General features: G+C 66.8%; 110 protein-coding genes and 2 pseudogenes (2 of these 112 cut by a window edge). 62 read left to right on the top strand and 50 right to left on the bottom strand.

Features of this window, described 5'->3' with window-relative positions; all coding sequences use genetic code 11:
• On the bottom strand, positions 1-1040 hold the 5' portion of the coding sequence (locus FB548_RS09500; protein WP_142124527.1) for an ectonucleotide pyrophosphatase/phosphodiesterase. Its footprint begins 214 nt before the window's first position; 1040 of the gene's 1254 nt are visible here — the first part of the coding sequence; its start codon is at positions 1038-1040; its stop codon lies off the left edge, out of view.
• 56 nt (positions 1041-1096) lie between these two features.
• Between FB548_RS09500 and FB548_RS09495 the strand changes: the two genes are divergently transcribed.
• Entirely contained in the window at positions 1097-1618 is a 522-nt protein-coding gene (locus FB548_RS09495) for a DUF4440 domain-containing protein (RefSeq protein ID WP_142124526.1), read from the top strand.
• Positions 1619-1707: 89 nt separating this feature from the next.
• Complete coding sequence (locus FB548_RS09490; protein WP_142124525.1) at positions 1708-2061, top strand: hypothetical protein; 354 nt, start codon at positions 1708-1710, stop codon at positions 2059-2061.
• 92 nt (positions 2062-2153) lie between these two features.
• Here FB548_RS09490 and FB548_RS09485 read toward each other — a convergent pair whose 3' ends face one another.
• On the bottom strand, positions 2154-2888 hold the full coding sequence (locus FB548_RS09485) for a ThuA domain-containing protein (protein WP_142124524.1): 735 nt from the start codon (positions 2886-2888) through the stop codon (positions 2154-2156).
• Positions 2889-2995: 107 nt separating this feature from the next.
• On the opposite strand from FB548_RS09485, the gene hutU reads away from it, so the two are divergent.
• Both hutU and FB548_RS09475 read left to right on the top strand, forming a co-directional pair.
• Entirely contained in the window at positions 2996-4663 is a 1668-nt protein-coding gene (gene hutU / locus FB548_RS09480) for a urocanate hydratase (protein ID WP_142124523.1), read from the top strand.
• A gap of 190 nt (positions 4664-4853) precedes the next feature.
• A complete protein-coding gene (locus FB548_RS09475) occupies positions 4854-5225 on the top strand; it encodes a YciI family protein (protein ID WP_142124637.1) in 372 nt (123 codons plus the stop codon).
• Between the two features lie 224 nt (positions 5226-5449).
• Here FB548_RS09475 and FB548_RS09470 read toward each other — a convergent pair whose 3' ends face one another.
• Positions 5450-6232 carry a MipA/OmpV family protein gene (locus tag FB548_RS09470; protein WP_142124522.1) on the bottom strand — a complete coding sequence of 261 codons (783 nt, stop codon included), beginning with the start codon at positions 6230-6232 and terminating at the stop codon, positions 5450-5452.
• 486 nt (positions 6233-6718) lie between these two features.
• On the opposite strand from FB548_RS09470, the gene FB548_RS09465 reads away from it, so the two are divergent.
• From FB548_RS09465 to FB548_RS09445, 5 genes are all read left to right on the top strand, one after another.
• Positions 6719-9103 carry a TonB-dependent receptor gene (locus FB548_RS09465; RefSeq protein ID WP_142124521.1) on the top strand — a complete coding sequence of 795 codons (2385 nt, stop codon included), beginning with the start codon at positions 6719-6721 and terminating at the stop codon, positions 9101-9103.
• Between the two features lie 41 nt (positions 9104-9144).
• Positions 9145-9822: a response regulator transcription factor gene (locus FB548_RS09460; RefSeq protein ID WP_185742066.1), complete on the top strand. Its 678-nt coding sequence runs from the start codon at positions 9145-9147 to the stop codon at positions 9820-9822.
• On the top strand, positions 9822-11051 hold the full coding sequence (locus FB548_RS09455) for a HAMP domain-containing sensor histidine kinase (RefSeq protein ID WP_221625928.1): 1230 nt from the start codon (positions 9822-9824) through the stop codon (positions 11049-11051). The genes FB548_RS09460 and FB548_RS09455 overlap by 1 nt, the downstream gene beginning before the upstream one ends.
• 232 nt (positions 11052-11283) lie before the next feature.
• Positions 11284-12339: a bifunctional nicotinamide-nucleotide adenylyltransferase/Nudix hydroxylase gene (locus tag FB548_RS09450; RefSeq protein ID WP_142124518.1), complete on the top strand. Its 1056-nt coding sequence runs from the start codon at positions 11284-11286 to the stop codon at positions 12337-12339.
• 62 nt (positions 12340-12401) lie between these two features.
• Positions 12402-13826 carry a nicotinate phosphoribosyltransferase gene (locus FB548_RS09445; protein ID WP_142124517.1) on the top strand — a complete coding sequence of 475 codons (1425 nt, stop codon included), beginning with the start codon at positions 12402-12404 and terminating at the stop codon, positions 13824-13826.
• 109 nt (positions 13827-13935) lie between these two features.
• On the opposite strand, the gene FB548_RS09440 is transcribed toward FB548_RS09445, so the two are convergent.
• A complete protein-coding gene (locus FB548_RS09440) occupies positions 13936-14937 on the bottom strand; it encodes a hypothetical protein (RefSeq protein ID WP_142124516.1) in 1002 nt (333 codons plus the stop codon).
• Positions 14921-15481: a sigma-70 family RNA polymerase sigma factor gene (locus tag FB548_RS18775; protein WP_185742054.1), complete on the bottom strand. Its 561-nt coding sequence runs from the start codon at positions 15479-15481 to the stop codon at positions 14921-14923. The genes FB548_RS09440 and FB548_RS18775 overlap by 17 nt, the downstream gene beginning before the upstream one ends.
• A gap of 126 nt (positions 15482-15607) precedes the next feature.
• Here FB548_RS18775 and FB548_RS09430 point away from each other — a divergent pair, with 126 nt between their 5' ends.
• From FB548_RS09430 to FB548_RS09415, 5 genes are all read left to right on the top strand, one after another.
• Complete coding sequence (locus FB548_RS09430) at positions 15608-16273, top strand: hypothetical protein (protein WP_142124636.1); 666 nt, start codon at positions 15608-15610, stop codon at positions 16271-16273.
• A complete protein-coding gene (locus tag FB548_RS09425; RefSeq protein WP_185742053.1) occupies positions 16270-16830 on the top strand; it encodes a cytochrome b/b6 domain-containing protein in 561 nt (186 codons plus the stop codon). The genes FB548_RS09430 and FB548_RS09425 overlap by 4 nt, the downstream gene beginning before the upstream one ends.
• A 4-nt stretch (positions 16831-16834) precedes the next feature.
• Entirely contained in the window at positions 16835-16978 is a 144-nt protein-coding gene (locus FB548_RS18770; RefSeq protein ID WP_185742052.1) for a hypothetical protein, read from the top strand.
• Positions 16979-17153: 175 nt separating this feature from the next.
• On the top strand, positions 17154-17423 hold the full coding sequence (locus FB548_RS09420; protein ID WP_142124513.1) for a hypothetical protein: 270 nt from the start codon (positions 17154-17156) through the stop codon (positions 17421-17423).
• Positions 17424-17512: 89 nt separating this feature from the next.
• Positions 17513-18259, top strand: coding sequence for a L,D-transpeptidase (locus FB548_RS09415; RefSeq protein ID WP_142124512.1), 747 nt, complete (start codon positions 17513-17515; stop codon positions 18257-18259).
• A gap of 224 nt (positions 18260-18483) precedes the next feature.
• Here the strand turns inward: FB548_RS09415 and FB548_RS09410 are convergent, their stop codons facing one another.
• A complete protein-coding gene (locus tag FB548_RS09410; RefSeq protein WP_142124511.1) occupies positions 18484-19338 on the bottom strand; it encodes an MBL fold metallo-hydrolase in 855 nt (284 codons plus the stop codon).
• Entirely contained in the window at positions 19335-20156 is an 822-nt protein-coding gene (locus tag FB548_RS09405) for an MBL fold metallo-hydrolase (protein WP_142124510.1), read from the bottom strand. Before FB548_RS09405 ends, FB548_RS09410 begins: the two co-directional genes overlap by 4 nt.
• A gap of 132 nt (positions 20157-20288) precedes the next feature.
• On the opposite strand from FB548_RS09405, the gene gcvA reads away from it, so the two are divergent.
• Positions 20289-21209, top strand: a complete 921-nt coding sequence (gene gcvA, locus FB548_RS09400; protein ID WP_185742051.1) for a transcriptional regulator GcvA — start codon at positions 20289-20291, stop codon at positions 21207-21209.
• 66 nt (positions 21210-21275) lie between these two features.
• Here the strand turns inward: gcvA and FB548_RS09395 are convergent, their stop codons facing one another.
• On the bottom strand, positions 21276-22172 hold the full coding sequence (locus FB548_RS09395; RefSeq protein WP_142124508.1) for an AraC family transcriptional regulator: 897 nt from the start codon (positions 22170-22172) through the stop codon (positions 21276-21278).
• A 99-nt stretch (positions 22173-22271) separates the two neighbouring features.
• Between FB548_RS09395 and FB548_RS09390 the strand changes: the two genes are divergently transcribed.
• The 4 genes from FB548_RS09390 to FB548_RS09370 all read left to right on the top strand — a co-directional run bounded on the left by FB548_RS09390 (position 22272) and on the right by FB548_RS09370 (position 26582).
• Positions 22272-23012 (top strand): SDR family oxidoreductase, encoded by a 741-nt coding sequence (locus tag FB548_RS09390; protein ID WP_142124507.1) that lies wholly within the window; start codon positions 22272-22274, stop codon positions 23010-23012.
• An 84-nt stretch (positions 23013-23096) separates the two neighbouring features.
• Entirely contained in the window at positions 23097-23441 is a 345-nt protein-coding gene (locus FB548_RS09385; RefSeq protein WP_142124506.1) for a hypothetical protein, read from the top strand.
• A gap of 91 nt (positions 23442-23532) precedes the next feature.
• Entirely contained in the window at positions 23533-24546 is a 1014-nt protein-coding gene (locus tag FB548_RS09380; RefSeq protein WP_142124505.1) for a DUF2268 domain-containing putative Zn-dependent protease, read from the top strand.
• 557 nt (positions 24547-25103) lie between these two features.
• Positions 25104-26582 (top strand): SulP family inorganic anion transporter, encoded by a 1479-nt coding sequence (locus tag FB548_RS09370; RefSeq protein WP_142124503.1) that lies wholly within the window; start codon positions 25104-25106, stop codon positions 26580-26582.
• Between the two features lie 123 nt (positions 26583-26705).
• Here FB548_RS09370 and FB548_RS09365 read toward each other — a convergent pair whose 3' ends face one another.
• The 9 genes from FB548_RS09365 to FB548_RS09325 all read right to left on the bottom strand — a co-directional run bounded on the left by FB548_RS09365 (position 26706) and on the right by FB548_RS09325 (position 34986).
• Positions 26706-27380, bottom strand: a complete 675-nt coding sequence (locus tag FB548_RS09365; protein WP_142124635.1) for a class I SAM-dependent methyltransferase — start codon at positions 27378-27380, stop codon at positions 26706-26708.
• A gap of 79 nt (positions 27381-27459) precedes the next feature.
• The gene (locus tag FB548_RS09360; protein WP_142124502.1) at positions 27460-27990 is read right to left on the bottom strand and encodes a lipocalin family protein; all 531 of its coding nucleotides are present in this window, start codon (positions 27988-27990) and stop codon (positions 27460-27462) included.
• 1 nt (position 27991) lies between these two features.
• Complete coding sequence (locus FB548_RS09355) at positions 27992-29074, bottom strand: cyclopropane-fatty-acyl-phospholipid synthase family protein (protein WP_142124501.1); 1083 nt, start codon at positions 29072-29074, stop codon at positions 27992-27994.
• Positions 29071-29859, bottom strand: coding sequence for a DUF1295 domain-containing protein (locus FB548_RS09350; protein ID WP_142124634.1), 789 nt, complete (start codon positions 29857-29859; stop codon positions 29071-29073). The genes FB548_RS09355 and FB548_RS09350 overlap by 4 nt, the downstream gene beginning before the upstream one ends.
• A 5-nt stretch (positions 29860-29864) precedes the next feature.
• The gene (locus FB548_RS09345; RefSeq protein ID WP_142124500.1) at positions 29865-31115 is read right to left on the bottom strand and encodes a cyclopropane-fatty-acyl-phospholipid synthase family protein; all 1251 of its coding nucleotides are present in this window, start codon (positions 31113-31115) and stop codon (positions 29865-29867) included.
• Positions 31112-31888, bottom strand: coding sequence for a DUF1365 domain-containing protein (locus tag FB548_RS09340; RefSeq protein WP_142124499.1), 777 nt, complete (start codon positions 31886-31888; stop codon positions 31112-31114). Before FB548_RS09340 ends, FB548_RS09345 begins: the two co-directional genes overlap by 4 nt.
• The gene (locus FB548_RS09335) at positions 31885-33168 is read right to left on the bottom strand and encodes an FAD-dependent oxidoreductase (protein ID WP_142124498.1); all 1284 of its coding nucleotides are present in this window, start codon (positions 33166-33168) and stop codon (positions 31885-31887) included. The genes FB548_RS09340 and FB548_RS09335 overlap by 4 nt, the downstream gene beginning before the upstream one ends.
• A 3-nt stretch (positions 33169-33171) precedes the next feature.
• Positions 33172-34125, bottom strand: a complete 954-nt coding sequence (locus tag FB548_RS09330) for a fatty acid desaturase (protein WP_142124497.1) — start codon at positions 34123-34125, stop codon at positions 33172-33174.
• A 69-nt stretch (positions 34126-34194) separates the two neighbouring features.
• On the bottom strand, positions 34195-34986 hold the full coding sequence (locus FB548_RS09325) for a hypothetical protein (protein WP_142124496.1): 792 nt from the start codon (positions 34984-34986) through the stop codon (positions 34195-34197).
• Positions 34987-35234: 248 nt separating this feature from the next.
• Here FB548_RS09325 and FB548_RS09320 point away from each other — a divergent pair, with 248 nt between their 5' ends.
• The 9 genes and pseudogenes from FB548_RS09320 to FB548_RS09280 all read left to right on the top strand — a co-directional run.
• On the top strand, positions 35235-35759 hold the full coding sequence (locus tag FB548_RS09320; RefSeq protein WP_255470491.1) for a sigma-70 family RNA polymerase sigma factor: 525 nt from the start codon (positions 35235-35237) through the stop codon (positions 35757-35759).
• Positions 35756-36430 (top strand): ChrR family anti-sigma-E factor, encoded by a 675-nt coding sequence (locus FB548_RS09315; protein WP_142124494.1) that lies wholly within the window; start codon positions 35756-35758, stop codon positions 36428-36430. Before FB548_RS09320 ends, FB548_RS09315 begins: the two co-directional genes overlap by 4 nt.
• A 265-nt stretch (positions 36431-36695) precedes the next feature.
• The gene (locus FB548_RS09310; RefSeq protein WP_255470479.1) at positions 36696-38885 is read left to right on the top strand and encodes a TonB-dependent siderophore receptor; all 2190 of its coding nucleotides are present in this window, start codon (positions 36696-36698) and stop codon (positions 38883-38885) included.
• Positions 38886-38925: 40 nt separating this feature from the next.
• A complete protein-coding gene (locus tag FB548_RS09305) occupies positions 38926-39240 on the top strand; it encodes an iron uptake protein (RefSeq protein WP_142124493.1) in 315 nt (104 codons plus the stop codon).
• 10 nt (positions 39241-39250) lie between these two features.
• Positions 39251-40918 carry a PepSY-associated TM helix domain-containing protein gene (locus FB548_RS09300; protein ID WP_142124492.1) on the top strand — a complete coding sequence of 556 codons (1668 nt, stop codon included), beginning with the start codon at positions 39251-39253 and terminating at the stop codon, positions 40916-40918.
• Positions 40911-41240, top strand: a complete 330-nt coding sequence (locus FB548_RS09295) for a DUF3325 domain-containing protein (RefSeq protein ID WP_142124491.1) — start codon at positions 40911-40913, stop codon at positions 41238-41240. Before FB548_RS09300 ends, FB548_RS09295 begins: the two co-directional genes overlap by 8 nt.
• Before the next feature lie 261 nt (positions 41241-41501).
• The gene (locus tag FB548_RS09290; protein ID WP_142124490.1) at positions 41502-42284 is read left to right on the top strand and encodes a DUF3575 domain-containing protein; all 783 of its coding nucleotides are present in this window, start codon (positions 41502-41504) and stop codon (positions 42282-42284) included.
• Positions 42285-42504: 220 nt separating this feature from the next.
• Entirely contained in the window at positions 42505-43755 is a 1251-nt protein-coding gene (locus FB548_RS09285; protein WP_142124489.1) for a putative DNA modification/repair radical SAM protein, read from the top strand.
• A gap of 9 nt (positions 43756-43764) precedes the next feature.
• Positions 43765-44562: pseudogene (locus FB548_RS09280) on the top strand (TIGR03915 family putative DNA repair protein); the annotation flags it as partial.
• A 102-nt stretch (positions 44563-44664) separates the two neighbouring features.
• Here the strand turns inward: FB548_RS09280 and FB548_RS09275 are convergent.
• Complete coding sequence (locus FB548_RS09275) at positions 44665-47235, bottom strand: TonB-dependent receptor (protein WP_255470478.1); 2571 nt, start codon at positions 47233-47235, stop codon at positions 44665-44667.
• Between the two features lie 641 nt (positions 47236-47876).
• Between FB548_RS09275 and FB548_RS09270 the strand changes: the two genes are divergently transcribed.
• Positions 47877-48806, top strand: coding sequence for a PD40 domain-containing protein (locus FB548_RS09270; RefSeq protein ID WP_142124486.1), 930 nt, complete (start codon positions 47877-47879; stop codon positions 48804-48806).
• Here FB548_RS09270 and FB548_RS18875 read toward each other — a convergent pair.
• Positions 48767-49156 (bottom strand): DUF1428 domain-containing protein, encoded by a 390-nt coding sequence (locus FB548_RS18875; protein ID WP_225591074.1) that lies wholly within the window; start codon positions 49154-49156, stop codon positions 48767-48769. The genes FB548_RS09270 and FB548_RS18875 overlap by 40 nt on opposite strands.
• A pseudogene (locus FB548_RS18980) lies at positions 49145-49504 on the bottom strand (DUF1428 domain-containing protein); the annotation flags it as partial. The pseudogene FB548_RS18980 and the gene FB548_RS18875, both read right to left, overlap by 12 nt.
• A gap of 139 nt (positions 49505-49643) precedes the next feature.
• On the opposite strand from FB548_RS18980, the gene FB548_RS09260 reads away from it, so the two are divergent.
• The gene (locus FB548_RS09260) at positions 49644-50372 is read left to right on the top strand and encodes a hypothetical protein (RefSeq protein ID WP_142124484.1); all 729 of its coding nucleotides are present in this window, start codon (positions 49644-49646) and stop codon (positions 50370-50372) included.
• Positions 50373-50381: 9 nt separating this feature from the next.
• Here the strand turns inward: FB548_RS09260 and FB548_RS09255 are convergent, their stop codons facing one another.
• Positions 50382-51482, bottom strand: coding sequence for a DUF1615 domain-containing protein (locus FB548_RS09255; RefSeq protein ID WP_142124483.1), 1101 nt, complete (start codon positions 51480-51482; stop codon positions 50382-50384).
• 105 nt (positions 51483-51587) lie between these two features.
• On the opposite strand from FB548_RS09255, the gene FB548_RS09250 reads away from it, so the two are divergent.
• A complete protein-coding gene (locus FB548_RS09250; RefSeq protein ID WP_142124482.1) occupies positions 51588-52262 on the top strand; it encodes a GNAT family N-acetyltransferase in 675 nt (224 codons plus the stop codon).
• A 39-nt stretch (positions 52263-52301) separates the two neighbouring features.
• Here FB548_RS09250 and FB548_RS09245 read toward each other — a convergent pair whose 3' ends face one another.
• Entirely contained in the window at positions 52302-53441 is a 1140-nt protein-coding gene (locus FB548_RS09245; RefSeq protein ID WP_221625927.1) for a helix-turn-helix domain-containing protein, read from the bottom strand.
• Between FB548_RS09245 and FB548_RS09240 the strand changes: the two genes are divergently transcribed.
• The 3 genes from FB548_RS09240 to FB548_RS09230 all read left to right on the top strand — a co-directional run bounded on the left by FB548_RS09240 (position 53440) and on the right by FB548_RS09230 (position 57636).
• Positions 53440-54198 carry a sterol desaturase family protein gene (locus tag FB548_RS09240; protein ID WP_142124481.1) on the top strand — a complete coding sequence of 253 codons (759 nt, stop codon included), beginning with the start codon at positions 53440-53442 and terminating at the stop codon, positions 54196-54198. The genes FB548_RS09245 and FB548_RS09240 overlap by 2 nt on opposite strands.
• Before the next feature lie 67 nt (positions 54199-54265).
• Positions 54266-54655 carry an STAS/SEC14 domain-containing protein gene (locus FB548_RS09235; RefSeq protein WP_142124480.1) on the top strand — a complete coding sequence of 130 codons (390 nt, stop codon included), beginning with the start codon at positions 54266-54268 and terminating at the stop codon, positions 54653-54655.
• Between the two features lie 461 nt (positions 54656-55116).
• A complete protein-coding gene (locus FB548_RS09230) occupies positions 55117-57636 on the top strand; it encodes an FG-GAP-like repeat-containing protein (RefSeq protein ID WP_185742050.1) in 2520 nt (839 codons plus the stop codon).
• 30 nt (positions 57637-57666) lie between these two features.
• Here the strand turns inward: FB548_RS09230 and FB548_RS09225 are convergent, their stop codons facing one another.
• The 7 genes from FB548_RS09225 to FB548_RS09195 all read right to left on the bottom strand — a co-directional run bounded on the left by FB548_RS09225 (position 57667) and on the right by FB548_RS09195 (position 62597).
• Positions 57667-58233, bottom strand: a complete 567-nt coding sequence (locus FB548_RS09225; RefSeq protein ID WP_255470477.1) for a redoxin domain-containing protein — start codon at positions 58231-58233, stop codon at positions 57667-57669.
• Positions 58234-58306: 73 nt separating this feature from the next.
• Complete coding sequence (locus tag FB548_RS09220) at positions 58307-59083, bottom strand: hypothetical protein (protein ID WP_142124478.1); 777 nt, start codon at positions 59081-59083, stop codon at positions 58307-58309.
• 91 nt (positions 59084-59174) lie between these two features.
• Positions 59175-59819 (bottom strand): MarR family transcriptional regulator, encoded by a 645-nt coding sequence (locus FB548_RS09215; RefSeq protein WP_185742049.1) that lies wholly within the window; start codon positions 59817-59819, stop codon positions 59175-59177.
• Between the two features lie 73 nt (positions 59820-59892).
• A complete protein-coding gene (locus FB548_RS09210) occupies positions 59893-60426 on the bottom strand; it encodes a hypothetical protein (protein WP_142124476.1) in 534 nt (177 codons plus the stop codon).
• 16 nt (positions 60427-60442) lie between these two features.
• The gene (locus FB548_RS09205) at positions 60443-60949 is read right to left on the bottom strand and encodes a hypothetical protein (RefSeq protein WP_142124475.1); all 507 of its coding nucleotides are present in this window, start codon (positions 60947-60949) and stop codon (positions 60443-60445) included.
• A 10-nt stretch (positions 60950-60959) separates the two neighbouring features.
• Positions 60960-62045, bottom strand: coding sequence for a hypothetical protein (locus tag FB548_RS09200; RefSeq protein ID WP_142124474.1), 1086 nt, complete (start codon positions 62043-62045; stop codon positions 60960-60962).
• Between the two features lie 138 nt (positions 62046-62183).
• On the bottom strand, positions 62184-62597 hold the full coding sequence (locus tag FB548_RS09195) for a DoxX family protein (protein WP_142124473.1): 414 nt from the start codon (positions 62595-62597) through the stop codon (positions 62184-62186).
• Positions 62598-62712: 115 nt separating this feature from the next.
• Here FB548_RS09195 and FB548_RS09190 point away from each other — a divergent pair, with 115 nt between their 5' ends.
• Entirely contained in the window at positions 62713-63603 is an 891-nt protein-coding gene (locus FB548_RS09190; protein WP_142124472.1) for a LysR family transcriptional regulator, read from the top strand.
• A gap of 18 nt (positions 63604-63621) precedes the next feature.
• Here the strand turns inward: FB548_RS09190 and FB548_RS09185 are convergent, their stop codons facing one another.
• The gene (locus tag FB548_RS09185) at positions 63622-66795 is read right to left on the bottom strand and encodes a bifunctional diguanylate cyclase/phosphodiesterase (protein ID WP_221625926.1); all 3174 of its coding nucleotides are present in this window, start codon (positions 66793-66795) and stop codon (positions 63622-63624) included.
• A gap of 186 nt (positions 66796-66981) precedes the next feature.
• Positions 66982-67812 carry an alpha/beta hydrolase gene (locus tag FB548_RS09180; protein ID WP_255470490.1) on the bottom strand — a complete coding sequence of 277 codons (831 nt, stop codon included), beginning with the start codon at positions 67810-67812 and terminating at the stop codon, positions 66982-66984.
• A gap of 189 nt (positions 67813-68001) precedes the next feature.
• Here FB548_RS09180 and FB548_RS09175 point away from each other — a divergent pair, with 189 nt between their 5' ends.
• From FB548_RS09175 to FB548_RS09165, 3 genes are all read left to right on the top strand, one after another.
• A complete protein-coding gene (locus FB548_RS09175; protein WP_142124469.1) occupies positions 68002-68391 on the top strand; it encodes an OmpA family protein in 390 nt (129 codons plus the stop codon).
• Between the two features lie 32 nt (positions 68392-68423).
• The gene (locus FB548_RS09170) at positions 68424-68813 is read left to right on the top strand and encodes an MAPEG family protein (RefSeq protein ID WP_142124468.1); all 390 of its coding nucleotides are present in this window, start codon (positions 68424-68426) and stop codon (positions 68811-68813) included.
• A 137-nt stretch (positions 68814-68950) separates the two neighbouring features.
• On the top strand, positions 68951-70117 hold the full coding sequence (locus FB548_RS09165; protein WP_185742064.1) for a hypothetical protein: 1167 nt from the start codon (positions 68951-68953) through the stop codon (positions 70115-70117).
• Between the two features lie 119 nt (positions 70118-70236).
• On the opposite strand, the gene FB548_RS09160 is transcribed toward FB548_RS09165, so the two are convergent.
• The 4 genes from FB548_RS09160 to FB548_RS09145 form a co-directional block, all read right to left on the bottom strand.
• Complete coding sequence (locus FB548_RS09160) at positions 70237-70473, bottom strand: RNA-binding S4 domain-containing protein (protein WP_255470476.1); 237 nt, start codon at positions 70471-70473, stop codon at positions 70237-70239.
• A 70-nt stretch (positions 70474-70543) separates the two neighbouring features.
• Positions 70544-70774 (bottom strand): RNA-binding S4 domain-containing protein, encoded by a 231-nt coding sequence (locus FB548_RS09155; protein WP_142124466.1) that lies wholly within the window; start codon positions 70772-70774, stop codon positions 70544-70546.
• Between the two features lie 26 nt (positions 70775-70800).
• Complete coding sequence (locus FB548_RS09150; protein ID WP_142124465.1) at positions 70801-71472, bottom strand: serine/threonine protein kinase; 672 nt, start codon at positions 71470-71472, stop codon at positions 70801-70803.
• A 26-nt stretch (positions 71473-71498) separates the two neighbouring features.
• Positions 71499-71996: a sigma-70 family RNA polymerase sigma factor gene (locus FB548_RS09145; RefSeq protein WP_142124464.1), complete on the bottom strand. Its 498-nt coding sequence runs from the start codon at positions 71994-71996 to the stop codon at positions 71499-71501.
• 189 nt (positions 71997-72185) lie between these two features.
• Here FB548_RS09145 and FB548_RS09140 point away from each other — a divergent pair, with 189 nt between their 5' ends.
• The 6 genes from FB548_RS09140 to FB548_RS09115 all read left to right on the top strand — a co-directional run bounded on the left by FB548_RS09140 (position 72186) and on the right by FB548_RS09115 (position 80848).
• Positions 72186-74090, top strand: coding sequence for a DEAD/DEAH box helicase (locus tag FB548_RS09140; RefSeq protein ID WP_142124463.1), 1905 nt, complete (start codon positions 72186-72188; stop codon positions 74088-74090).
• A 103-nt stretch (positions 74091-74193) separates the two neighbouring features.
• Entirely contained in the window at positions 74194-75846 is a 1653-nt protein-coding gene (locus FB548_RS09135) for a GGDEF domain-containing protein (RefSeq protein WP_255470475.1), read from the top strand.
• A 133-nt stretch (positions 75847-75979) separates the two neighbouring features.
• Entirely contained in the window at positions 75980-78412 is a 2433-nt protein-coding gene (locus tag FB548_RS09130; RefSeq protein ID WP_142124462.1) for an EAL domain-containing protein, read from the top strand.
• Between the two features lie 40 nt (positions 78413-78452).
• Positions 78453-79172 carry a pseudouridine synthase gene (locus FB548_RS09125; protein ID WP_142124461.1) on the top strand — a complete coding sequence of 240 codons (720 nt, stop codon included), beginning with the start codon at positions 78453-78455 and terminating at the stop codon, positions 79170-79172.
• Positions 79173-79260: 88 nt separating this feature from the next.
• Entirely contained in the window at positions 79261-80334 is a 1074-nt protein-coding gene (locus tag FB548_RS09120; protein ID WP_142124460.1) for a sensor domain-containing diguanylate cyclase, read from the top strand.
• Between the two features lie 91 nt (positions 80335-80425).
• Entirely contained in the window at positions 80426-80848 is a 423-nt protein-coding gene (locus FB548_RS09115) for a universal stress protein (RefSeq protein WP_185742047.1), read from the top strand.
• 12 nt (positions 80849-80860) lie between these two features.
• Here FB548_RS09115 and FB548_RS09110 read toward each other — a convergent pair whose 3' ends face one another.
• Both FB548_RS09110 and FB548_RS09105 read right to left on the bottom strand, forming a co-directional pair.
• Positions 80861-81931, bottom strand: a complete 1071-nt coding sequence (locus FB548_RS09110) for a DUF1176 domain-containing protein (protein ID WP_142124458.1) — start codon at positions 81929-81931, stop codon at positions 80861-80863.
• Positions 81928-82875, bottom strand: coding sequence for a DMT family transporter (locus FB548_RS09105; RefSeq protein ID WP_142124457.1), 948 nt, complete (start codon positions 82873-82875; stop codon positions 81928-81930). Before FB548_RS09105 ends, FB548_RS09110 begins: the two co-directional genes overlap by 4 nt.
• 101 nt (positions 82876-82976) lie before the next feature.
• Between FB548_RS09105 and FB548_RS09100 the strand changes: the two genes are divergently transcribed.
• Together FB548_RS09100 and FB548_RS09095 are read left to right on the top strand one after the other, a co-directional pair.
• Complete coding sequence (locus tag FB548_RS09100; RefSeq protein WP_142124456.1) at positions 82977-83621, top strand: Pr6Pr family membrane protein; 645 nt, start codon at positions 82977-82979, stop codon at positions 83619-83621.
• Between the two features lie 204 nt (positions 83622-83825).
• Positions 83826-85127 (top strand): MFS transporter, encoded by a 1302-nt coding sequence (locus FB548_RS09095; protein ID WP_142124455.1) that lies wholly within the window; start codon positions 83826-83828, stop codon positions 85125-85127.
• Between the two features lie 5 nt (positions 85128-85132).
• Here FB548_RS09095 and FB548_RS09090 read toward each other — a convergent pair whose 3' ends face one another.
• A complete protein-coding gene (locus FB548_RS09090) occupies positions 85133-85957 on the bottom strand; it encodes a DUF72 domain-containing protein (protein WP_142124454.1) in 825 nt (274 codons plus the stop codon).
• A 72-nt stretch (positions 85958-86029) separates the two neighbouring features.
• Here FB548_RS09090 and rraA point away from each other — a divergent pair, with 72 nt between their 5' ends.
• Complete coding sequence (gene rraA / locus FB548_RS09085) at positions 86030-86512, top strand: ribonuclease E activity regulator RraA (RefSeq protein WP_142124453.1); 483 nt, start codon at positions 86030-86032, stop codon at positions 86510-86512.
• A gap of 120 nt (positions 86513-86632) precedes the next feature.
• Here rraA and FB548_RS09080 read toward each other — a convergent pair whose 3' ends face one another.
• Positions 86633-88444: a DUF885 domain-containing protein gene (locus tag FB548_RS09080; RefSeq protein WP_142124452.1), complete on the bottom strand. Its 1812-nt coding sequence runs from the start codon at positions 88442-88444 to the stop codon at positions 86633-86635.
• A gap of 114 nt (positions 88445-88558) precedes the next feature.
• Between FB548_RS09080 and FB548_RS09075 the strand changes: the two genes are divergently transcribed.
• Positions 88559-88909: a GFA family protein gene (locus tag FB548_RS09075; protein ID WP_142124451.1), complete on the top strand. Its 351-nt coding sequence runs from the start codon at positions 88559-88561 to the stop codon at positions 88907-88909.
• Between the two features lie 108 nt (positions 88910-89017).
• Entirely contained in the window at positions 89018-89902 is an 885-nt protein-coding gene (locus FB548_RS09070) for a DUF2785 domain-containing protein (RefSeq protein WP_142124450.1), read from the top strand.
• A gap of 15 nt (positions 89903-89917) precedes the next feature.
• Here the strand turns inward: FB548_RS09070 and FB548_RS09065 are convergent, their stop codons facing one another.
• Entirely contained in the window at positions 89918-90853 is a 936-nt protein-coding gene (locus FB548_RS09065; protein ID WP_142124449.1) for a LysR substrate-binding domain-containing protein, read from the bottom strand.
• 106 nt (positions 90854-90959) lie between these two features.
• Between FB548_RS09065 and FB548_RS09060 the strand changes: the two genes are divergently transcribed.
• Together FB548_RS09060 and FB548_RS09055 are read left to right on the top strand one after the other, a co-directional pair.
• Positions 90960-91853: a DMT family transporter gene (locus tag FB548_RS09060; RefSeq protein ID WP_142124448.1), complete on the top strand. Its 894-nt coding sequence runs from the start codon at positions 90960-90962 to the stop codon at positions 91851-91853.
• The gene (locus tag FB548_RS09055; RefSeq protein WP_142124447.1) at positions 91850-92065 is read left to right on the top strand and encodes a cyclase; all 216 of its coding nucleotides are present in this window, start codon (positions 91850-91852) and stop codon (positions 92063-92065) included. Before FB548_RS09060 ends, FB548_RS09055 begins: the two co-directional genes overlap by 4 nt.
• Here the strand turns inward: FB548_RS09055 and FB548_RS09050 are convergent.
• The 3 genes from FB548_RS09050 to FB548_RS09040 form a co-directional block, all read right to left on the bottom strand.
• On the bottom strand, positions 92062-93465 hold the full coding sequence (locus FB548_RS09050; protein WP_142124446.1) for a DUF2867 domain-containing protein: 1404 nt from the start codon (positions 93463-93465) through the stop codon (positions 92062-92064). The two genes, FB548_RS09055 and FB548_RS09050, sit on opposite strands and share 4 nt — an antisense overlap.
• 27 nt (positions 93466-93492) lie before the next feature.
• Entirely contained in the window at positions 93493-93840 is a 348-nt protein-coding gene (locus FB548_RS09045; RefSeq protein ID WP_142124445.1) for a metalloregulator ArsR/SmtB family transcription factor, read from the bottom strand.
• A gap of 104 nt (positions 93841-93944) precedes the next feature.
• Complete coding sequence (locus FB548_RS09040) at positions 93945-94853, bottom strand: peptidylprolyl isomerase (RefSeq protein WP_142124444.1); 909 nt, start codon at positions 94851-94853, stop codon at positions 93945-93947.
• Between the two features lie 132 nt (positions 94854-94985).
• On the opposite strand from FB548_RS09040, the gene FB548_RS09035 reads away from it, so the two are divergent.
• Positions 94986-95351, top strand: coding sequence for a PadR family transcriptional regulator (locus FB548_RS09035; protein WP_142124443.1), 366 nt, complete (start codon positions 94986-94988; stop codon positions 95349-95351).
• The gene (locus FB548_RS09030) at positions 95348-96265 is read left to right on the top strand and encodes a sensor domain-containing protein (RefSeq protein WP_142124442.1); all 918 of its coding nucleotides are present in this window, start codon (positions 95348-95350) and stop codon (positions 96263-96265) included. The genes FB548_RS09035 and FB548_RS09030 overlap by 4 nt, the downstream gene beginning before the upstream one ends.
• 134 nt (positions 96266-96399) lie before the next feature.
• Here the strand turns inward: FB548_RS09030 and phaZ are convergent, their stop codons facing one another.
• Together phaZ and FB548_RS09020 are read right to left on the bottom strand one after the other, a co-directional pair.
• Complete coding sequence (gene phaZ, locus FB548_RS09025) at positions 96400-97647, bottom strand: polyhydroxyalkanoate depolymerase (protein ID WP_142124441.1); 1248 nt, start codon at positions 97645-97647, stop codon at positions 96400-96402.
• A 79-nt stretch (positions 97648-97726) separates the two neighbouring features.
• Positions 97727-98335: a class I SAM-dependent methyltransferase gene (locus FB548_RS09020; RefSeq protein ID WP_142124440.1), complete on the bottom strand. Its 609-nt coding sequence runs from the start codon at positions 98333-98335 to the stop codon at positions 97727-97729.
• A 224-nt stretch (positions 98336-98559) separates the two neighbouring features.
• On the opposite strand from FB548_RS09020, the gene FB548_RS09015 reads away from it, so the two are divergent.
• The gene (locus tag FB548_RS09015; RefSeq protein ID WP_142124439.1) at positions 98560-98991 is read left to right on the top strand and encodes a CopD family protein; all 432 of its coding nucleotides are present in this window, start codon (positions 98560-98562) and stop codon (positions 98989-98991) included.
• 32 nt (positions 98992-99023) lie between these two features.
• On the opposite strand, the gene FB548_RS09010 is transcribed toward FB548_RS09015, so the two are convergent.
• Positions 99024-100682, bottom strand: coding sequence for an alkaline phosphatase (locus tag FB548_RS09010; RefSeq protein ID WP_255470489.1), 1659 nt, complete (start codon positions 100680-100682; stop codon positions 99024-99026).
• Between the two features lie 176 nt (positions 100683-100858).
• On the opposite strand from FB548_RS09010, the gene FB548_RS09005 reads away from it, so the two are divergent.
• Together FB548_RS09005 and FB548_RS09000 are read left to right on the top strand one after the other, a co-directional pair.
• Positions 100859-102136 carry a dicarboxylate/amino acid:cation symporter gene (locus FB548_RS09005; RefSeq protein ID WP_142124437.1) on the top strand — a complete coding sequence of 426 codons (1278 nt, stop codon included), beginning with the start codon at positions 100859-100861 and terminating at the stop codon, positions 102134-102136.
• A complete protein-coding gene (locus tag FB548_RS09000; RefSeq protein WP_142124436.1) occupies positions 102133-102564 on the top strand; it encodes a GNAT family N-acetyltransferase in 432 nt (143 codons plus the stop codon). Before FB548_RS09005 ends, FB548_RS09000 begins: the two co-directional genes overlap by 4 nt.
• Here the strand turns inward: FB548_RS09000 and FB548_RS08995 are convergent.
• From FB548_RS08995 to FB548_RS08985, 3 genes are all read right to left on the bottom strand, one after another.
• Positions 102561-103427 carry a bile acid:sodium symporter family protein gene (locus FB548_RS08995; protein WP_142124435.1) on the bottom strand — a complete coding sequence of 289 codons (867 nt, stop codon included), beginning with the start codon at positions 103425-103427 and terminating at the stop codon, positions 102561-102563. The genes FB548_RS09000 and FB548_RS08995 overlap by 4 nt on opposite strands.
• A gap of 167 nt (positions 103428-103594) precedes the next feature.
• Positions 103595-104278 carry a C40 family peptidase gene (locus tag FB548_RS08990; protein ID WP_142124434.1) on the bottom strand — a complete coding sequence of 228 codons (684 nt, stop codon included), beginning with the start codon at positions 104276-104278 and terminating at the stop codon, positions 103595-103597.
• A gap of 218 nt (positions 104279-104496) precedes the next feature.
• On the bottom strand, positions 104497-105054 hold the full coding sequence (locus FB548_RS08985) for a C40 family peptidase (protein ID WP_142124433.1): 558 nt from the start codon (positions 105052-105054) through the stop codon (positions 104497-104499).
• Positions 105055-105137: 83 nt separating this feature from the next.
• On the opposite strand from FB548_RS08985, the gene FB548_RS08980 reads away from it, so the two are divergent.
• From FB548_RS08980 to FB548_RS08955, 6 genes are all read left to right on the top strand, one after another.
• A complete protein-coding gene (locus FB548_RS08980) occupies positions 105138-105617 on the top strand; it encodes a peptidylprolyl isomerase (protein ID WP_142124432.1) in 480 nt (159 codons plus the stop codon).
• Positions 105618-105730: 113 nt separating this feature from the next.
• The gene (locus FB548_RS08975) at positions 105731-106978 is read left to right on the top strand and encodes a DUF418 domain-containing protein (protein ID WP_142124431.1); all 1248 of its coding nucleotides are present in this window, start codon (positions 105731-105733) and stop codon (positions 106976-106978) included.
• A gap of 19 nt (positions 106979-106997) precedes the next feature.
• Positions 106998-108248: an FAD-dependent oxidoreductase gene (locus FB548_RS08970; RefSeq protein WP_142124430.1), complete on the top strand. Its 1251-nt coding sequence runs from the start codon at positions 106998-107000 to the stop codon at positions 108246-108248.
• On the top strand, positions 108245-109600 hold the full coding sequence (gorA, locus tag FB548_RS08965; protein WP_142124429.1) for a glutathione-disulfide reductase: 1356 nt from the start codon (positions 108245-108247) through the stop codon (positions 109598-109600). The genes FB548_RS08970 and gorA overlap by 4 nt, the downstream gene beginning before the upstream one ends.
• Before the next feature lie 36 nt (positions 109601-109636).
• The gene (hutG, locus tag FB548_RS08960; RefSeq protein ID WP_142124428.1) at positions 109637-110413 is read left to right on the top strand and encodes an N-formylglutamate deformylase; all 777 of its coding nucleotides are present in this window, start codon (positions 109637-109639) and stop codon (positions 110411-110413) included.
• A 10-nt stretch (positions 110414-110423) separates the two neighbouring features.
• Complete coding sequence (locus tag FB548_RS08955; protein ID WP_142124427.1) at positions 110424-111407, top strand: DMT family transporter; 984 nt, start codon at positions 110424-110426, stop codon at positions 111405-111407.
• A 13-nt stretch (positions 111408-111420) separates the two neighbouring features.
• Here FB548_RS08955 and FB548_RS08950 read toward each other — a convergent pair whose 3' ends face one another.
• On the bottom strand, positions 111421-111969 hold the final stretch of the coding sequence (locus FB548_RS08950) for a carboxylate-amine ligase (RefSeq protein WP_142124426.1). 594 nt of this gene lie beyond the right edge of the window; 549 of the gene's 1143 nt are visible here — the last part of the coding sequence; its start codon lies off the right edge, out of view; the stop codon is at positions 111421-111423.

Here is a 111969-nt window from a genome sequence, read left to right as displayed (position 1 = left end):
CCCTTCAAGGCCTGCAGCGGCAGCGGGTGGCGACGCAGCTGCAGTCGCCAGCCTGTGTCGGACTGGCAGACGATAGGCGCGATGCGCGCGTTGCGCCCGTAATGCCATGCGGCGGGCAACGTGTCCCTGTTCCAGCAGGTGTAGTGGTCGTGCCGACCGATCAGGCGGCGCGCGACCTCGGCCTCTAGTCCTGCGCGCGGGGTGATGTGCGCCACGGGGCCGAGCGACGACCACGAGAACATGGACTCCGGCAGCACGTCGTCCAGGTAGGCGGTGTCGGACGTGCGCACGTCGGCCATGCCGTGGTCGGACAGCACGACCAGGTTGGTGCTGCTGCGCAGATGACGCGTCTCCAGGCCACGCAGCAGCGTTGCCAGTGCGGTGTCGATGGTGTGCATGGCATCCACGGCCTGGGGCGAGAACGTCCCGGCCGCATGCGCGGCCACGTCGTACTGTTCCAGGTACAGCGTGATGAAGCGCGGACGCTCGGCTGCCGGCAGGTCCAGCCACGCCAGCACTTCGGCCACGCGCTGGTCCGGCGTCAGGGCACTGTTGAAGGGGCGCCAGTGGTCGGGACGCCCGCCCGCGATCTCCGCTTCGGAACCGGGCCAGAACATCGTCGCGGTCTTCAAGCCCGCGCGTTGTGCGCTGATCCAGATCGGCTCCCCTCCCCAGAAGCGGCCGTCGCGGCCGGAGGCCTTTTTCGATTCGAACCTCCCCAGCGCAGCGTCCTTGAGGTCGTTGTGGACGATGCCATGGCGGTCCGGCCGCAGGCCGGTCACCAGGGTGTAGTGGTTGGGGAAAGTGAGCGTGGGATACGAAGGATTGACCCACGCCGCGCGTGCGCCCTGCGCGAACAGGCCATCCAGCGTGGGCATGCGGCCGCTGCCCGGGATATCGGCGCGCAGGCCATCGATGGAAACCAGCAGCAGGGTGGAGGGCGGAAGGGACGCGGCATCGTCGCGCCGCGCTGGGGAGCTGCAGGCGGCCAGGCACAACAGCATGGCCAACCACGCCCCCCTGACGATTGGCAGGTGCATGGGCTACGTAATCACTCTAGAACGGTGACAGCTTGGCAGACTCCGGGACATTCCGCATGACAACGCGCCTCCGACTTTCGTTCACGCTGTTGCTGGGACTGTCCGCCGGCAATGCCCTGGCGGCCACGCCGGACGCCACGCGGCAGGCCGAATGCGCCGTCTGGCAGCGCGAACTCAGCTTCGCCCAGTCCGTCGCCGACCATGACGCGGAGGCATTCGCCGAGCACCTGCATTCCGATGCCGCTTTTGGCGTCAGCCGTGCGCCCACCCGGGGGCGCGAGGCCATCACCCGGGAATGGGCGCCGTTGATCGAGGGCAAAGCCTTGAAGCTGCGCTGGTACCCGGCGGTCGTGACGCTCGGCGGCGACGGCCGCACGGCCTATTCCAGCGGCCCGGCCCTGTACGAAGATCCGGCGACCGGCGAGTACAGGATCGGTCGCTTCGGCTCGGTGTGGCAGCGGGGCGATGACGGCGCATGGCGCGTCCTGTTCGACGATGGCGTGTCGCCGCAGAAGGTGGACGCGGCGGCCGTGCAGCGCTTCCACGAAGGGCGCAAGGTCCAGTGCCCGCCTGCCTGATTTCAGCCTGAACGATCAGGACGTCCAGACTCACATTAACGCGTGGCGAGGCGTAACGTAGGGCCCGCACGCTCTACCGGGAGTCGATCATGAAGCGCCTGACCCTCTTCGCTTTCGCTGCCTGCCTGGCAGCTACCGCCGCGCACGCCGAATCGCCTGTTGCCGCAGCGCAAGCCGCGCCTTCTCCAGAGACGGCTGCCACTGAAACCCGCGACGTCGCGACGCCGGCAACCGATGCCGAGACCGCCTCCGCAGCCACCGAAAAGCCGCCCGTGTCGGAAGCCAACTGCGTGCGCCAGACCGGCAGCCGCATCCGTCCGCGCGATCGCAAGACGGCCTGCAACGGTCTTCCGGGCCGTGCATACACCAAGGAAGATCTCGATCGCACGGGTCACATGAATCTGGCCGACGCGTTGCGCACGCTGGATTCCTCCATCCGGTAATTCCGGAACGGCATACGCCTTCCAGGTTCCGGATCGACCCGAAGGCAAGCACTCCGGCGCGCGCTCCTCACTGAAGGGGAGCACGCAAAGCCTCAACAGTCGTCCGAACGCCCCGAGGCATACCGCAGCCCGCGCACCAGCTGCGCGATGACGTTCGCATCCGCATACACCGGGGCATCGTGGCCCAGCCCCGTGTACCAGCTGCGTCCGCCATCGAAGGCATGGCACCACGCGATGGGATGGTCGTCGCCCATCAGGCCACCGTCGTACCCGCGTTCGTCCACCGTTGCGATCACCCGCACGCGCCCGCGTGGATTGGCGCGGTAGTTGTACAGCTCGTCGGTGATCGGCCAGCGCTCGCCCACGGGTTTCCCGCCATGCTCTGGCTGCACGTGCGTGGATTGCAGCCCGGGCGGGTGATCCTGGAAGTGCTCGCCCACCAGTTGCCCGTACCAGGGCCAGTCGTACTCGGTGTCGGCCGCGGCGTGCACGCCGACGAAGCCACCGCCGTTGCGCACGAAGCCCTCCAGTGCCGCCTGTTGCGCGTCGTCCAGTACATCGCCCGTGGTGCTGGCGAACACCACCACGCGGTAACGCGCCAGATGGGCGGTGGTGAAGGTGCTGGCATCCTCGGTGTGATCGGCGACCATGCCTTCAGCCGTGGCGATCCGTTGCAGCGTTGCCACGGCCACCGGGATGGATTCGTGGCGGAACTTCGCCGTCTTGGTGAACACCAGGATGCGGTCCGGCGGCGTGGCCACCACAGGCGCCGCGCATGGCAGGCCGGCCAACAGAAAAGCGGAGAGAAACAGGCGGATGGCAGTCATGGCCGGATTCTGCCACGCATGCCATCGCGCACTGCAGCATCGCCGCGGCTCGCGCAGGGCATGGCCTCCCGCCGATAATGGCCGCATACCTGCATCTGGAACCTGTCATGTCCGATCCCCGCCACGACCCTTCCCGCGTCATCCGCGCCCCGCGTGGCAACACGCTGACCTGCAAGTCCTGGCTCAGCGAGGCGCCGTACCGGATGCTGCAGAACAACCTGGATGCGGAAGTCGCCGAAGATCCCACTTCGCTGGTGGTGTACGGCGGCATCGGCCGCGCCGCGCGCGACTGGGCCTGCTATGACGCCATCCTGACGTCGCTGCGCGAACTTGGCGACAACGAGACCCTGCTGGTGCAGTCCGGCAAGCCGGTCGGCATCTTCCCCACGCATCCCGATGCGCCGCGCGTGCTGATCGCCAACTCCAACCTGGTGCCGCACTGGGCCACCTGGGAACACTTCAACGAACTCGACCGAAAGGGCCTGATGATGTACGGCCAGATGACGGCCGGCTCGTGGATCTACATCGGCAGCCAGGGCATCGTGCAGGGCACGTACGAAACCTTCGTCGAGATGGGGCGCCAGCATTACGGCGGCAACCTGGCCGGCAAGTGGATCCTCACCGCCGGCCTCGGCGGCATGGGCGGCGCGCAGCCGCTGGCGGCGGCGCTTGCCGGCGCCAGTTCGCTGAACATCGAATGCCGCCAGTCCAGCATCGACATGCGCCTGCGCACGCGCTACGTGGACGAACAGGCCGCCGACCTCGATGACGCCCTCGCGCGCATCGCGAAGTACACCGCGGCCGGCGAGGCGAAATCCATCGCGCTGCTCGGCAACGCCGCGGAGATCCTGCCGGAACTGGTGAAGCGCGGCGTACGCCCGGATGCCGTCACGGACCAGACCAGCGCGCACGATCCCGTGCACGGCTACCTGCCGATCGGCTGGACGGTGGATCAGTGGCTGGCCGAACAGAAGGCCGAACCCGAGCGCGTGCGCGATGCCGCCAAGCAGTCCATGCGCGTCCACGTGGAAGCGATGCTGGCGTTCCAGCAGATGGGCGTGCCGACCTTCGACTACGGCAACAACATCCGGCAGATGGCGTTCGACCAGGGGTTGAAGAACGCGTTCGATTTCCCGGGTTTCGTGCCGGCCTATGTGCGTCCGCTGTTCTGCCGCGGTGTGGGCCCGTTCCGCTGGGTCGCGCTGAGCGGCGACCCGGAAGACATCTACAGGACCGATGCCAAGGTGAAGGAACTGATCCCCGACGATGCGCACCTGCATCGCTGGCTTGACATGGCGCGCGAGCGCATCAGTTTCCAGGGCCTGCCGGCGCGCATCTGCTGGGTCGGCCTGGGCCTGCGCCACAAGCTCGGCCTTGCGTTCAACGAAATGGTACGCAACGGCGAGCTGAAGGCGCCGGTGGTGATCGGCCGCGACCATCTCGATTCCGGCAGCGTGGCCTCGCCGAACCGCGAGACCGAAGCGATGAAGGACGGCAGCGACGCCGTCAGCGACTGGCCGCTGCTCAACGCGATGCTCAACGTCGCCGGTGGCGCCACCTGGGTGTCGCTGCACCACGGCGGCGGCGTCGGCATGGGCTACTCGCAGCATTCGGGCGTCGTGATCGTCTGCGACGGCACGGAAGAGGCCGACAAGCGTATCGCCCGCGTGCTGTGGAACGATCCGGGCACCGGCGTCATGCGCCATGCGGACGCCGGCTACGACATCGCCGTGCAGTGCGCGAAGGAGCAGGGGTTGAAGCTGCCGATGGTCTGATGGTGGAGGCGTGATCCCGCTACGAAACGGCCCGCGGTTGCGGGCCGTTTCATGTGCGGCTGCTTCAGTGACGGTCTGCGGGCCCCCCAAGCGGAGAGACATGCCGGGACCCTTGGACGACCGTGCCAGGGTATGGTCGATTTTCGACCAGCAGCTTCGTCGTCAACAGATCCCTGCCAAAGGAACTCCAATGAAATACCTCGGCCTTGCCTACTTCACCCCAGAGAAATTCGCGGCGATGAGTCCAAGCGACATCGAGGCTCTGGTGAGCCAGTGCCCCGCATTGGACGAGAAGATGCGCGCAACCGGCAAAGTGCTGGTTTCCGCGTCACTGGGAGATCGGGATGGCTGGACTACGCTGCGTCCGCAGAGTGGCAGGACACATGTCAGTGATGGGCCCTACGCCGAGTCCAAGGAAGTGGTAGGCGGCCTGTTCATCATCGAGGCGGACGACCGTGACGAGGCCTTGCGCATCGCGTCCATGCATCCGGCAGCCACGCTGGGGGAAGAGGGAGGATGGGCCGTCGAACTCATCCCCATGGACTTCTTCCTGGCCCGGTGAGGTCACGGCACGGTGTCCCGACGCCCCATTTCCCTCCACACATGGCCGGCTTCGCGAGGCATTGCGGCGATGTCTGTTCCCGACCCATGCAGACGGCCGAGACCCGGGACCATGCCTCCAGGCTCTCAGCCGGGCCTTCCGCTGAAAAGGGGGTTATCCCGTACAGCTCGATGGTCGCAGCTGACGTCAGGCGGGCAAGTTGCCGTGCCCGCCGGTGGACGTTCTCAGAAGTCCCAGCGGCCGGTGATGGAGAGCGGAACTGAGACGCGGCTGCCGGTGTCGTTGATGGTCGCCAGGCCGAGCCCGGCGATCGCGGAATCGTCGTCGGCAAGATCGTCGATGTAGTTCACTCCTGCGGCGAGCGTCATGCTGAAGCGCTCGGTGAACGGGATCTGCACGCCGGCCTCAAGCCCGGCGCTCAGCGCCCAGTCCTTGTCGTAGAACGGCGCATTCGGGATCGTGATCGCGGCGTCGGGAATCTCGAAAGAGGCCCGGATGACATCAGTTTCGGTCGCACCCAGGCGCGCCGCGACGAACGGCCTGACCCGGCCACCATCTCGAAAGAAGTGCCGGTAGCCCACTTCCCACGTGTACGCGTCATAGCCAGAGAACCGGCCGAAGACGTCGAGCTCGGTATCGAGCGCGGGCACGTAGGCGGCACCGACGCGCACGCGACCCTCATCGGCGCTGGTCTCCCTGGCCTGAAGGAATACTTCGCTGCGGTCACTCAGTCCATAGCCCACCTCCAGGCCCCATGACTTGGCGGTGCCGTAGATCTGCTCGTGGCTGCGCGAACGGATCCTCAACTCCGCGCTGACGCCGGCCAATGCGGGATTCAACGGACCGAGATCCGGTACCGGCGCCACGGCGCCCGTGTGGACATCGCCGCTGATCGGCCTGTCGGCACCGCCGAACACGGACATCGAGAACCTTCCCTGCTCGGGCCCCGACGCGAATGCCGGTCCTGCGACCATCAGCAGCGCAGCGCCAAGAAGTTTGATCTGCATGTGCCTCTCCCATCAGAACGGTAATGCCTACCCGCTGTAGGCAAGTGCTCTACGCAAGGAGGGCGGAAGCGGATTCAGCGGGATGACGGACGTAAGAGCCCTTTCAGACCTCATCACGCCGTGTCCACGTTGCTGTACGCGCTTGCCGCCTGTCGGCATTACCGCGGCTTGATCCGGCCACCGCATCCGATCGGGAAGATCAGGGCCATGGTGGGCGTGTCGGTGGTGCCCGGTCTGTTCTGGATCACCTTTGCATCCGCATGGAACCACGCCGCCTGGCGTCCAAACGGAGCAGTGCTTGGAAGGTGAGGGATAGAGATGCGTTTGCCCAGGTAGGGCTATACCACGCACCAGCACGCTTGCTTCCGACCCGAAGTGGAGATCCCGGTGGTCGCTGCAAGGTAGTGACTTCTTGGCGACATTTGCGTTGTTAGTTTCGCGCTGCTTCATCGAGTGAACACGGCCACTTCTTGGGGGTAGCGCGATATGAAAAGGTACTTCAGGCGGGCATTGTGTTGGGCTCTTTCGGCACACTTGATCGGATCCGCCCTGTCCGCCCACGCGGCGGAGGCGCCCGGCGCCCTGACCATCGTCGTCAGGGATCAATACACCGAACGGCCGCTTTCAAGCGTGCGGGTCACGATCACGGAACGGGAGACCGACTTGGTGCGATCTCTGGAAACCGATGCACAAGGTCGCATCGTCGTCGATCAGCTCGATCCCGGCCTCTATTCGGTAAACGTCACCAAGGTCGGGTTCGCTCCACTGTACGAACCCAGCGTGCGCGTCATTACGAGAAAGAACTCCAGGATCGAACTCGAACTTGGAGCGCCGACGTTGGAAGAAGTGGTGGTTAAAGCACGGGTACTCGATGCATTCGCATCACCCTCCAGTACTTATCTCGATCGCGAAGCCCTGCGGGATGCCGTTGGCGGCGGCGCGGATCCGCTGCTCTCGCTGGACGGCCTGCCGGGCCTGGCGTCCGCCAGTGAGTTCGCAGCCTTCAGCGTGCGCGGCCGGGGCCCCCGGGACAATCTGATCTTCGTCGACGAATTCCCTTTCGACAAGGCGGTGCACTTCGACGCGACGCTGGGCGAAGACGAGGACATCGGGGGTGGCGGCCGCTTCTCGATCTTCGCACCGAACGTCATCAATGGTGCCGAGTTCTCACCGGGCGGATGGGGACCTGCGTATGGCGGGCGGGCGGGCTCGCTGCTCAAGCTCGACGTCGCCGACGGCAGTCCAAGCCCGTCGGCGAGTCTGCGCCTGGACCTTGCAGGCTATGAAGTCGGCTATGACGGGCCGCTCGGCATCACGGAAGATGCCACCGTGCTGGTATCTGCCCGCCGGCTGGATTTCGGTGACTTCTTCGAGGACATCGAAGAGCTGGACATCGGAAATCCCGTGCTGAGGGACGTCATCGTCAAGTCGGCCGTGCCGATCAACCCGTCCAACACGCTCGAGGTGCTGCTCATTGATACGCGCGAGACGTATACGCGCGACGTGACCCACGTCTTCGAGTCGCCAGATTTCGAAGATGCATCGCTGCTCGATTTCAGGCAAGACAGCGATCTGTACGGGCTGACCCTGCGGTCATTGATCGGTCAAGACGCTGTCTGGACCAACAAGGTGTACCGCCGGGCCAGCAACAAGATCAGTTCGGAGGGCGAAGCATTCCCTGATCTGGTGCCCCCCGGATCGCCCGCCTCCAGCTTCCCGGTGCGGGAAGACATCATCACCGTCACCGAAGACGAGGCCGAGATCGGCTGGCGCAGCGACTTCATGACGGCGAATCGCTGGGGGGCGTTCAATGCAGGCGTCCAGCTGACGCAGCTCGACCTGGACTACAGCACCGTGCTGGACGGCGACTGGATCCGGTACGTCTACGACGCCGATGACGTCCGGCCGGACCCCGGGCAGCGCTACATCGTGTTGACGCCGGAGAACATCAACGCGTCGTTGAGCCGGAAAGCGACCAGCTACGCGGGCTACGTGGACCAGGTCTTCAAGCGCGGCGTGTGGGACCTGAGCACGGGCGTAAGGCTGGAACGGGACGGCCTGACGGACGAAACCCTCGTGTCGCCAAGACTCAGGGCCAACTGGCGGCCGAGCAAGAGCATCAGGTACTTCGCGACGGCAGGTCTTTTCCACCAATCGCCCCGGTTCCTGGACCTCGCGGCCAACGAGGCGAACACGCTCGAGAACGAGGAGATCACGCACGGAAGCTTCGGGCTGGAGTACTTCCCGAACGATAGGTGGTCGGTGTTGGCGGAAGCCTATTACCAGGATCTCGCAAATCTCGTGGTCGACCTGGATCGGGCGAGCGGAACGTTCGCCAACATCGGCGACGGCACGTCCTACGGCTTCGACGTCGTGGTCAAGGGCACGATCCGGGAAGGCCTCTACGCGACCGCGACCTACTCCTGGAACGACGCAGAAGTGGACCGGAAGGATGGCCGGGGCGCCGTGGCCGACGAGTTCAGCCGCGAGCACGTGGCGACCCTCGGGCTGACGTGGGAAATCACCGATCGCTGGAAGGTGGCTGCGCGCTACAAGTACCTGTCCGGCAGGCCGGAGGACGCCTACGTCATCCACGAAGACGTGCTGGGTCCCGGGCAACCTCTGCGTTACTCGAGAGAAACGACCGGGCGCGGCGTCGGTCGGAAACCCGGTTACGGCGTGCTCAACGCCCGTGTCGACTACCGGCGCGCATTCGGCCCCATCGACGTCACCGCCTTTCTCGATGTCATCAACGTCACCTCGGCATCGTCGACCGACGACACCGAGTTCGACTACCGCCGGGGTGTCAACGTGAAGGACGACAGCGAGGCCGAGCCGCTGATCGGGCTTCGGCTAGACTACGCCTGGTAAACGGGAGACGGCAGATGGCACGCGCGCTTGATGCTCCGCCCATCAGGGCGTTGATCGTCGAGGACAACCGCGATATCTGCGGGAACATTGCCACGTACCTCGAAAAGCTCGGCTATGTCCTGGATTTCGCCCACGATGGCGTCACCGCGATGAGCCTGGCGCTGACGAATCCGTTCGACGTCATCGTGCTGGACCTCATGCTCCCGAGGATGGACGGCCTCGCCTTCTGCCAGAGGCTGCGGGCCGATGCCGAGATCGAAACGCCCGTGCTCATGCTGACGGCGAGGGACACGCTCGAGGACAGGCTCAAAGGGTTCGACGCCGGCGCCGATGACTACCTGGTCAAGCCATTCGCACTGCAGGAGCTGCATGCGCGCATCCGGGCTCTGTACAAACGGAGCCACCGGAATGCCGACAACCTGCTGACCGTCGGCGACCTGACATTGAACCGGTCCACGCTGCAGGTGCATCGGGCGGGGCGACGGATCGAGATCAATCCTGCCGGCATGAAGCTGCTCCGACGATTGATGGAGAAGTCCCCGTCCGTCGTGGATCGCGACGAGCTCGAAACACAGCTTTGGGCGGACGAGCGTCCCGATGTTGATCTGCTTCGCTCCCACATGCACAAGCTGCGCCAGGCAATCGACCGGCCGTTCGATAAGCCGCTGATCCATACGGTGCATCGCATCGGGTATCGAATCGCAGAGGATTTCCATTGATGTCGCAACACAGTCTGCGCAAACGTGTCGAGTATGCGTTCGCGCTGTGTGTGATCGCACTCAGCGTGGTCTGGGGGCTCGCGTTCTATGCGGCCATCAGGTTCAGCGAAGACCGGGTGTTGGTCAATCAGCTGCAACGTGCCGCCGAGAACTATCCCGATCTCACGACGAGTCTTCAGGGCTACGACGATGCCGGGAACTTGCCGGAACCCCTGAAGGAATGGGCGCAGGCAGGCCCTGACGAGGGCGTGTACGAGTTCGTCGCCGAAGAGCTGCATGTCGCCGTCGTCCCCGCCGACAATGCAACCGGGCGCGCCTTCGCGGTGTTCGATGTCGCCGGGATCGAGGCGGCATCCTCCGAGGACTGGTGGTGGCTGCTCGTCATCACCGCTGTCGTGGGCGTGCTCGGCGCGCTGGGGTTCGGGCTGGGCGTCCTGGTGATGCGGAGAGCGGTCGCCCCGGTGGTGGAGCTCGCCGACGTGGTCGCGGGCATCGACCTGGAGCATCTGTCGGCGGGAGACCACAAGCTCATCGAGTCCAGCCGGTTCGGAACGGACGAAGTCGGCGTCCTCGCCGGTGCCATCGAGAAGACGCTCGCGCGTATCAGCGCGTTCATCGTGCGCGAGCGGGACTTCACCGGTTCCGCCAGCCACGAGTTGCGGACACCCGTCACCGTGATCACGGGTGCGATCGAGCTGCTGGAGCAGAGCGATCTGTCAGCTGAAGACGTGAAGGCGGTGGATCGGATCCGACGGGCGACGCTGGAGATGAAATCCACCATCGAGATGTTCCTGTGCATCGCACGCGAAGCAGACGACGGGCTGTATGACGAACAGTTCCCGGTCGCGCCCTTGGTGAGCCGGGCGATCGACCAGCAGCGCTACCTGCTGAACGGCAAGCGCGTCGAGGTCGACGTCGAAAGTCTTGCGGCACCCGTCGTTCGAGGGCATCCACAGGCGTTCCTCATCGCCGTCACCAACCTGGTTAGGAACGCGTTCGAGCAAACACCCGGCGGGCAGGGGCCGATCACGGTTCTCCTCAAGCAGCACGAGCTGCTGGTTACCAACCGGTTGGGCGGTGACGAAGTGGGTCGGCTCACGCCGGCCGGCCTCGTTTCCAACGGGCATGGCCTAGGGCTGGGCATCGTCCAGCGGCTGTGTGAGCGCAACGGCTGGGAATTCTCGCTGCACGTGGACGAGGCACACGTAACCGCCCGTCTTTCCTGGTGAGCACGACGGCTCCTTCGCAGACATCAAGCACGTTGCAACCGACGTCCCAAACCTGTCGACGGGCACTCCATGGCGAACGACGCTGATCGTCGTGGTACGCCCCCCAATCCCGGCCGGAAGCGGACATCCACCCTTCTTTCCCTACAGGGCAGGCACTTGACTCCGGCTATGGCAGGCGTAGGATTTTAGGCAGCCAAGGGACAGACCCAAGGCACGCACAACGACATGAGGGATTCTCATGGAATACGACTATCTGGTCTTCATCGGGCGTTTCGAGCCCTTCCATAACGGCCACGCCGCCGTTGCCCGCCTCGCACTGAGTCGCGCCAAGAAACTGATCTTCCTCGTCGGCTCTGCCGATACCCCCCGCAGCCTCCGCAATCCTTGGACCGTGGCCGAACGTGCCGTGATGATCCAGGCTGCCCTTGATGGGTCAGCCGATCGCCTGCTGATCCGTCCACTGCGTGACCACCTCTACAATGAGGCCCAGTGGATCGCTGGCGTCCAACGCACCGTGGCGGAGGCGATTCGGACGGACGGCGGAGATGCCGAGGCCAAAGTGGGCTTGGTCGGCATGGACAAGGACGCCTCCAGCTATTACCTGCGCGAGTTCCCGCAATGGCCGCTGGTGGACGTGCAGCACACCGAGACCCTGTCGGCCACCGAGTTGCGCCGTTACTTGTTTGAAGCCGGCACCATCGATTTCCACGGCGCCCTGCTGATGCTGCGTGGCAATGTGCCTGCGCCGGTGTACGACATGCTGGAAGCCTTCCGCAAGAGCTCACCGTCCTACGGCCAGCTGGTGGCCGAGTACCAGTTCATCGAGCACTACAAGGCGGCCTGGAAGGACGCTCCCTACGCGCCCACGTTCGTTACCACCGATGCGGTGGTGGTGCATTCGGGCCACGTGCTGCTGGTACGCCGCCGCGCCGAACCCGGCAAGGGCCTGTGGGCGCTGCCGGGTGGCTTCGTCGGCCAGCACGAGGGTCTGCTGGACTCCTGCCTGCGCGAGCTACGGGAGGAGACGCGCCTCAAGATCCCGGTCCGGGTACTGAAGGGGTCGCTGAAGGATCAGCACGTGTTCGACCACCCCGAGCGCAGCCAACGCGGCCGCACGATCACCCACGCCTTCCACTTCGACTTCCCGGCCGGTGAGCTGCCAGAGGTACGTGGTGGCGATGACGCCGACAAAGCCCGCTGGATCCCGGTCAGTGAAGCGCTGGACATGGGTCCCAAGTTGTTCGAAGACCACCTGCACATTCTGGAGTTCTTCCTGGGCCGGGGCTGATCCCGACCTTTCCCGCTGGTGGATAGACCGCCGGCTTCACGCGACGCGAAGGAGCTTCCGTCATGCAATGCCTCAACAATCTTCTCCTCAATACCGACAGCTACAAGGCCAGCCACTGGCTGCAGTACCCGCCTGGCACCGATGCCACCTTCTTCTACGTGGAATCGCGCGGCGGCACCTACGACCGCACCGTTTTCTTCGGCCTGCAGGCCATCCTGAAGGAGTATCTGGCCAAGCCGATCACCCATGCCGACGTGGACGAGGCACGCGACCTGTTCGCCGCCCACGGCGAACCGTTCAACGAGGCCGGCTGGCGATACATCGTCGACCACCACCGTGGCCTGCTACCGATCCGCATTCGCGCCGTGCCTGAGGGCACCGTAGTGCCAACGCATAACGCGCTTATGACCATCGAGTCGACCGATCCTCAAGCCTATTGGGCGCCGTCCTATCTCGAGACCATGCTGCTGCGCATCTGGTATCCGGTGACGGTGGCGACCATCAGCTGGCACGCCAAGCAGACCATCCGTCAGTTCCTGGAGCGCACCAGCGACGATCCGGAAGGCCAGCTGCCCTTCAAACTGCATGACTTCGGCAGCCGCGGCGTTTCCAGTGTGGAGTCGGCTGCCATCGGTGGCGCAGCGCACCTGGTCAATTTCCTGGGGACCGATACGGTCTCCGGCCTGCAACTCGCCAAGGCCTACTACCACGAGCCGATGGCCGGCTACTCCATCCCGGCCGCCGAGCACAGCACGATCACCAGCTGGGGCCGCGAGAATGAGGTGCAGGCCTACCGCAACATGCTGACCCAGTTCGCCAAGCCGGGCTCTATCGTGGCGGTCGTATCGGACAGCTACGATATCTATCACGCCATCAAGGAACACTGGGGCAAGACGCTCCGACAGGAAGTCATCGACTCGGGTGCCACGGTCGTCATTCGGCCCGACTCGGGCGATCCCGTGGCGGTGGTGCACCAATGCCTTGAGCTGCTGGACGAAGCCTTCGGCCATACGGTCAACGGCAAAGGCTACAAGGTGCTCAACTACGTCCGGGTGATCCAGGGCGATGGCATCAACCCGACCAGTATCCGCGCCATCCTGGAACGCATCACCAGCGCCGGTTACGCGACCGACAACGTGGCCTTCGGTATGGGGGGAGCCCTGTTGCAGCGACTGGATCGCGATACCCAGAAGTTCGCGCTCAAATGCTCGGCCGCCCGCGTCAACGGTGAGTGGATCGATGTTTACAAGGATCCGGTGACTGACAAGGGCAAGCAGAGCAAGCGGGGGCGCATGACCCTGCTCCAACACCGCGAGTACGGCAACTTCCGTACAGTCCCGGTATCGGTCGAGGCCGAGTCATTAGCCGAGGTCGAGAAGCCGTTGGGCTTCGATGACGCGATGGTGACGATTTGGGAAGACGGCAGGATCGTCCACGACGACACCTTCGCCGACATCCGCGCCCGCGCCGACGCCGCCCGGCTCTAGCCCGTCCACTCGTTGCCAGGTATTAGCGGTCCACAGGCGGATTGAAGGGGTCATCCATTCGGGATGGCCCGGCTGATGTCCGCTTCCGAACGCGGACACCTCTGGATACTCAGCCCAAGGCATCCCGCCAGTTGAGCCACCAGGCCTTGGGGGGGCGGGGCATCTGTTCCCACCAGAGGTTCATTGCATGCACGCTCCCGCGCGACCAAGCTTCACGATGTCGGGCTTCGCCGGGTTCTCCCAGAAACGCGGCCAGTTTCGGGTAGACCGGCCCTGAGGCGAGCGCCGGATAGCGGGTCAGCAGGCTGAGCAAAGCAAAGCTGTTTGAGGGCGCTGCCTGATCGGCAACGTATTGCTCGATATCGGGCACGCGCATGTCTTGTGCCATCGCACTGTCGAGCTGATCGACAGCGGACCGGAACTCGGCCGATGCTGTGGTTGCATGAGGAATTCCCGCGCGCTCAGCCGTGAACGTCACGGTCGATCCAGCGGGGACAAGTGTTTCCTGCCCTTTTACCCGGTGCATGATCCAGCCACTGGTGACATGGATCGTGCCGTTGCCGTGCAGGTCGCGGTCCATTTCGAATTCACATCCCAGGTCGATGGTTTCGCTGGCACCGGCTGCAATGGCGAAATATCCAGGGGGCGCCCAGATGCGGGCACGCACGCGTCCGCTCACCAATTCCAGGCGATGATGGCCCGCGCGGGTATCCAGCAGTTTCACCCGCGTGCCTGGCATCACTTCCATCCGACCGATGCGAGCCACTTTCACCATCGCCGCCTCGCTGGCGTCGGTTGTCAGCGTGGCACCCACATCCAGATCGGCGGGCAGGGACACGGCGGCCGTGTCGACGCCCCACGACCGGTGATCCTGCCACTGCAGACGCCACGGCATCCAGACTGCAAGGCCTGCTACGCATGCGGCCAGCGCCGCGACGCCTGCAAGCATCATTCGACGCCTGCGTGCGCGGGGAACACGCACCGGCCGTATCGACCACGCATGGTCGCGGTGGGGGGCGTAACGGTAAGCGCCGAGCAGCGACGTCAGGCGCTGCAGCACTTCGTCGCCGGGCAGGTCGGGATCCCACAACGGATCAGGTGTCTCGGGCATCATCCTTATCCTTGTCCTCTGCGGCGATCCCCAGAGCCTGACGCAACTGGGCCATGCCGCGATGGAGATTCACGCGAACCGACGGCGGCTTCAGTCCGGTGAGGTTGGCGATCTCGGGGCCACTCAAGCCTTCAACCAGGCGAAGGATCAGGGTCTCGCGGTAGGCCTCGGGAAGCCGCCGGATCGCGCGCAGTGCTTCATCTGCCTGTGCCATCGATTCGGGACCCGTGCCGGTCCAGGCGGGCTCGTCGGCTTCCGCCAGATCCCGCTCGTCCATGTCTCCATGCGGTCGATTCCGGCGGGCGATCATGGCGATCCAGGGGCCAAAGCTCGCCGCGTCGCGCAACTGGTCCAGCCTGCCGAAGGCGATGACGAACGTTTCCTGGGTCAGCTCCTCCGCTCGCGCACGCGAGGTCATGCCCAGATGGGTGGCGTATACGAGCGGCGCGAACGTGCGATGGAGCCAGGCATAGGCGGTCTGCGACCCCCGGCGGGCGTCCTGCACATGACCGGCGATGTCAGTGGGATCGAGAGCGGCCCTCATGGCCTCATTGTCTGGAGGGTCGTGAGAGCGGGAGGGCCAAAGGAAGCGGAGTGTTAACACGCGAGTCGTCGTTAACGGAACCGTCCGAAGCGTGCTCTTCCCGAGCACATCCCGCCGGAGATCCCGATGCCACGTCTTGCGTACCCGCCCTTCATCCCCGTCTTCCGCTTCAAGCTGGCAATGGCATTGTGGCTGTTCCTCGCCAGCACGCCAGCGGGTGCGGCCACGCCCATCGTCGGTCTGCCTTGCGAGGATTGCGAGGTGCCACTCATTGGGTTGCCAGCCCATCCACCGGCCACGGCCCTGCTGGCACCCGACGGAGAACCGGGCCAGCCTTTGCGCTTGACCGGACGGGTCCTCGATGCCGCCGGACATCCGCGCGGCGGCGTGATCGTGTATGCGCACCAGACGAACCAAGGCGGGGTATATCCGGGGGAGCGCTCGAGCCGCGACGCTGGCATCCGGCGACACGGCCGCCTGCGCGCCTGGGCCACCAGTGATGCCGGGGGCTGGTACACGTTCCTCACCGTGCGTCCCGGCAGCTATCCGGGCACGACCATGCCGCAACACATCCACCTATACGTCATCGAGCCTGGCTGCGCGCTCTACTACATCGACGACGTCCTGTTCCGGGACGACCCGCACCTGACGCCAGCGACTGTCCGGAAGGCCGATCAGGGGCGAGGCGGCAGCGGGATCGTGACGCCACGGCGCGTCGCGGGCGGCTGGCAGGCACGGCGCGACATCGTGCTCGGCCGCAATATTCCCGGGTATCCGACATGCAGGCCATGAGCGAGCAGCCTTCGAAACGGCATCCGCTCGCCCTGCGTGTGCTCCATTGGGGTTTGGCCTTCCTGCTGGCGGTGCAGCTCATGCTCGGATTCGCAGCGGAGCACTGGACGACGCGAACGACCTCCGATGCCTTGCTGTCGGTCCATTTCCGTCTCGGCGTCCTGATCCTGGGCCTGATGCTGGTGCGCCTCACCCTGCGGCTCGCGCTGCCGATGTCGGAAGAGTACATGCCGCGCTGGCGTAGGTACGCCAAAAGCGCGGTGCACGGCCTTCTCTATTTGCTGATCCTCGCGCTACCTGTCAGTGGGCACGTCATCTGGGTGTGGATGGGGGCGGATCGCACGTTGTGCGCGGGGATCCAGGTGCCTGCGCTGTTCGTGCCTCCTGATGATGAGACGGGTCGTGCGGTGGCCTGGTATGTGCATGTCTATGGGGCCTGGATGCTGTTGGGGCTGGTGCTGCTGCATGTGGTCGTGGCGTGGTTCCAATCACTTCGCGAGAAACACTTCATCAGTCGCAAAATGGGGTTCGGGAAACGTGGCCGGTCCGATTGTTGAGCTCATGCCCTTACTCATCGCCACGCTGCCCGTGTCGTTCGCCCGCCATCACGTGCTGGTCCGGCGGACGATGATCGGCAGGCTGTTGGATGAAAAGCCGCGGCTGTCCACGACCCAGGGTGGGATCGGCGGCACGGATACGATGTGATCGTCGATCACGTCCTGCAACTCCATCCTTGGAATCGATGGATTCGCGTCGGAATACGCAAAATTTCCCGCAATTTCACGCTGCGTCCACGTACGCCAATCCAGGCTGAAGATACGTTGCAGCACCGGCCGGAAAGGCCGCTATATTCCCAGCTCCCAGACGAAGGAGGATTGGAATGTTTACCAACAAGCGATTCATGACGACGGCGCGTGTGCTCGGTGTGGCGATGGTGGCAGGCGCAGCTCTCAGCGGCTGCGCCACTTACGACGACGAGTTCGCAGGGATCAACTCGCGACTCGATCAGCTCGACACGAAGGTGCAGGGCGCGGCCCAGAGCGCCGACGCCGCGAATCAGTCCGCGCAGCAGGCCAACCAGCGCCTGGATCAGATCGAAGGCCGCGTGCGGCAGCTAGAAGCGGCGCCGCGCCGCGTGCCGCGCGGCTGATCGCGCTTGCACGGTTCGTGACGAATCGTGAGGCCTGGAATCCGGTGGCCGCTGCTGGCCGCCGGGCTCTGGCTTGATACTGTTTTGTTTTGAGGAACTGCGCCATTCGTACGTGCCTACACCCCGCTATCCGCGCCTGCTCTTGCGCGCTGCTGCTGACGCTGGCGTTCGCGAGCTCCGCTGCGCCCAAGACCGAGCTTGATACCCAGCAAGCGGCGGCCGTCGCCGACCAGCTTCCGGAAGGCCAGGACGTCTCCGGGACGGTGATCGAGCTTGCTGGCTGGATCGTCGCCACCAAGGACAGCCAGGGCTATCCCTTCGCGATCATCGACAAGGCATCTGCGCAGATCCTGGTGTTCGGCGGTGATGGGCGGCCTCGCGGCGCGGCCCCTGGGCTCTTCGGCTCGGCGGTCGGCGACCACACGGCCCCCGGTGTCGCAGGTCTCGCGCTTCGCGAGATTCCAGGCCGGGATCGCACGACGCCTGCTGGTCGCTTCGTAGGTGGTTTTGGTCCGTCCATCGACGCGGGACGCGTACTGTGGGTGGACTACGATTCCGCGGTCTCCATCCACCCGACCGCCACCGGCGTCCCGGCCGAGAAGCGTGAAGAACGCCTCGCATCGCCCACGCCCGATGACAATCGCATCACGCACGGCTGCATCAATGTATCGCCCGAGTTCTACGAGCGGATCATGCAGCCGACGTTCGAGAAGGGCGGGGTGTTCTACATCCTCCCGGACAAGGACTCGCTCGAGGAGACGTTCCCGGAGTTCGCGCAAAGTCGTGCGGCTGCGCAACGCAGCGACGGAAGACGCGCGCGGTCCGCCCGCCGGTAAAGGGCGCTTCGGCGTGTCGCCTCTGGTGTGCGCGGCAGCGCAGCGGATGGCGCTGTTCGTGGCCTGACCTGTTTTCTTATGAGGTGCAGCACAATGCCGTGCCTCCCATACAGCGGGGATCCGTCTCCTCGGCATTTCTGCGTCCAGTCTGTTCAGTGAACAGGTCCGGAAACTAATTCAATCAGCCGCGCGAAGGTCTGCAGCAGCGTCGCGCCGGCATCGGGTCAGGCACGCCAGACCACCCAGTCGCCGGGGGCCACCGGTTGGACGTCCACCGATCTGTCGCGCGCCGCTGATCGCAGCCGATCGAGCGCGTCGTCCGCTTCCACGTATTCCTTCATGCCGGTGACGCCGTAGTGGATGGGCACCAGCGTGCGTGCGCCCATGATGGTGGCGGCTGCGACCGCCTGCTCGGGTGTCAGCACACCCGGCTGGCCGCTGACCGGTTGTCGCCAGCCGAATCGCGCGCCGTTGATCGGGAGGAAGACCGCATCGAACGGCCCGAACTGGCGGCCGATGCGCCACCAGTGGCCGTGCCATAGCGTGTCGCCCCCATGGAAGATGCGGCGTCCGCCGGCAGCGACCACCCACGACACCTGGGTGTCGCCATACCCGTCCGACGCAGGTACCGGCGTGGCGGTGAAGTCGCCCAGCAACTGGGGTTCCCACAGCGCGCTCGGTCTCGCGCGTGCGCCGGCCGGCATCGGCAACGGCTGTGTCCCTGCCGGATAGGCGAGCATGCCGCCGCGGCCGAGCGCATCCGCCACGGCGAGCGCATCGAAGTGGTCCGAATGCGTATGGGTGATCAGCACGCTGGTCTCGCCCACGCTGTCATCCACCGGCACCAGCCCGTCACCGAGCGCCGTTCCCCAGGCGTCCGGGTTGACCAGGGGATCGATGAACAAGGTCGCCTGAGGCAACTGCAGGCGGATGCCGGCCCACGCCAGGCGCTGGACGCGGAGCGTGGGTGCTGGACCTGACGCCAGCAGGCTGCCCGAAGGCAGCAGCGCCGCGGCGGATGCGGCCACGCAACCCGCGAGGAACCGCCTGCGGCCTTCCATGTGCGGACCACCGTTCATGCGTGCATCTCCCGGGATGCGAGGAAGGCATCCAGTGCGAAGATCGCCTGCGACGTGATGACCTCGAGATTGTGCCCATGCCACTCGCGTTCGAACGCCGTCGGCACCACGCCCGGTGCGAGGCAATCCTCGATGCGGATCGTCGCGATCCGGTCATCGGCTTCCGTCTCCGATACCTGGGTGCGGTAGCGGAGCACGGCATCCTGCAGCTGGTCGAGATAGTGCAGGGCATTGTCGAGCACCATCGCATCGAACCTGCCAATGTGTCCGCCTATCACCGTCCCGCGGCCGAACTGGCGCATCCGCCCGATGGCGGCGCGGAGCAGGGCAGGATCGGCCTTCGACAGGTAGACGATGTTGCCGACGATGTTGTCACCCGCGCAGACCAGGTCCGCCGTGGGCACGTCCACGCTCAGGTGGTCCATCGTCTTGCCCGGGTTGTGGAGAAAGCGCAGGGCATGCGCGCCCCAGCGGATGGCCATGTTGTCGAACACCATGTCCGGCTCCCGGTAGAGCGCATCCACGCGGCGGTTCTGCGAGAGGTAGGCATGGCGATGATGCCGGTGGGCCATCGTCAACGCGTCGGGAAACAGCGACATGCCGGCGATGTGGTCGCTCATGAAATGGGTGGCGGCGAGCAGGCGCACGGTCTTGCCCAACTGCCCGCAAAGCACGTCGCGCAGGCGGCCAGCGTCCTGCGCACTGCCCAGCGAATCGACCAGCAGCACGTCATCGCCATCGATGAACGCGGTGGCGACGGATTGCACGTCATCGCCGACAAACATCAGCACGTCGGTATGCACTTCTTCGAACTTCACGAGGGTCGCCTTGCCGTGGGTGGCGACATGGTGGCCAACGACCGCAGTGGCGACAAACGAGTTGTTTTGTCGTTCGCTTCAGAAAAAGTAACGCGATACGATGCCGGCCGACTCCCCTTCGCCCAGGTGCTCGTGAAGCCCCGTCATCCCGCGCCACTCAATGCGCTACGCACGTTCGAAGCGGCGGCACGGAACCTGAGTTTCAACACGGCCGCGCAGCAGTTGTTCGTCACGCCAGCGGCGGTCAGCCATCAGGTCAAGCACCTCGAGACGTATCTGGGCATCACCCTGTTCCATCGCGGCAATCGCTCGGTGGAACTCACCGTCGAAGGCAAGGCGCTGGCGGCTGCATTGGGCGACATCTTCGGGCAACTGGACCTGGCGCTGGACCGCGTGACATCGCACGCATCGGCGGATCTGCGCATAAGCACGCTGGAATCATTCGCCGCCAAGTGGCTGGCGCCGCGGCTGCACCGCTTCCATCACGCGTTCCCCGATATCCGCGTGCGTATCGAAACCGGCAACGAGCCGGCCGACTTCGCGCGCGGTGTCGATGTCGCCATCCGCTACGGACCCGGCGGATATGCGGGCCTGCATGCAGAACGGCTGATGGAGGCGCCGGCATTTCCCGTCTGTGCGGCATCGTTGGCGCTGTCGCGGCTCGACGACCTGCGACAGCAGACGCTGCTGCATGACGAAAGCGCGCTGGGCCGGCCCGGTGTGCCCCAATGGGCCGACTGGCTGCAAGCCGCCGGTGTCGAGGGTGTCGATGCAGGTCGCGGCCCGGTCTTCGCCAGCATCTACCTGGCGCAGGAAGCGGCCATCGCTGGCCATGGCATCGCGCTGGGCATCGCGCCCCTGGTGAAGGAAGACGTGCTCCATGGCCGCCTGCTCCCGCCCTTCGAGCGCAGCCTGCCCAACGCATACGCTTTCTGGCTGGTGCGACGGGACGATGCGCGCCCGCGCGCCGCGATCACCGCGTTCTGCGGGTGGCTGAAACAGGAAGCGGGCGACGATGCGGCATTCTGGGAAGCGCGACGCGCGGGTCGGTAGGGGTGTCGCGGCGACGCGGTTCGTACGCCAGTCCGAAGCAGATGCATTTCCCTGTGCCTAGACGCTTCACGGCCCGTCTGCATACCGGCTGGGCGGTTCGCCCACATGCCGGCTGAAGGCCACGCTGAACGTGCTGGTCGAGCCGTAGCCGACGCGCTCGGCCACTTCGGCCACGCTGAGGCCGTCGCGCCTGAGCAATTCCTTCGCGACTTCCATGCGCCACGCCAGCACGTATTCCATCGGTGGCACGCCGACGGTGCGGGTGAAACGTTCGAAGAACGTCGAGCGTGAGAGCGCGGCGGCCTTCGCCAGCTCGCCCACGGTCCACCCATGCGCGATGCGCGCATGGATCTGCTTGAGCGCCATCGCCAGCCGCTCATCGCCCAGTCCGCGCAGCAGGCCGGGAGGCGCGTTTCCCGCGGTCGTCGAACGCATGGCTTCCACCAGCAGCATCTCGACCAGCCGGGACAGCATGTACGCATTGCCCGGCTGCTGCTGTGCGTATTCTTCGCCGACCATCTGCACCAGTTGCATGAGCCGCTGCGAACCCTGCACATGGACCACCGTGGGCAGCAGCGATACCAGCAGCGCGGCGTCCTTCGTGTCGAACAGGAAGGCGCCACCCAGCGAGCGCATGTCCGGAGGGCCGTCCGGATCGCCATGACGCAGTTCGCCGTGTCCTCCGGGCACAACGCTGGGATCGACGAAGACCTGTGGCGCCGGCACGAAGCCGGAAAGCGTGAAGGCGGGCGTGGTCGGCAGCAGCACGAAGTCGCCCGCGCTGATGGTAATGGGGGCGTGCCCATCCACGGCCAGTCGCGCGCTGCCTTCCAGCACGATGCAGAAGCCGGGCTGGCCGTAGTCGGCATACCGCACGGCCCAGTTGCCCTTGCCGCTGATGACGTTGGCAAAGACCGCCTGCGGATGCAGCAGCTGGACGACGTCGGAAAGTGGATCTCCCATTCCGGACTCTGGCTAAAACAAACAGGACGATGCGTTATCGATCATCCGGAAAGGCTGGCCTATCGTTCCCGCCGAGTCAACTCACCCTCGGAGAACGAAATGAAGACCGTCCTGATCACCGGCTGCTCGTCCGGCTACGGCCTGGAAACCGCCCGCCACTTCCTCGCGCAGGGCTGGCGCGTCATCGCCACCCAGCGGCATCCGCGCGAAGACCTGCTCCCCGCTTCACCCCATCTGCGCGTGCTCGCGCTGGATGTCACCCGGCCGGACAGCATCGCCAGCGCCGTGCAGGCCGCGGGTCCCATCGACGCGCTGGTCAACAATGCCGGCATCGGCCTGTTCGGTGCATTCGAAGCCACGCCCATGGACACCGTGCGCGAGGTATTCGAAACCAACACCTTCGGACTTATGGCCATGTGCCAGGCTTTCATCCCGCAGTTCCGCGAACGCCGGGCAGGCGTCATCGTGAACGTCACCTCCAGCGCTACGCTGGCACCGTTCCCGCTGGTGGCGGCGTATACCGCCAGCAAGACCGCAGTCGAAGGTTTCACCGCATCGCTGGAACACGAACTCAAGGCCTTCGATGTGCGGGTCAAGCTGGTGGAGCCCGGCTATGGTCCTTCCACCCGGTTCACCGCCAATGGCCAGCAGCGCATGCAGGGCCTCATCCCCGAGGCGTACGAGCCCTTCGCCCATAGCGTATTTGCCGGGCTGGGCAGCATCACCGCGGTGACCACCGAGGCCGACGTCGCTGAAGGCGTGTGGCGCGCCGTGAACGACACCACCGGGCAACTGCATTTCCCGGCGGGTGCGGATGCGGTGGCGCTGGCCGTGCGGTGAGGCGGGGCTGCACGCGAGGCGGACGCGCATCCAGTACCCTGTGAGCCGATGCTAGATTGCGCCAGTTTCCGAAGGAGTGAATGCTTGCTCACGTCAGGAACACAACGCCATCCCTTTGCTGTTCGAGTCGCAGTCGTTGTGCTGCTTCCGGTGCTGATGGTGTATGGCGGCCTCAGTCTTGTGGCCTTCTTCCGACCCGACTGGCTTCCCGTCAAGACCATCTGGCACATGGGGCTTCTCGGGCCACCGGCTCTTCTGGTTTGGGGTAGGCACATGCTCGTCGCCTACGGCGCGTGCACCGTGGTCGTCGTCCTGCTGCTCGCAGGTTGCGCGGTCGTCCGCTCCGACGAACTCAGGCTCATCGCGGCCATGGCGGCGTTCGCCGTGTGGATGGGAGCGGGCTTCTTCTCTGCGTTGCTGTCCGTCTAGCGCTTTAGCTATCGCAGCGCGGTGACCCGTTGGCCGGAGGCGGGTCCAGCGGTCAGAATCGGCACACGAAATCGAAACGGGACCGGAACCGATGCGTGTGGCACCCCAGTGGAACTTCAGCAGGATGATCCAGCGCGGTCCATTGCCAGGATTTGCCTTCACGCGTGTGCGGGCCACTGCCATGCTGTTGCTGGCAGTACTGGGCACGCAGGCGGACCTTTCCGCTGCGGCGGAAGTGGATGCACCGACTGTCGCCGCGGCAGGCGCCGTCGTGCAGACCGATGACGTGGCGCTGTTCTACCGCGTCTACGATGCGGCGGGCGGAAAGCCGACGGCTGCGCAACTGCAGCGCGATTACCTGGAGCAGGGTTCGGAAGGGCTGCGCCTGTTCGCCCGTCTGCGCAACACCACGGGGCAACGCATTGCGGATGCCGTGGCACGCGATCCCGCGCTCTATGCCGATGCGCGCCGCTGCCTGGCCGTGCTGCCGCAGGCGCGCGCGCGGCTCGAGAAGGCCCTGCGCGACCTCGGCGGACTGTATGGCGAGGCGCGCTTCCCGCCGGTGACCATCGCCATCGGTCGCGGCAAACCGATCGCCATCGGCGCCCCCGATACCGGCATCCAGGTGGGCCTGGAGGCGCTGTGCGACGCGGACTGGCTCAATGCCGACCCCGAGGACAGGATCGTCTACGTCCTCGCGCACGAATACGTCCATGTGCAGCAGGTCAACGCGCACAAACTGAGCGACAAGCCCGCGCCGACGGTACTGGAAATCTCGCTGCTCGAGGGCATCGCCGAATTCGTCGGCGAACAGGTGGCGGGCGGGATCGCCTACGGTCGCACTGCAGCGATGGTGGCAGGCCGCGAACAGGAGATCGAAACCCGTTTCGCCGCAGACATCGACAAGACCGAGCTCAAGGACTGGGTCTACAACACCACGCCGGAGCAGCCCGGGGACCTGGGCTACTGGGTCGGTTACCGGATCGCCAAGGCCTATTACCGCAACGCGTCCGACAAGCGCCAGGCGCTGCGCGAGATCCTGGAGATGGACGACGCCCGCGCCTTCCTGGCCCGTAGCGGCTGGCACCCCGGCATGGCGCTGTAGGCGGGCAGGCGGGTTCCCTCGCGAGCGCTATGCCTTGCGTCGGCTGACCCCATGCAGCCTCACCTCCCTGGCGCCCCGGATGTGTCATGCTCCCGGCGGTCGCAACGACCATGGGAGTACACGTGATGGCCAAGGGCCTCGACAAAAAGAAAGAGCAGAAGAAAAAGCCGGCGAAGACGATGAAGGAAAAGCGCGCCGAGAAGAGCGAGAAGAAGGCCACGCGTGGGTTCGCGCCGACCTGATCCGCTCCTGTAGACGCGTATCGGCCGTGTGTTGGGGGGAGCGCGCGAACCCCAACATGCACCAGACGTTGCCAGCCGGCATCGGCGCGACCACGTCGCGTGGAATGGACCTGGCGCGAGGCGTAACCGCTCGCCGTGTGTTGAGCGGGTTATTGCACTGCCATAGAATGCGTGCACCGCGCTGGTCCTGATACTTCGATGACGCCGCCCTGACCCTTCCTTGATGCATGAAGCTGCCGATCTTCCGGCGGCCGAAGGGTTCTTGTCTTTTACGCCACCATGCAACGCGCCTTCGGCGGCGCGCAGGAGTCCCCCATGTCTGTCAACTATCCGCTGCGCGAGCAGTGGTTCGGCAATGTCCGTGGCGACATTCTTTCCGGCGTCCTCGTCGCGCTGGCTCTCATTCCGGAGGCCATCGCGTTCTCCATCATTGCCGGCGTGGATCCGAAGATCGGGTTGTACGCATCCTTCTGCATCGCGGTGATCACGGCCATCGCCGGCGGGCGGCCGGGCATGATCTCGGCCGCCACCGGTGCCATGGCGCTCGTGATGGTGGACCTGGTCAGGGACCATGGGCTGCAGCACCTGTTTGCCGCGACCATCCTGGCGGGTCTGCTGCAGATCGTCGCGGCGGCGTTGCGCCTCAATTCGCTGATGCGCTTCGTATCGCGATCGGTGGTGGTGGGCTTCGTCAATGCGCTGGCCATCCTGATCTTCCTGGCGCAGTTGCCGGAATTGATCGGTATGCCGTGGACGGTGTACGCGGTGTGCGCGGCCGGGCTGGCCATCATCTACCTGCTGCCCCGCGCGACGAAAGTGGTGCCTTCGCCGCTGGTCGCGATCGTGGTGCTGACCCTCGTCTGCATCTGGCTCGGCCTGGACATCCGCACCGTCGGCGACATGGGCGAACTGCCGGACAGCCTGCCGGTGTTCCTGTTCCCGGACATCCCGTGGACGCTCGATACGCTGAAGATCCTGCTGCCGGTGTCCGCGACGCTGGCGGTCGTCGGCCTGCTGGAATCGCTGATGACGGCGCAGATCGTCGAGGACATGACGGATACGCCGACCGATAGGCGCCGCGAGTGCGCGGGCCAGGGCGCGGCCAACATCGTCACCGGCTTCTTCGGCGGCATGGCGGGGTGCGCGATGATCGGCCAGTCGGTGATCAACGTGTCTTCCGGTGGCCGCGGAAGGCTGTCGTGCTTCATTGCCGGCACCGTGCTGCTGTTGTTGGTGGTCTACGCGTCGGAGTGGGTATCGAGGATTCCGATGGCGGCGCTGGTCGCGGTGATGATCATGGTCAGCATCGGCACCTTCCACTGGAAGAGTTTCGCCGAGCTTAAGACCCATCCCCGGACCGCGAACCTGATCATGATCGGTACGGTCGTCGTTACCGTGGCCACCCACGATCTCGCCAAGGGCGTGCTGACGGGCGTGTTGCTGACCGCGCTGTCGTTCACCCGACGGGTGAGCGCGATGCTGAAGGTGGACGATGAGGATGTGGCCGACGACACCCGCGTCTACAAGGTGCGGGGCCAGGTGTTCTTCGCCTCCGCGATCCAGTTCACGAACAGCTTCGACTACCTGCATGCGACGAAGAAGGTGGTCATCGACCTGACCGAGACCCACTTCTGGGATACCAGTGCAGTCGCGGCGCTGGACCGCGTGGTGTTGAAGATGCGCAAGCATGGGGCGGAAGTGGAGGTGGTCGGCCTCAACCAGGCCAGTGAATCGCTGGTGGACCAGTTGGGCACGCACAGGGACGGGAAGGCCGGGTTCAGCGCGGGTCACTGACTCCTGCGGGCAGCCTGCGAGGCCACGTTTGCGCGACAGGAACATGCCGGACAGTCCCCACGCTGGCCGGCCACGGCTCCCTTGGCGCTGCGACGGGGGTGGCGATGGCCGACTGCGTCGGGGTCAATCAGGCGTGCGTGCCACCCAGCCGCGGAAGGTGAATCCGGCATAGAACAGCTCGATATCGACAAACCCTGCCTGTCCCAGCAGCGCTTCGTCCTGCGCGGGCGAGAGCAGTGGCAGACGCGCGTCGATGGCGGCGGTGGCGTTGACCATGTTCGCCGCCGGGATGCCGGACGCGACCGCGAAGGCGGCGTAGCGCGAGAGCCAGCTCTGGCGCTTGTCCGCCGTATCGTCAACGCTGTGGTGGGCGACGATGAACGGTGCGCCGGGGGCGAGCCGTCGGCGCACTTCGGTCAGCGTGTGCAGTCGCTGTTCCGCCGGCAGGAAATGCAGGGTCAGCAGGCAGGTCGCGCCATCGAACGGACCAAACGGTGCATCATCGATGTGACCCTCGACCAGCGCAGCGCGCGGCGCCAGCGGCCCGAGGGTGGTGGTGGCCAGCTTCAACATCTCGGCCGACGGATCGACGCCCGTGAAACGCCAGCCGGGCTGCGCGTCGGCGAACGCTTTCAGTTCCAGCCCGCCACCGGCACCCAGCACCAGTACGTGGCCATCGTCGGGCACGCGTTCGGCAAGCAGGATCCGCGCCATCTGTTGCATCCCGTGGAAACCGGGCACCTGCCGGATGGGGCCCTGGGCGTAGCGGGCGACGGCGTCTGGATCCGAGAACGACATGCGGTGTTCCGTTGCGGCGGGAGACTGCATGTTAGCGTGCGACCCGTTCGCGAGTCGTTGCAGCGGAGCCGTCGTTTGCTCAGTGCGGTACGCGGCGCAGCTTCGACACGTCGTAGCCCAGCGCTTCGATCTGGCGGACGCGCGCCTGGTAATCCGCCTCCGGAATCCGCGGCGTGCGCGCCATCAGCCACACATAGTCGCGTTTGCTGCGTCCCACGATCGTCTGCTGGTAGTCGGCGTCCACGTACGCGATGACGTACTCGGCCTGGATCGGCCAGATGAACTGCATGCCCCACACCGCGCCGCCCGTGCCGGGGGTGACCGTGCCGATCGGATGCATCGTCTTCTCCGGTCCGTCCAGCGCGCCCTTGCGGAATCGGAACGTGGTCTGGATGCGGCCGTCCGGCAGTTTTGCGTACGACTCCACGGCGGCATAGGCCTCGCGTTCGGGAAACGACGGGATATGCGCGATGACGTACCAGTCGCCCATGAAGCGGTCCACGTCGACCGGTGCGGCCGTGGGGATGGACGGCTTGACGCTGCCGGAGCGGCAGGCCGCGGTGGTGGTGGCGATCATCAGTGCGAGCAGCACGAACGGCAGGGTACGCATGTCAGTGCTCCTGCGCCGGGCGCTGGAAGCGATAGTGGGCCACCAGCCATTCCTGCCCGTCGCGATAGCCGAACAGTTCGGCGCAGGCCATCCAGAACATCCGCCAGCGCTGGTTCCATAGAGGCGCGGCGTCACCGTACGCCTCGCGCAGCACACCCATCACCTCGTCGCGGTGCGCATCGTGATGGGCCAGCCAGTGGTTGGCGGTGCGCTGGTAGTGGGTGCCGTCGAGCAGCCAGCGTTCCTGCAGGTGCAGATGGTCCTGGAAGAACAGCAGCAGGTCGGCGGACGGCATCATGCCGCCGGTGAAGAAATGCCGGCCCATCCAGTTGTCCTCGCCCTGCGTCTCGAACGGATACATCAGGTGGCGGTGCACGAAGATATGCACGAACAGCGTACCGCCGGGCCGCAGCGCGTCATGGATGCGGCGCATCAGGGCGGCGTGGTTGCTGACGTGCTCGAACATCTCCACCGACACGCAACGGTCGAAGGCCTGCGGTTCCAGCTGAAGCTGGTTCACGTCGCAGGTGATGATGCGCACGTTGCGCAGGCCGCGCTCTGCGCAGCGCGCCTCGATGAATTGGCGCTGGGAGTGGGAGTTGGACACGGCGGTGATGCGCGCGTTCGGATAGCGCGCGGCCATCCACAGCGTCAGCGAGCCCCAGCCGCAGCCCAGCTCCAGGATGTCCTGGCCGTCGGCCAGGCCCGCGCGCTCGCCGTACAGGGCCAGCATGGCGTCCTCGGCCTGGTCCAGCGTCTCGGCGCCGGTGGGGTAATAGCAACTGCTGTATTTCAGACGCTCGCCGAGGCAATGACGGAAGAAGTCGGCAGGAAGTTCGTAGTGTTGCCGATTGGCGGCGTCGGTATGCAGGGCCAGTGCGCCCTGGCGCAACGCATGCAGTCGATGCGCGAGCAGCGCCGACTGCGCGTCCTGGCCGCCCTTGCTTTCGTCACGCAGCCGCTGCGCGCACAGCCGGCGGATGCCGGCGCGGATCAGCGCATCGGGCAACAGGCCGCGCTCGGCCAGGCCCAGCAGGCCGGGAGCGGCCCGGTCGGCCGCCAGTTCTTCCACCATCGCGTTCATCGTGTCGCCTCCTTGGTGGCGGATTTGGGAAACCAGGGGAACAGCATCGGCGTGGTGCGCTGGTATTCGCGGTACTCGTCGCCGCGGGTGCGCAGCGCCTGCGCCTCGGTATAGGGAATGCCGCTGATCCAGCGCAGGAATACGTACATCACCACCGGCCCGCACCACGACAACCCCTGCCAGGGCGATCCGACGGCCAACGCGACGTAGGCGAACCAGTGCAGCCATTCGAAGAAGTAGTTGGGATGCCGCGAGTACCGCCACAGGCCCTCGCGGCAGGTCCTGCCGCGGTTGGCGAGATCGGCGCGGAAGCGCGCCAGCTGGCGGTCGGCGATGGCCTCGCCGGCCACGCTGCCCACCCAGATGGCCACCGCCAGCACGATCCACGGCCATGCGGCTTCGACCGGACTGCGCGCCGCGGCGGCGAAGGGCAGGGCGAACAGCACCACCAACAGCGCCTGCGCCATGAAGAACAGGAAGAACTTGCCCTGATGCCCGTGCCAGTGTTCGCGCAGGTAGCGGTAGCGTCCGTCCTCGGGCTCGCTGCGCACGCGGTGCCACAGGTGCAGCGCCAGGCGCGCGCCCCACAACCCGCCGAGCACCGCCAGCGTGGTGCGCGCTTGCCACGCGCCGTCGCCCAGCACAGCAAGCAGGATCGCGCTGCCGCCCACGCAGGCCGACCACAGCACGTCGACGATGCCCGCATTCTCGTGGCGCCGCTGCCACAGCCAGCCCAGTGTCATCACCGCGGCGGCCACCAGGGCCACCCAACCCAGGGAGTGCAGGAGACTCATACGGCCCCCGACGGGTGGCCGGGGCGGGCCATCAGCAGATGGGACACGCCGATGGACCGCTCCAGGAAGCCGCCTTCGCAATAGGCCAGGTAGAACTCCCACAGGCGGATGAAGCGCTCGTCGAAGCCCTGCGCGCGTACGTCGGCCAGCCGGATCATGAAGCGGCGCCGCCAGGCCCGCAGCGTGTACGCGTACGACGGGCCGAAGTCCTCCTGGTGGACGACCTGTAGGTCGCTGGCGCGGGTCTTCGCGCCGTACATGGCGTTGAGCGAAGGAATGAAGCTGCCGGGGAAGACGAAGCGCTTGATGTAGTCCACCGAGTCGCGCGCCTGCACGTAGCGGTGATCCTCGATGGTGATGGCCTGCAGAAGCGCCTGTCCGCCCGGCCGCAGCAGACTGCCCAGCTTGCCGAAGAAGGTGTCCAGGTACTGCGCGCCGATCGCCTCGATCATCTCGATGGACACCAGCTTGTCGTATTCGCCCTGCAGGTCGCGGTAGTCCTGCAGCAGCAGGGTCACCCGGTCCTGCAGGCCGGCCGCGGCGACACGCGCGCTGGCCAGCGCGTGCTGTTCGCGCGAGATCGTGGTGGTGGTCACGTGGGCGCCGTAGTGGCGCGCCGCATGCAGCGCGAAACCACCCCAGCCGGTGCCGATCTCGATCACCCGGTCGCCGGGCGCCAGCGCCAGTTTGCGGCACACGGCATCGAGCTTGCGGTACGAGGCCGTTTCCAGATCCTCGTCCGGGGAGGCGAACATCGCCGAGGAGTACATCAGGTCCGGGGACAGGAACAGCGCGAAGAAATCGTTGCCCAGGTCGTAGTGCGCCGCGATGTTGCGGCGGCTGCCCTCGCGTGTGTTGCGTCGGAGCGCGTGCCAGCTGCGCAGCGCCCAGCCCCCCAGCCGCGCCAGCCCGCCCTCCATGCCGTCGAGCAGCTCGCGATTGCGCACCAGCAGGCGCACCAGGCCGACCAGGTCGTCGCATCGCCACTGGCCGGCGATGTAGGCCTCGCCCGCGCCCACGCTGCCCTGCGCGGCGACGGCACGGTAGAACGACGGATCGTCGATCCACAGGTGCACGGTGGGCAGCGCGTCGCCACCGGTACGCCCGAAGCGGTGCTCGCCCAGCGCGTCGCGGACCACCAGCATGCCGTGGTCCAGTGCATCCAGGCGTGCCAGCAGCTGGGACCGCAGCAGGCGATCGAGCGCACCGAAGGAAGTGGCGGCGGGAATGTCGGCGATCTCGTTCATGGGGTCTCGCGGGCAAGGGAAGGATGGTCGTGGACGGGCGTGCGCTTGAGCCACAGCCGCAGCGCCTGCCAGTGGATGCCGGCCACGACCTGCGCGGTCATCAGCGGGTAGCGCCACAGCACGCGCGCGAGCGAGGCGCCATCCAAGGGTCGGCGCAGCAGTGTCAGGGTGGCGTCAAAGGCGCGCCGTCCTCCGCGGTCGACCTGCATGTGCACGCGCAGGGCGTCTTCGGGCGGCGTGAAGCGCCAGCGGTAGGCGCAGTCCATCGGCAGGAACGGCGATACGTGGAAGGCCTTGTCGAAGCCCCATTCCCAGCCGTCGCCGTACGGCACGCCGTCGCGTATCGGCAGCACGTAGCTGTGCCGTTCGCGCCAGGGCGTGTTGGTGATCTCGGCCAGTACGGCGTCCAGCGTGGTGCCATCCGGCTGGAAGCAGTAGTAGAAGCTGACCGGATTGAAGACGTAGCCGGCGTAGCGCAGGTGCGTCAGCAGGCGGACCGGACCGTGCGGCCGATGGCCAAGCGCGCGTTGGACGCGGTCGCGCACGGCCTCGGCCAGCGGCTGGTCATGCGGTGCCAAGTAGTCGTGCCGGCGGAACTCGGCAAGGTTGCGGCAATCCACCGACCACAGCCAGCGACGATCGAACACGGTATCGATTTCGTCCAGGTCCAGGTAGAGCTGCGCCATGCGATAGCGGAAGGCGTGCACGCGCGGCGAGTGCCGGCGGTGCCGCACCCAGCCCTCGTACACCGCGCTGGCCAGGGGCGCGTTCATGCGCCCACCGGTTCGACGCCGGCCGGCGTGGGCGCTTCGACGGGCAACGCCTGAATGGCATCGACCACGTCACGCGCACTGCGGATACCGTCTTCGTGGAAGCCCCAACCCCAGTAGGCGCCTGCGAACCACGTGCGCCGCTGTCCCTGTATCTCGTGCCTGCGCCGCTGCGCGGCGACCATGGCGTGGTCGTAGACCGGATGCCGGTAGTGCATGCGGCGGAGGACGCGGGCGGGGTCGATGGCATGGCTGCGGTTGAGCGTGACCACGAAGGGCTCGGGCGAGTCCACGCCCTGCAGCAGGTTCATGCAGTAACTGACCGTGCACGGCGCCGACGGGTCGCGCGGCACGTGCGCGTTCCAGGCGGCCCAGGCCTTGCGGCGCTGCGGCAGCAGGCGCGCGTCGGTGTGCAGCACGGTGTCGTTGGACTGGTAACGGATTGCGCCGAGGATGTCGCGCTCGCGGACATCGGCGTCATGCATCAGGCGCAGCGCATCGTCGCTGTGGCAGGCCATCACCACGTGGTCGAAGCGTTCGCCGCCACGCCGTGTATCGAGTTCGACACCATCCGCATCGCGCCGTATCGCCAGCACGGGCGTGGACAAACGTTCCTGCACGCGCCAGCGACGACGCAGTGCCTCCACGTACGTCGCCGAACCACCGGCCACCACGCGCCATGGCGAGCGTTCACCCAGCGTCAGCATGTGGTGGTTGGACATGAACTGCACCAGGTAGCGCGCGGGAAACGCGAGGATGCCCTGCGGCGGAGACGACCACAGTGCCGATGCCATCGGCACCAGATGTTCATCGCGGAATGCATCGCCGTAGCCGCCGGCCTGCAGGTAGTCGCCGAGCGTCGGGCCGGTATCATCGCCCGCCAGCAGCGCAGGCGCCTCGCGGTAGAAACGTGCCAGGTCGCGGAGCATGCCCCAGAAGCGTGGCGACAGCAGGTTGCGGCGCTGGCAGAAAAGCGTGTCGAGCGAGGTCGCGTTGTATTCCACGCCGCTGCGCGCGCTGTGTACCGAAAAACTCATCGTGGTCGGCTGCGAGGCCACGCCAAGCTCGTCGAAAAGTCCGCACAGCAGCGGATAGTGGTCGGGGTTGAACACGATGAAGCCGCTGTCGATGCGGTACTCGCGCCCGGCCTGCTCGACGGTATGCGTATGCGTGTGTCCGCCAAGGTAGTCGTTGGCTTCGAACAGCACCACCTCGTGCCGCTGCGACAGCCACCAGGCCGACGCCAGGCCTGCGATGCCGGAACCCACGATCGCGATGCGCATGTCTCAGTGCCTCGCCTTGGCCAGCACCCAGGCGGGCACGGGCTTGAGTTCCTGCACCAGGCCGACCAGGGCGAGCAACCGTAGTCCGTACCACGTCAGGTCTATTTCCCACCAGCGGAACCCCTGGCGCGCGGTACCCGGAAAGAAGTGGTGGTTGTTGTGCCAACCCTCGCCGAAGGTCAGCAGCGCGAGCCAGAAGTTGTTGCGGCTGTCGTCGCGCGTGTCGAAGCGGCGGCGGCCGAAGCGGTGCGCCAGCGAATTGATGGTGACCGTGGCATGGAACAGCGCCACGGTGGACACGAAGAAGCCCCACACCAGCAGCTGCGGGCCGTTCGTGCTCCACTGCGGCGCCACGTACTCCAGCAGTTCCCCGACCGCATACAGGCTGGCGGCCAGCAGTACCGGTACGACGGTGTCGTAGCGGTCCAGCCAGCGCAGCTCCGGATAGCGCGCAAGGTCGGGGATGCGCGCCCAGTCCGTGCGGAAGCCGCCACGAGTGAGGAACCAGCCTGCGTGGCTCCACCAGAAGCCGTGCACCGCGGGCGAATGCGGGTCCGCAAGGGTGTCGGCGTGGCGATGGTGGTTGCGGTGGTGCGCGGCCCACCACAACGGCCCGCGCTGCACGCTGGCGGCGCCGATCAGCGCGAACACGAACTGCAGCACCCGCGAAGTGCGGAACGTGCGGTGTGAGAAGTAGCGGTGGTAGAAGCCGGTGATCGCGAACATGCGTACGGCGTAGAGCGTCACTGCCGCGATCACCGCGACAGGCGATACGCCGACCCACAGCACGGCCGCGCACGCAAGGTGCATGCCGATGAAAGGGGCGGCACGCAGCCAGTCGATTTCACGGGCGCGGACTGCGTCTTCGTCATCCGCCATCTGGGTATCAAACCAGCGGCGTACTGCCGCCAGACCGCGTGCGACCAGCGTGGAGGGGGATGAATCGCTGGCCGGCATCGCTCTGTCTCCACTGCATTCACGGCACATACGTGCGCAGGCGGTGATTGGATGCACGCGGCACGACACTCAGGGCGTGCACCGCTGCACGAGGGGCGTGGCGAGTGCGCGCTGCAGGGCGCCTGGATCGGCGGGCTTGCCGGGTTCGGGAAACACGATGCGGACGTCCTGGTGCCGCCCGGTGCTGTCGCGGATGGTGGCGATGCCGGCGAACTCCAGCAGGCGCCGGTCCGCGTCCGCGTAGGTCAGTTCCATCGAAGGTGCAACGAAGCCATACCAGCGGTCCAGTCGCATCGTCATGCGCTGCGCTGGAATGTCCTGCCATCGTGTGGAAGGCCCGGGCTGCAGGCGTACCGGCACGAAGGACATCCGGCTGGGCAGCAGGAACGGCTGGGTCACTTCGTCGCCCGCGCGAAGGGTCGCCCAATGCCGGCGCACGCTGGCATCGAAGCCCGCATCGATCACGCCATCGGCGGGTACGGCCAGCGCGCGTTCCTTCAGTGGAGCGCGCGCATCTTCCCGGACGTAGACCACGCGCCCTTGCGGCCCGCTGCGCACGCCTTCTCGATAGCCATCCCGCGCATCCTGGAAATCGAAGTCAGGTGCCTGGGCCATGGCGCGTTCGACCACGGTCTTGCGCGCGAACGCACGGCCATCGGGACACCGGTACAGCACCAGCCGGCGGGCCGTTTCATCCTGCCGGTAACGCCAGTGCGATTCGCGGTAGAGCAGGGTGCCGCCCTTGCGGGCATGGGCCCGGGCTTCCTGGTGCTGGATGTCGGTGTCCGCAAGGGCGGGACCGGCCGCGCAAGCGCAGATGGCCCCCATCGACAGCGCCAGCAGAAGGCTGTGTACGGACATGTGTCTGGAATCCCTGTGGTGGACCGGTTCGTCCTACGCTGCGCGGGGCAGGGCGGATGCGCCCGGACACGGGATGGCGCCGCATCCAAAAGGCGGTCCCGCCCGTACATACGCCCATCACGACCAGCAACGGGGCTTGGCATACCATGCCGTCCGACTTCACAAGGATTACGCCGCCCCGCGGGGCGGCACGGCCGGTGTCCACGCCCACGCCTTCCACCCGGGATACGCATGACTGGACCCGCGAGATGATCGCGGTCGCGCGCTTGCGCGACCGTGGCAGCTTCATGCGCATCTACGATCACTTCATGCCGCGCCTGTGCCTGTACCTGCGGGGGCTGGGCAGTCCCGAGGCGGTGGCGGAAGAGCTCTCGCAGGAGGCGCTGCTGCGCCTGTGGCAGCGGGCGGCCATGTACGATCCGCAACAGGGCGCGGTGTCCACCTGGCTGTTCCGGATCGGCCGCAATCTGCACATCGACCGCGTGCGGCGCGAACCCGGCTGGGTGCAGGTGCTGGAGGATGCGTGCCAGGGCACGGACGAGGAGTTGGCCCGGCCCTTCACGTCGGCGGAGGACTACGCCGAGCACGTCCACCTGCAACGCCGCATAGAGGAACTGCCGGCAGTGCAGGCGAGGTTGATGCGGATGTCGTATTTCGAAGCCAAGAGCCACCAGGAAATCGCCGACGAGCTGGGCATGCCGCTGGGTACGGTGAAGTCGCATTTGCGGCGCGCGTTCCTGCGCCTGCAGGGCCAAGTACGAGGTCAGTCGTGAATCCGCACCATCATCTCGATCCCTCCACCCTGCTCAGCTACGCGGCGGGGGCGCTGACCGTCGAGATGGCGATCGTCGCCGCCACGCACCTGGAAACCTGCCCGCACTGCCGCGCGCGCGTGGAGGAGGCCGAGTGCATCGGAGGGCAGTTGATCGAACACCAGCAGCCCGGACCGGGCGCCCCGGACGAAGCACGTCGGGCCGTCCTGCGCGAGGCGATGCTGCGTGGCCTCGATGACGAGCCTGTCGCGGTGTCACCGCCACCGCGGGTCGCGCCGTACGAGGCGGACGATCGCCTGCCGGCGCCGCTGCATCCTTATTTCGGCACGTCCTACCGTGCCTTGAAGTGGCGCTGGATGGCGCCGGGCGTGCATTGCATACGGGCGGCGGGTACGCCGACAGGCACGTTGCTGATGCTGAAGATCGGCCCCGGCCGCAGCATGCCCGTGCACAGCCACGGCGGCACCGAACTCACCCAGATCCTGCGCGGCGCCTACCACGATGCGCTGGGCCACTTCGCCCCCGGTGACGTGGCCGACCTGGACAGCGATGTCGAGCACCAGCCGGTGACCGTGCCTGGTGTCGCCTGCATCTGCGTTTCCGCGCTGGATGCGCCGCTGCGCTTCCCGGGCTGGCTGGCGCAACGCCTGCAGCCGCTGTTCAAGCTCTGATCGAGGCCCTCGGGCCGCCCCGGCACCCGTACGTGCCGGGTGTCCGCGTGCTCGCGACACGCGCTGCGGGTCCCGTGGGCGGGCGTTCCAAGCCAAGGCGTCCGCGGGCCGGTATTGCGTGCATCTCGCGCGGTAACCGGTACACCTCGGTCTTGCAAAATAAGAACCATTCGCATTTAATGTCCGCATCGCGCGATGTCGCGGGCGGGGATGTCGTTGCCCGCCACGGCTGCGCCGCTTCCTTTCCCCTCCCCGACACCCCCCCATGCCCTCCACGTCCCCCTTCCTGCTGTCTTCCCGTGCCCGTCGCTCCCTTGCCACCCCCGCCATGGCGGCGCGACTGCGTACCGCCATCTGCATGGCCCTCGCTTGCACGGCGGGCACGGCGATCGCCGCGCCGCAGGACGCGGTGCCTGCCGTCCAGGCGGCCGCAGATGCCTCCGCGACAGCGACCGACCTCGATGCGGTGATGGTCGTTGGCCAGCGGGCCAACCGCGTCAGCAACGGCGCGACCAACCTCGATCTCGCGATCAAGGAGACGCCGCAGTCGATCAGCGTGGTAAGCAACGAGCAGATGGCGCAGTTCGGTGCCGACAGCCTCAACGAGGCGCTGCGCTTGGCCACCGGCATCCAGGTGGAAGAGTGGGAGACCAACCGCACCAACTATCTTGCGCGTGGCTTCGAGATCAAGAGCACGCAGATCGACGGCGTCGGCATGCCCAACGACTGGGGCATCGCCACCGGTGCGATGGACGCGTTCGGCTACGAAAAGCTGGAGGTCATCCGCGGAGCGAACGGTCTGTTGACCGGCGTTGGCAATTCAGCCGGTACCATCAACTATGTTCGCAAGCGTCCGACCAACGAGGCAGAAGGCTCGGTGGGGGTGAAGATCGGTTCCTGGGGCGAGCGCCGCGTCGAATTCGACTACTCCACGCCCTTCACCGACAACGGCACATGGGCCGGCCGCGTAGTCGTGGCGCGTGAGGACGCCGATTCCTACCTGCGCGACTTCGAGAGCGAGCGCACCTTCGGCTACGCGGTGATCGATGGCCAGGTGGGCGAGAACGGCACGCTGGCATTCGGATACTCGTGGCAGCAGGCCGACACCACCGGCAACATGTGGGGCGCGCTGCCGTTCGTGAATACCGACGGCACGCAGCCATCGTGGGATGTGGGCGCGTCTACGACGGTGGACTGGGCGTACTGGGACACCAACACGCAGGCCGCCTTCGTCGAATATTCGCACCAGCTGAGCGAAGCCTGGCAGCTCAAGGCCACCTACAACCACCGCAAGGGCGAGAACGACGACCAGCTGTTCTTCGCGTACTCGTTCGCAGGCCTCGATCCGGCCACCCGCCTGGGTCTGCTGGGATGGGCTTACAAGGGCCAGGACGAACTGACCTCGGACCTGGTGGATCTGAGCCTCAACGGCCGCTTCCAGCTGTTCGGCCGCGAGCACGAGGCGATGTTCGGCCTCAGCCAGGCGGAAAGCGAGCAGACGTATTCGTTCAATCCGTCGCTGTCGGTCTTCGATCCGCTGCCTGCGTTCCCGTACGCGGGTGACGCCGTGCCCGAGCCGACCTGGGGCCCGCGCGAACGGTCGAGCTTCTTCAACCAGCGCCTGCGGCGCGCATTCGGCGCCACCCGTCTGTCGCTGACGGAGGACTTCAAGGCGATCCTCGGCGTCAACTACGCCGAGTACCACCGCGACGGCGCCAACGGCATCGATCCGTTCGACGAGACCGAGAGCAACACCAGCCCCTACGCCGGCCTGACCTACGACTTCACCGACGACCTGCTGGGCTACGTCAGCTATTCGGACATCTACCAGCCGCAGGACCAGCGCGACTTTGACGGCTTCTATCTGGCGCCGTCCAAGGGCGTGAACTACGAAGTGGGCGTCAAGGCCGAATGGCTGGACAAGCGCCTGCTGACCACGCTGGCGTATTTCACCGCCAAGCAGGAAGGGCTGGCGACGTTCGCCGGTTACAACGCTGACACGCTGATGAACTACTACGTGCCCAAGGACGTCGAGTCGAAGGGCTGGGAGTTCGAGGCCACCGGCAGGCTCAACGAGTACACCGACCTCGTGTTCGGCTACACGCATCTGAAGATGGACGGCGAGGAAGGCACGCTGACCTACAACTGGGTGCCGCGCCGCACCGCGAACCTGATGCTCAGTGCGCGGCTGCCCCGCTACGAAGCGCTGTCGTTCGGCATCGGTGGCCGCTGGCAGAGCGCCATCTCCAACACCGAGAGCTACAGCGGCCAGACCGTTAGACAGGGCAGCTATGCCGTCCTCAATGCGTTCGCCGCGTGGAATTTCCTCGAGAATGCGACGCTGCGCGCCAACGTCGGCAACCTGACCGATGAGAAGCACATCAACACGCTGTACCAGATCGGCTACTACGGCGCGCCGCGCCATTGGTCGCTGAGCCTGGAATACAGGTTCTGATGCCCTCCACGCCTGTCCTGTCACGGTAGCCGCCGCCACCATGTCCACGATCTTGCATCCCGTTGCTCCCCGTTCGCCACGCCTCCACCTAGTGGCCCGCATCACCGCCGCCGTGTTCGCTGGCTATGCCTTCGCCTGGGGCATCGTCGCCACCGGCGCCAGCCTGATGTTCGCCGCCGGCATGGATTTCCACGATGCCGAGTTCCTCGCCAGCCTGCTGGGCGTGCTGGCGTTCCTGGTGGCGTTCCTCTGGGCGTTCGCGGCGCGACGGGTGTGGGTGGTGTGGTCGGTACTGGCCGGCGGCGGTGCGTTGCTGGCGGGCACGGGCTCGTTCGTGCAGTCGCTGCTGGTCTGAGGAGGCCGACATGTTCCCGAGCTTCCGTCAGGCCATGGCATGGCTGCACACCTGGTTCGGCCTGGTGCTGGGCTTCGTGCTGATGGCCGCGTTCTTCTTCGGCGCGCTGTCGGTGTTCGATCGCGAGATCGACCGCTGGGCGATCCCGTCCACGCGTTTCGAGCCGCAACCGATGCCTTCGTATGAAAAGGTGCTGCGCCCGGCTTTCGAAGGCATGCAGCCGCTGCCCGCAGCCGTGGACGCGATGCGTCCCCGCGTCAACGGCGAGATGCCGGCCCGCTTCGATACCGTGGTCAGCTGGAGCGCCTACACTACCCACCGCGACCCGGTGCTGCAGGTGTTCGCGGGGTACGAAGTGCCGAATGCGAAGGATCCGGAGGAAACCATCTGGGCCGACGGCACTCTCGATCCACGCGACGGCACGCCCTTGCCCAACGACAGGCTCAAGGTCGGCAGCGGCTTCTTCTATCCCATGCACTACGGTCTGACGCTGGACTGGAAGAACCTGGGCATCTGGATCGTCGGCTTCTCCGCGCTGGTGATGCTGGCCGCGCTGGTCAGCGGCGTGGTGATGCACCGCAAGATCTTCCGCGAGTTCTTCACCTTCCGTCCCGACAAGGCGCGCCTGCGCAGCGTGCTGGACCTGCACAACCTGACCGGTGTCGTCGCGCTGCCGTTCCACTTCTTCTTCGCGTTCACCGGCCTGCTGATCTTCGCCGCCACGTACTACTTCCCGCTCGGCCACACGCAGCTGCACGGACTGCATGACCTGCACGCGGAAGTGGAAGCGCGCGAGACCGGCCTGCCGCACGAGCGCGCGGGTGTGCCTGCGGGCCTGGCCAATGTCGACGCGATGGTGGCCGATGCGCAACGCCGCTGGGAGGCGAAGGACAAGGCGGGTGATGTCGGCTTCCTGGTGCTGCAGCACGTGGGCGACGCCAATGGCTACGTCAGCGTCTACCGTGCGGGTACCGACCGCATCGCGCTGGTGGGTGACGGCATCCACTACAAGGCATCGACCGGCGAACTGATCCGCGAGGATCCTGCCGCCACCCCGGTGGGGCGCGTCAGCGAATTCCTCACCGGCCTGCACCTGCAGCACTTCCGCCACTGGTTGCTGCGCTGGTTCTACGTGCTGGGCGGGCTGGCGGGTGCGGTGTGCATCGCGACCGGGTTCGTGTTCTTCGTCGAGAAGCGCAAGCGCCAGCATGCCCAGCGTGGCAGCCAGGGCGCGAGGGTGGTCGATGCCCTGGCCGTCACCACGGTGACGGGCATGGTGTTGGCCGCACTCGGGATACTGGTCGCCAACCGCCTGCTGCCAGAGGACCTGCCGGCACGCGGTGACTGGGAGCGCTACGCCTTCTGGGGAACCTGGGTGCTGGCGTTGCTGCATGCCGGCTGGCGCAGCGCACCGGTCGCGCGCGGGATGGCGAATCCAGCCTGGCGCGAGCAATGCGGGGCGATAGCGGTGCTGGCAGTGGCCGCCGTGTTGCTGAACTGGGTGACGACGGGTGATCACCTGCTGACCACGCTGCGTGCGGGCTATTGGCCTGTCGCGGGCGTTGACCTGTCATTGCTGGTGACCGCCGCCGTGGCGTGCATCACGGCGCGCATCCTCAAGCGGCGTGCCGTTGCGGCCGGGATGCGCGTGGCCGGTGTGGAGGCGTCGCATGCCTGACGCCATGGCGGGATGCCTGTTGCTGGCGGCGTTGCTCTCCAGCCTCGCCGGCATGGGCTGGCTGGCCCTGTCGATGCAGCCCCACGCGCAGCAGGTATGGGCTCGCGGATGTTCCCGTCATACGCCGGGTTTGTTGCGCCTGCTGGGTGCCGTCGGTCTGGTCGTCGCGCTGGCCCTGTGCCTGGTGGTCGACCACGCCTCCATGGCGGTGCTGGTGTGGGTGATGAGTCTCGTGGCGGGCGCGCTCACCACCGCGTTCGTGCTCACCTGGCGTGCGCACTGGTTGCGTCTCCTCGCGCCGTGGGTGCGCGCTGTCCATTAGCGTCGCGGGGCACCGCACATTCCACCTTCCAACGGATTGCATCCATCCCGTCCCCTGGTGACGAAACGCGGCGGTGCATGCAGTCGTCGCGCAGGACCAACAGGCGATGCGTTACCCATTCACGCGCGTGCAGGGCGCGTGAAGAAAACACCATTGCCGCCTCGCCGCATCAAGGAGTGAATCCAACCCGCGCGTATACGCGTAAGGGAGGCGTCGTGTGCATCACGCCACGGCATCCCACCCTTCATCCTGGATACCGTCATGAACACAAGGTTGGCTGGCTTGGTGTTGCTCGCTGTTTCCACTCCCGCGTTCGCGTCCGGCCCCGAGCAGGGCAAGTTCTCGATGTCGTTGTTCGGTGGCGTGGATACGCCCGTCAGTGGCGATGTGCATGATGGCGCGGTGGCGCCGGTGCCCGACCTCGGGCCGCTCAATCCGGATCTGGCCGGCATCAGTGCGGAGTTGCGCATCCAGCCGCGCACGCATGAAGACATTTACGACCAGGCGACGACGTACGGTCTCGAATTCTCGTACGGACTGAGCGATCGGGCGGAGATCTTCGGCCAGTTGCGGCGCACTGAGACCGATCCTGGCACCGTGCGCGTGGGCGGTGCCTTCGTGCCGGCACTCAATACCGAACTGCCGGTCTACGGGACCTTCAGCGACTACAAGGCGCTGACGGTCGAAGCCGGATACCGGTACTACTTCATGCAACCGGGGTACACTCGCCCGTTCATCGCCGGCCGCCTGGGCGCCACCCAGACCGACGACATCCGCGCCACGTTCGACATCCCTGATGCGGCCATCACCATCGAGAACGCGCCCTTTACCGAAAAGAAGTGGGCGGCCAGCGCCGGTGTGGATATCGGCGTGCTGATCCCGGTCAACGAGACCTTCAGCATCACCGCGCAGGCGGGCGTGCGCTACGTCGCCGATCTGGAAGGCGATGACAGCGCCATCGGCGGCCTGGGCCTGGGTTCGATCAACGATACCGGCAAGCGCGTATCGGTGCCGATCTCCATCGCCGCACGCTTCGACTTCTGACGGGCGTTCCGAGGTTTCTGGTCTCCTGTCGGGGCCGGAAACCGGAACCGTCGCTGCACATGTGCCCGCGCTCGCATGCCCGTCATGTCGAATGCCATCGCCTTCATTCAGGGCGGACAGCGCGTGGCGCTGTCCGCAGGGTGAGGGTGGGGCCGCGATTGCATGCGCCGATGCCCCGCATCGTCTCATCGCATGAGCGTGCGCCGGATACCATGACGCCATGCAACTGAAGGACAAGCTCGCGATCCTGGCCGATGCGGCGAAGTACGACGCATCGTGTGCGTCCAGCGGCGCAGGCAAGCGCCATTCACTGGGCAAGGGGGGCATCGGCAGCACCGAGGGCATGGGCATCTGCCACTCGTACACGCCTGACGGGCGCTGCGTGTCGCTGTTGAAGATCCTGCTGACCAACTTCTGCATCTACGACTGCGCCTACTGCGTCAACCGAGTCTCCAGCAACGTGCCGCGCGCACGCTTCGCCACCGCCGAGGTGGTGCGGCTGACGCTGGAGTTCTACAAACGCAACTACATCGAGGGCCTGTTCCTCTCCAGCGGCATCATCCGCAATGGCGACTACACCATGGAGCAGCTGGTGGAGGTCGCGCGCAGCCTGCGCGAAGACCACCGTTTTGCCGGTTACATCCACCTGAAAACCATTCCGGAGGCCTCGCCGGAACTGCTCGCCGCCGCCGGCCGTTACGCGGACCGGTTGAGCATCAACGTGGAACTGCCGACGGAAGAGGGCCTGAAGCAGCTGGCGCCGCAGAAGCAGGCGCAGGGCATCCGCGATGCGATGGGCGAGCTGCACACACGCATCCTGGCGGCGAAGCCCACCCGGCAGGAGGCGCAGCCCAAGCGCAAGCGTCCGCCGAAGTTCGCGCCGGCCGGGCAAAGCACGCAGATGATCGTGGGCGCCGACGCTGCGGATGACCGTGCGATCCTGGTCGCCAGCGACGCGCTGTACACCCGGTTCCGCATGCGTCGCGTGTACTACTCCGCCTTCAGCCCCATTCCCGATGCCTCCACGCAGCTGCCGCTGAGGGCACCGCCACTGCTCCGCGAGCACCGCCTGTACCAGGCGGACTGGCTGCTGCGGTTCTACGGGTTCGACGTGCAGGAGATCGTCGGCGACACCGGCGCGCAGGGCGGCATGCTGGACCTGGATGTCGACCCCAAGCTGGCGTGGGCGTTGCGGCATTCGGACCGGTTCCCTGTCGACCTCAACGCCGCGCCGCGCGAGATGTTGCTGCGTGTACCCGGCCTGGGTGCGCGCAACGTGCAGCGCATCGTCGATTCGCGCCGGCAGGGCCGGCTGCGTGTCGCGGACCTGGCACGGTTGCGTGCACCGTTGCAGAAGGTGCTGCCGTTCGTGGTGCTGCTGGACCACCACCCGCGCCAGCGCCTGGACGATCCGGCGCGCCTGCGACGCGAACTGGCGCCCGCACCGCGCCAGGCCGATCTTTTCGGCTGAGTCGCGGGAATGTTCCGTGCCACGGTGACGCCTGCGTGGGATCTGGACGCTTGGCGCGTGCAGGCACGGCATGCGTGGGAAGCGGCGCTGCCGCCGGACGCTGTGGAATGGCAGGCCGATGCGCAGGGTGAACTGCTGGGGGGTGCAGCCGTGATCGAGCAGCCTGTGCAGCGGACGGGATTGTCGGTACCGGCGGACTTCATGGCGTTCGCCGCTTCGGTGCTCTGCCATCGAGATGCCGGCCGGCATGCGCTGTTGTACCGCCTGCTGTGGCGCATCGGCAATGGCGAGCGCGCGTTGCTCGACCGTGCCACCGATGCCGACGTGCACCGCGCGACCCGCTGGGCGCAGGCGGTACGGCGCGATACGCACAAGATGAAGGCGTTCGTCCGCTTCCGCCAAGTGGAAGGCGAGGACGACACTTACCTGGCCTGGTTCGAACCGGACCACTTCATCGTCGATCGCGTGGCGCCGTTCTTCATGCGCCGCTTCGCCGGCATGCGCTGGGCTATCCTGACGCCGTATCGCAGCGTGCAATGGGATGGCGCGCAGCTGTGGGCGGGCGAGGGGGCGCAACGCGCCGATGCGCCGGCAGACGATGCGGAGGATGCACTGTGGCGCACCTACTACGCCAACATCTTCAATCCCGCACGCCTCAACACGCGGATGATGCGGCAGGAAATGCCGCAGAAATACTGGAAACACCTGCCTGAGACCCACCTGCTGCCGGACCTCGTCCGCGAGGCAGGCCGGCGTGTGCGCGAGATGGACGAACGCGAGGCGCAGGCACCGCGCCGCCGCATTCCCGGCCGGGCGACGCCATCCGAATGAAGGCGCGCGTCGCTGGCACGCGACCGCACCCGGCGCGACACGCTACCGGTGCCCCGAGCGGGGCACCGGTGCGCGCGGTCAGAACTTCCAGCCCACGCGTGCGTAGTAGAAACCGCCGTTGAAGCCGTACGGCGAGTGCACGGGATAGGCCGCGCCCGCCACGGATGCCCCCCACGGGTTGTCGTCCGGGGTTTCGTCGAACAGGTTCTGCGCACCGACGTTGACGTACAGGCCGGAGGGGAACGTCCAGCCCACTTCGGCATCCACGATCACCTTGCTGTCCTCGTAGATCGGCAGGCCGCCGTCGTCGATGCTGATGGCGCCGCTGTCCAGATGATCCTCGTACCAGGAGCCGTAGTAGCCCAGGCGCAGGTTCGCGTGGAAGACCTCGCGCTTGTGGTTGATGCTGAAATAGCCCTTGGTCTTCGGCAGCGATTCCTCAATCTTGTAGACGCGGGCTTCGTTGATGAAGTTGGGGTCGTAGCGGTCCACCTCGGTCTTGTTCCAGTTGGCGGCGAGCGAATAGGTGGTCGTGCCGCCGAAGTGGTCCGTTTCCACGCTTGTGACCAGGTCCACGCCGGTGGTGGTGGTGTCGAACGCGTTGCCGAAGTAGGTTACCGAACTCAGCGACGCCGCTTCCGGATTGCCGGAGGCCACCAGCGCATCGCGTTCCTCGGGCGTCAGCGCGAAGCTGGTGCTCAGGGCGATGCGGTCTTCCACCTCGATGCGGTAGCCGTCCAGGGTGACCAGCCAGTCGCCGCTGCTCCACACCATGCCCAGCGAGAGGTTCTTGGACTCTTCCGGCGTCAACGCCCGCGCGCCCTTCAGGATGGCGATGGGATTGGTCGGCGGCAGCGTGGCGATGTCCTCCAGCACGCTGCCGTTGAACGCGGTGCTGATCTGGCTGATGTTGGCCTGGCCGGGCGTGGGTGCACGGAAGCCGGTGTTGTACGCGCCACGCAGGGCGAAGGTGTCGGACACGTCGAAGCGCGCGGTCAGCTTGCCGTTGGTGGTGCTGCCGAAGTCGTCGAAATCCTCGTGCCGCACCGCGGCGGCCAGCAGCAACTGTTCGGTGAACTGCGCCTCCAGGTCCAGGTAGACCGCCCAGTTGCGCCGATCCCATTCGCCGGCGGTGCGGGGACTGAAGCCGTTGAAGCCATTCGAGCCCAGAGCGAAACCCTGCTCGGTCAGCGGGCCGATGCCGGTGGAGGCATCGTCGCCGGCCTTCACCTCGAAACTCTCCTCACGCCATTCCGCACCCGCGGACAGGCGTAGGGCTTCGGCGGTGAACGAGGTCTCGATGTCGCGGCCGACGTCGAAGTTCACGCCTTTCTCGGTCTGGGTATTGCCGCCGGGACTGAAGCGCAGGCCCGCGGGCTGTGCCGCGCCGAGCGACGCGTTGACCGTGTTGTAGATGACGAAGTCGATATCGTTGCGGCCGTAGGTCGCGCTGACATCCCAGTGCCATGCGCTGCCCCAGGTGCCCTTGACGCCGCCGACCACGGACATGTCTTCCAGGCTGCCGCCGAAGCGCGGCGTGAAGCCCCCGGGCAACGTGGACAGGAAGGTGAAGCAGTTGGTTGGCAACGCGGCCACTGCGGTACTGACCGTGCTGTACGGGATGAGGTTGCCGTTCGCATCGCGCAGGGCGATGGTCGGGCAGCCGCCGGCGCCGGTGGTGTCGCCGATCAGCAGGGTCTCGCCGCCGTCGTTGGAGTACACGCCGGAGCGCGCGGTGGGGTCGCGGAAGTAGAAACCGCCATCGACCTCGCGCTGCGCGTAGTTGCCGAACAGGTAGACATCGACGCTGTCGCCGGTGATGCCGAGGTTGGCGACGAACTTGAGGTCGTCGTCCACCTTCGGCGAACCCCAGATCTGTGCCGGCACCGGCACGCCCGGATAGCCGGCCGCGATCGCGGCGGCAGCATCGTCGCGCTGCACGCTGCGCGAGGTGTCGTCGGCCTGGCGCCATTCGGCGGTGAGCGTGGCGTAGCCGCGTTCGGTCAGGGGCAGGCCGATCTGCGCGGAATATTGGGTGGTGAAGCCATCGCCTTCGTAGTACTGGCCGGCGAAGGCTTCGAAAGCCCCGCCTTCGCTGATCTTCTTCAGGCCGAAGTTCACGACGCCCGCGATGGCGTCAGAACCGTACTGCGCCGCGGCGCCGTCGCGCAGCACTTCCACCTGCTCCAGCGCCAGCGACGGAAATACCGAGAGGTCGGGGCCTTGCGAGCCGTCGGACAGGCCGTGGCCCAGGAAGGTGATCACGGCGGAGCGGTGGAAGCGCTTGCCGTTGACAAGCACCAGCGTGTTGTCCGGCGGCAGGCCACGCAGGTTGGCGGGACGGACCAGGCTGGCGGCATCATCGATCGGGATCGTGCTGACATTGAATGAGGGCACCAGCACGCGCAGTTGGTCGAGTGCATCGGTAGCGCCCTGGTTGCGGAATTCCTCCGCACTGATGATGTCGATCGGCACGGCGGAGGAGGATACGGTGCGCGGCTGTCCACGGCTGCCCAGCACCGAGACCGTATCGAGCGTGGTGGCTTCCTCTGTGGGGGGCGTTGTCGCCGGCGCGGGTGCGGGTTTCGCCGTCTGCGCGACGGCGGTGCCGGCGCCGACCAGGGTGGCGGCGGCGAGGGCCCATTTCACTGCGGATGCCAATGGCGTGCTCGAAACACGTACGTGCGGCTTCTCTCTGTTGCCCATGCGGTGCGCCCCTTGAATGTGCCGTGTGGTGTCGAAGTTGTTCTTGCGCGAGTGCAGTCAGCGGCCACGCGGATACCGCCCGCACTCCGGGTAGTGGGCGTTACACATAACGGTCATCGCCGTGCTACCGCCTGCACCTTAGGCGGCAGCAAACAGCTTGAAACGAGGCATGGATCACACGATGGCGCAGTGCACAACGAAGGTAATCATCGTTCCGTTCTTCCACGTCTTCGCACGCTTTTCACGCAGTGTCGCGCACGCGGACGGTGCGTGATGCGCCAAGGTCGTGCAACGACGCCGTGTACACACGTGTACATGCGCGAAAAAGGAATCGATGCCCCCGAATATGGCGGATGCACCGAAGATGGGCGGTCGTCCTTGGGTTTTCGCACCGTGCGCGTTCACTGAGGTGCGTCGCGGAATGCTCCAGCGCGGGGGGCGGGCTACAGGCATCATCCCGCGTACCGATGCGGATCACAGGCGTCGCACGTTGAACCGGGCTCAAGGCTGGCTTGCGGATAGTTCGCTTCGCGCAGCGCATCAGGGCGGGTAGCGTCGCATCAGTCCTGCGATGAGGAATCGACATGCTGCAAGCCATGAGTGTGCTGCTGATTTCCGCTCTGGCGACCACCGGTGTGGCGGGCGAACCCGGGGATCTCCCCATCGCTGTCCCGCAACGATGGACGCCGCCTGCACTGAGCAGCAACCAGTATGAGTCGTCACCCGTGTTCTCCCCGGACGGTCGCGAGGTGTTCTTCTTCCGCGCACCGCCGTCGTTCGACCGTTATCGCCTGCTGTCTTCGCAGTGCGAAGGCGGGCGATGGCGTGCGCCACGCGAGCCGGCCTTCGCCGGCACAGCCGACGCGCTGGAAACCGATCCCGCTTACAGCCACGATGGCACCTGGCTGTATTACGCCAGTGACCGCGCGAGCAAGGACGACCTGGACATCTGGCGCGTGCCGCGCCACGCCGACGGCCGCTTCGGCGAGCCCGAGCGGCTGCCCGCGCCGGTGAATTCGCCGCAGACCGAACTGCTGCCGCGGCCGCTGCCGGATGGCCGACTGCTGTTCGGATCGCACCGGCCGGGAGGCATCGGCGGACGTGATCTGTACATCGCCACGCCGCGTGCCGACGGTCGCTGGGATGTCGCACCGCTGCCGGCGCCGGTCAACACGGCGGCCGATGAATACGAGGCCGATCTCGCGCGCGATGGCCGGGTACTGGTGGTGGTCGCCAATCGCGGCACCCGCTCGCACCTGTATGTCTACGATCGCGACGGCGACGCGTGGCGCGAACGCGGTCGCGTTCCGGCGCGTGATGATGTCTTCCAGGTGGGGCCCCTGCTGTCGCCGGACGGACGGCGGCTGCTGTTCGCCCAGGCCGACGGCGACGCATCGGGCGAGTTCTTCCTGGTCGATCTCGCGCCGGGGGCCGACTTGGCATGGCCCCCGGCGTGCGGTAATGCGCGCTCGGGTCAGCCGCGCAGTTCGACCACCGGCGAGAATCCGCCATAGACCATGCGCTGGCCGTCGAACGGCATCGGGGGATTGTCCGGATTGGACGGGTCCATGCGCGGGTCTTCCATCATCTTCTGCATGCCGGCATCGCGCGTGGCCTTGTCCGGCCACTCCACCCACGAGAACGCCACGGTTTCATCGTCTTTCGCCTGCACTGCGCGGAAGAAGTCGGTCTGCGTGCCGCGTGGCACGTCGTCGCCCCAGCCTTCGATGATCCGGGTGGCGCCAAACCCCATGAAGATGGTGTCGAAGGTGTTGGCATAGTCGGTGAAGGCGGCCTTCTTCGCCGTGGGTGCGGCGAGGATGAAGCCGTCGACATAGGATGAAGGCGCCCCCGTGCTGCCCAGTTCCAGTGCCGGAGTGAAGCCGCCATAGATCAGTCGCTTGCCGTCGAACGGCATCGGGTTGTTCTCCGGTGACATGCGCGGGTCTTCCATCATCTTCTTCATGCCGGCATCGCGGGTGGGCTTGTCGGGCCACTCGATCCACGAAAACACCACGCTTTCGTCTTCCTTCGCCTGCACCGCCTTGCGGAAGTCGGTGACGGTGCCGTCGGGCACATCGTCGCCCCAGCACTCGATGACACGGGTGGCGCCCTGTTCGATGAACACGGGGTCGCCATGGTTGGCATGGTCGATGAACTTCTGTTTGTTGGCGGTAGGCACGGCGGCCACGAAACCATCGATGTAAGGCATGGGAAACCTCCGGGAATGCGACGCCGGAATGGCGCCTTCATGGATGCGACGAATGGGGCCGGTGGAATTCGACAGACGGCTGGCCGGTACCGGCCGGGCGGGGCGTTCAACCTGCCACGATCCGGACAAAGGTGGTGTGATGGTTTCTGCAACGGGCGCGGTGCCGCGCCGGGCTGGCCCATGGGGCATTGGCAGCGCGGTATGGATCCTGGCGCTGGCGGCACTGGTGCTGGCGGGATTCTGGAAGACGTACTTCAGCCGGTTGAGCCTGGCCGATCTGGTCACGCACCTGCATGTCGGCCTCATGCTGGCATGGATGGCGATGCTGCTGGTACAACCCTGGCTGGTGCGGACGCGGCGCATGTCGCTCCACCGGCAGGTGGGGCAGTTCTCGTACGGCGTGATGCCGGGAGTGCTGGTGACGGCGCTGTGGCTGTCGCAGCTGCGCATGGCCGCGGCACCGCCGGAGATGTTCGGCTTGCAGGCGATGTTGCTGTACCTGGGCACGGCGGCGTCGGTGATGCTGGCGTTGTTCTGGGGCTTGGCCATCCGCCATCGTCGCGACTCCGCGCTGCACGCGCGCTACATGGTGGCCACGGCGCTGGTGATGATAGATCCGGCGATGGCGCGCCTGGCGCTGGCGCTGTTGCCCGACGGCGTGCGCATCAATCCGTCGTGGGTCGGCTATGCGTTGACCTTCGCCGTGCTGGGGCTGCTCATGTGGTACGAACGCGCCGCACCGCGTGGCCGCGGCGTGTTCCGCTTCGTCACGCTGGTGTTCCTGGTCAACTTCGTGCTGATGCACGTGGTGCCGGGCACGCAGCCGTGGCAGGCGTTCGCGCGCTGGTGGGGTGGGCTGGCCGGCTGACGCGCGTGCTCAGCGCTGCAGGCAATGCCGGTAGCGCTCGTCCACGCGCGTGGCGAACCAAGCGGTGGTGAGGTCGCGGGTGATCTTGGGACTTTCCAGCTTGATGCCGGGGATCACCGCGCGCGGCAGCGGTTTGCCGGCGCGTGCCTCGGCCAGGGCATACACGCGCGCGTACAGGTCGGTATCGCCGAAGTCGAGCCGGTTGCCGCGCTGGAGTGCGGCGCGGATCGCACGGTCGTCCATCCGCAACGCGTCGGCCAACCTGCGGACCGCGCGTTCGGTCTGGCCTGGCGCATCCAGCGGTGCGCCGGGATCCAGCAGGTCGCCGTCCAGCGCGAGGGACACCCCGGTCGCGACGCTGACGGCACTCTGGAATGCCGCATTCCGGCTGGCGTACCAGCCGGCGTTGTAGTCGGCGAAGCGATGCACCTTGCGCGTGTAGGGCGTCTGGTATCCCAGCAGGTGGGCGATGCCGAAATACAGGCCGCCGCGACGGGTGAACACTTCATCGCGGATGCTGCTTTCGACGCGATAGGGATAGTGGGAAGCGTTCGATTCCGCGAACGGAATGCCCACCTGCATCGGCCCGCCGGTCTGCACCGGGTTGTAGTCCGCGAACAGTCGCTTACCCAGAGGCACGCTACCGATCATGTCTTCGTATATGTCGCTCAGGTCGCGCTCGGTACGCACCGATTGCAGGCGGTCGGCATAGCTGCGCCCGTCGGGCGAGCGCAGCGCCAGCGCGGCATCCACCAGGAACCTGGGCACGTGCAGTGCCGCCGCGCGCCGGTCGATCTCGCCGCGTGCGATCTTCGGCAGGTTGGCGACCGCCGGGTTGGCGACGTAGCCGGATTCCTGTTCGGTGACGGCCAGCACCGCGCAGATGTTCTCGCTGTTGGGCTCGATGCGCTGGGCCGCGAACGCGGTCTCGATGTCGGCGGCCCAGCGTTCGCGGTCGGCGACCTTGGCCGGCATGCGCCGCACGATTTCGCTGCGCGTGTCGGCCGGCGGACGCACAGGGGCGGGCGGTGCGGTGGCGCAGGCCGCCACAAGAAGCGCAGACGCAATCGGGAAAACGCGCAGCAGGAAGCGGAGGGCAGGGTTCGTCATGCGCGCAGCATACGTAGCGCGGCGGTGGGATGCACCATGGTTCGCCGCGTCATGACCTTGCGTGCCCGGCATGGATAATCACGGTTCCGCACCTCTTGCCCGCCGATGACCGACACACTCGACAATCCATTCTGGGCCGCGCTGGATTCGATCCACCGCGACATCGCCTTGCGCGCGGGCGAGGTTGCCCGGTATCCCGCCGACCACGCGCCGTTCCTCGGGGTCGCGTCCCCTGCGGTCCGCGTCGGTGATGCTTTCGAACGATTGGTCGCGCCGGGCGAATCGGTCTATCTGCTCGGCGTCGTGCCCACGGTGCCGGCGGGCTGGGCGCTGCAGGCGTTCCGGCCGCTGGCGCAGATGGTCTGCGATGCGCCGCTGGTAGCCGTGGACGGGCCGGAGATCGTGCCGTTGGGCGAAGCCCAGCGGGCCGACGTGCTGGCGTTGACGGCCCTGGTGTATCCGCACTATTTCAGGCCGTGCACGATGGACATGGGACGTTACTTCGGCATCTACGAACAGGGCCGGCTGGCCGCGATGATCGGGGAGCGGCTGGGCAGCGACGCCACCCGCGAGATGAGCGCGATCTGCACGCACCCGGACTTCAATGGCCGCGGCTACGCGCGTCGCCTGACCGTGTGGCTGACCAACGACACGCTGGCGCGCGGCATGCAGCCGTTCCTTCATGTCAGCCATGAGAATCCGCGGGCCAAGCAGTTGTACGAGCAGCTTGGCTATCGCGTGCGACGCGACATCGGCTTCTGGTCGTTGCGGCGCGCGTGATCCGTGATGCGCGTGGCGAACCGAGCTGGCCGCGCGTTGCTAGGGGGCGCCTGCCTGTTGCAGCATGCGGCGCATGCCGCCGAAGCGCCGGCGGTACTGCGCGGGTGACAGGCCGACCTTGCGCCGGAACAGGCGGCTGAAGTAAGCCGCGTCCTCGTAGCCCACGGCCTGCGCGATGGCTTCGACGGCGTCGTCACCGGTTTCCAGCTGCTGCTTGGCTTCTTCCAACCGCAGCGTGTGCACATATTCGAGCGGTGACAGGCCCGTCGCCTGCTGGAACCGGCGTGCGAACGTGCGCTCGGCCAGGCCGCTGGCCTGCAACATGCCCGCGACGGGCGCCGGCGTGTCGTAGTGCTGCGCGATCCACACCTGCGACCGGGTGACCGCGGTGTCCGAATTGGTGCGCGTACGTGCGAGGTTGGCGAAGGGCTGCTGGCCGGTCTGGTGCCAGTCGATCAGGAATACGCGCGCCGTCTGCATGGCGCATTCGATGCCGGCCACGCGCGCGATCAGGTACAGCGACAGGTCCTGCCAGCTGGAACCCCCGCCTCCCATCACCAGGCGCTGGTCCGGTCCGGCGGTGACCACCACGCGTTGCGGATGGACCTTCACCCGGGGGTGCCGCTCGGCCATCGCGTCGCAGTACGCCCAATGCGTGGTGGCATCGCTGCCGTCGAGCAGGCCGGTTTCCGCCAGCAGCATCGCGCCGGTGCAGGCGGCGGCGATCACGCTGCCGCGGGCATGGCAGTCGCGCAGCCAGTGGGCTTCCTCTTCGTAGCCGTGCAGGGCGATGTCGCCCGGGTAGATGGCCAGGTCGGGGATGCAGATGAAGTCCGGGGCGGGCAGGTCGCGCATCGCGACTTCCGGGGTCACCACGATGCCGTTGATGACCGGCATGGGCGTGGTGTCGCGCGCCACCACGATGGGACGGAATACCGAAGCACCCGGTGGCTCCCCGATCATCGCCGGCCAGTCGCGACCAGCGGAATTGAACAGGTCGTACATGCCGTACAGCACCGACGCGGCGGCACCGTGGGTGGCGAGCAGGGCGATGGTGGGGGGATCGCGGCGCGGCATGACGGAAATGTCAGGTTGGCGGCGGAAATGGCTGCGGTGCCAGGGCGTGGCGGCCCGTATCGTGCCGCCTCCCCCGTAGTAGAACAGAGCTGCTGCCGTCATGCCATCGCCCCTCGAACTCCTGCTTCATCCCCTGTCGTTCGCCTTCTTCGGCATGTATGCCGTGCTGATGCTGTGGGAGGCGCTCGTCCCCGCGCGCGTACTCCCGCGCGTCGCGCGCTGGCGCACGCGGGGCCTGCTGGCGGCGGTGTTCTACTTCCTGCTGTCTTCGTATCTGCCGATGCTGTGGACGCAGTACCTGCTGCCGCTGCAGCTGGTCGACCTGAGCCATCTGGCGTGGCCGCTGGGCGGACTGGTCGGCCTGCTGGTGTACCAGGCACTCGCGTACGCGTGGCACCGTGCATTGCATGCCAGCGACGTGCTGTGGCGCTTCGGCCACCAGCTGCATCACAGTGCGGAGCGGCTGGATACGTTCAGCACGTTCTGGTTCAGTCCGCTCGATACGCTGGGCTGGACCGCCGTCGGCAGTCTCGCGCTGACGCTGGTCGTCGGGCTGAGTCCGGAGGCGACCACGTTTGCACTGCTGGCGGCCACGCTGCTGGCGATGCTGACCCATGCCAACGTAAACACGCCACGCTGGCTGGGCTGGTTCGTCGAGCGCCCCGAGATGCACTCGTGGCACCACGCGCGTGGCCTGCACCGGCAGAACTATTCCGAATTGCCGGTGTTCGACCTGCTGTTCGGCACCTTCCACAACCCGCGCGGCTTCGCTCCGCAGACGGGTTTCCACGAAGGCGGTTCCGCGCGGGTCATCGAGATGATGATGGGGCGCGACGTGGCTCGCGATCCAGTTTCGTGAAGTCTTCTTGACGCCTTCGTGCACGGCGGCGGCTATGGTCGCCGCTTCCGCATGAGGGAGTGACCGCATGATCGAGATCCTGGACAGTCCGCCGCATGTCGGCGCCTATCGTTTCACCGGTCAGTTGACGGGCGAGGACTACGACGCCTGCATCGCGGACCTGGAGACGCGTCTGGCGCGGTTCCCGCGCATCGCCGTGGTCAGCGACCTGAGCGAGATGCACGGCGTTTCGCTGGACGCCGTCGGCAAGGACCTGCGCTATGCGGCCTCCCGGCTGGGCCAGTTCGGCCGCTTCGCGCGCGCGGCGATCGTCACCGACAAACGCTGGCTGGTGGCGGCCACCGAGTTCGCCGGTCATCTGCTGCCGAATACCGAGGCGCGCACGTTCGCACAGGAGGAGCGCACGACGGCGCTCGCGTGGGCGGCGGAACTCGATCCGCATACCCCCGCACCTTGAACCTCTAGAGAAACAGGGCCCCACTGAGCGCCGCCAGCGCCATCCCCAGTCCCATGAAGGCCAGACGGTGCAGCAGCGAGAAGGGGGCGGGTGCGCGGTGCATGGTGCTATCCAAACCTGAGTGGCGCGAACGCGCCGTGAAGCCCTGTCTTCCTCCAACGCTGCGCTCGGAAAGGCCCGGCCAGCCGAGCCGATGGACGGCGCCTAGCGACGTCCTTATAGTGCGGCGAAAGGGAGGGGCTATGGATCTGCAGGGACGCGGCGAAACCCGTGCGCATGCTCGAGGCGCGGCACGGATGGGAAAAGGGCGGCATGGCCTCAAGGGCCTGGTGCTGCTCATAGTTTTGCCGATGCTGGTCCAAGCATCGTCGTCGATACCTCCAACCCTGGTGAGCGTGGCGGGGGGGGGAAGCCAACAGGGTGACGGTGGGCCAGCGACGCAGGCTATGTTGGGAGCGCCGGTGGATGTCGCCATCGACGGCAGCGGCAACATTTACGTCGCCGATTTTGCGCATGCTCGGGTACGAAGGATCTCGGCTGACGGAACCATCACCACCGTCGCGGGAAACGGCTCGGCGACGTACAGCGGCGATGGCGGTGCCGCGACAGCGGCAGGAATGAAGCCGGCGGCGATCGCCGTCGATGCGGATGGAACCCTCTACATCGCCGACCATGCGGGTTCATGCATCCGCAAGGTCGCGCCGAGCGGGGCCATTTCCACCGTCGCGGGCACCGGTACGCGTGGCTACAGCGGCGACGGCGGTCCAGGCACGGCGGCCATGCTGTACGATCCCGCCGATGTCGAATTGGATGCGGCGGGCAATCTTTACATCTCCGATTTCGGCAACCATCGTCTGCGCAGGCTGACACCCAACGGCACGATCACCACCATCGCCGGCACGGGATCGGACAGCTTTGGCAACATGGGCGGGCCAGCCACGCAAGCCTATCTTGGTAACCCGACGGGCCTGGCTGTTTCGCCACAAGGCGAGATCTATGTGGTGAGTGGTTTCGTGGTCAGCCGGATAGACCGCTACGGAACCATCGTGATGGTGGCGGGCAATGGCATGTTCAGCGGGGATCCGGCCGCCACCAGCGCTATGAGCGACGTTCGCGACATCGCGGTCGATGGGCGAGGCGATGTCTACGTCTCTACCAGCCACACCATCCAGATGGTGACGCCGGAAGGCGGGATGCATCACGTGGCGGGCACGCAGGACACGCGCGATGGCCAGCGGAGCACCACCTACGGTTTCGGCGGCGACGGCGGGCCGGCCACCGGGGCGTTGCTCTCAGGCCCGTCGGGCATCGCACTGGATGCCGCAGGCAACCTGCTGATCGCGGACCGGTACAACGCCCGTGTCCGTCGACTCAGTCCGGTTCCGCATCCCGAGCCGCCACCCGGTATCGGTGCCTTCCATGGCCAGGTCAACCGGTACAGCAACTTCTACAAGGACATGGTGACCGGCGACTTCAATGGAGACGGCCGCGACGATGTGGCTTTCTCCACGGCCAAGGACGCAACGACGGAGTACAGCAACAGTATCCCGAGCAGGGTGGGCATCATGCTGCAGACGGCGCAGGGCACATTGTCGCCGCCCGTCTACGTCGACTTCCCGGCCGTCGTCCGTCCTTCCTCGGTCACGGATTTCCACGGAGGCGGCTTGGCGGTCGCCGACATGGACGGCGACCGCATCGTCGACATCCTGGTGGCGCAAGGGGATGGCATTGGTCTGATCGCGGGATCGCGATCCGGACAGTTCTGGCGGACGTCGTTCAGCGGTGCCCATGGCGTGCCCGCGGACCGGCTGCTGGTCATGGACGTCAATCGCGATGGCAGCAAGGATGTCGTCGCACGCAGCCTGGAGGCCCCCGGCAGCGCGCAGGTGGGCGTGAGCATCTACGCCGGCGGTGGTGCGCAGGCTGTCCGGCGGCATTTCATCGCGCTGCCACACCTCCCGTTCGGCAGCATGGCGGCGGGTGACTTCAACGGGGACGGACTGCCCGACCTCGTGCTGGCCTACGCCTTCGCCGCCGCGGACGATGGCGGTGCCGCACTGCTCATCCACGACGGCCAGTCCGGTTTCCTGCCTCCCGCCCTCTATCCCGCGCCTGGTGCCGGAAAAGCCCATCTGGCGGTCGGGGACCTGGATGGCGATGGCATGCTCGACATCGCCGTCACGCGTAATCGCACCAGGACGAATGCGGACATCCTCGTTCTCTACCAGCGCTTCGCGGGGCAATTCCAGAGAATCCCGCTTGCGACGGCCCCCGAACCCGACAATCTGCTGATCGCGGACATTGATCGCGATGGGCTGCAGGACCTGATCGTCCTCCACGTCAACAATTCTTCAGTCGGCTACTTCCAGCAGAGTCCTTCGCGAGGCCTGACCACCGAGGCGCGGTACTCGGGTGGCGGCATGTACAACTATGCGTTCAATCCCGTCGCGGTCGGTGACGTCAACGGCGATGGTCACCTGGACCTGGTGCTGCGCGAGGGCAACAGTGGCGTGTACGTGCGCCTCGGCACCGGGCGCAAGGTCGGACTGCGCATCAATGGCGGTCAACCCCTAGTGCCATCCCGTGCGGGCGGCAGCGCGCCGCTCGTCCCGCTGGTGGCGAATATCGCGGCATCGACCGGCGAACCGCGCTTGCCCACGGCCGGTACGCCGATGGCCATCGATACCCGTGAGACGGGCGTGATGGCGCGCGGCGCGCGCTGGGTGCGGACATGGCAGCCACGGGTCGCGATCCGGCGCATCCAGCAGGTCGTCCAGTCATGGACGGCGAGGGCGGCCGTGATCGCGCACCGGTGGTTCGGCGCGCCGCAGGAAGAAGTGCGCGTGCACGCGCCCGTCCCGGCCATCGCCATGCCGACTGCCTCCATGCCTGCGCCCGTTTCAACTACGGCCGCGGCACCGGCCACGATCGCGTGCCCCCTGTTTGCGCGTCGTTCGGTGGTCTGCGAACGGCTGCGTTGATACGTCGGGTCGTGCGGCCGCAGCGCGCCGTCAGACGCGGAGCGGTTCCACGCGGCATCCGTCGGCATCACAGGTGGACGCCTGTTCCGTCGGATGCGATGGCGGCAGCGATCGTGTGGTGGCTTCCGCTTCATGCACCAGCGCTGCGATCTGCGCACCCAGCACCAGGTCGTTGACCTGGCCGAAGTGCTGGTGGCGGATCCGGCCGCGTGCGTCGATGAGGACCAGCGTCGGCGTGCCGCGCATGGCGTAGGCCTCCATCGTTTGCGGAATCGGGCCCTGCGTGCCGGGGCGGTCCACGCCGACCGGGAAACCGATGCGGTATTCGTGCAGGAAGGCCTGCAGCGATACCGGCGTCATCGCGTCATGGTGTTCGAACACGGTATGCAGTCCGATCACCGCGACCTGGTCGTCGGGGAACGTGGCATGCACGCGCGCCGCCTGCGGCAGGCCGTGCGACACGCAGCCGGGGCAGAGCATCTGGAAGGCTTCCAGCACGATGACCTTGCCGCGCAGGGATTCCAGGGTGAGGGTTTCGGGTGTGTTGAACCAGCGGTCCACCTGCCAGGGTGGCGCCGGTCGGGTTTGCATTGTCATGGGAGTGGTCTCGTGAAGCGCGGCAGCAGACGGCCCGGAAACCGGACCGTCGCAGCATCGCGCGTGCAGCGGGTTACTGGTTGGGTTTGCCGGGCAGGCTCAGGTTGCCGGAGGCGACCTTGAACACGTCCACCACGCACAGCAGCGGCACATGCACGCTGGCATTGACGCGCAGGCCGGCGGTGACGCCGTCGAAGCTGCCCGCGGCGACCACGCCGATGTCGTCGAACGGCACCTTCACTTCCACCGTCTCGGCGTTGAGCGTGGGGCTCCAGCCCGGGCTGTCGAGCAGGATCGGGAAACCCGGCCAGGTCTTCGGCAGACGCGGTTTGCTGCCTTCGGGAATATCGACCACCGCCAGCGCGCCGGGACCACAAGCCTCGTTGGGCTTCAACACGACCCAGTGGCTGTGCCAGAGGTTGCCGTCGTTATCGAGCTTGCCGTCGCCGTTCTCGTCGTACAGCGGCGTATCGTCGAAATCCGGATGCGCAGTGACCGCCATCGCCAGGATGCCGGCGCCTTTCTCGAAGCCGACCTCGTACGGGTCGATCGTGGTCGGCCACACGTAGGAGAACACATCGCTGCCGGCCAGCCTGCCGGTGGCGGCGGGCGTGCTCTTGCCGGCCTTGCCGGACACGGCCATGTGGAAGGTGGCGATGTTCTTCTCGGTGGTGATCTTGGTGTGCACGATGTCGAAATCGGCGACCACGGCCTTGTCGGCGGCGGGCTTGATGCCGCCGGTGTGCGACGTGCCGTCATGGGCCTGCAGGCCGCCGACGACCAGCGCCAGTGCGGCGGCCAGCGCAAAGCGTGTGGTGGATGTTTTTTTGCGGGAAGTGTTCTGGCGCATAATCGAATTCCTCTTGCTTGCTCTTGCAGGGTGGGTGGGCGGTACCGGGCGGCGTCCGATTGCAGTCGGGCGCCGCCCATCTTGTTTCCGCCTACGGCGGAGTCGGTTGGCGGAAGCGAGCCACGCTTCCTAGCCGTTGTGCGTCATCGGCGGGTTCCTGTTCCGCGCAGTCCATGCGCAGTTCTGCATCGCCGAACGAAGTGCCGAGGAAGGCGCAGACATGCGGCGCATCCGGTTCGCCCGAAGCGAACGGACGGAAGAACTCGCAGCCCAGGCAGGTCCGCAGCCCAGTGGCCAGGCCTTGTTCCTGCGCTTCGTTCACCAGCAGTTGGGTGACGCGCAACAGGGCGCCGAGGTCTGCTTCGCCCAGCGATTCGACCAGCGAGCCCATGCCCTGGTCCGGACGCTGCAACTGCGTGGCCAGGCGCGAGCCGGATGATGTGAGTCGCACGAAGGATGCGCGTCGATCCTCGGGATCGGGCACGCGGCGGATCCATTGCTTGGTCTCCAGGGCTTTCAGCGAATCGCTGAGGCTGGCCGGCGACACGCCCAGGCGCTCCGCGATCTGGCGGGCGCGCAGGCCGTCCTGCACACCTTGCAGCATGCGCAGCACAGCGGCCTGCGTCGGCGGCAGCGAAGGTGTGCCGTCCTGGCGCCACGATTGCGCGCGCACCAGGTGGGCGAGCTGTTCAAGGCCGCGAGTGGCTTGCCTGCGCTGGAAGGTGTAATCGATCATGGCGAATAAGTTAGGAGTCCTAACTATATAAGTCAACGGCCGTCCGTCGGCTGGGCAAGTCAGGCCCATCGCCTCACCAGCGCATCATCGGCAGGGGATCGAACGGATGCCGGCGCAGCCGTTGCAGGGTGAGCACTGCCAGGCGCAGGTGGAAGCCGGCATTCGGGAAGGCATCCATCACCTTGCGCACGTCGGCGCGGGTAAGCCCGAAGCGATGGGCGCCGCGGCTGACGTCGATCCAGTCCGCGCGACGGAACGCTTCCACGCTGGCGTGCGTACCGGCTGGCGTGTCGCGGATCCTGTGGTGCGCATCGATCATGGCCTCGACTTCTTCGCACCAGTCTGCGCGGCCGACGGCCTGCAGATGCGCGCGCGCCAGCTGGCGCGACGGCGCCAGGTAGTCGAACGTGCCGGCTGTCCAGATACCGAGATCGTGGAAGGCTACGGCGATGTTCAACTTCTCGAGCGCATCCGCATCGCCGGGCGCCAGCTGCCAGTAGAAGTTCGCCACCCGGTACGCGTGGTGGCGATACCCGGTGGCGTCTTCACCCAATGACTCTGTGTGCGCGGCGAGCAGGGCGTCCAGCGTGGGCAACGCGGTCAGCATGGCCGCATAAGCCGGCTCAGGTCGCGGGCTGGGCCAGCGTCGTGCGTCCGCGGCGCAATGCGCGCACCTGCAGCGCCATCACCACCAGGAATGCCAAGAACGCACCGCCCACTAGCTTCTGCAGCAAGGGATCCTGCGGGCCGGATACCAGCGGCGCGCCGATCGGCACCCGCGTCAGCGTCTCGGTGAAGCCCGGGATGAAATGGAAGTACACGGTCAGCGTGAACGCCAGCGATGAGAAGACGTGCCGCCATGAGCCGGCGATGGCGTTTCGGCCGAGTAGCCACGCGGCGGCCAGCACGATCAGCGTCAGCACGGTCAGTCCGTGTGCCTCACTCAACTTGCCCGTGCGCATCAGGAAGAAACTGGTGATGCAGGTCGCCACGGTGAACCAGGTGTAGGTCTTGCCAAGCGGGGTTGCATAGCGGATGTCGTGGTAGCGCAGAAGCGCGTACAGGCCGCCGAACAGCGAGACCAGGCTGATGGCGGTATGGAACCAGCCGAACGGAGTGATGTTGAGCATGGGATGTTCCTCAGTGGGCAGGCGGAGGCGGATCGGGAAGATCGAACTGCATGAGGTTCCAGCGGGTGACGTCCTCTTCCCATTCATCGCCGGTGGCGGCGCTGAGCGGCAGGGCCAGGTTGGCCACGATCATGCGACGGCCCTGCACGGCGCTCGCCGCGGGAAACAGCAGGGCGCGCGGTGCGCCCTGTGCGTCAACGCCGAGGAAATCGCCGGCGCGATGACGGACGCGGCCGTGCTCGTCGATGGCGACGAGGGTGTCGATCTGGTTGGCCGATACCCACAGCAGCCCCGCATGGAACAGCAGTCCATCGGCGCCATAGACGCCATCGGCGTGCACCCCGATCGCGCCGCCCGGCATCCGCTTGCGCAGCACGCGGCCGTCGCCGGCGTTGTTGATGTAGAGGACGGACTCGTCGGCGTTGAACGCCATGCCGTTCGCGCCGAACGGCAACGCGCCGGTGGTCCCCAGCAGCGGGTCGCGCGCGAACACCTCCACCGTGCACGGACGGCAGGCGGCTGCGTTCGCGATGCGGTAGATCGCGCCCTGGAATGAATCGGACACGTACAGCGTGCCGGCGCGGTCGAACACCATGCCGTTGATCGCCGGGAACCCCTGCGACCCGAACGTGATCGTGTCCTGGCTGCCGTCGGGATTGTCGATGCGCCGGCTGGGTGGCGCTGCGGGAGACAAGGTCGTGAAGGTGGCGACATCCTCGATGGGGCTGTCCGCATCGAATCGTGCCGGCAGCCGTTGCAGTTTCGATGCGCCGAAGTTAAGCACGTAGATGTGGTTGTCGTGGAATGCCACGCCAGTGAGCGGCGTGGGTCCGAAACGGCGCTGCGCCAGCAGCCGGCCATCGGCGGCGAAGCGCAGCACCTGGTTGTCGCGTGTGGACTCCGGCACGCGCGCGTCGAAGGTGCCCACGTAGACCTCGCCGGTCGCCGGATCGACATCCAGGCTCTCCGGGTGCCGCACATCGGGCGGCAGCGTGGCGAAGGGCGTAACCGGCAGGCGACCGGAGTCCGCCGCGACGGAAGGACTCGCGATCGACAGGACGGCGAGACCGAAGGCGAGCAGGGGGCGAGCGCGCATACATGGCTCCACGAAGGGGCAGACCGCACGCTGGCATGCCGTTCCTGCGGACGCTTGTACGGACGTGCGGGCAAGGTCCGGAAACGCGGAACGCCGGCATGTGCCGGCGTTCCAGGTCGTGCATGAGGCGATGGCGCTTCAGCGGTTGTCGATGCTCCAGCCGCCGGCGCCGCGGGCCGCCAGGGTGATGAAGCCGCCGGCCAGGGCGAAGTTCTTCAGGAACATGATCTGCTGGACCTGGTCGCCCAGGTTGCTGTGGAACAGCACGGCGCTGGCGATCGAGAACACCGCCAGCAGGCTGGCGACGATGCGGGTCTTGTAGCCGGCGACGATGGCCAGGCCGCCCAGCACTTCGAGCGCGATGACCAGCGGCAGCAGCCCGCCGGGGACGCCGACGGACTCCATGTAGCCGGCGGTGCCGGCGTAGGCGGCGAGCTTGCCGAGGCCGGAGATGATGAAGAGGGAGGCGAGCAGGCTGCGGCCGACAAGGTCGGCGGCGCCATGCAGGGCGGGAGCACGGGTGGTGGTCGGGGTGACGGTAACGGTGGACATGGTGGACTCCTGGAATGTGGTGGTGGGTGCAGCGGGTACGGAGCGCAGGTTAGGCCGTGGCGATGCATCCCGGAAGCCTATATATTTCGATGATATCTATCGTCTGGAGCGATACATGCTCGACGCTGTCACGCTCGACCAGCTCCGCACGTTCATCGCCGCCGCCGAACAGGGCAGCTTTTCCGCCGCTGGGCGCAAGCTGCGGCGTGCCCAGTCGGTGGTCAGCCAGACGCTGGCCAACCTCGAACTGCAGCTCGGCGTCACCCTGTTCGATCGCAGCGCACGCTACCCGCAGCTGACCGAAGCCGGCCGCCTGCTGCTGCTCGAGGCGCGTGCGGTCGCCGAGCACATGGACACCTTCAAGGCGCGCGCCCGCAGCGTGGCCGAAGGACTGGAACCCGAACTCTCGGTGGCAGTGGACGTGATGTTCCCGATGGAGGCGTTGACGCGCGCTGCCGCCTACAGCGGAACCACGTTCCCGCACACGCCATTGCGCCTGTACGTGGAAGTGCTGGGCGGCGTGATCCAGCCGGTGCTGGACGGCACCTGCCGGATCGGTGTGGTGGGCTCGCTGCCGGAATTGCCGGACGAGGTGGTGGCGGAGCCGCTGCTCTCGGTGCCCTTCGTGACCGTCTCCGCGCCCACGCACGCGATGGCCGCGTTGCGAGGCACCGTGCCGGTGAAGACCGCAGCGAAGCACGTACAACTGGTGCTCACCGATCGCACGCCGTTGACGGCAGGCCGCGACTTCGCGGTGCAGTCGCCGTTGACCTGGCGACTCGCCGATCTCGGCGCCAAGCATGCTTTCCTGCGTGCGGGGCTGGGCTGGGGCCACATGCCGCTGCACATCGTCGAAGAAGATCTCGCAGCCGGTCGCCTGAAACGCCTGCGCATCGCCGACGCCGATCCACGTTACGCGCAGATGCCGATGCGCGCGGTGTGGCGCAAGGACTCGCCGCCGGGGCCGGCGGGACGTGCGTTCATGGCGCAATTGCGCGAGGGGTAGGCCTGCGCGGAGGAGGAGTCACGTCATCGCCTGGCGCAGTTCGCCGCGCGCCAACGCGGTGGCCTCTTCGACTTCCATCGGCCTGCCGAAGAAATACCCCTGCATCTCGTCGCAGCGCATCTGCTGCAGCGCGTGCATCTGCTCGGCGGTCTCGACGCCTTCGGCGATGGTGCGCAGGCCCATTTCGTGGGCGAGTACGAGGATGGTGCGCGCAATGGCACGATCGGTGCTTTCCGCGGCGATGCCGTCCACGAAACTGCGGTCGATCTTGATGATGTCCAGCGGCAGGCGCTGCAGGTACGACATGCTGGAATAGCCGGTGCCGAAATCGTCCAGCGCCAGCTGCACGCCGAGCGCATGCAGGGACTGCAGCATCTGCTGCGCCGCGCCCATGTCCTCCACCAGCACGCTCTCGGTGAGTTCGAGCGTCAGCGCGTTGGCGGGCAGCGCATGGCGTTGCAGACATTCGGCGATCCACGGCGCCAGCGTGGGCTGACCGAGCTGGCTGGGCGACAGGTTCACCGCCATGCCCAGCGTGCGCAGGCCCATCGCACGCCAACGCGCCAATTGCTGGCAGGCCTGCTCGAGCACGAAATGGCCGATGTCTTCCATCAACCCCGCGCTCTCTGCCAACGGGATGAACACCGACGGCGGCACTTCGCCCCACACGGGATGCCGCCAGCGTGCGAGTGCCTCGAATCCGGTCAGCTGCAGCGTGTCGCCCGCCACCACCGGCTGGTACGCCAGACGCAACTGGCCGCGGGCGACGGCTTCGCGCAGGGCGGTCACCCGGCTCAGGCGGTCGTTGGCCTCCTGCTGCGTGCTGGCGGAAGGCAGCCGCACCTGGTTGCGGCCAGCGCGCTTGGCGAGATGGCGTGCGTCGTCGGCGCTGCGCAGCAGGGTCTGCAGGTCCGCGCCGTGTTCGGGCGAATGGGCCAGGCCGATGCTGGCCGTGACGGTGAATGAGGGATGCGTGGAGTAGAGCGCGATCGGCTGCCCCACGGCGCGGCGGATGTCTTCGGCGATGCGGGTGAGCTGGTCGATGTCGATGTTGGCGAAATGCGCCAGGAATCCTTCGCCGCCATAGCGGTATACGAAACCCTCCTCGCCGCATGCCGCAGAGATGCGCTGGCCCATGCGGCGCAGCACTTCATCGCCGCCGTCGTGGCCGAACGAATCGTTCACCATGCCGAAGCCGTCCAGGTCCATGATCGCCAGGCCATGGCCGGACGCCGATGGCGTCGCGATCCGCTCGGTGATGAGGTTGGCCTGGGCCGAGAAGCGCGGCAGGCCGGTGGCGCTGTCCATCGCGGCGGCATCATTCAGTCGCCGCTGCGCATCCAGGCGGCGTTCGGTTTCCAGCAGCAGCGAGCGCGCGGTCTCCGCCGCCTCCGACGAGCGCCGCCGCGAGAGTTCCAGCAGGAACAGGACGAACGCGATCAGCAGGCCGCTGCTCAGGCCGCCAACGACCAGTGCGCGCGGCAGCACGAATGAGCTGAGTGCCGGCGGGGACCACATTTCCAGTTGCACGTCATGGCCCGGCAGCGCGACCGTCTGCACCGACAGGGGCGACCCCACGGGCTGGCCTTGTTCCACCGTGGTCATGCCCTCGGCCGTGGCGCGGACGGGGCGGTCCGACAGCACCGCTTTGCTCAGCGTCGTGACGAAGTCGTCCAGCGCGATGAAGGCCTGCGTGCGCCGTCCCGCGACATCGACGGTCAGCCACCAACCGCCGGGGACGGATTGCAGATGGCCTTCGTCCGCCACCGGCACGGCGGGCGAGGGCGCCGCCGGGGCATCGAAGCCTGGCCGCACCCAACGCAGTTCGGTGCCGTCGTCGCTTACGCTGCGCACGACCCGGAAAGCGCCGTAAGCGCGCACCATGTCGTCGACATGCTGATTGAAGAGGGCCTCGGCCGCGTCGGGCCTTGCCGCGGCCAGCGCGGCGGACAGCTGGCGCAAAGCACCGCGCCGCAGTTCCATGCCGCGCAGGAAGGTAGGCGTGGCACTGGCGGTCTGGATTTCCATCACGCGGCGTGCCATCGCATCGCGGTCGGCCGTCGCGGCGAGCCAGTACATGCCGCCGAGGAGCAACGCCGCCGCCATCGGCATGATGCCGAGCAGGCGATGGCGCAGCGAGTTTTCGCCCGCCACGGCAAGCGCCAGCCCCACCGCCACCAGTTGGACCGAGGCGGTCAGCGACACCTGGTAGATCGACAGGCCTTCGCGGTGATAGGGCAACTGGATGAGCAATCCCAGCGCCGCCATGCCGGCGACCGACGCCATCGCGATGCCCAGGCCGCGCGTGATGCCCCAGCGCTGGCTTTCCCAGCGCTGCAATGGCTGCGGCAGCAGGGCGACCGCCAGCCATGCGGTCAGCACGCCATAGTCGGTGTATCCGCCGATCAGTGGCGTGCTGATGCGAGGCAGCCAGCCCAGCCGATGCAGGAGCCCATTCGCCGGGGTGACGATACCGCCCAGCGTCTGCAGCAGCGTGAGCAGCAACGGCACGGTGACCACGGCCAGCAGGATCCACGCCAGCCGCTCCCGTTCGCGCTGGCGCAGCAGCAGGGCCAGCGCCACGAGTGCCACGCAGAGTGTGGAGATCGGCCGCATGGGCGGATACGCCACGCCCATCTTGCCGACCAGGCTGCCGGGAACGTGCCAGCCGACCAGGGCGAGCGCCGCGAACGCCAGCACGAAGGCAACCAGTTCAGTACTTGTGTCGAGCGTGCGGCCCGAGCGCAGCGATGGCGTATAGACCAGCAGGAACATCGCGAGCGCCGACAGCGCCACCGACCAGCCGATCTCGGCTTCGCCGCCGGGCTGCAGTGCTCCCAGCACCGGCTGCACGGCGAGCAGCAGCAGCGCCGCAGCGAACACGCGCATGACGAACTCGGGCCAGAAACCGCGCCACAAGCGCGTCCACACGATGATCGCGGTCGCTGCCAGAACCAGGCAGGTGCCGAGCGCGTGGAAATGCCACAGGTGCAGCAGGAACAACAACGCAAGCAGCCCGGCGACCGCAAGCCGTACCGGCCTCTGTTCGCTGCGCCAGGTGGCGATGGCCACCATCACGCCGATCACCGGCACGCTGTCGTCGACGAAGTGCACGCCGCCGATGTTCACCAGGGTGAAGGTGGCGGCCAACAGCCACGCGAACGCCGCCGCGAAGCGTTGCGCCCAGTGCACGGGCCGCCAAAGGTCCTGCTGTATCGCCAATGCTGTCCCCTGGGGGCCGACACCCCGTCGCACTGTGATACCCAAATCGCCGCCCACCCGCAAGCACGGAGAGTGCAATGGGTGATCCGGTCCGGCAGATCGGCTGCCGGTGCGCGGCCCGCGCTGTGCGGGCCGCGCAGGTGGTGCCCGGGGTCGTCAGCTCTTGGCGAACGCCAGCATGTCGGCGTTGAGCTTGTCCTTGTGCGTATCGGTGATGCCGTGGGGGGCCCCGGCGTAGACGATCAGCTGGCTGCCCTTCACCAACTGGGCCGAGGCGCGCGCGGCGGCATCGATGGGCACGATCTGGTCATCGTCGCCATGGATGATCACGGTGGGCACGTCGAACTTCTTCAGGTCTTCGGTGAAATCGGTTTCCGAGAACGCCTTGATGCTGTCGTACGTGTTCTTGTGCCCACCCATCATGCCCTGCAGCCACCATGCGTCGATGACGCCTTGCGAAGGCTTCGCGCCGGGACGGTTGTAGCCGAAGAACGGGCCCGAGGGGATGTCCTTGAACAGCTGCGAACGGTTGGCCAGCAGGCCCGCGCGGATGCCGTCGAACACGTCGATGGGCAGGCCGCCGGGATTGGCCTCGGTCTTCACCATCAGCGGCGGCACCGCGGACACCAGACCGGCCTTCTTCACCCGCTTCGTGCCGTGGCGGCCGATGTAGCGCGCCACTTCGCCGCCGCCTGTGGAGAATCCGAACATCGTGATGTCCTTCAGGTCCAGATGTTCGATCAGCTGCGCGAGGTCGTCGGCGTAGTGGTCCATGTCGTTGCCATCCCACGGCTGGCTCGAACGGCCATGCCCGCGCCGGTCGTGCGCGATCACGCGGAAGCCGTTCGCGGCCAGGTGGTACGCCTGCGATTCCCAGCTGTCCGCGTTCAGCGGCCAGCCGTGGCTGAGGGTGACGACAGGTCCGTCTTTCGGACCCCAATCCTTGAAGTAGATCTGAACGTCGTCTTTGGTGGTGAACAGGCCCATGGCGGTTCTCTCGAGGGTGGGGGAAGGGGGAGGGAGCGGCGATGCGGTGGAGGCGGGCGGGTCGGTGCGGCTGCACGCGGCCAGCGGCAGGAAGGCGGCACCGGTGATCGCCGCACCCGCCAGCATCAGCTGTCGACGTTGCAGGTCGATGTCGTGGCGAGTGTCCGGCATGGGAAGTAATCCGGGGTGATGGTGGCGGTGCGCCCACGTTCCCATCCCGGTCCGCGCCCCGATTGCACCGGCGTGCGCAGATGCTGCTTTCACGCGTTCGCCGCCCACGACGCCGTGCCGAGCGACCGGGACAAGCCGCTGCTGGACGACTCCGCCCGCATTAGCCGCGAAAGCCATTCCGACGCGACCATCACCGTTGAAGGCTTCGCCGATCCGCCCGGTCCCAGCGCGTACAACAATCGTCTGGGCCAGCGTCGTGCCGAGGCCGGCCGCGACAACCGCCGCGTCTCGCTGGTGGTCGATTGCGCCGGGGCCGCGCGCACCATGTCATCGATGCAACCGGAAGGCACCTCCGCGCGCCTGCCTGCCCTCGACAAGGGAGAGTGCAGGCGCGCGGGGCTGCGCTAGAGTGGGCGTCACCTTGCACGAGGACGCCCACCATGCCGATCGAACTGAAGATGCTCGCCTGGTCCATCGCACTGGGATTGGCGCATGTACTGCTGGGCGCTGCATTGACCACCCGACAGCGTGGATTGAAGTGGAATGTCGGCGCACGCGATGCCGTGTTGCCGCCGCTGGAGGGCGTGGCTGCGCGGGTGGACCGGGGATTGCGCAATTTCCTGGAGACCTTTCCGTTCTTCGCCGCCGCCGCGCTGGCGGTGGTCGCGCTCGATCGGGGCGATGCCGGTACCGCGCTTGGCGCGCAGTGTTATTTCTGGGCCCGTCTCGCCTACGTGCCGCTGTATGCGGCGGGCGTCCCATATCTTCGCACCCTCGTCTGGGCCATCTCGCTGTGGGGCCTGCTGCAGCTGCTCTGGGCCTTGCTGTGACGTCTCGGCGGGAGGCGGGTTCATCCCGCGGTGGGACCACGCAGCGGGTTTGACACTAGACTAGACGGACCCTCACCCATGCCAGCGCCTTCGGAACCTGGTGTCGTGCCCTGATCGACCGGATGTTGTCCCGCAACCTGCACCTTCCCCTGCTGATGCTGCTCGCCGCCAGCCTCCTGCTGGCTGGGTGTGGTGCGGGCGAGCCGGAGGGTGGCGCGCCCGACGCGATGGCGCAGGCACCGGCCACCGACGCGGCTCCCGCCCCTGAAACAACCTCGCAGCAAGCCGAACGTGGCGATGGTGCGGTGTCCACCGGTCCAATGTCGCCTGTGCGTGGCGCACCTGCCGAGAGTGGCCCCCGCGAAGGTCTGCCTACCGACTGGCCGCTGGCGAAAGTCGAGTCGGGCAAGGCCTGGGTCAGTTGCCGTGCCGACTACAACAGCGAAGAAGGCGACGGCGAGCTGTTGGAGTCGTTGGCGTTCTTCAGCGTGGTCGATGCGTTGTCGCCGTGCCAGAAGGGCGGCGTGCTGCGCCTGCGCTACCAAGGCAAGATCGCAGCGGATTTCACCGACCTGGTTGCCCGGGTGGCCGACATTGCGGAGCGCATGGCCATCCACAAGCGCATCCTCGATCTGGATTCTGCCGGTGGCCAAGTGGAGGACGCGATAAGGGCGGGCGACGCCATCGGCGGCGGCGGCTGGACGATCTGGGTACGCGAAGGTTCTGCCTGCCATAGCGCGTGCGTGTTCGTGCTGGGCGCTGGCGACAACCGGATGATCTCCGGCAAGGTGGGCGTGCACCGCATCATCCGCATGAGTTCCACCGCCACCACGCGCAGCGAGTTGAACGAAGAACTTCGCGGCGTCTACGACCGGGTGAAGGACTACCTGTCGCGCAACGGCGTGGCCGTGACCGTGGCCGACCTGATGATGACGGTGCCGAACCGCCGGCTGCGCCTGCTCGACAAGGACGAGTTGCAGGAGTTCGGGCTGGATGGCACCAATGCCGCCCAGGACGACTTGGACCGCCTGCAGCTGATGCGACGCTGCGGCGAGGATTTCGTGCTGCGCCGCGATGCCTTCATGCGCAGCTTCGACAGCGAGTGCAAGAGCGCCGGCACCGGCCTGGACGAGATGCAGGCCTGCGGCCTGGCGCTGCGTGAGCGTTTCCAGTTTCCCGACGCGAAGTGCCCGGCCGACAGTCCGCTGTCGGAGTTCGACCGCATGGCGGATGTGGAGGCGGCTTCCGATGCGCCGGGCGACACGTCCGCCAGCCCCCGGCCGGAAGCCGGCACCGCACCCTGAGCGACTCGCGCGACGCCTTTCCCCTCATGCGCCAGCCAAAATGACTCAACGCTCAGCCTTTGTGTGAGTCGTGCGAGGTTTTACGCAGGCGGAGCGGGGTGCCGTGTTGTGCGGAGGCCTCAGCTTTCCGCGGCCTGCACCCGGATCTCGGCATCGCCGATGCGGACGACCTGACCCGCGCGGATTTTCGCCGTCTTGCGCAGTTCCGCCTCGCCATCCACCGTCACCTCGCCGCTGGCAACGATGGCCTTGCCCTGGCCGCCGCTGTCGGCGATGCCGACCAGCTTCAGCAACTGGTTGAGCTCCACGTAGTCGTGGGGCGGGTCAAGGTCGAAGTCGATGCGTGAATGACTCAACGCTCAGCCTTTGTGTGAGTCGTGCGAGGTTTTACGCAGGCGGAGCGGGGTGCCGTGTTGTGCGGAGGCCTCAGCTTTCCGCGGCCTGCACCCGGATCTCGGCATCGCCGATGCGGACGACCTGACCCGCGCGGATTTTCGCCGTCTTGCGCAGTTCCGCCTCGCCATCCACCGTCACCTCGCCGCTGGCAACGATGGCCTTGCCCTGGCCGCCGCTGTCGGCGATGCCGACCAGCTTCAGCAACTGGTTGAGCTCCACGTAGTCGTGGGGCGGGTCAAGGTCGAAGTCGATGCGTGGCATGCTCGGCAGTGTAAGCCACGGCCCGCTCACTCGGCCTCGAAGCGCGCGACCTCTTCGATCTGCGCGCGTGCGCGCCGCAGGCTGCCGCCGGTCACGCTGTCCTCCATGGCCTTGGCCAGCCGGGGACGGGCCGGGTCACGCGACCAGCGATGGAACCAGAAGGTCGCCGCCAGGCCGGCAACGCCTACGCCCAGGCCGATCCAGACCACGCCCGGCGCCCGCGCATACAAGTCGTTGCCACCCAGGCCCGCCAGCACCACCAGCACCGGCACCCACATGAACCACCACGGCAGCCCGGTCAGCATGCCGTTGACGATGTAGGTGCGGCGCAAACGGGCCAAGCGCGTCTGGATTTCGATGATCGGCTGCGCGCAATCCACTTCGCGCATGCGGCGCAGGGTCTCGCCCGCCATCGCGACCGTCGCGATGCCGTAGAGCTGCACCACCACGCCGGCCGCCAGCACCGTCCACGGCAGGCCGTGGGCCGACTGCCCGCCCCGGATCCAGAGCAGGGCGGCCAGCAGGATGAAGGGGATGCCGAACAGCATCTGCGCCACCTGGCCCCAGAACAGCGGGCGCAGGCTGGACAACGCCTTCTGCTTGCGCTGCTCCAGCAGTAGGTGGGCCTGCAGCGCATCGTGTCGTTCCAGGCGGCGCGACAGGGTCTGCCACGCCAGTTTCAGGTCATCGGGTTCCATGGTCGTTTCCGTGTGGTGTCATCGGTTCAGAGTTCGTTGCGCAGCCGCTGCTTCAGCCGGCTGATCTTGGTCGCCACGTTGGTTTCGCTCAGGCCCAGCACGTCGGCCATCTCGCGATGGCTGCGGTCTTCCAGGTAGAGCAGCAGCAGGGCGCGGTCGAGCGGAGGTTGCGCCTGGATGAAGCGGTACAGCAGGTCGACCTGCTCGTGTGCTTCGTGATCGTGCGCATGCGGGTCGGCGAGGTCGTGGTGGTCCTCGTGCCATGCCTCGGGCGACGGGGCGCGCGTGCGGCCGCGGACATGGGAAATCGCCACGTTCAGCGCTATCCGGTACATCCAGGTGGCGAACGGACGGGCGCTGTCGTACCCCGGCCACGCGCGCCACAGCTGCGTGGCGATGTCCTGCATCAGGTCGTCGCGGTCGTCCGGGTGCCAGGCATACGTACCGGCGACCTTGGCGACGATGCCGCGATGGGCCAGCAACTGGGCCTGGAAGCCTGTGCGGGCGTCCGTGTCCGTGGTCATGGCGGGGGTCGATTCCATCCGGGCGTGTGCTCGATTGTGCGGGTCTGGAAGGTGATTCGCCGGCGCGCCCGGAACATCACAGTGCCCGTCCACGTGAAGGCGCTGGCGTGCTGCAACGCGACAGGAGCCCCCCGAAGGGGCACAATATGCGGCTCGGCGTGCGGCTCCGCGACGCCCCGGAGTCTCCGCATGTCCACCGAATCCCCCTCCCCAGCCCCGCTCCTGTTCGCCGACCTCGGCTTGCCGGCGCCGGTCATGGCCGCCGTCACCGCCGTGGGGTACGAAACCCCGTCGCCGATCCAGGCGGCCACCATCCCGGCGATGCTGGCCGGCCGTGACGTGCTGGGCACCGCGCAGACCGGTACCGGCAAGACCGCCGCCTTCGCGCTGCCGGTGCTGGCCAACCTCAACCCCGGTGCGGGCAGCCCGCAGGCGCTGGTGCTGGCGCCCACGCGCGAGCTGGCCATCCAGGTGGCGGAGGCGTTCCAGAAGTACGCGGGCAAGATCCCCGGCTTCCACGTGCTGCCGATCTACGGCGGCCAGAGCTACTACCCGCAGCTGCAGGCGCTCAAGCGTGGTGTGCACGTCGTGGTCGGTACGCCGGGCCGCGTGATCGACCACCTGGAGCGCGGCTCGCTGGACCTGTCCGGCCTGACCACGCTGGTGCTGGACGAAGCCGACGAAATGCTGCGCATGGGCTTCATCGACGACGTCGAGACCGTGCTGAAGAAGACCCCGGAAACACGCCAGGTGGCGCTGTTCTCCGCGACCATGCCACCCGCCATCCGCCGCATCGCCCAGACTTACCTGAAGGATCCGGTCGAGGTGAACATCGCCTCGAAGACCACGACATCGGCGAACATCCGCCAGCGTTACTGGTGGGTCAGCGGCATGCACAAGCTGGATGCGCTGACCCGCATCCTGGAAGTGGAACCGTTCGACGGCATGATCGTGTTCGCCCGCACCAAGGCGGCCACCGAAGAGCTGGCCGACAAGCTGCAGGCGCGCGGGCTGGCCGCCGCCGCGATCAACGGCGACATGCAGCAGGCGGCGCGCGAGAAGACCATCCAGCAGCTCAAGGACGGCAAGCTGGACATCCTGGTCGCCACCGACGTGGCCGCGCGCGGCCTGGACGTGGAACGCATCAGCCACGTGCTGAACTACGATATTCCGTACGACACCGAAAGCTACGTGCATCGTATCGGCCGCACCGGCCGCGCCGGTCGTACGGGCGACGCGATCCTGTTCGTCACTCCGCGCGAGAAGGGCATGCTGCGTTCGATCGAGCGCGCCACGCGCCAGCCGATCGAAGAGATGCAGCTGCCCAGCGTGGAAGCGGTGAACGACCGCCGCGTGGAGAAGTTCCTGGCGCGCATCACCGACATGCTGGCATCCGGCAAGGCCGGCGAATTCCGCGCACTGATCGAGCGCTACGAACGAGAACAGAACGTGCCCGCGGTCGACATCGCCGCTGCGCTGGCGCAGCTGGTGCAGGGCGACACGCCGCTGCTGCTGTCGCAGGAGCGCACGCCGCGCGAGCAGCGCCCGGTGCGCAGCGAGACCTACGGCAATGCGCCGCGCCGCGAGCGCGATGAGCGTCCGCGCCGCCATGAGGACGCTGCCTCCAGCGAGCGCCCCACGCGCAGCTTCGACAAGCCCGAGCGGTCGAAGATCGAGCGCCCCGACACCGACCGCCCGCGCGCCGACAAGGCGCCGCGCAGCGCGCCGGAGGTGGGTATGGAGACCTACCGCATCGAGGTGGGCCACGCCCATGGTGTGAAGCCGGCCAACATCGTCGGCGCGATCGCCAACGAGGCGGGGCTGGAAAGCCGTTACATCGGCCGGATCGACATCCAGCACGACCACACCACGCTGGACCTGCCCGAAGGCATGCCGCGCGAGGTGCTGATGCACCTGAAGAAGGTCTGGGTGTCCGGCCAGCAACTGCGCATCCACAAGCCGGGCGAGGGTGGCGGTGCGGGTTCGGCGCCGCCACGCAAGTTCGGAGGCGCGGGGGCTGGCAAGGGCAAGCCGCGCGGCGACAAGCCGTTCGGCGCCGGCAAGCTGCACCGCAAGGGACCGCCGCGCGAGTGACGGTCCGCCGGCACGGAGGCGCGGCGCGTGGCACGGAAGTTGCATTTCGTAGACGCAAGCCAGCGCACCGGTAGTCGGGAGGGCGGCGACGTACGGAGTGTTCGTGAGGGGGAACGGGGATCAACGTGGCGGGATCGCAGGGTGGCTGTTGCTGCTCGTCGCGTTGTCGTGCCCGGTCCAGGCGGCGCCGGAACCCGGCCGCGACTACCTGGTCACCGGGGCGCCGACCTCAGAACAGGCGCCGCAGCGCCACTGCACGGCCGCAATGCAGGCGAGGCTCACGGAGCGGGTCGAGATCCCCGCTCCGCCGGAAGGGTGGTCGGGTGCCCCGCAGGCCATCAATGTGTTCAACATCTTCGCAGGCGAGGTACGGGTGCACCACGGCGACCGTGAGGTATGCGGACGCATGCACGACGCCCGCACGCGTGATTCTCGGTTCCGTGCAGGCGTGGGCATGGTGGTAGTGCCCCGGGCGGGCAACCGGGACCCCATAGAGGTGGCGTGGGCCAAACCGCTGAAGCCCGGATGGATCCCCACGGTCCGCATTGGCGCGCCCAGCCCGGTCCAGCAGGTCGACACGGCACGCCTGCTGGTGCGGACGGCGTGCGTGGCCATCGCCATCGCGCTGGCCTTCATGGCGCTGATGGGTTTCCTGAGTACGCGCGACCGCGTCTTCCTGGGCTACGCCCTCCTGTGTGCGCTCAGCGTACTGGGGCAGGCGGTACTCAGCGGCCTGAGCGGCTACCCGGAACCCTGGTTGCCCATCGGCGATGGCGAATCCCGATGGCTGGTCGCATTTGCCTGCCTGGGCTTGCCGACGCTGCTGTACGCGATGTGGCTGCTCGTCGGCGGCGCGCGCGCCTGGCCCGGCACGCGACGCTGGTTGCCGTGGCTTGCGGCAGGCATCTGCGCCACGAGCGTGGCCGCGGGGTGGTTGTCGCTGGAAGGCCTGTCGCGGTTGGCGACAGGCATCGACCAGGGCTTCGCCGCCGGCTGCGTTGCCATCCTGGTGCTGGGGCTGTATTTCCTGCGTGGGCAGCGCGCCGATGCCATCGCGGCGATCGCGGCCGTGACGCCGTTCCTGGCGATGGCGGTGATGGACGTGATCGACAGCCATCTGCTGATCGAATACCGCGTGGAAGCGATCCAGTTGTCGATCACGTGGTTCCTGACGGTCAGCGCCTACGTGTTGAACCTGCGCCTGGGCCAGTTGCGACGCCAGCGTGACGAGATGCGTGCCCTGGCCGACACCGACGAACTCACCGGCCTCCCCAACCGCCGCGCCGGCCTGAAGCGGCTGGAGCAGCACATGCGTGATGCCCGCGCGGGTGAGGAATCGCTGGCCGTGGGTTTCCTCGACATCGACCTGTTCAAGCGCATCAACGACGTGCACGGGCATGCGGTCGGTGACCGTGTGTTGGTGGCGGTGGCGGGCACCCTGACTTCGGTGGTGCGCGACCCCGCGGACGTGATCCGGATGGGCGGCGAGGAGTTCCTGGTGTTGTTGCCCGGCATAGGCGGTGCCATCGCGCGGGCGCGCCTGGAAGCGATGCGTACGCAGGTGCGCGCGACCGGCGCCGGGCTGGGCATCGAGGGCCTGCTGGTGACCGCCAGCATCGGCCTGGCCACGCTCGAGCCGGAGGACATCGACGCGGCATCGCTGCTGCGCCGGGCCGACGAGGCGATGTACCGGGCCAAGCGGGCCGGGCGCGACCAGGTGGTCGACGCCGGTGCTGCCCCGGATGGCGACAACTGACGCGGGGCGACCATTTGTCGGCCGTCCGTGTCGAATGCTGACCCAGCCCTCAAGGGTACCGGGGTGGGGCCGATGAACGACGATGGAGGCCCACGCGAACGCCTTCGATCGCGCGGGCCAACAGGAGTGACATGTGGACAACAGGGAAGCATCCGTAGCCGGCGGGACTGCCGGCGATGACCGCAACCGGGGCCTGCAGCGGCGGCTCCCGGCCCGGGTCGCAGTGCTCATCGTCCTGTCCGCGCTGGGCGCACTGCTGATCGCCGCCGTGCTTGAAACGCAGGCGGGCGCGACCGCCTACATCATCGGTGAGAGCCATTGGTCCAAGGCGCAGCAGCGTGCCGTACACAGCCTGTATCGCTATGCCAGCCATGCGCGGCCCGCGGACCTGGCCGATGCGCGCGCCGCCCTGCGCGTGCCGCTGGGTGACCGCGCGGGTCGGCTGGCGCTGGAAAGTGCGCCGGTGGACATGGCGGCCGCGCGTGCGGGGTTCCTGCAGGGCGAGAACGCGCCGGAGGACATCGGCCGCCTGATCTGGATGTACCGCATGCTGCGCAAGGCCCCGTACTTCCGCGAATCGGTGCGCCTGTGGCGCGAGGCGGAAGTCGAGATCCAGCATCTGGTAACGCTGGCCGACGAACTCGAGGCGCGTCCCTCAGGCGCCACACGCGACGGCGCAAGCGTCCGCGCTTACCAGCAGCGGCTGATGGAAATCGATGCGCGCGTGCGTCCGAAGGAGCTGGCATTCTCGCGCTCGCTGGCAGAGGGCGCGCATTTCATGCGGCGCGTCCTGCTTGGGCTCAGCGCGCTGGCGTTCCTCGCGCTCTGCGCGTATGCGCTACATGTCATGCGCAGCACGCTGCGCCGCGTGCGCGAGACCGAAAGCGAATTCCGCATGGCGTTCCACCAGTCAGCGGTGGGCATGCTCAAGCTGGATCGCGATGGGCGCTTCACCCAGGCGAACGAGGCGCTGGCGCAGATCCTCGGGATGCCGCTGCATGACATCCGCTCGCTGCATCTGTCCGACGTGCTGCATGCCGACGATCTGCAATGCGACGCCCGTGGCGCCATCGACTGGACCCGCATGCTCGAGCCGGGCGAACGCCGGCTCGTGCGTCGCGATGGCGACGTGCGCTGGGTGCGCTGGACGGCGTCGGTGGTCGCGGCGCGTGCGCGCTGTGCGGAGCGGGTGTTCGTGCTGGTGGAAGACGTGTCCGAAGCGCATGAACTCGCCTGCGAAATCGCGCACCAGGCCAGCCACGATGACCTCACCGGCCTGATCAACCGGCGCGAGATCGCCCGCAGGTTGGGCAGCGTGCTCGGACAGCCGCATGGATGCGATGGGCGGCACACGCTCTGCTACATCGATCTGGACCAGTTCAAGCTGGTCAACGACACCTGCGGGCATGAAGCGGGTGACCGCTTCCTGTGCCATTTCGCCAGCCGGGTGGCGGCGCAGCTGCGTCGTGAAGACTGGTTGGGGCGCCTGGGCGGCGATGAGTTTGCGGTGCTGCTGCACGACACCACGCTGGAGGAAGCGGAAGCCGCGATGGCGCGCATCCATGCGTCGCTGGGCGAGTCCTCGTTCCAGTGGAACGGCCGTACGTTCGGCCTGAACTGCAGCATCGGCGTGGCCGAGATCAATGACGCGGCAGTGGACGTGGACTGGCTGCTGCGCGCGGCCGACGCCGCGTGCTATGTGGCCAAGGAAGAAGGGCGCAACCGCATCCGCTGTTATCGTGATTCCGATCCCAGCCTCTCGCGTCGTCGCCACGAACTGGAATGGGTGGCGCACACGCAGCTGGCGATCGCGGAAGACCGCCTGTTGCTGTATGCGCAGCAGATCATCGCGCTGGATGGCAGCCAGCGCCTGCAGTACGAAGTGCTGGTGCGCCTGCGCGACCGCGAGGGCCGGCTGCATGCGCCGGGTGTGTTCCTGCCGGCGATGGAGCGCTACGGGCAGGGCATGGCGGTCGACTGTTTCGTCGTCGATGCGGTATGCCGGCATTTCGCGTTGTATCCCGCGCAGTTGGCGCGCGTGGATCTGTGCCACCTGAACGTGTCTGCGCAGTCGATCGCCAACCCTGCCTTCCTTGAACACGTGAACCTGCTGCTGGACCAGCAACCGGGCGTCGCGACGCGGTTGTGCTTCGAGATCACCGAAACGGCGGTGATCGCCAACCTGGACGATGCCTGCCGTTTCATCGATGCGATGCGGGCGCGCGGGTGCCGGATCGCGCTGGACGATTTCGGCAGCGGCCTGTCCTCGTTCGCCTATCTCAAGCGGTTGCCAGTGGACATCCTCAAGATCGACGGCGCCTTCATCCGCGACCTCGCGCGAGGAGAGGTCGACCTGGCGCTGGTGCGTTCGATGAGCCAGATGGGCCAGGCGCTCGGCAAGATCACCATCGCCGAGTGGGTCGAAAGCGATGCGGTGATGGCACAACTGCGCGAGGTGGGCATCGGGCACGTGCAGGGCTATGCCGTCCACGTGCCATGCCCGCTGGACGAACTGATGGCGGCATGGGACTCCGTTCAGGCCGCGGCATCCGTGGAACCTGCGTGAAGCGGGCGACGGCGGGCGCGCGATCCCGGATAATGGCGGCATGACCGTCCGCCTCAACAAGCACATCGCCGACACCGGCTTCTGTTCCCGCCGCGAGGCCGACCGCCTGATCGCGGAGCGTCGCGTCACCGTCAACGGCATCGCCGCCGGCATGGGCGCCGTGGTGGGCGAGGGCGACGAGGTTCGGGTCGATGGGCAGCCGCTGAAGGCGCGCGCGGTGAAGGCAGGCAAGCGCAAGCACGTCTACATCGTGCTGAACAAGCCGGTCGGCATCACTTGCACCACGGAATCGTCAGTGAAGGACAATATCGTCGACTTCGTCGGCCACGAGCAGCGCATCTTTCCGATCGGGCGTCTCGACAAGGATTCGGAAGGGCTGATCCTGCTGACCAGCAACGGCGACATCGTCAACCAGATCCTGCGTGCGGAGAACCGCCACGAGAAGGAGTACTTGGTGGCGGTCAACAAGCCGGTGACGGACGAGTTCCTGCGTGGCATGGCGCGTGGCGTGCGCGTGCACGGGCAGATGACGCTGCCGTGCCGGACCAACCGCATCGCGAAGTTCGGGTTCCGCATCACCCTCACCCAGGGTTTGAACCGGCAGATCCGCCTGATGGCCGCCGCGTTCGACTACCGCGTCACCCAGCTGCGCCGGGTGCGGATCGACAACGTGAAGCTGGGTGACCTGAAACTGGGCCGCTGGCGCAACCTCACCGATCAGGAACTGCGTGGCCTGCTGCCGCAGCAGGAAACCTGGTGACGCAGAGCGTGATCGCCGTCGCGGGGCGGCGGCATCCGGTGCGCACGAACATCGGCATACTGCCCCGGTATCCACATCCACTGCCGGCATGAGCCGACCTCTCAAGCCCGACAACGAAGAAGAACGCCTGGCTGCCCTGCGCAGCTTCGACATTCTCGACAGCGATCCCGAACGCGCCTTCGACGATCTGGTGCGGATCGCCGCCGCGATCTGCGATGTACCGATGGCGGCCGTCACGCTGATCGATCGCAACCGGCAGTGGTTCAAGGCCCAGGTCGGCATGGACAGCCCGGACCCCTCGCTGGAAACGTCCTTCTGCGCACACACCATCCTCAGTCCGGACACCATGACGGTGGTGCCGGATGCGACGCGTGATGCGCGCTTCGCCGACAACCCGCTGGTCACCGCCGGGAACGGCATCCGGTTCTATGCGGGCGCACCGCTGGTGACGTCGGATGGCTTCGCCCTGGGCGCGTTGTGCCTGGTGGACGCGCAGCCGCGGCAGCTGGAGCCGTTCCAGCTCACCGCGCTGGATGCGCTCTCGCGACAGGTCTCCCAGTTGCTGGAGTTGCGTCGCGTAAGCCGGCAACTGAGTCATCAACTGCGCGAGCGCGGCTGGTACGAACAGCAGATGCAGCTCTACCAGGACCAGCTGGAGCAACAGAACGCCGATCTTTCCGAGCAGACCCGCACCGACGTGCTGACGGGCCTGCCCAATCGCCGGGCGTTCGCGGCTGCGCTGCAGGCCGCGATGCACAAGGCCGAGGAGTCGGGTGAACCGCTGGCGGTGGCAGTGCTGGACGTGGACCACTTCAAGACGATCAACGACCTGCATGGCCACGATGAAGGCGACCGCGTACTGGTGGCGCTGGCGGACATGCTGAAGTCCCAGTCGGCCGGACGTGGACTGGCCGCCCGCTATGGTGGTGAGGAGTTCGTCATCCTGATGCCGGGCGCGAAGCGCGATGAGGCACAGCTGCAGTGCGAGTACATGCGGCAGAGCGTGGGCCTGCTGCCCATCGGCCTGCCGGTGTCGGTCAGCATCGGCCTCGCGGACCGTCAGCGCGGGGATACGGCCGAGACCATGTTCCGTCGCGCCGACCAGGCGCTGTACGAAGCCAAGCGCAACGGGCGCGATCGGGTGGTGGTGGCGGCGGCCTGAGTTGATCGGGATCAATGCGCGCCGCGACGGACTGACGCATGCTGTACCCATCGGCGGCGCAGCGGGCGCCCGCCCCATGCGGAGAACGACGATGAAGATCCTGTTGGCCGTGGATGGAAGCGAGATCGGCCTGGCGGCCGTCCGCCATCTGGTGGAGCTGAGCAAGTCGTTGGCCGACCTGCCTGCCGTGACCCTGCTGTATGTCGATCCACCGCTGCTGCGCTCGGTTGCGCTGGAACTCGGCAGCGATGGCGTGGAGCGTTACCACGCGGAAAACGGCGCCTACGCGATGAAGAAGGCGCGCACCGCGCTCAAGCGCGCGCAGTTGCCCTTCGTGGAGAAGATCGTGGTGGGCGAGCCGGCTGAGAGCATCGTCAAGCAGGCCAAGTCCGGCAAGGTGGATCTGATCGTGATGGGCACCCACGGCCGCGGTGCGCTGAAGCAACTGCTGGTCGGTTCGGTGGCGCTGAAGGTCATCGCCACCAGTCCGGTGCCGGTGGTGGTCGCGCGCTGAATCGCGCGTGATTCAATCGCCGCGGGTACGCCAGAGGGTGGGCCATTCACCGGGATTGCCGCCGCGGCACCACCCCAGGCGGTGGTAGCCCTGCAGGCGGAAGTCATGGCCGTCGAAGGTCCAGGCCGCGCTCTCGCCGCAGTCGGCAAGGCCTCGCCCCTTGGCGAAGTGGGACAGTTGGCCCTGGCCGAACCCGACGCTGGTGAATGCATCGATCACCCGCGGTGCGCCTTCATCCTGCACGGGCACCGTCAACCGCACGCGGGTAGGCGCACCTGCATCGTTGCGCCGCAGGCGGAACAGCAGGCTGGATGACTGATAGGCGCCGCGCCAGCACTCCAGGGCGACCAGCGCTTCGTCGTCGTTCAGGGCATGGGCTTCGTCATAGGCGGTGTCTGGTTCGACGAAGCAGTCCTCGCGCTGTACTTCGTCCGCTGCCTGCAACCTTGCCCGCGCAACCAGGCGACGTGCTTCCGCCTCGTCCAGCAGCGGTGCGACCACGGCACGGATGGGCGCGGGCACCGCCGGCGCGGCGGGCACGCGCGCGACCGGCAGCGGGCCGCGCCGGAGCAGGGCCGTCTTGGTGCCCAAGCGGCCCTGGGTTTCATCGATCAGCAGCAGAGCGGCCGACAAACCTGCGAGCGAGGCGGTGGGGGCCTCCTCGCCGGTGCCGGCCTGCAGTTGTGTGCCATTGCGGACCGCATCGAGGAACGTGCGTACCTGTGCGCCGTCGTGCCCGATATGTTGCACGCCTTCGTCGGTGGTCGCCGGCCGCAGCAGCGCTGCGACGGCGAAAGGCTCGCCGTCCAGGCGCAGGTCGCGCGCGGATACCGGTGCCTCCGATTCCAGCGACAGCACCGGTTCGCCCGCGGGGCCCGCGTCGACCATCAGCCGCAGGATGAGCTGCGGATACGCCTCCTGCATGCCGATCGCTTCGCAACGCGCGGTGTTGTCGCAGGCCACCACCCAGTCCTTCATTTCGCGGTACACCGGCGTGGTCGCGGAGGCGGTGGATGCCGTCGACAGCGCGACAAGGGCCGCGGCGAAGGGCAGGCTCCGGTTATGGACGTGCAATGTCTTCATTCGACGATGTTCTTGGCTTCCGACGTGCCCAGCATTTCCGGGTGCTCGATGCGCTTCGGGCGTTGCGCGAGCGGATGCAGGAACACCGCGGCCAGGATGATGCCCACGCCCAGGTAGAACAGTGGCGTGAGTTCGCGCTGTTCGCCCAGCAGCACGATCGCCAGCAGGATGGCGTAGACGGGTTCGAGGTTGGTCACCAGTTGCACGCCATACGCGCTGAGATGTTTCAGCGCGACCAGCGACAACGCGAACGGCAGCAGCGTGCAGGCCAGCGACAGCACCAGCAGCAGGGTGCCGTCGCGCAGGCCGGGCAGCACGAACAGGTCGCCGGCGAAGGCGGGGAACAGCATCGGCATCAGGGGCGCGAGCAGCGTCAGCAGCACCGTGCCGGACCCCAGCTCCAGTCCGGTGATGGTCAGCGGTTCGCCGTGGTCGATCAGGCGCTTGTTGAGCGGGCCGAACAGCGCCACCAGCAGCGCCGACAGCGCACCCACCAGCACGCCCAGCCGCATGCCGTCGGGAATTCCTCCGACCACCAGTGCCACGCCCGGCAGCACGGCGACGCCGAAGAGGAGTTCGCGCCAGGAAAACGGCCGGCGCGTCAGCCAGGGCTCGATCACCGAGGTGAAGGCCGGCGCCAGCGCGATGCAGGTCACCGCCACGGACGCGTTCGACAACTTAATGGCGCCATAGAACGTCAGCCAGTGCAGCGCCACGATCAGGCCGATGCCGCAATAGGCGAGGATCAACTTCGCCGGCATCGCACGCAGGCCGCGCCACACGCGTGGCAGGAAGGCGAGGGCGACCACCACGATCAGCATGCGCCACCACACCAGCGGCAGTGCGGACAGGCTGATCAGCTTGCCCAGGATGGGCGTGAAGCCCCACAGCAGCACGCACAGGTGGATCTGAAGCTGGGCCTTGGCGGTCGGGGTCATCGGCATGCGCGCATTGTCGCCGATGCCGCGGGACGCTGGCGACGGGACCACTCCCGACCGGGGCGCCGCCGTGGCAAGCTGGCAGGACCGTGGATCGAGGATGACCGATGTCGCCCGCACGCCTTCATATCGTGCCGCGTACGTTCTCCGCCCTTGTGGGGCTGCTGGCCTTGGCGGCGCTGGTGTTGCAGTACGTCCTGATCTTGCGACTGACCCGCGACAATGTCGGCGTGGTCCTGGGCACGGTGCGATTCGTCACCTACTTCACCATCCTCAGCAACATCGCGGTGGCGCTGGTCGCCTTCGCCGCGGCGAAGGGGCAGTCCGGCTTCTTCGTGCAGGCCCACGTGCGCGGTGCGGTCGCGCTCTACATCGGCGTCACCGGCAGCATCTACTTCTTCATCCTGCGTCACCTGTGGCAACCGCAGGGTGCGCAGTGGTGGGCCGACTCCGGCCTGCACTACGCGGTGCCGCTGGCGTACTGGGCGTGGTGGCTGACGTGCGTGCCGCATGGGGCGCTGCGCTGGCGCGACGTGACGGGATGGCTGCTGTTCCCGCTGGTATACGTGGCCTGGGTATTCCTGCGTGGCGCGTGGGTGGGCGAGTACCCGTACCCCTTCATCGACGTTGGCCAACTGGGCTGGACGAGGGTCGGGATCAACGCGCTGGGCGTCATGGGCGTGTTCATCGTGCTGGGGCTGGTGGTCGCGGGACTGGACCGCGCACTTGGCCGGCGCCGTGCTTCACTGTAGGAGCGACGTGAGTCGCGACCGCGCGTCGTCCGGTCATGCAAAGCTTGCGTCGCGCGCGGCCCGTCGGATGACCGGCGTGTCCTGGCGAGGCCGGTGTACGGTCGCGACTCACGTCGCTCCTACAGGAAGCGACAGCGCTGGACGTGTCTCGTGCGGCATGCGATGTTCGCGCGCCATGACGGGGCCGACATTCGGGACCAACGCATGACAACCGACGACGCATCGCGTCCGATCCACCGTCCCTTCAACCGGCGCGATGCGAAGACGCTCGGCCTGTCGGCGCTGGGCGGCGCGCTGGAGTTTTACGACTTCGTCGTGTTCGTATTCTTCGCCAAGGTGTTGGGTGCGTTGTTCTTCCCGCCCGGTACCGCGCCGTGGCTGGCACAGCTGCAGGTGTACGGCATCTTCGCGGCGGGCTACGTGGCGCGACCGCTCGGCGGCATCGTGATGGCGCACTTCGGCGACCGCCTCGGGCGCAAGCGCATGTTCACGCTCAGCGTCTTCATGATGTCCGTGCCTACCCTGCTGATCGGGCTGTTGCCTACTTACACGCAGGTAGGCGCGCTGGCGCCATTGCTGTTGCTGGCGATGCGCGTCGTGCAGGGCATCGCGGTGGGAGGCGAAGTGCCCGGGGCCTGGGTATTCGTGGCCGAGCACGTGCCGCGCAGTCGCGTCGGCATCGCCTGCGCGACGCTGACGGCTGGACTCACTGCCGGCATCCTGATCGGTTCGCTGCTGGCGGCATGGATCAACGCGAACTACAGCGCCGCCGAGGTGCAGGACGGCGTGTGGCGCCTGCCGTTCGTGCTGGGTGGCGTGTTCGGCTTCATCGCCGTGTGGTTGCGGCGCTGGCTTGAGGAGACGCCGGTGTTCGTCGAGATGCGCGTGCGCAAACAACTCGCGCGGCAGATGCCGGTGAAGCAAGTGCTCGCCGCGTACCGTCCGGCGGTGATCCTGTCGATGCTGGCCTCTTGGCAGTTGACCGCCGCCATCGTGGTGATCGTGCTGCTGACGCCAACGCTGGTGCAGACCAGCTTCGGCATTGCGCCTGCCGTGGCATTCCAGGGCAACAGCCTGGCGACGCTGGCGCTGGTATTCGGTTGTCTGGTCGCGGGCTGGGCGGTGGACCGCATCGGCGTGGGGCGTGCGCTGCTGTTCGGATCGCTGGGGTTGGGCGCGGCTGCGTACGCCCTGTACGGCGCGCTGGTGGCGGGCCATCAGGCGGAATTCGTGGCCTGGTACACGCTGGCTGGCTTCTGCTGCGGCGTGGTGGGCGTGACGCCGGCGTTGATGGTGGCCGCGTTTCCGCCCGAGGTCAGGTTCTCCGGACTGTCGTTCTCGTACAACGTGGCTTACGCGGTGTTCGGCGGACTGACGCCACCGCTGCTCGCCTGGCTGTCTGTCGACTGGGGACCGTTGGCGCCGGCGCACTATGTGGCGTTCACCTGCCTGGTCGGCATCGGCGTCGCCACGTGGGTCATCGTGAAGCATCCGCTGCGCTACTGACGGCGTTATCTCGCGAGCTTGCGGATCAGTTCCATCGCCGCGGCCGGATTGCGTTCCTTCGCGCTGCTGATGAAGTAAATGAACACGTCGCGTCGCGGCAGCTCGGGCGCGGGCTCGCCCACGTGTGGCAGCTCGGCGATGTCTTCGCCACGCGACCATGCGCGTGCGCGTTCGGCCCACTGCGCCAGCTCCGGTGGCGGATATCCGGTTTCGATCGGCTGCGAGCGCATCAGGCGCGCGTAGACGAAGTCCGCCGTGAGGTCGGCGAAAGAGGGATAGTCGGTGGAATCGGTGAAGACCGTGGCGACCTGGTGGCGACGCGCCAGGTGGATGAAGTCCCCGTCCACCGCGCCGGGATCGCGGACCTCCAGCGCATGCCGTAGCGGGCGGCCATCGACCTCGCGAGGCAGCAGCGTCAGGAAAGCGTCGAGTTCGTCCGCGTCCACGCGTCGGCCCGCTTCGAACTGCCAGACCAGCGGCCCCAGCTTCGCGCCGAGCTCGGCGATGCCGCGGACGAAATCCTCCACCTGCGCCTGCGTCGATGCCAGCGATCGCGACTGCATGATCCGCTTCGGCGCCTTGGCCGAGAACACGAAGCCGTCAGGCGTCTGATCGCGCCAGCTGGCGTAGGTCGCCGGCTTCTGCGCGCCGTAGTAGGTGCCGTTGATCTCGATGGCGGTCAGCTGGCGGCTGGCGTATTCCAGCTCGCGCCGTTGCACCAGGCCATCGGGATAGAAGTTCTTGCGCCAGAGCGCGAACGTCCAGCCGCCGATGCCGACGCGGATGCCGTCGTTGGGAACGGGAGGCGGGGAAGCGAAGAGGTCGTCCATGCGCGAAGCATAGCCCGGTGCCAGTCGCGTCCGCGTTACCATGCGGTCAACCCGCGCCCTCGGAGATGCCGCATGTCCTGGACCACACCCGACCTCTGCGACCAGTACACCGACGTGCAGGTCGCCGAGCCAGTGTTCCGCGGTTACGGCGGACGCGTCGCATTCGCCGGGCCGGCGGTGACGGTGAAGTGCTTCGAGGACAACTCGCGCGTGCGCGAACTGGCCGCCACGCCCGGCGAGGGCCGAGTGATGGTGGTCGATGGCGGTGGTTCGCTGCGTCGCGCGTTGCTGGGCGACCAGATCGCAGCGAACGCGGTGAAGAATGGTTGGTCCGGCTTCCTGATCTTTGGCTGCGTGCGCGATGTCGACGCGCTCGCTGCTTTGCCGCTTGGCGTACAGGCACGGGCGTCGCATCCGATGAAGACCGAGAAGCGCGGCTTGGGCGACGTGGACGTGCCTGTGACGTTCGCTGGCGTGTCGATCACGCCGGGCGACTGGATCTATGCCGATGCCAATGGCGTACTGGTCGCGAACACACGCCTGCACGAGGCGTGAAAAAGAAGGGCAGGCGTGAGGCCTGCCCTTCTTGGTCGATAGGCGCGTGCAAGTCGCTGGACCCCCGCCTGCGCGGGGGTGACGTCCCGGCAAAGGCGCGCTGACGCGCGCGCCGGGATGTCACTTGATCGGTTCGTCCAGCATCAGCTGCCGCACGAAGCGCACCGGCGGCGCGCCGTACGACAGTACCTGGTCGTGGTAGGCCTTCAGATTGAACTGCGCGCCCTGCTTGGCCTCGGCGGCCTTGCGCATGTCGAAATGTTCCTGCACGCCGACGAAGTAGGTGGGCAGCTGCGCCGACGTCAGCTGTGCGCGCGTCCACTTGCCGGCGGCTTCGCGTTCCTGCTGGAAGGTCTGGCGCACCATCAGGTCCATCGCCTGTTCGCGCGTCCAACCGTCCACCTGCACGCCCTGGTCCAGGATCGCGTTGGCGATCGTGCGCAGGTAGAACTTCATCTGCACCAGGTGGAACAGCGGGTCGTTGTCGAGGTAGCCGGCGTCGGCCATCATCTTCTCGGTGTACACGGCCCAGCCTTCGGCGAACATGCCCGAACGCAGCACGGCGCGCAGCATCGACGGGAACTTGGCCGAGTGCCAGCCTTCCAGGTAGTGGCCCGGCGTGCCTTCGTGGATGCTCAGCAGGTGGATCATCCGGCTGTTGTATTCGCGCAGGAACGAGTCGACCTGCTTCTGGTCCCATTCGTCCGGAATCGGCGAGACGGCGTAGAAGGTCTTCAGGTGCTTGTCGAGCGGGCCGGGCGAGTCGCAGTACGCCACCGCCACGCCGCGCTGGAACTCCGGCATCTCGATGATTTCCACCGGTGCGTCGGGCAGCGTGACCAGGTCGTGCTTGCGCACGAATTCGGTGGCCTGCGCCAGCGCCGCTTCGGCATCCGGCACCACCTTGTCGCGCGCCGGACGCTCGGCGTAGGCCAGCTCGAGCGCAGCCTCGATCGCCTTCTGCTGCTCGTCGGCGGTGGGCGTTTCCGGCAGCGCGGGCGCGCCGGGCTTGTCCTTCAGCACGGTGCGGGCGATGCCGTACATCTCCTCGCGCACGCGCTTGAGCTCGCCCTCGGCGCGCTGCTTGATGTCGGCGCGCGACAGCGACGACAGCAGCGCGAACTGCAGCTTCTGGTCGTACAGCGTCTGGCCGATGCGGAAGTCGCCCTTCGCGTTCGGGACCAGCGTCTTGTCCAGCCAGGCCTGGTGCTCGGCCACGGCCTTCTTCAGCGTGTCGATGGCGGCCTGCGCCTGCGCGCGGTCGGCTTCCGGCAGGTCCTTGAGGTTCGGCGTGATGAAGGTGTCGACGATGCTCAGGATGCCGGCGTTCTGCTTGGCGACGGTTTCGGCGTGCACCTTGGGCACGCGCGCCGGATCCAGGTTCTCGCGCGCCTGCGCCAGCAGCGCCGGGATCTTCTGCATGCGCGCGGTGGCGGACTTCAGACGGTCCGGCAACGGCGCAAATTCGCGCGCCATCAGGCCGTAGATCGCACCGCCGGCGACGTTGTTGTAGACCTGCGGATCCCAGGCCCAGCTCTGCAGCGTTTCGGCGGTCCAGATGTCGTACTGCAACTGGTTGCGCAGGATGGCGGCGTCGACCTGGTTCTCGCGCGACAGGGAGGCGATGTCGGTGGCATCCAGTTCGGCCAGGATCTTCCTGCTGAACTCCAGGCCTTTCTGCCTGCCGCCCGCGCTCAGGTCATCGAGTTCGCCGTCGTACTTGTGCTCGCCGATCTGGGTGGCGCTGACGGGCGAGAGCTGCAGCCAACCGTCGAGCGCGCGCTTGGACAGGTCAGCGAAGGCGGCATCGGCCTTGGCGGTGTCAGCGGTCGCGGCTGCGGTGTCGGCACCCGGGGCGGCGGTGGGGGCTTCGCTCTTCTGGCAGGCGGCCAGCGAGGCCAGGAGGGCGGCGGCGAGCAGGGTCTTGCGCATGGGAGTCCTGTTGCGATGCGATGTGGGTCAGGATGGACAGGATAGGCCGGAGGTCATGCCCACGCCCATGCCATTCGATATACGCTGGCGCACCGGACGACGGAGAACCGTGACATGAAGCACGAAGGGAGCTGCCATTGTGGCCGCATCGCATTCGAGGTCGAGGGCGACATCGCGGAGGTCATCGACTGCAACTGTTCGCTGTGCCGGCGGCGAGGCGGCCTGTTGTGGTTCGCGCCGCGCGAGGCGCTGGTGCTGAAGACACCTGAAGGCGATCTGTCCACCTACACCTTCAACAAGCACCACATCCAGCATCGCTTCTGCGCGACCTGTGGCATTGCGCCGTTCGGCGAGGCCGCGCATCCGGCGACGGGCGCACAGATGGCCGCCATCAACGTCCGCTGCCTGCCCGATGTGGACCTTTCCGCGTTGAAGGTCATCCCCTTCGATGGCGCCAGTGCCTGATCGTGGTACGAACGGGGTAGTTGACCTGCGCTACCGTTTTCCGCGTTGTCGCATGCATGCAGGATGGCCCGTAAAGTCGGGCGATGGCACAAGGTCGAGGAGATGACGATGCGTTCAAGGGCATGGCTGGCGTTGGCGGGAGTGCTGCTGTCGTGGTCGGCGCAGGCGGCCTGTCCGCCAGAGGGGACGGATCGGGGTTCGCTGCAGTTGCTTCGGGAACAGAAATTCGCCGTGCCTGATGACGTGCGTGCTGTCCTGGCGGCGGGACTGCCGGCGTGCCTGGCCGATCCCGATCCTGCCTTGCGCGATGGCGTGGCCTATGAGGGCCTCAGCACCTGGCTGCGCGCGGGACAGTTGGACGTGGAACAACGCCGCGCCTTGCGCGACCGCCTGTACGCGATGCTGGGCGAGGACACCGCCGCGGGATTCGGCCCGCCTTTCGCAGCGCTGGTGTTGTCGGAGGTTGCGCGCACCGACCGTATCGCGCCCTGGATGTCGTCCGATGAACGCGCCGACATGGTCGCGCGCGCCGCCGCCTACCTGGCATCGGTGCGCGACTATCGCGGGTTCGACGCTGTCGACGGTTGGCGGCACGGCGTCGCACATGGGGCGGACTGGCTGCTGCAACTGGTGCTCAACGAGCAGGTGGATCGCGCGCACGTGGATGTGCTGCTGCAGGCCGTGGCGGAACAGGCCGTGCCGGAAAGCGCGCACGCCTACGTCTTCGGCGAGCCGGGGCGACTGGCGCGGCCGGTGCTGTATGCCGCCAGGCGTGGCCTGCTGGACGAACAGGCGTGGACGCGCTGGTTCGGCGCGTTGCCTCCAAGGCTGGGGGTCCCGAAGCAGGCCTATGCCGACAGTGTCTGGCTCGCGCGACGTCACGATCTGATGGCGTTCCTGATGAGCGTCCATCTGGAAGCCGACCAGTCCGCAGACCCCAACATCCGTGCGCTGAAGCCGGCCGTGGTGCAGGCGCTCAAGGCCGTGCCCTGACGGGTCGCGTGTGGCTCAGCTGCCGCGACGTCCCAGGAAGTCGTCCGGCATCGGTGGCAGGGGCGTGCGCTCGTCGCGGGTTTCTTCCTTCAGCCAGTCGATGAATACCTGCGCCGCGGCGCTCGGTGATTTGTGCGCGGGGTGCACGGCGTAGTACGCGAAGCGCGCCTTCAGGGCAGGACCGGGCAGGCGCACCAGTTCGTAGCGTTGAAGATACGGTTGCGCGATGTGGTGACGTGCAAGCGCAGCACCCACGCCGTACACGGCGGCGCGCATTGCGTCGGTGCTGTCGTTGAAGCTATGCATGGCGGGAAGTCGCAGACCACGTACACCCGCAGCACGGAACCAGTCGCGCCAGCCCTGCAGCGCGAGGTCGGTGACCAGCGGCAACTGCGCGATCTGGCGTGGCTCCCGAACGGCCTCGATCCCGGGCAACGCGGGCGAGGCTACCGGGAATAACTCGTCATCCATCAGATGGTGTGCGGTCAGGCCCGCCCAGTGCCCGGGCCCGTGACGGATGCCCAGTTCCGGACCCTCGTCATCGAACCGCGTCAGCGCGATACCGGTATCGACATGCAGCCGGATGTGCGGATGGCGCGCGCAGAAGCGAGGCAGTCGTGGCAGCAACCAGCAGTAGGCCAGCGAGTGCAGCGTGGTGAGGCGCAGCGTGGTGGTCTTGCCGGCCAATTGCAGATGCGAAGCCACCGCATCGATATCACCCAACGCAGCGTTGGCCGCATCCGCCAGCTGCCGGCCTTCGGCGGTGAGCTTCACGCCACGGGCATGACGCTGGAACAGCACCACGCCCAGCAGCGCCTCCAGCTTGCGCACGTGGTGGCTGACGGCGCTGGCGGTGAGATGCAGCTCGTCGGCCGCATGCGCGAAGTTCTGGTGACGTGCCGCCGCGGCGAAGACGCCGAGGGCGGGCAGCAGGGCGGGGCGCAGGCTCATGGGGGCTCCAGGCACAAGCCAGATTTGTGGCTTGGCCGTATCGTACGCGCTTGCGGGGCCTGTACGTTTGGCCAGAATGGAGGCAGGCACGAACGAGGGTATGGCGATGACGCAGGGAAATGCAGCGGCGGGAACACTCCCCGAGGTGGCCCAACGCGACTGGCGCACGCCGCTGGAGCTGCTGGCCCTGGGCGCGATCTGGGGCAGCTCGTTCCTGTTCATGCGGATCGCGGCCAACCCGTTCGGACCGTTCGCGCTGGTGGAAGTGCGGCTGGCGCTGGGTGCGCTGGTGCTGCTGCCGTTCCTGTGGCGCGAGCGTGCACATTTCAGCGCCGGCATGTGGCCGAAGCTGGCCCTGATCGGCGCGATCAACTCCGCGATTCCCTTCCTGTTGTTCGCCTGGGCCGCACAACGTTCGCCGGCCGCGATCGGTGCGATCTGCAATGCAATGACCGTGTTGTTCGCGGCACTGGTGGGGTTCCTGTTCTTCGGGCAGAAGATCGGGTTGCGGCGTTCGCTTGCGCTGCTGGTAGGGTTCGTCGGCGTGGTCGTGCTGGCCACCAGCAAGGCGGGGGGCCTGAATGTGGGCGGGGCCGTCGTCGCGGGTTCCACGGCGGCGTTGCTCTACGGCGTCGGGGTCAATCTGGTGCGCAGGCATCTGGCGGGGATCCCTCCCGCCGCGGCGGCAGCGGCCACGCTGGGGTGTGCAGCCGTGCTCGTGCTTCCGTTCGCGGCTACGCACTGGCCCACGGCGTCGATCGGCATCGGCGCGTGGAGTGCCGCGATCGCCATCGGAGTGGTCTGCACGGGGTACGCGTTCCTGCTGTATTACCGGTTGATCCAGCGTATCGGCCCCGCGCGTGCGGCGACAGTGACCTATCTGGTGCCGCTGTTCGGCGCGGGCTTTGCGTGGCTGTTCCTGGGTGAGCCGGTCACGCCTGCGATGCTGGCGGCAGGTGCTTTGATCCTGGGCAGCGTGGCGGCGAGCCAGCGCGCATGAACCAGAAGCGCGTGGTGTTCGATTTCGAGATCGACTTCAGCAACGGCGGCGGCCTGCAAGGCCAGGACTTCCGCCTGGACATCGACGGCGACGCCATCACCGACGATGCGTTGGCGGATTACATCGTCCGTGACCTGCGCCTGTTGATGGTGGGCAGCGTGCGCATCCACAACAAGCGCATCATCGAGGAAGCGCACAAGCGCACGGCCTAGGCGAAGACGCCTTGTGCCAGTGCCGACGGTGCGTGCTGGCGCATCAGGTTGTCCACCGTCATCCGCAGCATCGACGGCGAGATGTAGCGATGGTGGACGCCATCGATCGCCGCCATGTAGAACCGGCCGAAAGCATTGCGGCATTGCACGCGCGTGCCCAGCGTGATGTCCACGCTGTCTTCGTTGATCTGCACGCCCACGCACGAACGGAACACCAGGTGGCGGTCGTCCGCGCCCAGCAATACCTGCGCACGCTTGCCGTCCGTGGCGACCTGCTGGCCCAGCACGGGGTAGCGGCCCGCGAACAGCTGTTCGCGCGAGGGCGAGAGCAGCGAGGACACGGGGCACCCCAGCGGTGACGTGCGCAGGCGCAGCGGCCGTACCAGCGCATTGCGCAGGCGCATCAGCTGGGTCACGCCGGTCGGGCGTTGTGTGAGGAATCCTTCCAGCACATCCGCCAGAAGCACGCTGGCCTGCGCATTCCTGCCGATGTCACCGCGCAGCCGCAGGCGGAACGTGTCCTCGTGATGATGCCGAGGCAGGTGCTCCCGCAGCAACGAACCGGCGGGCGGCGTGCACAGGGCTTCCACCGGCGGGCGATGACGCACCACGAATCCCAGACTGCCGCACCACGTCGACAGCACTGCACGGACACGGCCCGCATGGCTACGCAACGCTGCACAAAGCCGCTGCTGCCAGCTGCCCGGCGGTGCGTGCAGCGACAGGCGCGTGGTCGGTATGGACGCGGCATCCAGTGGGTGCCGGGACAGCCAGGCCTGCACGGTGTCGGGCAGGGTCTCGGTCAGGATGGCGAGCGTGGCGTTGCCGGCTAGCACCTCGTCTCGCAGAGGTTCCTTATCCAGCCCGCCGAGTTCATCTGTATGGCACGACAGCGCGAACAGCACCGGATGCCGGCTGCCTTCCTGCAGCGGCGCGAACTGATGCCACGTACCACCACCGAAGCGCACGGTGGAGAGGCAGTCCGCCGGAAGATCCACGTGGTGCAAGGCGGCGATGAAGTGCGCCGGATCCTGCGCGAGCTGCGCATCCGATGCCGTGGAGAAGCGCAGCCGTGCCCCCGCGCTGCCGGTAACGGCAGTGAAGACGCGATGGCCGGCGTGCCGATGGAACGGGTGGCCGCCATTGCCCACCGCGAAGGTATAAAGCGCCGAGCGTTCACCCTGTTCAAAGTCGGGTGACGCCACGCGGGCGGACGGTTCATCCAGTTCGTCCACGAAGCCAGGGTGCGCGCGCTGGCGCATGCTCGCTTCGGCATGCAGGTGGTCACCCGCTCCGTGGCCAAGTTGCGACAGCAGGATCACTTCGACGGGAAGATCGCCGCAATACGAAGGAATGCGGGCGGTGGGAAATCCGGGGACGGCATCGGCAGGGTGGCTCATCGTGCGTTCCTGGCAGAGAAGCGGAAGTCAGCGGGGTTTGGCGGGAGCGGGTTTGCGCGCAGTGACCGCCTGCTTGGCGCGCTGCCGCGACTCGCGTTTCAGCGGCCCCGCCGTGGGGCATACCTCGAAGGCAAAACCGGTCAACGTGTTGATCAGGTTGTCGGGCGTGAGCCGGTAGTAGATGAACTGTCCGCGGCGTTCGCTGGCTACCAGGCCTGCGGCCTCCAGCACCGAAAGATGGCGGGAAATGGCCGGCGCGCTCATCGCGAAGCGCGTGCCGATCTCGCCGGCCGTCAGTTCCTGCGCGGACAAGTACGCCAGGATTTCACGACGCGGGCGCGAGGCGAGGGCGTCGAAGATACGGTCGGTGGCCATAGGTAATTAGATAATTAACGTATTTGCTAAATATCTAATTGTGAGGCCGCGCTGTCAAGCATCGCCGCCATGCGGAGATGCCAGGGGCTCCTGCGGCTTCCGGCTCAGCGCGCGGGCGGCGTCCTGACAGGCAGCGGCACGTTGCACAAGTCGATGTGGCCGGCGGGCTGCACGTACCAGCCATCGCGGCGATTGCGGCGTGCTTCGGTGGCGGCGGCGAAGGTTTTCGAGTCAGTGCGCAGCACCTGCAGCGGCATGCGTTCGCTCTCCGGCATTTCGCTGGCCAGGCGGATGGCGGTGATCGGCGTGCGTTGTTCCGCTTTTTCGTAGAAACCCATCGGCTCCGGCCCGCGGGGGATCGCGCTGAGCAGTTCCATGCCCTTCACCACGCGGCCTACCAGCGTGATGTTGCGGTCCAACTGGCGCGGCGATTGTCCGGTAACCACATACAGTTCGCTGCCGTTGCTGCTGTCGGGCGGGCCGCCGCGGCCGGCACCCAGCGCGCCATAGCAGTGCGCCAGCCATGCCTCGCCGGCTTTCGGATCGCGCGCGGCGGGAAATCCGTCCACGAAGCCGACCTCTGGCGCCCATCCATCCACGTCCGGCAGTCGGGTGAAAGTCAGGCCGGTCGCGGCGCGCGCGAACTCGGCCGGCAGCTTCGTCTTCGCAGTGCCCAGTGACTTGGCTTTTGCTGTGTCTTCCGCATCGGCATCGCCGAACTGCACCACGAAGTTGTCGTGCGAGCGGTAGATGCCCAGGCCGTTCCAGAAGCCCTCGCGCGCCAGTGTGCGGATGTTGGTGACGTGCTCCGGCGCGAATGCCGGGGCCAGTTCGATCACCACGCGGCCGCCGGGCACGTCCATGTACAGCGTGTTGGCAGGCTCCAGCGTGCGCCAGTCCGCATAAGGCGACGCGTCGAGGATCTCCTTCGCACTGGGATGCTTCGGTGGTTCCTCGGCATGCGCGGGGGGAAGGGCGAACAGGCAGGCGAGCAGCAGTGGCGTCAGGCGCATGGCGGGTCCGGTACGGGAGATGCCTCGATTGTAGGGAGGTCGCCGGTCCCAGTGACTACTGGCACACTCGCTATATCAAACTTCGTAATAGCATCGTCTCCAACCTAGCGGGAGTGCCGCGGAGGGGGAGCCATGAGTGAGCCCGATATCCAACTGAAGAAGTTCCAGAAAGAACTGAGTGCCGGCACCGTGTCGCTGGCGTTGCTGGCGGTCCTGGCCCGGGCGGGTGAGCCGCTGTACGGGTACCTGATCGCCAAGCAGCTCGAACGCGTCGGCGACGGCGTGCTCAGCGGCAAGCAAAGCGCGCTTTACCCGGTGCTGCGCAACCTGGAGGGTGGCGGACTGCTGGACAGCTTCGTCGAGCCTTCCGTTGCCGGCCCGCCACGCCGCTACTACCGCATCACCGAGCCAGGGCGGCTGACCCTGCAGTCCTGGATCGCCGCCTGGCGCGCCACCCGTGATTCCGTCGATTCCGTGCTTGAGGGGATTCCTGCATGAACACCACCACTGCCCCGGGCAGTCTGCCCACCACCATTCCCGAATACCTGGATCAGTTGCGCGCCGCGTTGTCGGGCGCCGACAAGGCCATGGTCCAGGATGCCCTGTACGACGCGGAGGAGTACCTGCGCTCTGAAATGGCGGAGAACCCCGGCAAATCGGAAGCCGAGGTGATCGCGTCGGTCGCCGGCAGCTACGGCGCGCCGGAGGAAGTCGCCGACATCTACAGGGAGACCGAGGTCACCGTCGCCAGGGCCTTGCGTGCACCGGTACCGCCGAAGCGCAAGTCGCTGCTGGGCCGCTTCTTCGGTGTCGCCGCCGATGCCCGCACCTACGGCGCGCTGTTCTACATGCTGCTGTCGCTGGCCACCGGCACGTTCTACTTCACCTGGGTCGTGACCGGCGCCAGCCTGTCGGCCGGCCTGCTGATCCTGATCGTCGGCATCCCGCTGCTGCTGCTGTTCCTGATGTCGGTGCGGTTGCTGTCGCTGGTCGAGGGCCGGATGGTGGAAGTGCTGCTCGGCGAGCGCATGCCGCGTCGTCCGCTGTACACGCAGCGCGACAAGCCATGGATGACGCGGTTGAAGGAGCTGTTCACCGATGGCCGTACCTGGACCGCGATGCTTTACCTGTTGCTGATGCATCCGCTGGGCGTTCTGTACTTCTCGGTGGCCATCACGTTGCTGGCCTTGTCGTTGGGATTCATAGCCGCACCGGTGGCGTATTTCCTGCCCTTCGGCTACGTCATGAATTTCGGCGAATGGAACCTGATCACGGAAGCGCCATGGCTGCTGCCGCTGGTGTCCGTCCTCGGCATCGTCCTGCTGTTCGCCACGCTGCACCTGGCGCGTTTCGTCGGCGTTTTCCATGGCTGGCTGGCCAAGCACCTGCTGGTGCGTACGCCGGTGGTGTGAGGAATCGATGTGGGAGCGACGTGAGTCGCGAACGAAAAGGCCGCCTGCGAGGGCGGCCTTTTCGTTTGCCGGCATGGATGTAGCGATGCCGGGAAAGCTTCGCGACTGACGTCGCCCCCACAGTAAACGATGCGTCAGCCGGCGTACTTGGCGATGAAGTCGCGCACCTGCGGGTAGACCTTCTCGCGCCAGCGACGTCCGCTGAAGATGCCGTAATGACCGGCACCTTCGACCGTCAGGTGCTTGTGGTGCGCCTTCGCGATACCAGTGCAGAGGTCATGCGCGGCGGCGGTCTGGCCCTGGCCGGAGATGTCGTCGAGTTCGCCCTCGATGCTCATCAGCGCGGTCTTCCTGATGGCGGCCGGCTTCACCAGTTCGCCATTGACCGTCCATTCGCCGCGCGGCAGCAGGAACTCCTGGAACACGGTGCGGATGGTGTCCAGGTAGTACTCGGCCGGCATGTCGAGCACGGCGTTGTACTCGTCGTAGAACTTGCGATGCGATTCGGCATCCTGCAGGTCGCCCTTCACCAGGTCCGCATAGAAGTCCCAGTGCGACATGAAATGGCGGCTGGGGTTCATCGCAAGGAACCCGGCATGTTGCAGGAAGCCGGGATACACGCGACGGCCTTCGCCGGGGTAGGGCACCGGCACGGCGTGGATGACATTGTTCTCGAACCACGACAGCGGGTTGCGCGTGGCTAGGCTGTTCACTTCGGTCGGGCTGCGGCGCGCGTCGATCGGGCCGCCCATCATCACCAGTGAACGCGGCGTGGCTTCGCCGCGTGCCGCCATCAGCGACACCGCCGCGAGTACCGGCACGGTGGGCTGGCAGACGCTGATGACATGGAGTTTCTCGGCACCGATGTGGCGGATGAACTCCTCCACGTAGGCGACGTAGTCGTCGAGGCTGAAGGGACCTTCCGACGCGGGCACCATGCGCGCGTCCACCCAGTCGGTCACGTAGACCTTGTGGTTGCGCAGCAGGGTGTGCACGGTGTCGCGCAACAGCGTGGCGTGGTGGCCCGACAGCGGCGCCACCACCAGCACCACCGGGTCGTCCTTCAGCAGGGCGATGGTGTCGGCGTCGTCGGTGTAGCGTTTGAAGCGGAGCAGGCGGCAGAACGGCTTCTTCACCGCTTCCAGTTCAACCACGGGCACCGTGCGGCCGTGCGCCTCGACTTCGCGGATGTCCCACGCCGGCTTTTCGTAGTCCTTGCCGATGCGGTGGACGAGTTCATTGCCGGCCGCGATGCGCTCGGCCCCCGGTACGTTCGAGAGCCAACTGGTCGGCGTGGAGAACATCCGTGCGTTGGCTTCGGCCATGTAGGCCAGCGGCGCCATCCATGCGCGTCCGAGTTCGTGCAGTTGGTACAAGGTCATGGCTGTCCGGAATCCCGCTTTTGGTGCACGGTGCTGCGCCGCAGCATACCGCAAAGCCAGTACCGCCGTGCACGCCTGTTCAGGTTATCGGCCGGAAATCCGCAGCCTCCAGCACCGCGACATCGCCCGCCAGGCGCGGGCCCAGCCAGCAATGGTTGCCGATCGACTGGAAGCCCAGTCCATTGAGCGCTTCCCGATACCACGCCGCCTTGCGCGGCTGGAATCCCTCATGGTCGCCCTCGAATTCATCCTCCTTCGCGAAGGTTTCAAGGAAGGCGACACCGCCGCACAGTTCCGCCAGCCCCGGCAGCCCGCGCTTCAGTTCGCGGGTCAGCACGTAATGCAGCACATCCGAGCACACCAGCAGGTCGATCGGCTCGCAGGGGCGCAGGTACTGGAAGTCCTCGAAACGCGCGTAGTGCAGGTTGCGGGTGCGCCCGAAGCGCCGGATCGCGTATTCGCTGCTGTCGAAACCGAGGTACTGCAACTTGGGCCGCAGCTTGAGCAACGGCGCGCGCCACGCGCCTTCGCCGCACCCGATGTCCAGCACCGTGCGGATCGGCCGTTCAAGGTGATACTCGGCCACCGCCACTGCCATCGACACTTTGCGCGCCAGCCGCGGCGCGCCGCCGATGTCGCCGTCGCGATACCAGCGCTGGAAGTAGTCGGCATCGTAGTGCTTGGTCATCGGAAGGTTCGGGAAGAGGGAAGCAAGGTTGTTTCTCGTCATGCCAGCGCTAGCCGGGATCCATTGCGCCGTTGCTCTCCTTGATCTGCAGAGCGACGGGAAAATCAAGTTGGATTCCAGCTTACGCTGGAACGACCGCGCCGTGGCATTCCATTGCGTTGGACAGTCCTTGCGACAGTAGCGGAGAATCCCGCATCACCCTTTCGAGCGGCGGAGCGGCCAGCGTGGACAAAGCCAGCCTTTACCTGTGGGTCAAGACCTTCCATCTCGTCTTCGTCATCGCCTGGATGGCAACGGTGTTCTACCTGCCGCGCATCCTGGTCAACCTGGCCGAGACCACGGGGCAGACCGACGTGCATGCGCGCCTGTTGCTGATGGGGCGCCGGCTGTACGGCTTCGGCCACAGCATGTTCGGCATCGCGGTGATCCTGGGCCTGGTGCTGTGGTTCGGCTTCGGCATCAGCGGTGGCTGGCTGCACGCGAAGCTGATGCTGGTCGCGCTGATGCTGGTGCACTTCATCGTCACCGGCCGCTGGCTGAAGGGCGTGGCGAAGGGCAAGTCGCTACCTTCGCCGACGGCCCTGCGCTGGTTCAACGAGCTGCCCTTGTTCGGCTTGATCGCGGTGGTGTGGTTGGTGCTGGCGAAGCCGTTTTAAAACGATAGTGTCGGCCACCCCGGCGCGAGGATTCAGTTCTTCTCGAAATCCACGGGTTTCGGCAATTCCACCGGCACGCCATTCGCATCGCACGTACCCGCCGCGCACAGGCGCGCGCGCAGCTTCGGGGCGGCCTGCACGATGACGTGGTAGATGGCGTTCTGCTCCATCGTGCCGCGGAAGGCGTCGCTGCCGGGACCGATGGCCCAGATGCCGACATCTTCACCGCCGTGCGATTCGGACTTCAGTGGCACCAGCGCTTCCTGCAGGTAATCCGGGTGCTCGGTGTCGACGTGGCTCAGGTCCGGGCGACCCTCCGACGGTTCGACGCTGCTGGGGGCATGCAGGAACGTTTTGGGCCCCGCAGGCTGGCGATTGCTGGCACCGGTGTAGCCGGGACCATTTGCGTACGTCAGCGTGGTGAACGTCAGGCCGGTCTGGTCGCGGGCGAGGTCGCCGGGGGTGTCGTCTTCGCCGCCCTGGCCGCGCACCTTGCCCAGGATCGGATTGCCGCGCACGGGATAGCCGACGAAGTTGAGCGTGTGCGAATGGTCGGCGGTGACGACGATCAGCGTGTCGTCGCGTGACGTGGCCTCTGTCGCGGCGCGGACGGCATCCGACATCGCCACGGTTTCATCGAGCGCGCGATACGCGTTGCCATAGTGGTTGGCGTGGTCGATGCGCGCGCCTTCCACCAGCAGCACGAAGCCCTCCGGATTGCGCGAGAGCGTGCGGATCGCGCTGCGCGTCAAGTCGGCCAGCGAAGGTTCGCCCTGGTCATCCTTGCGGCGGTCGTGCTCGAACTGCATGTGGTCGTACTCGAACAGACCCAGCAGCTGCGGCGCATCGGCGGCGGCTTCCAACTGCTGCGTGTTCGTGACATACGCGCCCTGGGGATGCGCCTGCTGCCATTCGGTCACCAGGTTGCGGCCATCCAGGCGCTGGCCGACCTTGTCGTCCTCTTCCGGATCGCGCACGTCCACGGGCAGGAACTCGCCGCGTCCGCCACCCAGCACCACCGACGGGCCATGTCCGAAGCGCGCGGCGGCCAGCAATTGCTGTGCAATGTCCTTGCAGCCGGCGTCGGCCGCTTCTACGGGCAGATCGCTGTCGTTTTCCCAATCGCGATGCGAGACATGCGCGTAGGTCGCGGCGGGCGTCGCATGCGTCACGCGGGCGGTGGTGACGACGCCCGTGGCCAGGCCGGCGCTGTCGGCCAGCGTCAGCCAGCTGAGCAGGTCCTTGCTGCCGTCGGGCGTGCATTCGCCCTTGCGGCCGGCCGACACGCCGATGGCACCCATGTGCGACTTCACGCCGCTGGCGATGGCGGTCATGGTGCCGGCCGAGTCGGGCGTCTGCGAATCGGTGTTGTAGGTCTTGCTGAAGGCGGTATGCGGGAAGTGCTCCCAGCTCAGCAGGTTCTCCTCGCCCGGCATGCCTTTGCGCTGGCCTTCGAAGATGCGCGCGGCGGCCACCGTGGTCAGGCTCATGCCGTCGCCGAGGAAGACGATGACGTTCTTAGCCTTGCCCTGCATCGCGCCATGGGCGGCGGCCTTCGCCGCACCATTCCGATACCACCATTGCGGCGTTTCGCCCTGCGGGTGGGTCACCGGTGCGACATCGACATGGATGACGGAGGGCGTGGCGGGCGAGCTGCTGGCGCAACCGGCCAGCGCGGTGAGCAGGGTCATGCCGGCGAGCGGCGACACGAAAGAACGCAGGTGCATGGCGAACCGGGGAAAGGCGGACGCGCCATTATGCCGTCCGGGCAGTGTCCTGTTCATGACACCCGGCATTCCGCCGGCATGGTCGCCCCGCTCGGAGTCATGGGCTAAGGTGTCGCGTCCGTTTTTCTGAGGCGCGGTGGATGAGTCTGGTCTCGGCCTGGTTGAGGATTCCGTTCTGGCAGCGCGTCGTCGCCGGCTTCGTGCTGGGCGCGCTGGCGGGATGGCTGCTGGGACCGGCCTCCGGTATCTGGCTCAAGCCGCTAGGCGATCTCTACGTCACACTTATCAAGATGATCGCGGTGCCGCTGGTCTTCTTCGCGGTGATCAATGCCGTATCCAGCCTGCACGGGCAGAAGTCGGTGGCCGCGCTGGGCGGGCGCACGTTCCTGTGGTTCGCCACGACGGCCGCGCTCGCGGTCTGTGTCGGCCTGGCCGTGGGCTGGGTGGTGCAGCCTGGCAAGGGCCTGACGGGCCTGATGATGGCGCCGGACTATCAGGTACGCGAAGTGCCAACGCCTGTGCAGGTGCTGCTGGACATCGTGCCGGCCAATCCGTTCAAGGCGCTCACCGAGGGCAAGATCCTGCAGGTGATCTTCTTCGCCGGCCTGCTGGGCTTCGCGCTCGTCAAGCTGGGCGAACGCAGCGCGGGCCTGCGCAAGCTTGCGGGCGAGGCAAGCGACACCATGGTGCAGGTCACGCGCTTCGTGCTGGAGATGACGCCGATCGGTACGTTCGGCCTGATCGGCAGTCTGGTTGGCACCTATGGATTCGAGAAGCTGTTGCCGCTGGGCAGCTACATCGGCGCGCTCTACCTGGCTTGCGCGCTGCACATCGTCGTCGTATACGGCAGCCTGCTGCTGGCGCACGGACTGAACCCGTGGAAGTTCTTCCGCGGCGCCGCGCCGGGCATGCAGGTGGCGTTCGTCAGTTCGTCGAGCTTCGCTTCGATGCCGGTCGCGCTGCGCAGCGTCACCCACAACCTGGGCGTGGACAAGGACTATGCCGCGTTCGCGGTGCCGCTGGGCGCCAGCATCAAGATGGACGGGTGTGGTGCGATCTACCCGGCGCTCACTTCGATCTTCGTGGCCCAGTACTTCGGGCTGGACCTGTCGGCGAACCAGTACTTCGTCATCCTGCTGGCGTCGGTGCTGGGCAGCTTCGGCACGGCCGGCGTACCCGGAACGGCGACGGTGATGGTCACGCTGGTGCTGAGCGCGGCCAACCTGCCGCTGGAGGGTATCGGCCTGCTGGTGGCGATCGACCGCATCCTGGACATGATGCGCACGATGACCAACGTGACCGGCCAGATGCTGGTGCCGGTGCTGGTGGCGAAGGAGACTGGGCTGCTGGATCGCGATATCTACGAAAACGCGTCGAGCAATGTCGGTCTCGAGGATGATGCCGCCCCGACGCCATGAATGCCGATGCGATCCAACTAGTGGATTCCTTTCCCGATGCAGCCACCTATCGTCGGCTGCGGGTCGAGGCAGGACTGTCGCCCAAGACGCAGGAAGCCGCCGAGCGCGGCCTGGCCAACACGCTGTACGGTGTCAGCTTGGTGAAGGCAGGTAACGTGATTGGCATGGGGCGCGTGATTGGCGACAACGGCACGGTGTTCGTCATCGTGGACATCGCAGTGCGGCCCGACCATCAGGGCCAAGGGCAGGGCAGGCGCATCATGGCGGCATTGGATGCGTGGCTGCGCGCGAATGCACCTGTGTCCGCGTACGTCATGCTGATCGCCGATGGTGAAGCAAGGCATCTCTACTGCCGCTTCGGGTTCGTCGAAACGGCGCCCGCCTCGGTCAGCATGGCCTATGTAGCCAATGGCCCTCGGGGACCCTAGGTCGTCGCGGTCTTGTCCCGCGACACCCACCACGCGAACACGCCTGCAGTGACAAACATCAGCAGGCTGTAGACCGCCGCTGGCACCGAGATGGTCGCGTTCTGCAGTACGTTGAGTGCGATGAAGATCGCCAGCGTGCCGTTGTGGATGCCGATCTCCATGGCGATGGCGATGGCCTGCTTCTTCGGCAGGCGCAGCGCCAGCGGCGCCGCATAGCCGGCGCCCATGCTGGCCAGGTTGAACAACAGGCAGGCCAGGCCGACGATGGCGAAGTAGGTGGTCAGCGTTTTCCACTCCTGCGCCACCGCCGCGACCACCAGCAAGGCCAGCACCAGCACCGACAGCAGGCGGATGGGCTTCTCGGTGCGTGCTGCGAACCCTGCCGCCTTGGCACGGATGACCATGCCGAGGGCAACCGGCAGCAGGATGATGGCGGCAACCTCGACGACTTTCTTCGTCGGCGGCGGTACGTACTGACCGGCGCCGAGGAAGTACTCCAGGGAAAGGTTGAGGATCACCGGCAGCGTCAGCAGGCAGAGCAGGCTGTTGATCGCGGTCAGGGTGATGTTCAGCGCGACGTCGCCGCGCGCGAGGTGGCTGTAGATGTTGGCGGTGGCGCCGCCTGGCGAGGCGGCCAGCAGCATCAGGCCTACTGCGAGTTCCGCAGGCAGGCCGAAGCCGAGTGCCAGGCCGAACGCGACCCACGGCAGTACCAGTGTCTGCAAGGCGAGCCCGATCAGCACCGCGCGTGGATAGCGCGCCACGCGACGGAAATCCTCAAGCGTCAGTCCCAGACCCAGCCCGAGCATGATGATGCCCAGGGCCAACGGCAACAACAGATTGGTCAGCAGTGATGCCTGCATCGCGTACGACTCCCCTTCGGCGCGAAAAATTGGATGCGCCGTCACGGCGCAATCGCCGGAGGATGGAGGCAAGCCGGCGCGCGATGCAAGCTGCGGCGCACAGAAGAAGATAAAGAAGAAGGCCGCGCAGGGCGGCCTTCCTCATCGTTGCAGTGACATGCGTGCGGTCACATCGCGACGCGGCGCGCACTCAGGTAGCGATTGGCCCAGTAGCCTGTAAGCAGCGTGTCCACGCGTACATCCTTGCCGCGGCTGGGCGAATGCAGGAAACGACCTTCGCCGACGTAGATGCCCACGTGGTTCACCCGGCCTTTCAGCCCGAAGAACACCAGATCACCCTGACGCAGGTCCTCGCGCGCACCGACCATTTCCGCGTCGGCCTTGGCGGCCATGTCGCGGGAGACGCGCGGCAGTTCGATGCCCAGCGCGGTGCGGAAGACGTAACCGACCAGACCACTGCAATCGAAACCGCTGTCGGGCGAGGTGCCGCCCCAGCGGTACGGCGTGCCCATCAGGGCCAGTGCGCGTTGCAGTACGGCTTGGACCTTGCCGCCCTGCTGCTCCTGCGCGACAACGCCTTCCTTGCTCAGGTCGTAGGCGGCCAGCAGCTTGCTGATGTCACCGGCCACCATCGCGGAACGATCGACCAGCGGCAGCGTGTCGCTGGCGGCCAGGCGCGGGAGCAGGGCGGAGAGGGTGGCGGTCGCGGCCTCGGCGGCCTTTTCCTTGACGCTGGCGGTGACTGACTTCGCGGCCGGGGCCGGGGCCGGGGCCACCACATCGCTGGATGCCGGTGTTGATGCGGACTCGACGGCGGTCGGGGCAGTCTGGGCCTGCGCCACGGAAGCCATGGCGCACAGGCCAAGGCCCAAAAGAAGTCGGGAAACCCTCCGCGGCAGGCGGTGGGTGGCGGCAGGCTGGCCTGTTGGCAGGTCGTCGTCGGTCGTCACGCGCGGGAGGGGTTTAACAAGTCAGGGGCGATAATGCCGGCTGATCGGACCGATTTGGTTCAGAAATCGTTATTTATTCGTTAAATGTGAACGTTGCGCGTCACAGACTTGACCGATTCCTAACGAAGGACGCGTTTTGCGCCGCTGTAATGGTCCCGCCAGTAGGGGCCGTCCAGATGGTCGAGCCGGACCGTACCGCCCGTACTCGGGGCATGCACGAACCGGCCCTCGCCCACGTAGATCCCCACATGGGTCACGTTGCCGCGACTGCCGAAGAACACCAGGTCTGCGGGCGCGAGGCGGCGTGGTTCGATCCTGGGTCCCTGCACCTGCGCCAGTTCCCGCGAGGTGCGCGGCAGGCGCACATCCAGCATGTCCCGATAGACGTAGGTCACCAGGCCGCTGCAGTCGAAGCCGGATTCGGGCGTGTTGCCGCCGTAGCGGTAGGGCGTGCCCACCAGGCCGATCGCGCGCATCAGGACGGAGGTCGCGGCGGCGGGATCGTCCGCCTGCACCACCGGCCACGCGCGCTGCGCGGAGGGCGGTGGCGACGTGCGGGCCTGGGGCTTGGAGCTGCCACAGCCGGCCAGGGTGATCAGACTGGCGCAGAGCAAGAGGACGGCCCAGCACCGAAGTGGCGCGGGCAGGGGCAAGCCGGGATAATGTCGGGCCTTCATCGCGGCGCATCTTCGCCGCATTCCCTTGCGGTCCACAAGCCGCGCCCGTCCTGCCCGCCGGCAGGCCCCGTCCAGAGTCCCGCATGAAAATCGCAAAAGACAGCGTCGTCCGTTTCCATTACACCGTGTCCGAAGCCGGCCAGGAGCCGATCGAAAGCTCGAAGGACCGCGAGCCGCTGGCGATCCTGATCGGCCACGGCAACATCATCCCGGGCCTCGAGAACGCGATGCAGGACCGCGAGGCCGGCGAGAGCTTCGGGGTGGACGTGGCTGCAGCCGACGCCTACGGCGAGCGCCGTGACGGCCTGAGCCAGCGCGTGCCCAAGAAGCACTTCGGCAACCAGCGCCTGGTGCCGGGCCAGCAGGTGGTGCTGCAGACCAACTTCGGCCCGCGCGCCGTGACCATCCAGAAGGTCGGCATGAGCGTGGTGGACGTGGACCTCAACCATCCGATGGCAGGCAAGGACCTGCACTTCGACGTGGAGATCGTGGAAGTGCGCGAAGCCAGCGCCGAGGAACTCGAGCACGGCCATGTGCACGGCGACGGCGGTCATCACCACTGAGTCGCGCGGCATCGTGTAATCCAGACGGCCCGCGCGAGCGGGCCGTTTCTTTTTGCAGGCGGGATGTGGCGTCGCGCATGGTCTAATCGGAGCGAAGACATCAGGGGATGGCAATGGCGGCGACAATCACGGACAACCTGGCGCCCATCGCGGTGGCCGAGCGCATCGAAGCGATGGATGTGCTGCGCGGCTTCGCGCTGTTCGGCATCCTGCTGATGAACCTGGAAGGCTTCGTGGGGCCGGTGCTGGCGGCGGGTACGGGCCTGGACCCTAAGCTTGTGGGGATGGACCGCACCGTTGACCTGCTGGTGTACGTGCTGGTGCAAGGCAAGTTCTATACGCTCTTCTCGCTGTTGTTCGGTATGGGCTTCGCGGTCATGTCGCAGCGTGCCGAACAAGCGTCGCGGCCCTTCGCAGGGGTGTACTGGCGCCGCGGCCTGGTGCTGCTCGCCCTGGGCGCGGTTCACGCGCTCTTCGTATGGGCGGGCGACATCCTGATGATGTATGCCCTGTGTTCCTTCCTGCTGCTGGCGTTCCGGCCATTGCCGTACCGCTGGTATGTCTGGCTCGGCCTGGGGGCGTACGCCATGCCGATCGGCTTCATGTTCCTGATGGGCGGCATGGGCTCGCTGCTGGCGGGGACCGAAGGCTGGGACAAGGCCATGGGCGAGATCGGTACGCAGATGCAGGTGCTGATCGACAACGAGCGCGTCGCGTACGGCAGTGGCAGCTATGCGGACGCCACCTGGCAGCGCCTGAAGAGCACGGGCATGTTGCTCAGCAACATCACCATGTTCGGCTTCATCGCGTTCGGTCTGTTCTTGCTGGGCGCGTGGTTCGTGCGCAGTGGCGCCATCGCACGCCCCGGAGAATTTCCGCGCATGTATGCGACCCTGCGCTGGGCGGCATGGCCGCTGGGGTTGCTGACCATGCTGGGCTCGGTGGCGCTGGCACCCACGATGGATTTCGCCACGTTCAACCTGCGGGTGTCCACGGCATTCGCGCTGCAGATGCTGGCGAACCTGCTGATGTGCCTGGGCTATGTGGCGTGGGTGATGCGTGCATTGGCATCGGCGCCGTGGCAGCGGCTGCTCGCCTGGCTGGCGCCCACGGGGCGCATGGCGCTGACCAACTATCTGATGCAGTCGCTGGTGTGCACATGGATCTTCTACGGCTATGGCCTCGGCTATTTCGAGCAGTTGCCGCGCGCGTGGCAACCGGTGTTCGCGGTGGTGCTGTTCGGCCTGCAGGTGGCGTTGAGCCGGCTCTGGCTGTCGCGGTTCCGGTTCGGTCCCCTCGAATGGCTGTGGCGTTCGCTGACGTACGCGGAGCTGCAACCTTTGCGGCTTCGCGCAGGGTGATAGCGACTAGACTGACAGGGTGGATATTCCCCGCGACGACGTCCTGATCATCGGTGGCGGTGCCATTGGCCTGGCGACCGCGCTGGCACTGCTCGAAGCAGGCCGGGGCGTGCGCGTGCTGGACGCCGCCGGCGTCGGCGGCGGCGCCTCGCATGGCAACTGCGGCACCATCACGCCCAGCCACGCGCCACCCCTGGCCGCGCCGGGCGTGGTGGCACAGGCATTGAGGTGGATGTTCACGCCGGATGCGCCGCTCTACCTCAAGCCCCGCGTCGATCCCGCGCTGTGGCACTGGCTGCTGCGCTTCGCCGCACGCTGCAACCTGCGCGATTGGCGCCGCAGCACGCAGGCACGAGCCGCATTGCTCAACGATGCGCGTGGCCGGTTGGCGGACTGGGTAGACCGCTATCGACTGGACTGCGAGTTCGAGGAGGAGGGGCTCGACTACGTGTTTCGCGATCCCCGCAGATTCCAGCGCCATGTGGACGAATGCGGGGCGCTGGCGGAATTCGGCATTGCCACGCAGGTATTCGGGGGTGGGGACTACGAGCGCGAAGAACCCGCCATGCTGCCCGGCGTCGCGGGCGCCATCCGGTTTCCCGGCGATGCGCGACTGCGTCCGGACCGTTACGTGGCGGAACTTGCGCGCGTGGTGCGGGAGCGCGGGGGTGTCATCGAAGAATACTGTCGCGTGGAAAGGCTCGAAACGACCTCCACCGGCGTACGGCTGACAACGGCGCAGGGAGCGCGTGCAGGGCATGATGCCGTCATCGCACTGGGCGCCTGGACGCCTGCGTTCGCGCACACGCTGGGATTGAAGGCGCCCATCCAGCCGGGCAAGGGTTATTCGATCACCTATGCGCGGCCAGTGCGCGTACCGCGCCACCCGATGGTGCTGAAGGATCGCTCGGTCTGCGTGACCGTGTGGGAAAGCGGCTTCCGCTTGGGCAGCACGATGGAGTTCTCGGGCCTTGACGACACGCTCAACGAGACGCGGCTGGCTGCCCTCGAACGCGGGGCGCGCGAGTTCCTGCATGAGCCCTTCGGGGCACAGGTGCACGAGCGCTGGTGCGGGTGGCGCCCGATGACATGGGATGATCTTCCGTTGCTGGGGCGCGCACCTGGCCATCGTCACGTGTGGATGGCGACGGGCCACGGCATGCTCGGTATCAGCATGAGCACCGCAACTGGCCAGCTCATAGCCGACCTGATGACGGGCCGATCACCGGCGCTCGATCCCTTGCCCTACCGACCGGAGCGATTTGCATGAAGCCACAGGAATTCGACCTGATCGTGATGGGGGGCGGCTCGGGCGGTCTGGCCGGCGCTTTCCGCGCGGCGTCGCATGGCGCGAAGGTGGCCTTGCTGGAACCCAGGGAACTGGGAGGCACCTGCGTCAACGTGGGCTGCGTGCCCAAGAAGGCGATGTGGCTGGCGGCCGAACTGTCGCAGAAGATCGCCTTGGCATCATCGCTGGGCTTCGACGTTTCGCCGCCCACGCTGGACTGGAAGGAGTTCATCGTCCATCGCCAGCGCTACATCGCCGGCATCCATGCCAGCTATCGCAAGCGGCTGGATGAAAGTGGCGTGGTGCTGATGCCTTGCCATGGCCGTTTCAGCGACGCGCGCACCGTGGTCAACGCAGACGGCGTGGCGCTGCAAGGCAGGCAGGTGCTGATTGCGACAGGGGGCCGGCCATCGCGACCGGAGATTCCCGGGGCTGGACTCGGCATGGTCTCGGATGACTTCTTCAACCTGTGCGCGGCGCCTCCCCGCGTAGCGATCGTGGGCGGTGGTTACGTCGCGATCGAACTGGCCGGCGTGTTGCAGGCGCTGGGCAGCCAGGTGGAACTTTTCGTGCGCGGTCATCGTTTGTTGGATGGCTTCGACGAGCAGATCACCGCGGAGCTGGCGGATGACGTGCGCCAGCACGGGGTTCGCCTGCATTTCGGACATGCCGTGGCAGCGTTGGAAGAGGCGTCCGGGGGCGGAGTGACGGTACTGGCGGTGGACGGGACGCGCAGCGAGCGCTTCGACGCGCTGATTTTCGCGACGGGACGTACACCCAACACGTCCGGCATGGGTCTGGAGAATGCTGGCGTGGCGACCGATGCGCGTGGATTCGTCCAGGTGGATGCGTACCAGCGCACCTCGGTCGACGGGATCTGCGCCGTGGGTGACGTGACGGGGCAGGCCGCGTTGACCCCGGTGGCCATTGCAGCCGCGCGTCGCCTGATGGACCGTGTCTTCGGTGGACAGGCCGATGCGAAGCTGGACTATCGCAACATCGCCACGGTGGTGTTCTCCCATCCGCCGGTCGGAAAAGTGGGGCTGACCGAAGCGGAGGCGCGCGCCTGCTTCGGCGATCAGGTGAGCGTATATGCGACGCGCTTCAGGCCGATGCTGCATGCACTGGCCGATTCGCCGCAGCGCAGCCTGTTCAAGCTGGTCTGCACGGGCGACGACCGGCGAGTGGTCGGACTGCATCTGCTGGGCGAGGGGGCTGACGAAATGCTGCAGGGGTTCGCGGTGGCGTTGAAGAAGGGCATCACCCTGGCCGACCTGCACGACACGATGGCCATCCACCCCACCAGCGCCGAGGAAGTGGTGCTCCTGCGGTGACGCCTGCCACGGTAGGTGCGGCGATACAATGGCGGCATGGATACCTACACCCTGCATCGCGGCACGGCGCCGCTGCTCATCAGCCTGCCGCATCACGGCACCGCGCTGCCGGATGACCTCGTTGCGCGCCTGACGACGGAGGCATGCTGCGTGCCGGATACCGATTGGCATGTCGCCGACCTGTATGCCTTCGCGCGCGGACTTGGCGCGTCGATCATCGTGCCTGCGTACTCGCGCTACGTGATAGACCTCAACCGGCCCGAGGATGATGTCTCGCTCTATCCGGGCCAGAACACCACTGGCCTGTGCCCCACCGTGCGTTTCAGCGGCGAGCCGGTCTATCTGCCGGGACAGGAGCCGACGCCGGAGGAGATCGCGGCACGCGTGGACACCTACTGGCGCCCCTATCATCGAGCCCTGCAGGCCGAGATCGCGCGTCTCCACGAAGCACACGGGCGCGTCGTGTTGTGGGAAGGCCACTCCATCCGAAGCGAGGTGCCGTTCCTGTTCGAGGGTCGCTTGCCGGATTTCAACCTCGGTACTGCTGGTGGCATGAGCTGTTCGCCAGGCTTGCAGCACGCACTGGAAAGCGTGCTTGCGTCGCAGGCGGACTTCAGCTTCGTCGTGAATGGTCGATTCCGCGGCGGTTACATCACCCGCCATTACGCCGATGTCACCCGGGGCATCCAGGCGGTGCAGCTCGAACTGGCGCAGCTGAACTACATGGACGAAGACAGCTTCGCCTACTTGCCCGAGCGCGCCGCGCGCACGCGGGTGCTGATCCACCGCCTGCTGGAATGCACGCTGGCGTGAAGCGGTCGCCATGACACAGCCGCAAGCGGAAGACGAACTGGCGCAGCCACTCGACGTGGCGCCGGCCGAGGCAGTGGAAGCGCCGCAGGCGCGGCCGGGCCTGCACGCGGTCAGCCGCTCCGGCCTGCTGCTCGCCGCCTTGGGTGCCATCGCCTTTTCCGGCAAGGCGATCATCGTCAAGCTGGGCTATCGCTACGGTGCCGACGCGGTGACCTTGCTGGCGCTGCGCATGCTGGTCGCGTTCCCGTTCTTCCTGCTGATGGGGTTCTGGGCCGCGCGGCGCAGCGAGGCACTGTCGAAGGATGACGTGGGCAGAATCCTGCTGCTGGGTTTCCTCGGCTACTACCTGGCCAGTTTCCTCGACTTCGCGGGTCTGGCCTACATCACCGCCACGCTGGAGCGGTTGATCCTGTACCTCACGCCGACGCTGGTGGCGCTGATCGGCTGGTTGGCGTTCCGCAGGCGCATCTCGCGCAGACAGGCGTGCGCGCTGGTGGTCAGCTATGCCGGCGTGGCCCTGGCGTTCGGTCATGACCTGCGGGCAGGCGGTTCCAACATCGCGCTCGGCAGCGTGCTGGTATTCGGCAGCGCGCTGGCCTATGCGCTCTATCTCGTCGGCAGCGGCGAAGTGGTCGCACGCGTGGGCGCGGTACGTCTGACCGCATACGCCAGCAGCGTGGCCAGCGTGCTTTGCCTGCTGCAGTTCCTGCTGCTCCGACCGCTCGACGCACTGGTGCTGTCGTGGGAGGTGTACGCGCTGTCGCTGGTCAACGGCACGCTTTGTACGGTATTACCGGTGCTGGCGGTCATGATGGCCGTAGCCCGGATCGGTTCCGCACTGGCGGCGCAGGTCGGCATGATTGGCCCGGTGTCGACCATCGTGCTCAGCCTGTTGTTGCTGGGCGAGCCGATGGGTCCGTGGCAGATCGCGGGTACGGTGCTGGTGATGGCGGGCGTTTTCGTGGTGTCGCAGCAGAAGCCCATCGCGCGCTGAGTATGCGCGCCGGTCACGGAGCGGCGCTTGCGCGCGCGAGCCATTGGACCACGTGGTTGAGTGCCTCGGAATGCGTATCGCCGGCCAGGCGGCGTTCGCGGTGCAGTTGCAGTTGCCGATGGGCGCTGGTGCCTTTATCGAGGATGCGCCAGAAGCGATCGATCTGTGGCCTGCATGCCAGCGCGTCGATGTCGTCGGCCAGTGCATCGAGCGTGTTGTCCAGCATCTCGCGCACTGAGACCAGTCGGCGGCTGCCCAGGTCGATCAGTCCCGCATCGAAACCGTAGCGCTGCGCGCGCCATAGGTTCTCCGCAATCACGGCCTGGTCGCCGCTCCCCAGTTCCGCATGCAGGGCAGGCTTGCGATCCAGGTGCCGTACCAGGCAGCGGAACAGCTGCGCGATCGCCAGTGCGTCGTGAGGATCGGTACACGCGTCGGTCACGCGCAACTCCAGCGTGGGAAAGGCGAGCGATGGCCGCAGCGCCCACCACAGGAAGCTCGCATCCGGGATGGCGCAGCCGTCGACCATGCGCTGCACGTAGCGGTCGTATTCCGCTTGGTC

Source organism: Pseudoxanthomonas sp. 3HH-4 (assembly GCF_006716465.1).
Lineage (GTDB): Bacteria > Pseudomonadota > Gammaproteobacteria > Xanthomonadales > Xanthomonadaceae > Pseudoxanthomonas_A.
Note: the sequence above shows the minus strand (reverse complement) of the source record. Positions and strands in the feature narration are given on the sequence as shown.

Excerpts from the sequence above, each read along its gene's own strand:
- FB548_RS09495 (WP_142124526.1), top strand. The coding sequence starts at position 1,097 with ATGACAACGCGCCTCCGACTTTCGTTCACGCTGTTGCTGGGACTGTCC.
- FB548_RS09490 (WP_142124525.1), top strand. The coding sequence starts at position 1,708 with ATGAAGCGCCTGACCCTCTTCGCTTTCGCTGCCTGCCTGGCAGCTACC.
- FB548_RS09485 (WP_142124524.1), bottom strand. The coding sequence starts at position 2,888 with ATGACTGCCATCCGCCTGTTTCTCTCCGCTTTTCTGTTGGCCGGCCTG.
- hutU (WP_142124523.1), top strand. The coding sequence starts at position 2,996 with ATGTCCGATCCCCGCCACGACCCTTCCCGCGTCATCCGCGCCCCGCGT.
- FB548_RS09475 (WP_142124637.1), top strand. The coding sequence starts at position 4,854 with ATGAAATACCTCGGCCTTGCCTACTTCACCCCAGAGAAATTCGCGGCG.
- FB548_RS09470 (WP_142124522.1), bottom strand. The coding sequence starts at position 6,232 with ATGCAGATCAAACTTCTTGGCGCTGCGCTGCTGATGGTCGCAGGACCG.
- FB548_RS09465 (WP_142124521.1), top strand. The coding sequence starts at position 6,719 with ATGAAAAGGTACTTCAGGCGGGCATTGTGTTGGGCTCTTTCGGCACAC.
- FB548_RS09455 (WP_221625928.1), top strand. The coding sequence starts at position 9,822 with ATGTCGCAACACAGTCTGCGCAAACGTGTCGAGTATGCGTTCGCGCTG.
- FB548_RS09445 (WP_142124517.1), top strand. The coding sequence starts at position 12,402 with ATGCAATGCCTCAACAATCTTCTCCTCAATACCGACAGCTACAAGGCC.
- FB548_RS09440 (WP_142124516.1), bottom strand. The coding sequence starts at position 14,937 with ATGCCCGAGACACCTGATCCGTTGTGGGATCCCGACCTGCCCGGCGAC.
- FB548_RS18775 (WP_185742054.1), bottom strand. The coding sequence starts at position 15,481 with ATGAGGGCCGCTCTCGATCCCACTGACATCGCCGGTCATGTGCAGGAC.
- FB548_RS09430 (WP_142124636.1), top strand. The coding sequence starts at position 15,608 with ATGCCACGTCTTGCGTACCCGCCCTTCATCCCCGTCTTCCGCTTCAAG.
- FB548_RS09425 (WP_185742053.1), top strand. The coding sequence starts at position 16,270 with ATGAGCGAGCAGCCTTCGAAACGGCATCCGCTCGCCCTGCGTGTGCTC.
- FB548_RS18770 (WP_185742052.1), top strand. The coding sequence starts at position 16,835 with ATGCCCTTACTCATCGCCACGCTGCCCGTGTCGTTCGCCCGCCATCAC.
- FB548_RS09420 (WP_142124513.1), top strand. The coding sequence starts at position 17,154 with ATGTTTACCAACAAGCGATTCATGACGACGGCGCGTGTGCTCGGTGTG.
- FB548_RS09410 (WP_142124511.1), bottom strand. The coding sequence starts at position 19,338 with ATGAACGGTGGTCCGCACATGGAAGGCCGCAGGCGGTTCCTCGCGGGT.
- FB548_RS09395 (WP_142124508.1), bottom strand. The coding sequence starts at position 22,172 with ATGGGAGATCCACTTTCCGACGTCGTCCAGCTGCTGCATCCGCAGGCG.
- FB548_RS09390 (WP_142124507.1), top strand. The coding sequence starts at position 22,272 with ATGAAGACCGTCCTGATCACCGGCTGCTCGTCCGGCTACGGCCTGGAA.
- FB548_RS09380 (WP_142124505.1), top strand. The coding sequence starts at position 23,533 with ATGCGTGTGGCACCCCAGTGGAACTTCAGCAGGATGATCCAGCGCGGT.
- FB548_RS09370 (WP_142124503.1), top strand. The coding sequence starts at position 25,104 with ATGTCTGTCAACTATCCGCTGCGCGAGCAGTGGTTCGGCAATGTCCGT.
- FB548_RS09365 (WP_142124635.1), bottom strand. The coding sequence starts at position 27,380 with ATGTCGTTCTCGGATCCAGACGCCGTCGCCCGCTACGCCCAGGGCCCC.
- FB548_RS09360 (WP_142124502.1), bottom strand. The coding sequence starts at position 27,990 with ATGCGTACCCTGCCGTTCGTGCTGCTCGCACTGATGATCGCCACCACC.
- FB548_RS09355 (WP_142124501.1), bottom strand. The coding sequence starts at position 29,074 with ATGAACGCGATGGTGGAAGAACTGGCGGCCGACCGGGCCGCTCCCGGC.
- FB548_RS09345 (WP_142124500.1), bottom strand. The coding sequence starts at position 31,115 with ATGAACGAGATCGCCGACATTCCCGCCGCCACTTCCTTCGGTGCGCTC.
- FB548_RS09340 (WP_142124499.1), bottom strand. The coding sequence starts at position 31,888 with ATGAACGCGCCCCTGGCCAGCGCGGTGTACGAGGGCTGGGTGCGGCAC.
- FB548_RS09335 (WP_142124498.1), bottom strand. The coding sequence starts at position 33,168 with ATGCGCATCGCGATCGTGGGTTCCGGCATCGCAGGCCTGGCGTCGGCC.
- FB548_RS09330 (WP_142124497.1), bottom strand. The coding sequence starts at position 34,125 with ATGCCGGCCAGCGATTCATCCCCCTCCACGCTGGTCGCACGCGGTCTG.
- FB548_RS09325 (WP_142124496.1), bottom strand. The coding sequence starts at position 34,986 with ATGTCCGTACACAGCCTTCTGCTGGCGCTGTCGATGGGGGCCATCTGC.
- FB548_RS09320 (WP_255470491.1), top strand. The coding sequence starts at position 35,235 with ATGATCGCGGTCGCGCGCTTGCGCGACCGTGGCAGCTTCATGCGCATC.
- FB548_RS09310 (WP_255470479.1), top strand. The coding sequence starts at position 36,696 with ATGCCCTCCACGTCCCCCTTCCTGCTGTCTTCCCGTGCCCGTCGCTCC.
- FB548_RS09305 (WP_142124493.1), top strand. The coding sequence starts at position 38,926 with ATGTCCACGATCTTGCATCCCGTTGCTCCCCGTTCGCCACGCCTCCAC.
- FB548_RS09300 (WP_142124492.1), top strand. The coding sequence starts at position 39,251 with ATGTTCCCGAGCTTCCGTCAGGCCATGGCATGGCTGCACACCTGGTTC.
- FB548_RS09295 (WP_142124491.1), top strand. The coding sequence starts at position 40,911 with ATGCCTGACGCCATGGCGGGATGCCTGTTGCTGGCGGCGTTGCTCTCC.
- FB548_RS09290 (WP_142124490.1), top strand. The coding sequence starts at position 41,502 with ATGAACACAAGGTTGGCTGGCTTGGTGTTGCTCGCTGTTTCCACTCCC.
- FB548_RS09285 (WP_142124489.1), top strand. The coding sequence starts at position 42,505 with ATGCAACTGAAGGACAAGCTCGCGATCCTGGCCGATGCGGCGAAGTAC.
- FB548_RS09270 (WP_142124486.1), top strand. The coding sequence starts at position 47,877 with ATGCTGCAAGCCATGAGTGTGCTGCTGATTTCCGCTCTGGCGACCACC.
- FB548_RS09260 (WP_142124484.1), top strand. The coding sequence starts at position 49,644 with ATGGTTTCTGCAACGGGCGCGGTGCCGCGCCGGGCTGGCCCATGGGGC.
- FB548_RS09255 (WP_142124483.1), bottom strand. The coding sequence starts at position 51,482 with ATGACGAACCCTGCCCTCCGCTTCCTGCTGCGCGTTTTCCCGATTGCG.
- FB548_RS09250 (WP_142124482.1), top strand. The coding sequence starts at position 51,588 with ATGACCGACACACTCGACAATCCATTCTGGGCCGCGCTGGATTCGATC.
- FB548_RS09240 (WP_142124481.1), top strand. The coding sequence starts at position 53,440 with ATGCCATCGCCCCTCGAACTCCTGCTTCATCCCCTGTCGTTCGCCTTC.
- FB548_RS09245 (WP_221625927.1), bottom strand. The coding sequence starts at position 53,441 with ATGACGGCAGCAGCTCTGTTCTACTACGGGGGAGGCGGCACGATACGG.
- FB548_RS09235 (WP_142124480.1), top strand. The coding sequence starts at position 54,266 with ATGATCGAGATCCTGGACAGTCCGCCGCATGTCGGCGCCTATCGTTTC.
- FB548_RS09225 (WP_255470477.1), bottom strand. The coding sequence starts at position 58,233 with ATGACAATGCAAACCCGACCGGCGCCACCCTGGCAGGTGGACCGCTGG.
- FB548_RS09220 (WP_142124478.1), bottom strand. The coding sequence starts at position 59,083 with ATGCGCCAGAACACTTCCCGCAAAAAAACATCCACCACACGCTTTGCG.
- FB548_RS09215 (WP_185742049.1), bottom strand. The coding sequence starts at position 59,819 with ATGATCGATTACACCTTCCAGCGCAGGCAAGCCACTCGCGGCCTTGAA.
- FB548_RS09210 (WP_142124476.1), bottom strand. The coding sequence starts at position 60,426 with ATGCTGACCGCGTTGCCCACGCTGGACGCCCTGCTCGCCGCGCACACA.
- FB548_RS09205 (WP_142124475.1), bottom strand. The coding sequence starts at position 60,949 with ATGCTCAACATCACTCCGTTCGGCTGGTTCCATACCGCCATCAGCCTG.
- FB548_RS09200 (WP_142124474.1), bottom strand. The coding sequence starts at position 62,045 with ATGCGCGCTCGCCCCCTGCTCGCCTTCGGTCTCGCCGTCCTGTCGATC.
- FB548_RS09195 (WP_142124473.1), bottom strand. The coding sequence starts at position 62,597 with ATGTCCACCGTTACCGTCACCCCGACCACCACCCGTGCTCCCGCCCTG.
- FB548_RS09190 (WP_142124472.1), top strand. The coding sequence starts at position 62,713 with ATGCTCGACGCTGTCACGCTCGACCAGCTCCGCACGTTCATCGCCGCC.
- FB548_RS09180 (WP_255470490.1), bottom strand. The coding sequence starts at position 67,812 with ATGGGCCTGTTCACCACCAAAGACGACGTTCAGATCTACTTCAAGGAT.
- FB548_RS09175 (WP_142124469.1), top strand. The coding sequence starts at position 68,002 with ATGGTGGCGGTGCGCCCACGTTCCCATCCCGGTCCGCGCCCCGATTGC.
- FB548_RS09170 (WP_142124468.1), top strand. The coding sequence starts at position 68,424 with ATGCCGATCGAACTGAAGATGCTCGCCTGGTCCATCGCACTGGGATTG.
- FB548_RS09155 (WP_142124466.1), bottom strand. The coding sequence starts at position 70,774 with ATGCCACGCATCGACTTCGACCTTGACCCGCCCCACGACTACGTGGAG.
- FB548_RS09150 (WP_142124465.1), bottom strand. The coding sequence starts at position 71,472 with ATGGAACCCGATGACCTGAAACTGGCGTGGCAGACCCTGTCGCGCCGC.
- FB548_RS09145 (WP_142124464.1), bottom strand. The coding sequence starts at position 71,996 with ATGACCACGGACACGGACGCCCGCACAGGCTTCCAGGCCCAGTTGCTG.
- FB548_RS09140 (WP_142124463.1), top strand. The coding sequence starts at position 72,186 with ATGTCCACCGAATCCCCCTCCCCAGCCCCGCTCCTGTTCGCCGACCTC.
- FB548_RS09125 (WP_142124461.1), top strand. The coding sequence starts at position 78,453 with ATGACCGTCCGCCTCAACAAGCACATCGCCGACACCGGCTTCTGTTCC.
- FB548_RS09120 (WP_142124460.1), top strand. The coding sequence starts at position 79,261 with ATGAGCCGACCTCTCAAGCCCGACAACGAAGAAGAACGCCTGGCTGCC.
- FB548_RS09115 (WP_185742047.1), top strand. The coding sequence starts at position 80,426 with ATGAAGATCCTGTTGGCCGTGGATGGAAGCGAGATCGGCCTGGCGGCC.
- FB548_RS09110 (WP_142124458.1), bottom strand. The coding sequence starts at position 81,931 with ATGAAGACATTGCACGTCCATAACCGGAGCCTGCCCTTCGCCGCGGCC.
- FB548_RS09105 (WP_142124457.1), bottom strand. The coding sequence starts at position 82,875 with ATGCCGATGACCCCGACCGCCAAGGCCCAGCTTCAGATCCACCTGTGC.
- FB548_RS09100 (WP_142124456.1), top strand. The coding sequence starts at position 82,977 with ATGTCGCCCGCACGCCTTCATATCGTGCCGCGTACGTTCTCCGCCCTT.
- FB548_RS09095 (WP_142124455.1), top strand. The coding sequence starts at position 83,826 with ATGACAACCGACGACGCATCGCGTCCGATCCACCGTCCCTTCAACCGG.
- FB548_RS09090 (WP_142124454.1), bottom strand. The coding sequence starts at position 85,957 with ATGGACGACCTCTTCGCTTCCCCGCCTCCCGTTCCCAACGACGGCATC.
- rraA (WP_142124453.1), top strand. The coding sequence starts at position 86,030 with ATGTCCTGGACCACACCCGACCTCTGCGACCAGTACACCGACGTGCAG.
- FB548_RS09080 (WP_142124452.1), bottom strand. The coding sequence starts at position 88,444 with ATGCGCAAGACCCTGCTCGCCGCCGCCCTCCTGGCCTCGCTGGCCGCC.
- FB548_RS09075 (WP_142124451.1), top strand. The coding sequence starts at position 88,559 with ATGAAGCACGAAGGGAGCTGCCATTGTGGCCGCATCGCATTCGAGGTC.
- FB548_RS09070 (WP_142124450.1), top strand. The coding sequence starts at position 89,018 with ATGCGTTCAAGGGCATGGCTGGCGTTGGCGGGAGTGCTGCTGTCGTGG.
- FB548_RS09065 (WP_142124449.1), bottom strand. The coding sequence starts at position 90,853 with ATGAGCCTGCGCCCCGCCCTGCTGCCCGCCCTCGGCGTCTTCGCCGCG.
- FB548_RS09060 (WP_142124448.1), top strand. The coding sequence starts at position 90,960 with ATGACGCAGGGAAATGCAGCGGCGGGAACACTCCCCGAGGTGGCCCAA.
- FB548_RS09055 (WP_142124447.1), top strand. The coding sequence starts at position 91,850 with ATGAACCAGAAGCGCGTGGTGTTCGATTTCGAGATCGACTTCAGCAAC.
- FB548_RS09050 (WP_142124446.1), bottom strand. The coding sequence starts at position 93,465 with ATGAGCCACCCTGCCGATGCCGTCCCCGGATTTCCCACCGCCCGCATT.
- FB548_RS09045 (WP_142124445.1), bottom strand. The coding sequence starts at position 93,840 with ATGGCCACCGACCGTATCTTCGACGCCCTCGCCTCGCGCCCGCGTCGT.
- FB548_RS09040 (WP_142124444.1), bottom strand. The coding sequence starts at position 94,853 with ATGCGCCTGACGCCACTGCTGCTCGCCTGCCTGTTCGCCCTTCCCCCC.
- FB548_RS09035 (WP_142124443.1), top strand. The coding sequence starts at position 94,986 with ATGAGTGAGCCCGATATCCAACTGAAGAAGTTCCAGAAAGAACTGAGT.
- FB548_RS09030 (WP_142124442.1), top strand. The coding sequence starts at position 95,348 with ATGAACACCACCACTGCCCCGGGCAGTCTGCCCACCACCATTCCCGAA.
- phaZ (WP_142124441.1), bottom strand. The coding sequence starts at position 97,647 with ATGACCTTGTACCAACTGCACGAACTCGGACGCGCATGGATGGCGCCG.
- FB548_RS09020 (WP_142124440.1), bottom strand. The coding sequence starts at position 98,335 with ATGACCAAGCACTACGATGCCGACTACTTCCAGCGCTGGTATCGCGAC.
- FB548_RS09010 (WP_255470489.1), bottom strand. The coding sequence starts at position 100,682 with ATGACCCTGCTCACCGCGCTGGCCGGTTGCGCCAGCAGCTCGCCCGCC.
- FB548_RS09005 (WP_142124437.1), top strand. The coding sequence starts at position 100,859 with ATGAGTCTGGTCTCGGCCTGGTTGAGGATTCCGTTCTGGCAGCGCGTC.
- FB548_RS09000 (WP_142124436.1), top strand. The coding sequence starts at position 102,133 with ATGAATGCCGATGCGATCCAACTAGTGGATTCCTTTCCCGATGCAGCC.
- FB548_RS08995 (WP_142124435.1), bottom strand. The coding sequence starts at position 103,427 with ATGCAGGCATCACTGCTGACCAATCTGTTGTTGCCGTTGGCCCTGGGC.
- FB548_RS08990 (WP_142124434.1), bottom strand. The coding sequence starts at position 104,278 with ATGGCTTCCGTGGCGCAGGCCCAGACTGCCCCGACCGCCGTCGAGTCC.
- FB548_RS08985 (WP_142124433.1), bottom strand. The coding sequence starts at position 105,054 with ATGAAGGCCCGACATTATCCCGGCTTGCCCCTGCCCGCGCCACTTCGG.
- FB548_RS08980 (WP_142124432.1), top strand. The coding sequence starts at position 105,138 with ATGAAAATCGCAAAAGACAGCGTCGTCCGTTTCCATTACACCGTGTCC.
- FB548_RS08975 (WP_142124431.1), top strand. The coding sequence starts at position 105,731 with ATGGCGGCGACAATCACGGACAACCTGGCGCCCATCGCGGTGGCCGAG.
- gorA (WP_142124429.1), top strand. The coding sequence starts at position 108,245 with ATGAAGCCACAGGAATTCGACCTGATCGTGATGGGGGGCGGCTCGGGC.
- hutG (WP_142124428.1), top strand. The coding sequence starts at position 109,637 with ATGGATACCTACACCCTGCATCGCGGCACGGCGCCGCTGCTCATCAGC.
- FB548_RS08955 (WP_142124427.1), top strand. The coding sequence starts at position 110,424 with ATGACACAGCCGCAAGCGGAAGACGAACTGGCGCAGCCACTCGACGTG.